Source organism: Curtobacterium sp. MCPF17_011 (assembly GCF_003234145.1).
In the GTDB taxonomy this organism is placed as follows: domain Bacteria; phylum Actinomycetota; class Actinomycetes; order Actinomycetales; family Microbacteriaceae; genus Curtobacterium.
Genome location: NZ_QKSK01000002.1, coordinates 230,687 through 346,029, shown reverse-complemented (window position 1 = coordinate 346,029; position 115,343 = coordinate 230,687). Strand labels below are relative to the sequence as shown.

Sequence of the window (115,343 nt, the reverse complement as noted above, 5' to 3'; positions counted from 1 at the left end):
CGCTCCACGAGATCGGTCTCGCCCGGTTCATCCCGCAGTTCGGCCACCTGCCGTACGTGATGGGGGAGGGCAACAAGAAGCTCTCGAAGCGGGACCCCGAGTCGAACCTCTTCCACCACCGGTCGAACGGCATGGTGCCCGAAGGACTCGTGAACTACCTGGCGCTGCTCGGGTGGTCGATCGGCCCCGACCGCGACGTCTTCTCGATCGACGAGATGATCGCGGCGTTCGAGGTCACGGACGTGAACCCGAACCCGGCGCGCTTCGACCACAAGAAGGCCGAGTCGATCAACGGCGACCACATCCGCCTGCTCGATCCCGCTGACTTCCGTGGCCGGCTTCAGCCCTACCTCACGGAGTTCCTCGACGAGCCGGCGACGGCCGAGCAGGAGCGCGTGCTCGAGCTCGCGGCCCCGCTGGTCCAGGAGCGCATGCAGCTGCTCAGCGAGGCACCCGCGATGCTCGGCTTCCTGTTCACCTCCGACGACGACCTGGTGGTCGAGGACGACGCCCTCGCATCCCTCAAGGGTGACCCGGCCCCGGTGCTCCAGGCCGGCATCACCGCACTCGAGCAGCTCGACGACTGGTCCACGGCCGCCATCGAGCAGTCCCTCCGGACGGCGCTCATCGACGGCCTCGAGCTGAAGCCCCGGGTGGCGTTCGGTCCGCTGCGCGTCGCGGTGTCCGGTCGTCGGATCAGCCCGCCGCTCTTCGAGTCGATGGAGATCCTCGGCAAGCAGTCCACGCTCGCGCGTCTCCGTTCCCTCGCGGCACGCTGACGTCCGTGGTCGACGTCGTCGTCATCGGCGCGGGTCCCGCGGGGCTCAGCGCTGCGCTGAACCTGGTGCGCGCGAGACGCACGGTGCTGCTCCTCGACGCGAACCGCCCGCGGAACGCCGCGACCCTCCGGTCGCACGGGTTCATCACACGTGACGGCATCTCGCCCCTCGAGCTGCGGAAGCTCGGGCGGGACGAGGTCGCCGGGTACCCGGAGGCGACGGTCACGCAGGCCGTCGTCGACCGGGTCTGGCAGACCGACGGCGCCTGGAACGTGCACGGCACCTGGCGTGGCGCCGAGGTGGTGGCCACCGCCCGTGCCGTGGTGATCGCCACGGGCCTCCGTGAGTCGTTCCCCGCACTGCCGTCGCTCCGGGCGTTCTACGGCACCGACGTCCACAGCTGCGTGGAGTGCGACGGGTACGACAAGGCCGGAGCGCCGCTGGCGTTCATCGGCGAGACCGACGACGTGGTCGACCGCGCTCTGCTCGTCGGGTCGTGGACCGACGACCTCGTCGTCTTCACGAACGGGGTGGCTCCGGTGTCCAAGACCGGGCGTGCACGCCTGGTCGCGGCCGGTATCCGCATCGACGAGCGTCCGGTGGCGGACCTGGAGGGTGACCGGAGCGGCATGACCGGGGTGCGGCTGGCCGACGGGGACGTGGTACCGCGTTCGGGCGCCTTCGTCCGGCCCGAGTGGCACGCGGACCTGGACTGGGTCGACGCGGACCTCGACCGCGACGAGCTGGGCTTCGTGCGGGTGGACCGGCTCGGTCGGTCGAACCTCCCCGGACTGTACGCGGTCGGGGACGTCACCCCGCCGGGGCCCGAGCAGCTCATCGTCGCGGCCGGACACGGTGCGTCGACCGCGGCGGCCGTGCACCGTGACCTGGTCGGTGGTCTCGGAGACCTCCGGGATGCTGTACAGTAGTTGATCGTGCCCCGGACAACGGGGCGCAGGGCTGCAAGGCCTTTGGGGTATGGTGTAATTGGCAACACAGCGGTTTCTGGTACCGTCGTTCTTGGTTCGAGTCCAGGTACCCCAGCAGTTGGACACACGAAAGCCCCCGGGAGACCGGGGGCTTTCGTCGTCTCGGGGCGGCCCGCTCGGGGTCGCGCGCACCGGCTCCGGCTCCCCGACTGTGGGCTATCGTCGTCGGACGAGGCTGGACACCGCGCCGCCACGCCCGGACACCGTTCGGGCGCGCCACGAGCAGGGGGCCCCATGATCATCTTCGGCAGCCGCACACGTTCCGCCCTCGCCGGGGTGCTGTTCTTCGCCTGCACCCTCTGCGGGTCGACCGCAGCGCAGCGCCTGCACCGACTGCGGACCTGGTTCACGCTGTTCTTCGTGCCGGTGTTCCCGTTCGGGCACGGACGGTACGTGCTGCAGTGCGCGTACTGCGGCGGCCAGTCCTCGATGCCCCGTGAGGGTGCCGAGCGCTTCATCGCCGACAGCGAGCGTGCCCAGCAGGCACACCTGGCGCAGGAGACCCTGCCGCCGACAGGCGCCTGATGCGCCGGCAGCCGCAGGTGGCTGGAGCACTTCGACGGCTGTGTAACGCTCCGGTCACGGTGCTGGTGCAACCGGTTGCACGACCCCCGTCCGGGGCGTAGCGTCCTCGCTCAGCAGGCAGCGTCGCCTGCTCCAGTGCAGCGTCGCCGGGCACGGTCCGGCGACGCTCCTGGTGATCTCGATGAGGAGACAACGCTGTGAAGAACACACGTGCGAAGGGCCGCGTGGCCTCGATCGCAGGGATCGCGGTCGTCGGCCTGCTGCTCGCGAGCTGCTCGAGCGGGAGTTCGGCCTCGGACGACGCGAAGGGCGGCCAGGACAGCCGCGGACCGATCACCTACGTGCAGGGCAAGGACAACTCGAACGTCGTCCGCCCGCTGATCGCCAAGTGGAACAAGGCCCACCCGGACGAGAAGGTCACCTTCAAGGAGCAGTCCGACCAGGCAGACCAGCAGCACGACGACCTGGTGCAGCACTTCCAGGCGAAGGACGACAACTACGACGTGGTCGACGTCGACGTGGTGTGGACCGCCGAGTTCGCCGCGAAGAGCTGGCTCACGCCGCTCACCGGCGACATGGCGATCGACACGTCGAAGCTCCTGCCGTCGACGGTCAAGACCGCGACGTACAACGACACGCTCTACGCGGCACCACAGACCTCCGACGGCGCCCTGCTGTACTACCGCAAGGACCTCGTGAAGACCCCGCCGACGACGTGGGACGAGATGATGCAGGACTGCTCGATCGCGAAGGACGCCGGCATCGGCTGCTACGCGGGGCAGTTCGCGAAGTACGAGGGGCTGACCGTCAACGCCTCCGAGGCGATCAACGGCGCGGGCGGCGCGGTCCTCAACGGCAGCGGCAAGCCGGACGTCGACACCTCCGACGCGAAGGCCGGCCTGCAGAAGCTCGTCGACGCCTTCGAGAACGGCAACATCCCGAAGGAAGCGATCACCTACCAGGAGGAGCAGGGCCGTCAGGCGTTCGAGGACGGCAAGCTCCTGTTCCTGCGCAACTGGCCGTACGTGTACAGCCTCGCGAAGACCGACGGCTCCAGCAAGGTGAAGGACACCTTCGGCATCGCCCCGATCCCGGGGGCCGACGGCGTCGGCGCCTCGACCCTCGGTGGTCACAACGCCGCGATCAGCGTCTACTCGAAGCACAAGGCCACCGCGCACGACTTCCTCGAGTTCCTCATCTCCAACGACACGCAGAAGTTCTTCGCGACCCAGGGCTCGCTCGCCCCGGTCGTCGGTGACCTGTACACGGACGAGGAGCTCACGGCGAAGCTGCCGTACCTCCCGACGCTCCTCGAGTCGATCAAGTCCGCGGAGCCGCGTCCGGTGACGCCGTTCTACCCGGCCGTGACCAAGGCGATCCAGGACAACACCTACGCCGCGCTCAAGGGGTCCAAGTCCGTCGACGCCGCCATGCAGGACATGCAGGCGGCCCTCACGTCGGCGACCGACGGCGGCAACTGACACCGAGGGCGGCTCAGGCCGCCCGCTGACGGGAGGGTCGTGGTCACGCGACCACGGTCCTCCCGTCCTCCCTCTGTGCGTTCCCGACACCGGCAAGGAGGCCGTGACGTGTCAGCAGCAACCGAGATCCCCGCAGCGATCCCCGAACCCCAGGGGATGGAGCCGCCGAAGCGGCGCAAGGGCGGGCTCAACGCCGACCACGGTCGGTGGGCCGTGTACCTCATCGGCCCCACGCTCGTGCTCCTGGCGATCGTCATCGGCTACCCGGTCGTCAGTGCGGTCATCCAGTCGTTCCAACTCGACCAGGGACTGGACAAGGCCACCGGCCTGTTCGTCGAGGGCGGCTTCGCCGGCGTCACGAACTACGTGCACTGGCTCGGACAGCAGTGCGGCACCGCCGCCTGCCCGCCCGGCAACCTCGGCTCCCAGTTCTGGACGGCGTTCGGCAACACGTTCTTCTTCACGGTCGTGACCGTGGCGCTCGAGACCGTCATCGGGCTCTGGATGGCCATCATCATGAACCGCGACTTCAAGGGCCGCGCCCTCGTCCGTGCCGCGATCCTCATCCCGTGGGCCATCCCGACCGCCGTCACCGCGAAGCTCTGGTACTTCATCTTCGACGCGAACGGTGTGCTCAACCACGTCATCGGCCACCAGGTCCTCTGGTTCTCCGACGAGTGGGCCTCCCGCTTCGCCATCATCATCGCCGACACCTGGAAGACCACGCCGTTCATGGCGCTGCTCATCCTCGCCGGGTTGCAGCTGATCCCGGACGAGGTCTACGAGGCCGGGAAGATGGACGGCGCCTCGACCATGCAGCGGTTCGTCAACATCACCCTGCCGCTCGTGAAGCCGGCGCTGATGGTCGCGATCCTGTTCCGCGTGCTCGACGCCCTCCGGATCTACGACCTCATCGCGATCATGACCGGTGGTGGTGGTGGTTCCGGGAACGCCACCGTCTCGCTGTCCGTGCTGGTCGTCGACCAGATCCGGCAGGGCTTCAACTCCGCCTCGGCACTGTCCACCATCACGTTCGTGGTCATCTTCGTCGTCGCGTTCATCTTCGTCCGGTTCCTCGGCGCGAACGTCGTGCAGACCCAGGCAGCACAGCAGAAGGGCGAGCTCAAGTGACCCTCGCAGCAGACCGTCTCCACATTCCCGCCGAACGTGCTGGCGCACGCGGCGATGTCCGGGTGAAGCGCCACGCGGGGCCGAAGCTCCGCACCGGCATCCAGGCCGCCGTCATCGCCCTGTGGTGCCTGCTGCCGTTCTACTGGATGATCGTCACGTCCTTCCGCGACGTCGGCTACACGTTCGACCCGACGCCGTTCTTCACCCACGTGACGCTCGACAACTACGCCACGGCGTTCTCGACGGCGCTCGGCAACCACCTCGGACGCGCGCTGCTCAACAGTGTGTTCATCGGTGCCGTCGTCACGATCATCGCCCTGCTCGTCGGTACGACCGCCGCCTACGCGCTGGCCCGGCTCGAGTTCCGCGGCAAGTCCCTGATCGCCGGCGCGATCCTCGCCGCGTCGATGTTCCCGGGCGTCGCGCTGATCTCGCCGCTGTTCCAGCTGTTCACCGACATCGGGTGGATGGGCAGCTACCAGGCGCTGATCCTGCCGAGCATCTCGTTCGTGCTGCCACTGACGGTCTACACACTGGCGTCGTTCTTCCGGGAGATGCCGTGGGACCTCGAGGAGGCCGCCCGCATCGACGGTTGCACCCGCGTCCAGGCGTTCCGACGGATCATCCTGCCGCTGGCCGCACCGGCCGTGTTCACGACCGCGATCCTGGCGTTCATCTCGTCCTGGAACGAGTACCTCATCTCGTCCCAGCTCTCGAGCGACGCCACCCAGCCGGTCACGGTCGCGATCGCGTCCTTCGCCGGGTCGCAGCCGCACCAGGAGCCGTACACCGCGGTGATGGCGGCGGGCACGATCGTCACGATCCCGCTCGTCATCCTGGTGCTCGTGTTCCAGCGACGCATCGTGGCCGGTCTCACCGCCGGTGGCGTGAAGGGCTGACCGTGGCACAGCGCGCACCGCTCCGGCCCACGTCCCGGATCGAGGAGGCCATCGGGTTCGTCGGGTGCTTCGGGCTGCTGTTCTTCGGCGTCACCGTCTTCTGCGAGCTCACCGGGCGGCCCGCGCTCGGGTGGGCCCTCACGCTGCTCGGGACCGTCGTGGCCATCGTCTTCCTGGACCGGTGGCGACGACGGGTGCTCCGGCGGACCGACACCGCTGCCCAGGCGGACCAGGCGGACCAGCCGGTGGTCGCGACGCGCGCGGCCGGGCGCTGACGGGCCTCCCGGGACGATCCCGTGGGGATCCAGGAGATCGCGCAGGCGACCGGGCTGTCGAAGGCGACGGTCTCGCGAGCGCTCCGCGGTCTGCCGACGGTGGCAGGGACGACGATCGACCAGGTCCGCCGGGTCGCCGACGAGCTCGGGTACGTCCCGAGCTCGGCGGCGGCGGGCCTGGCCACCGGTCGCCAGCGTGCAGTCGGTGTCGTCCTGCCGGTGATCGACCGCTGGTTCACGGCCAAGGCCCTGGGCGGCGTCGACGCTGAACTCCGAGCCGCCGGCTACGACCTCGTCCTCTACAACCTCGGCGGACCGGGGGGTGATCGGCATCGGGCGTTCCGGCGCGCGATGCTGCGACAGCGCGTCGATGCGCTGGTGCTGATGTCGCTGGTCCTCGACGAGACCGAACGTCGCGAGCTGCAGGTCAGCGAGCTGCCGACGATCGTGATCGGCGGGCCGGCGCACGACCTACGGAACGTCGGTGTCGACGACCACGAGGTGGCTGCCCTGGCGGTCGTCCACCTCACCGGACTGGGACACCGCGAGGTCGCCTACGTCGGCGGGCAGGACGAGGCCGGCCTCAGCGTCGCCGTGCCCCACCGACGCCGGGACGGGTTCACCGAGGCCATGGCGCGCGCTGGTGCCGCGGTCCGTCGCGACTGGTACGCCGACGGTCGGTTCTCGTTCGCCGGCGGGGTCGCGGCGGGGACCGCGCTGCTCGACGTCGCGGCCCCGGACCGGCCGACCGCGGTGGTCTGCGCCTCGGACGAGATGGCGCTCGGCGTCGTGGTCGCCGCACACCGGCTCGGGCTCGACGTGCCGCGGGACGTGTCCGTCACCGGCGTCGACGGGCACGAGTACGGCGAGGTCCTCGGCCTCACGACGGTCGCGCAGGACCCGGAGGCGCAGGGTCGCGTGGCCGCACGGGCGGTCGTCCTGGAGGCCCAGGGTGCGTCCCCGGGGCCCCTCGCGCCGTCCGCCGTGCGGCTGGTGGTGCGGCAGACGACCACGCGGCCGTGCCGGTGACCGGGTCGCCCGGCGGGCGAGCGTCCCGCATCGAGCAACCGGTGGCGGGCGTCCCGTGACCGGCATCCGGGGGTCGGCTTCGGCTGGTCGGCGTCGGGGTGGCCGGCGTAGCCTCGGTCGAATGCTGGTCACGAAGCTCGAGCACGCCTGTCTCGTCGTCGAGCAGGACGGCGACCGCCTGGTCATCGACCCCGGCGCCTACACGCGCCCGGTCGAGGTGAGCGGTGTCGTCGCCGTCGTCGTGACCCACGAGCACCCGGACCACGGCACGGCCGAGCAGCTCGACCGGATCCTGGACCGGAACCCGGGCATCCCGGTGTTCGGCCCGGCCGGGGTCGCGTCGGCGCTGGCGGCGGCCGTCGAGGTGGACGTCGTGACGGATGGTGACACCCGGACCGTCGGGGCCTTCACCCTGTCGTTCCACGGCACGCGGCACCAGCTGATCCACTCGTCCGTGCCGGTTGTCGACAACACCGGGGTGTTCGTCAACAGCACGCTGTTCCACCCGGGTGACGCCTACATCGACCCCGGAGCACCCGTGGAGGTGTTCGCGGCACCGGTCGGGGCGCCCTGGCTGAAGATCGGTGAGCTGATGGACCACCTGCTCGCCGTCGCCCCACGACGGGCGATCCCGATCCACGAGGCCACGCTGTCCGACATCGGGTTCGCGGGGCACACGGACCGGATCCGGCAGGTCGTCGAGCCCGCGGGCGAGGTCGTCGTGCTCGCACCGGGGGAGTCGTTCACCGTCTGAGGGTCGGTAGCCCGAGCAGTCCGCCGAGCTCGAGTGCGTCCCACGGGGCGTGGCGTTCCGCGTCGTTGTCGAAGTAGACCCAGACGTCGCGTCCGGCGGTGACGTGGTGCCGGACCGTGTCCGCCCAGGTGAGCAGGGCCTCCCGGCCGTAGCCGTCGTGGTACGTGTGCGGCGCGCCGTGGAGCCGGAGGTACGCGAGCGGCGCGTCGGTGTCGTGGACCAGGCGGGGGAAGTCGCCCGCGTGCGAATCGACGAGCGCGGTGCGGTGTGTGCGGAGGACGGCGAGGTGGTCCGGGGTGGTGGCGTCGGGGGAGCGGACCTCCAGGACGTGGTGGACCGGCAGTGCCGGGTCCTCCGCCGTGGTCGACGGATCGACGACCTTCGCGTCGTGCCCGGCGGCGAGGGCGGCGGCCTCGCCGTGGGTGGCGGGCAGCAGGGCGAGGAAAGCGTCGAGCACGTCAGGCGTCGGGACGACGTGCTCGGGAAGTTGCCAGAGCACCGGACCGAGGGTCGGACCGAGCTCCAGCGGCCCGGAGGCGAAGAAGTTCGCCAGCGCCGTGTCGACGTTCCGCAGCCGGAGCATGTGCGTCAGGTACCTGCCGCCCTTCAGCGCGAAGCGGAAGTCCTCGGAGACCGCTGCACGCCAGGCCCGGTACCGCGACGGACGCTGCAGCGAGTAGAAGGAGCCGTTGACCTCGACCGTCGGGAAGTGCGTGCCGACGTGCTCGAGCCAGCGCCGCTTGGCGAGCGCGGCGGGGTAGAAGTCACCGCGCCACGAGTCGTACTGCCAGCCGGACAGGCCGATGCGCACCGTCATCGACCCACCGTATGCCGACCCTCCGTGTGCCCTGGTCGGTATGGCGACACACCGGCGCGGACCCGGGCGTTTTGGCGCTCGCTCACACCCTGTGCCATACTTGTCGAGTTGTCGGAACGGCCCCATCGTACAGTGGCCTAGTACGCCGCCCTCTCACGGCGGTAACGCGGGTTCGAATCCCGCTGGGGTCACCACGAGTGACAAGCCGAACCGACACGCGTCCCGATCCGGGACATCGCCGCGGCCCCATCGTATAGCGGCCTAGTACGCTGCCCTCTCACGGCGGTAACGCGGGTTCGAATCCCGCTGGGGTCACCACGCTCGAAGGCCCCCACCCACCAGGGTGGGGGCCTTCGTCGTCCTGGTGGCGGCCGTGTCGCCGTCGCCGTCGCACTGTCGTTCAGAGTGAGACGGACACCGAGTCGAGGTTGACGTAGTTCCCGTTGCTGGCGGGCACGGCGATCGACAGGGCGTTCGACCCTGCTGTCAGCTGCACGGGCAACGTGACCGTGCTCCACGTCGACCACGATCCCGTCGCCGGCAGGGTCACGGTGGTCGCGGTCCCGCTGCCCACGCGGACGATGCGCGTCGCGGTCCCCGCTGCGGCCGCGTACCGGAGTGTCACGCTGTGTGTCCCGGCGCTCGCGACGTTGACGTGCGCCGTCGCGGCGGTACCTGCGGTGTTCCACCCGGCCAGGTAGCCGCGCCCGGTGTGTCCGGTACCGGTCGCTTCGGTCGGGATGCCCGGGTGGTCCATGTTCTCCGCCTGGTACACGCCGTCACCCTGCTCCACCGCGGTCGAGCCGTCCGGTGTCGCCTGCTGCACGATCGCCACGGTGGCCGACGCTGCGAGGGACTGTTGCGGGGTGGTGCTGGTCGACGGGGTCGGGGCGGTCCAGTCCGGTCCGCCGATGCCCTCGAGTGAGACGTGTGCCGCTGCCTGCGATGCGTTCGCGGTGAGGACCGACTCGTACTGGGTCTGTCCGGCGTCGTCGATCAGGTCTCGGATGTCCCGGGTGAGGATGGCCTTGAACCCCTGCGTGTCGCTCGAGCCCTCGTTGATGAAGGTACCGGCGACGGTCAGGTTCGCCACCGCCCAGTCCACGGCACGGGTGGCGTCGGTCAGGTACTGCTGGTCGTTCGTGAGCAGGTACATCTGCAGGGCGGCGCCGGCGTACTGGCCCTGGTTGTACGTCCAGTCGTAGTCGGTGAACTGCCCGGTGCCGCTGACGTGGTCGCGGATGTGCCCGTTCCGGTCGAAGTCGGTCTGCAGCCAGGCGAAGAGCCGCTCGGCCGTGTCCCGGTAGGTCGTGTCGCCGGTCGCCGCGTACAGCCGGAGCGCGGTCTGCACGGCGGTGCCGTTCGTCGCCACGTTCTTCTCGTTCTTGCTGCCGTCACCGACGTCGACGTTCTTCCACCAGATGCCACCGCCGTACGTCGTGTCCTCGTACTGCGCGATGAAGCCGAAGACCTCCTCCGATTCGTCGAGGAACCGCTGTTCCCCGGTCAGTTCGTACGCGCGGACCGCGCCACGGGCCCACCAGCCCATGTCGTCGTTCCAGTCGTTCTGCCGGAAGTCCGGGTACGCCGCCTGCCAGCCGTCGAAGACGTCGTCGATCATCTGCCGACTCGCCGCGTCGTGGGTGCGTTCGTAGCGGTCCATCACCGCCTCCCAGTTCTGGGCCTCCCACCAGTAGTCCGTGTAGAGCCCACCCTGCGGTCCGACCGCGTGCTCCTGGTGGACCTGGCGGTCACTGTAGGTGGTGAAGTACTTCGCGTCCGCGTCCCAGTAGGTGGCGACGAACGCGTCGTACGCGTCGGTCGCCTGGGTGGTGGTCAGGGCGGAGGCTCGGCCAGGGTCGGTTGCGATGCCCACGCCGGTGAGCGTGGCCGACGCGACGGCACCGGCCACGAGCAGGCTGACGAGTCTGTGCTGCACGGGATCTCCTTTGATCCGACCCTCGATCCGCCCTGCCCGGTGCAGGCGCAAAAAGTATACTTGAACTACTTCTTGCGTGGATTAGGCCAATCAATATAGTTGGAGCAGTACCAGCGAAAGTCAAGGGAGCAACGTGGCTCAGATACATGCAGACCTCGTGGGCAGGGTCGCCCGGCAGGTCGAGGACCGGATGGGGTCCGACGTCGGCGCGGTGTTCGCGAGCTGCTTCGCGAACACGCTGTCGACGACGATGACGGACATGCCGGACGGCACGACCTTCATGGTCACCGGCGACATCCCGGCGATGTGGCTGCGCGACTCGACCGCGCAGCTCACGCCGTACCTGCACTTCGTCGCCGAGGACGAAGCGCTGGCCGACACCATGGCGTCGGTGTCGCGGCGGCAGCTCGAGTACGTCCTCGTCGATCCCTACGCCAACGCCTTCAATCGCGCCCCCGATGGCGCCGGTCACGCCGACGACGACACGGCGATGGACCCGTGGGTCTGGGAGCGCAAGTACGAGATCGACTCGCTCTGCTACCCGATCCGTCTGGCGTACGACCTCTGGGAGCGCACGGGGCGCACCGACCACCTCGACCGGTTCGCCGAGGTCGCTGCTGCGGCCATCGCGTTGTGGACCGTCGAGCAGGACCACGAGGCGGGCTCGCCGTACCGGTTCGAACGCCCCGACCCGCTGCTGCCGAGCGACACCCTCGTCCGCCAGGGCCGCGGCCCGCGCACCGCCCGGACCGGCCTCACCTGGAGCGCGTTCCGACCGAGCGATGACGCGACGACGCTGGGCTTCAACATCCCGGGGAACGCCTTCGCCGTCACCGAGCTGCGACACGTCGCCGTGCTCGCCACCGCGGTGCTCGACGACGCGCAGCTGGCTCGGCGGGCAACGGCCCTCGCCGACGAGATCGACGACGCCATCCGGACTCACGGCGTCGTCGACCACCCGGACCACGGCGTCGTCCTGGCCTACGAGGTCGACGGCACCGGTGACGCCCTGCTCATGGACGACGCGAACGTCCCGAGCCTGCTGTCCCTGCCGATGCTCGGCTGGTGCGACCGTGACGACGCGCTCTACCGGCGCACCCGTGCCGCGGTGCTCTCGCCCACGAACCCGTACTGGTTCAGCGGTGCGACGGGCAGTGGCATCGGCAGCCCGCACACCCCCGGGCGCAACGTGTGGCCGATCGCACTCGCCGTCCAGGGGCTCACCGCCACCGACGCCGAGGAACGGGGCCACCTCCTGCAGCAGCTGTGCGCCACACACGCAGGGACGGGGCTCATGCACGAGTCCTTCGACGTCGACGACGCGACCACGTACACCCGTCCCTGGTTCTCCTGGGCGAACGCGATGTTCTGCGAGTTCGTGCTCGACCTCGCCGGCTTGCGCAGCGCTCCGGCACCGGTCCCGGAACGGAGCACCCGATGAGCGTCGTGACGACCCCCGAGGAGCAGGCCGTCGTCGCGGGTGAAGCCGACGGCGCCCTCGATTCCACACCTCGGAAGCGGCGCCGGACCGAGCGGGGAAGCGGCGTCAGTGCGACGCGCAAGCAGCAGAACCGCGCGGCCTGGGTGTTCCTCGCACTGCCGGGTGCGCTCTTCCTGCTGTTCACGGCGCTCCCGGTCGTCATCGCGGCTGTCGTGAGCCTCAGCGACTACGCCGTCATCGGGCCCCTCACCTGGACCGGTTTCGACAACTACGTCCACATCGCCTCCGACCCGTTCTTCTGGATCTCGCTCCGCAACACGGTGCTCTACACAGTGCTGTACGTGCCGCTCGGCCTGGTCATCGCGATGGCCACCGCACTGCTGCTGAACCGGAGCGCCCGGAGCGCGCGCGTCTTCCGCACGCTGTTCTACATCCCGGTCGTCTCGTCCACCGTGGCGACCGCGACGATCTGGTACTGGGTGCTCAACCCGCAACACGGTCTGCTCAACGAGGCGCTCGGCTGGTTCGGCATCAACGGACCCGCCTGGCTCTACGACTCACACTGGGCGATGTTCGCGATCGTCATGATGAGCGTCTGGGCCGGCTTCGGCGGGAACATGATGATCTTCCTCGGCGGGCTGCAGGGCGTCTCGCCGGACCTCCGCGAAGCAGCACGACTCGACGGCGCCAACGCATGGCAGGTCTTCCGGTACGTCGTGCTGCCGAGCATCCGCCGCACGACGTTCCTGGTGTCGACGCTGCTCATCATCAACGCCTTCCAGGTGTTCGACCAGGCGTACGTCCTGACGAAGGGCGGTCCCGGCAACTCGACCGTGACGATCGTCTACTACATCTACGATCGCGGGTTCGGGTCCCTGCAGATGGGCTACGCCTCCGCGCTGTCGTTCATCCTGTTCGTGATCATCCTCGCGTTCTCCCTCGTCAACGCCCGCCTCACCAACAGGGACTCCGAACGATGACCGCGACCGCCACTCCGACCGGATCCGCCAGTGCCCCGAGCCGCGAGGGACAGCAGCTCCGACGACGGGCCGCTGCCGTCCGCCGGACGAAGACGACCGCCTGGTGGATCGGTGTCTGCCTCGTCAGCCTCGTCACCGTCGCACCGCTGATCTGGACACTCGCGACATCGCTCAAGCCCGCCGGCGAGATCCTCGCCCACTCGCTGTCCCTCATCCCACAGCGCCCGACGGTCGACAACTTCGTGCAAGCCGTGACGACTGTCCCGTACGGCCGGTACTTCGTCAACTCGCTCGTCCTCGGCGTCGGAGGGGCCGTCGCCAACCTGTTCTTCGGCTCCCTCGCCGGGTACGCCCTCGCGAAGCTGCGGTTCGCCGGACGCCACGCGGTGTTCATCACCTTCCTGTCGTCGCTCATGGTCCCGAGCATCGTCACGATGATCCCGACGTTCCTGATCCTCCGGCACTTCCCGCTGCTCGGCGGCAACGACTTCGGCGGCAACGGCGGACTCGGCCTCATCAACACGTACTGGGCAGTCATCGTCCCGGGAGCCGCGGGTGCGTTCGCGGTCTTCTTCATGAAGCAGTTCTTCGAGACACTGCCGGACGAACTCGGGGAGGCCGCGCGGATCGACGGTGCCGGCGAGTTCCGGATCTTCGCGGTGATCTACTTCCCGCTCACGAAGGCCGGGCTCGCCGTCCTCGGCCTGCTCAGCTTCCAGGCCGGCTGGAACAACTTCCTCTGGCCGCTGATCGTGCTCAACGACCCGAAGATGATGACCGTCCAGGTCGGGCTCGCCGGCTTCGTCAACAACTACACGACGAACTACGGCCCGTTGATGGCCGGGACGATCATCACGATGCTCCCCGTCCTGGTCGTGTTCATCCTCGCCCAGCGCTGGATCATCGAGGGCATCGCGCACGCCGGCACCAAGTAGTCCCCTCATCCACCCCGGGGAGTCGGCACGCCCGCCGCGCCCCGCACACCAGAAAGCACACGACAATGAAGTCACGTCACTTCCTCGGCGCGGCCGCGGCACTCGCTGCCGCCGCGCTCGTCCTCACCGGTTGCTCGTCCGGTTCCTCCAGTGCCACGGGTGCCGGCGGCCGGCAAGAAGTCACCATGTGGGGCTCCTGGTCCGGTGACCAGGTCGATCAGATCAACACCATGACCAGTGCCTTCAACAAGGCGCAGACGAAGTACACGGTGAAGTACGTCCCGCAGGAACTCGTGGAGCAGAAGCTGCTCACCGCGATCGCCGGCGGGAAGGTCCCCGATCTCGTGCTCTGGGACCGGTACCAGACGTCCCTCTACGCACCGAAGGGCGCGTTGCAGGCGATCGACGACCGGGTCGAGGAAGACGGCGTCGACACCGAGGAGTTCTACCCGCAGGCACTGTCCGAGATGCGGCACGACGGCAAGCTCTACGGCCTGCCGCTCCTGGTCGACAACCGGTCCCTCGTCTACAACGAAGACCTGTTCGCGAAGGCCGGACTCACGCCGCCGACGACGTGGGACGAACTCAAGACCGACGCGCGAGAGCTCACCGTCACGAAGGGCGGGAAGCTGCAGCAATCCGGGTTCATGCTCAACGACCCCGGTCTGTTCTCGATGTGGCTCCAGCAGGCCGGCGGGCGACTCCTCAACAAGGACGGCACGAAGACCGCGTTCAACAGCCCCGAAGGCGTCGAAGTACTCGACTTCTGGAAGAGCCTGACGGACGACGGCGTGTACACGAACGGCTTCGGCGACAGCAACGACGTCTTCGCGGCGGGCCAGGCAGCCATGAAGTACGACGGACCGTGGGACGTGCCGAACCTCGAGAAGGCCGATGGCCTCAAGTGGGGCGTGACCGAACCGGTCGCCGGACCGAGCGGCCAGAAAGGTGCCGTGATGGGCGGGTTCGGTCTCGTGATCCCGACCGGCGCGCAGCAGTCCGACGGCGCCTGGGCGTTCGAGAAGTGGTGGGCGACGAAGCCCGAGAACGGTGTCGACTTCGCCAAGGTCTCCGGGTGGATCCCAGCCAACCGGTCCTCCGCCAACGACCCGTTCTTCACCGACGACCCGCGGTACGCCGGCTTCGTCAAGACGCTCGACTACGCCACCGTGCGGCCCGACGTCCCCGGGTACAGCGACGTCGAGGGCAAGGCACTCACCCCGGCGCTCGAGAAGTTCATGTCCGGCCAGCTGTCTGCCGAGCAGACACTCGCCCAGGCTGCGAAGCAGGGCGACCGCATCCTCCAGGAGAACCGCAAGTGACCGACACGATGACCGGCGTCTGGGCGGACCGCGCCGACCGCATGCAGGACAGCATCGAGCGCCTCTACGGAGCGCCGTGGCCGCAGTACCTCCACAACTCGTGGCCGGTGCAGGAAGCTGACGACAGCACGTTCAACTACTGGTGGCTCGCGCACCTCATGGACGTCCGTCTCGACGCGTTCGAGCGCAGCGGCGACCCAGTTCGACTCGAGCAGGCGCGGGCAGTGCACCGGAACATCGTCGAGCGGAACGGCGGCTCGCTGTTCAACGACTACTTCGACGACATGCTCTGGTTCGCCCTCGCGACCCTGCGGCTGCACGGTGCAACCGGGGAGCAGCAGTACCTCGACGACACCGTCGCCCTGTTCGACCACGTGGTGGAGCACGGCTGGAACGACACCGGCGGGACGAGCCTGGCGTGGCGCAGGCAGCAGCTCGCGTACAAGAACACCCCGGCCAACGGACCGCTCGTCATCCTCGGCGCACGGCTGCACCGGATCACCGGTGACGGCCGGTTCCTGCAGCACGCGGAGACGGCGTTCGACTGGCTGACCGACCACCTCGTCGACGCCGCCGACGGGTTCGTCGAGGACGGGGTCAACCGGGAGGGCGACGGCAGGGTGGACACGCAGTGGCGGTTCACCTACAACCAGGGGCTGTACGTCGGGGCCGCTGTCGAGCTGGCCGATCGCCGACCGGACGTCGACCTGCTCGCCGTCGCAGTCCGGACCGCACGGACCGCGGTCACCGAGCTGTCCGACGGTGTCGTCTTCCGCCAGGAGGGCGACGGCGGCGACGAGGGCCTGTTCAAGGGCGTGTACTACCGGTACCTCGGGCTCCTCCTGGAGCGGCTGCCGGACGGGGACGCCGACCGCGTCGCCCTGACGGCGTTCGTCCGTGCCAGCACCGACGCGCTTTGGGGGGCGTTCCCGGAGGAGCTCGACCGGCCTGCCGCCAACGACTGGACCGAGCATCCCGTCGGCGCGGTGCCGTACTCGACGCAGCTCAGCGCCGCGATGGCGACCGAGTTGCGCGCCCGACTCGACCAGTAGGCGGCTGCGCAGTCGACGCGCCGGTCACCAGCTGCGCAGGCACGAGGATCTTCCGGGACCCGCTCTCGCCTCGTGCCTGCCGCAGCACCTGGGCCACCGCCTGACGTCCGACCCCGGGCTGGTCCTGCGCGATGTGCGTGAACCGGAACAGCTGGCGGTCGAAGGTCGCATCCGGGTGGTCGAAGCAGACGATGGAGACGTCGTCGGGAACCCGCTTGCCCACCTGCTCCAGAGCGTCCCGGAGCAGCAGCGCGATGTTGTACTCGCCTGCGACGAACGCCGTCGCCTCGGGGTGGGCCTCGACGAACGCGACGAGCCGAGCGACGTCGTCCTCCGGGCGGTCCGTCGACCCCGGCAGTGTCGACTCGACGTCGTGGAACGCCAGCGCGTCGTCGAGCGCCTTGTCGTTCCGGGCGTGCGCACCGACCCAGCCGCGGCGACGGTCGTCGTTGGACGTCACCCGGCTGTCCGATGTGACGAGGGCCACCCGCCGGTGCCCGAGGCCGAACAGGTGCTCCGTCGCTGCAGCACCGGCACCGATGTTGTCCGTGGAGATGTCCGACACCGGGATGCCCTCGTACCGACGGTCGAGGATCACGACGGGGAACCCCGTGGGCAGGAGCTCGAGGACCCCCGGTGGGATGAACTCGGAGCTGCTCGGCAGCACGACCAAGCCCTGTACCCGTGCCGCCAGCGCGCGGATCGCCGCATCCTCGGCATCGTGGTCACCGTGGGTGCGCTTGACGATCACGTCGGTGTCGGTGCCGGCCTCGTCGAGCATGCCCTCGAGGACCCGGGTGCCGAAGGTGTCGTCGAAGTTGGTGAGGACCACCCCGACGTCGATCCGGTCGGTCGGCCGGAGACGTGCCGTCGGCTCGGTGCTCACGACGGTCGTGCCGACCCGTGGTCGCCGGGCGACGTACCCGTCCTCGCGGAGCATGTCGAGCGCTCGCCGCAGCGTGATCGCGCTGATGTCGTAGTGCGCCAGGAGGTCGGCTTCGGACGGCAGGCGCGCCCCCACGGGGAACTCTCCGGACCGGATGCGGGACCGGAGGTCTTCGAACGTCGACTGGTACAGCATCATCGGCTCCTCAATACGTACATTGATAATACGACAAGAGCAGATGAACGGGATGGATCCGCCCGAGAGTGCGAGAGCCGGCGGTACCATCGCGTCGGCAGGTCGGCGAGCGGAGACTCATGCGGGACACGGACGAAGCAGGCGGAGGTCGTCCTGCGCTGGACCCGCCGCCACACACCCGCTGGTCCCTCATCGCCCTCGTGGCGCTCGGCGGCGCGATCGGCACCGCGGTCCGGGCCGTGCTCGCCCAGGCGCTGCCTGCCGTCGACGGCATCAGCTGGACGGTCCTCGCGATCAACGTCGTCGGCGCGTTCTGCCTCGGCCTGCTGCTCGACGCCCTCGCCCGCCGGGGGCCGGACGTCGGACGACGTCGAGCACTGCGGCTGTTCGTCGGCACGGGTGTGCTCGGCGGGTTCACGACGTACAGCACGCTGGCCGACGACACCGCACGGCTACTCGACGTCGGACGCTGGGCTGCCGGGAGCGGGTACGCGCTGCTGTCGGTCGTGCTCGGGCTCGCGGCGGTGGTCGCCGGGCTCGCGGTCGCGGGCGCGCTCTCGAAGCGAGCAGCGCGGTGACCGCCCTCACCCTCCTGCTGGTCGCGGTCGGCGGCGGCGTCGGCGCAGCGCTCCGGTTCGTCCTCGACGGGTTCCTCAAGGCCCGGGTGACGCGTTTCCCCATCGGCACGCTGCTGATCAACGTCACCGGATCACTCGTCCTCGGGTTCGTCACGGGCCTCGGGGAGTCCGGTGCGATCGCTGCCCCGATGGTCGCTGTGGTGGGGACGGGCATGATGGGTGGGTACACGACGTTCTCGACGGCGAGCGTCGAGACCGTGCAGCTCCTCCGATCCGGCAAGACCCGGCTCGCCGTCCTGAACGGCCTCGGGATGCTCGTCGTCTCGGTCGGCGCCGCTGCGCTCGGCCTCCAGCTCGGAAGGAACCCATGACCTCGGAACGCCCCGGCGAACTCGTCCTCGTCCGCCACGGAGAGACGGAGTGGTCGAAGAGCGGGCAGCACACCGGCCGCACCGACATCCCGCTGACGGAGAACGGCGTGGCCCAGGCCGAGCGCGCCGGTCGGTTCCTGGCGGACCGTGACTTCGCGCTGGCACTCTCCAGTCCGCTCGCCCGCGCCCGCGAGACCGCCCGCATCGTCGGCGTCGACCCGGAACTCGACGAGGACCTGTACGAGTGGGACTACGGCGCGTACGAGGGGCTGACGACGCCGCAGATCAAGGTCCAGCGGCACGGGCCGTGGGACCTCTGGACCGACGGGGTCCCGGCCGGCGACACGCCCGGTGAGAACGCCGCCGAGGTGCGCGTCCGCGTCGAGCGCGTGATCAACCGCGCCAGACCCGTCCTGGCCGAGGGGCAGGACGCCATCTTCGTCGCGCACGGGCACGTGCTGCGCGCACTCGGCGCCGCCTGGATCCGGCTGGCTCCGCAGGACGGCGCGGTGCTGAAGCTCGGCACGGCCACGGTCAGCACACTCGGGTACGAGCACGGTCGACCGGTCATCGACGCCTGGAACATCACGCCGTCCTGAGGGTCGGTTCAGGCCCCGGCGCCGAGCACCATCCCCATGCCGAGGCTCGGCGCCACGTCGTCGAACCCGAGTGACCGGTACAGCCGCTGTCCGGGCGGGTCCCCGATGAGCGAGACGTAGGCGCCCGCGGGCGCGCGGTCGCCGATGTCGGCCAGGAGCCACTCCACCACGGCTCGACCGAGCCCCTGGCGCTGGTGTGTCGGGTCGGTGGCGATGTCGACGACGTGGAAGTACCACCCGCCGTCGCCGATCACCCGTCCCATCGCGACGGGTGTGCCCGCTCCGTCGACGACGTGACAAGCCGACCAAGCGCCGACGACGGCCGGTGCGCCCTGCTCCGCGGTGACGGGCGTCAAGCCGGAGTCGCGACGCAGGCGCAGGTAGTCGTCGAGCGGTGGGGCCGTCGGGAGCAGTGTGTAGGTCTCGTCCATGCACCCAGGGTGCCGGACGCGGCCGACGGGGGCGGGCTTCCCGGCTGGCACGAGCGATCCGGACGGGAGGCCCGCTGCGGCTCGTCCGCACCGCGAGCGTCCCTCAGACGGTCCGGATGCTGCTGGTCGCGCCGAGCGCGCGTCCTCGACGCCGCTCGACGACCCGTCCCACGGCGAGGAGGCAGACGCTGACGACGGCGCCGAGCAGGGTCTGCCCGATCCGGTCGAGGGCGAGGAGCCCGGGCGCCTCGGGGAGGCTCAGCCACGACACCGCGAGGGCGAGGGGCGTGAGGAAGAGCAGGCAGACGGCGTAGTTCCGGGCGACGAAGACCTCCGCCATGAACTGCCCGACCACGGCGATCACGACGATCCACCAGGCCGAGGGCTCGAGCAGCAGGATGCCGACCGCGACGACGGTGCCGCCGACGGTGCCGACGACACGCTGCACGGCGCGGGAGACCGTGTGGCGCTGCCGGAGCGCGGGCAGCGTCGACACCACGGCGATCACGGCCCAGTAGGGGTGTCCGAGTCCGGGCAGGACCTCGGCGACGGCGCCGGCGACGAGTGCGCCGAGGACGTTGAGCGCGATGGTCTCCCAGAGCGCCGAGGTGCCGAGGACCGCGAGGGACCGGTGCTTCCGGGCAGCGAGCGGACGGAACCGGTGCGGCGCGTGCGGGTGCAGGACGCGACGGAAGGCGGCTCCGGACATCGCGACCAGCCACGCCCAGACGACCGAGCCGAGGATGATCGTGGCGACGAGCGGCAGGTCGCCCGTGCGCACCGGGACGAGGGCGGACACGACGAACGCGAAGACCGGGAAGATCGGCTGCGCGGGGATCGTCCGGAGTGCGCTGAGCGTGGCGACCGCGACGACGAGCACCAGGACGAGCCCCGCGCCCTGCAACCACAGCGGCGCGCCGAGGAGTGACACCGCGATGCCCGCGGCCATGCACACGACCTGCAGCGCGCCGGCGACCCCGGTGGTCACGGCACGCTGCCGGTAGGGCTCGGTCGCGCCGAAGATCGCGGTGAAGCCGGCGAACATCGCGAACGCGGCGTACTGCGGCATCCCGAGTCCGATGAGCAGCGCGAGCGGGACGCCGCCCGCGATCGCGGCGCGGGCCGCGCCCTCGAGGTTGGTGGTGCGGGTCGAGTGCGGAGCGGTCGTCATGTCCAGGCCATCCTCTCACCGCGACGGGTGTCGTCGAGGAGGGGTGGGCCTCCCGGCAGGGGCCTTTGATTGGTATACCAAGCTGCTAGAGTGCTTGCACGGTGCCGTGACAGCGGCATCGGAACGCGAACGAGGAGGCACGGGCATGGGCAGGACGCTCGCCGAGAAGGTGTGGGACGACCACGTCGTCGTCAAGGGAGAGGACGGCAACCCCGACCTCCTGTACATCGACCTCCACCTCGTGCACGAGGTCACGAGCCCGCAGGCGTTCGACGGCCTGCGGCAGGCCGGCCGCCCGGTGCGGCGGCTCGACCTGACGATCGCGACCGAGGACCACAACACCCCGACGCTCGCCATCGACCGCCCGATCGCGGACCCGACGAGCCGCACCCAGATCGAGACCCTCCGCCGCAACTGCGAGGAGTTCGGTGTCCGCCTGCACTCGCTCGGCGACAAGGAGCAGGGGATCGTGCACGTCGTCGGTCCGCAGCTCGGACTGACGATGCCCGGCATCACGGTCGTCTGTGGGGACTCGCACACCTCGACCCACGGTGCCTTCGGCGCGATGGCGTTCGGCATCGGCACCAGCGAGGTCGAGCACGTCCTGGCCACGCAGACCCTGCCGCTGAAGCCCTTCAAGACGATGGCCGTCACGGTCGAGGGCACGCTGCGCCCGGGCGTCACCGCGAAGGACGTCATCCTGGCGGTGATCGCGCAGATCGGCACGGGCGGCGGACAGGGCTACGTGCTCGAGTACCGCGGCTCGGCCATCCGGGCGCTCTCGATGGAGGGCCGGATGACGATCTGCAACATGTCGATCGAAGCGGGTGCCCGCGCCGGCATGGTCGCCCCCGACCAGATCACCTACGACTACGTGCAGGGCCGCGACCACGCCCCGACCGGTGCCGACTGGGACGAGGCCGTGGCCTACTGGGACACCCTCGCCACCGACGACGACGCCGTGTTCGACGCCGAGGTCTTCATCGACGCCGACGCCCTCGAGCCCTTCGTCACCTGGGGCACGAACCCCGGCCAGGGCGTCTCGCTGTCCGAGTCCGTGCCGGACCCGGCGGACTACGCGGACCCGAACGACCGCGCCGCGGCGTCCCGAGCGCTGGAGTACATGGACCTCCAGGCGGGCACGCCGATGAAGGACATCGCGGTCGACGCGGTCTTCATGGGGTCCTGCACGAACTCCCGCATCGAGGACCTCCGGGCCTTCGCGTCCGTGATCCAGGGCCGCGAGAAGGCGCCCGGCGTCCGCGTCATGGTCGTGCCGGGCTCCGCCCGCGTCCGGCTCGAGGCCGAAGCCGAGGGGCTCGACAAGGTGTTCACCGACTTCGGCGCCGAGTGGCGGTTCGCCGGCTGCTCGATGTGTCTCGGCATGAACCCCGACCAGCTCGCGCCGGGGGAGCGCTGCGCCTCCACCTCGAACCGCAACTTCGAAGGCCGGCAGGGCAAGGGCGGTCGGACCCACCTGGTCTCGCCGCTGGTCGCCGCCGCGACCGCCGTCCGCGGGACGCTGTCGAGCCCGTGGGACCTGGAAGACGACGACGCTCGCCTGGCCGTGCCGGCGACCGCAGGAGGGAACCACTGATGGACAAGATCGGCACCGTCACCGGGATCGCCGCACCGCTGAAGCGGTCGAACGTCGACACCGACCAGATCATTCCCGCGGTGTACCTGAAGCGGGTCACGAAGACCGGCTTCGAGGACGCGCTGTTCTCCGGTTGGCGCCAGGACCCCGACTTCGTGCTCAACCAGCCCGCCTACCAGGGCGCGAAGGTCCTGGTCGCCGGACCGGACTTCGGCACCGGGTCGTCCCGTGAGCACGCGGTGTGGGCGCTGCGCGACTTCGGGTTCCGCGTGGTCGTCTCACCCCGTTTCGCGGACATCTTCAAGGGCAACGCCGGCAAGCAGGGCCTGGTCACCGCGATGGTGTCCGAGCCCGAGATCGAGCGGATGTGGGCGGCGATCGAGGCCCAGCCCGGGATCGAGGCGACCGTCGACCTGGCGACACAGCGCGTGTCGATCGGCGACATGGACGTGGCTTTCGAGATCGACGCTTACACTCGTTGGCGGTTGATGGAAGGGCTCGACGACATCGGGCTCACCCTCCGTGACGAGACCTCGATCACGGAGTTCGAATCCCGCCGCTCCCGTTGGCGGCCGAAGACATTGCCGGTGAAGTAGTGAACTCTCTCGTACAGGACGCAGCAGCTGCAGGGGCGCGCGTCGGTCTCAAGTCGGACGAGATCGTCATCCGCGGGGGCAAGCCCCTCGTGGGACGCATCGAGGTCCGCGGTGCGAAGAACCTCGCGACCAAGGCCATGGTCGCGGCGCTCCTCGGAGACACCCCGTCGATCCTCAAGGACGTCCCGGACATCTCCGACGTCAAGGTCGTCCGCGGCCTGCTCGAGGTGCACGGTGTGCGCGTGACCGACCCCGCACGGGGCGAGCTCATCCTCGACCCGTCGCGGGTCGAGACGGCGCACTTCGCCGAGATCGACGCGCACGCCGGTTCCAGCCGGATCCCGATCCTCTTCTGCGGCCCGCTGCTGCACAAGCTGGGCGAGGCGTTCATCCCCGACCTCGGGGGCTGCCGCATCGGCGACCGTCCGATCGACTTCCACCTCGACGCACTCCGTGCGATGGGGGCCGTCGTCGACAAGCAGGTCTCGGGCATCCACATCACCGCCCCGAACGGCCTCAAGGGCGCGAACATCGAGCTGCCCTACCCGAGCGTCGGCGCGACCGAGCAGGTCCTGCTCTCGTCCGTACTCGCCGAGGGCACCACCGAGCTGCGGAACGCCGCGATCGAGCCCGAGATCATGGACCTCATCGCGATCCTGCAGAAGATGGGCGCGATCGTCACGGTCGAGCCCAGCCGCACGATCTTCATCGAGGGCGTCAAGTCGCTCCGCGGGTACACGCACCGCGCGATCAACGACCGCAACGAGGCCGCGAGCTGGGCCTCCGCCGCGCTGGCCACCAACGGCGACATCTTCGTCGAGGGTGCCAAGCAGCAGGAGCTCATGACGTTCCTCAACGTCTTCCGGAAGGTCGGCGGCGGGTTCGACATCCAGGAGGACGGCATCCGGTTCTACCGCGAGCTGGACGTCCTCAAGCCCGTCGTCATCGAGACCGACGTGCACCCCGGCTTCATGACCGACTGGCAGCAGCCCCTCGTCGTCGCGCTCACGCAGGCCGAGGGTCAGAGCGTCGTGCACGAGACCGTCTACGAGAACCGCTTCGGCTTCACCGACGCGCTCAACGAGATGGGTGCCGACATCGTCGTGCACAAGGAGGGCCTGCCGGGTCACGACCGCCGTGTCGCCCGTCGTCCCTTCGAGCAGGCCGCGGTCATCACCGGCCCGACGAAGCTGCACGGTGCGAACGTCCGTGTCCCCGACCTCCGCGGTGGCTTCAGCCACCTCATCGCGGCGCTGACCGCCGAGGGTGAGTCGCGGATCACGAACGTCGGCATCATCAGCCGTGGCTACGAGCACTTCATCCCGAAGCTCCGCAAGCTCGGCGCGGACTTCGACTTCGCGGAATGAGCGCCGAGCCGGCCGACGCCCGCGCCGGTGCGGTGGAGCAGGTCACCACGGGCCTCCCGAACCCCGGGAGGCGCTGGAAGCGTGGTGACCTGAACGTCGCGTTCCGCATCACCTCGGTCTTCGTGATCCCGCTGTTCCGTGCGGTCGCGGCGTACCGCTGGCACGGCCCGAACCGCCTGCCGGCGGACGGGGCGTTCGTGCTCGCGCCGAACCACTACACGAACATCGACCCGCTGGTGGTCGGCACCGCCGTCTGGGTGAGCCGCCGACCACCGCTGTTCCTGGCGAAGGCGTCGATCTTCGACGTGCCCGTCGTCGGCAAGCTGATGTCCGGCATGGGACAGATCCCCGTCGAACGCTCCGGGCGGACCCGCTCCAGCAACCCACTGCAGGGCGGTGGCGGACTCGTCCGGAACGGCGGGGCGGTCATCGTCTACCCGGAGGGCACGCTCACCCGTGACCCGGACCTGTGGCCGATGCGCGGCAAGACCGGCGCGGCACGGATCGCGCTCGAGAACGACGTGCCGCTCATCCCGATGGCCCACTGGGGCACGCAGCGGATCCTGCCGCGGTACTCCAAGCGCCTCAACCTGTTCCGGAAGGCGAACGTCGACATCCTGTTCGGCGAGCCGATGGACCTGTCCGCGTACCGCGGCAAGCCGATCGACCAGGCGCTCCTGCAGCAGGTCACCGACGCGCTGATGGCCGAGATCACCAAGCTCGTCGAGCAGCTCCGTGGTGAGCGTGCTCCGGAGCAGCGCTGGGACCCGAGCGCCAACCGCCAGAAGGAGACCGGCAAGTTTGAGTGACGCAGCCGCCCGGGGGACCGCCCCCGGTCTCCGACCGCACGACGACCGCCCGGACCCCTCCGTCGCCGCACGTGGCGCCGTCGACACCGCCGCGATCCGCGTCGTCATGCAGTCGACGGACAAACCACGCGTGGCCGTCATCGGCGCGGGCAGCTGGGGCACCACGTTCGCGAAGGTGCTCGCCGAGGGCGGCGCCGAGACCGTCCTCTGGGCCCGGCGACCCGAGATCGCACGGGAGATCACCGAGACGAAGCGGAACTCGGAGTACCTGCCCGGCATCAACCTGCCGCGGACCCTGACCGCCTCGACGTCCCTCGCCGCAGTGCTCGCCGGTGCCGAGCAGGTGTACGTCTCGGTGCCGTCGCAGACCCTCCGCTCGAACCTCGCCGCGATCCGGGAGCTCCTGCCGGCCGACGTGCCGGTCGTCAGCCTGATGAAGGGCGTCGAGAAGGCCAGCGGGCTGCGGATGAGCGAGGTGCTCCTCGAGGGGCTCGGCATCGACCAGGACCGCATCGCCGTGGCCAGCGGGCCGAACCTGGCGCTCGAGATCGCCCGCCGACAGCCGACCGCCGCCGTGGTCTCGTCCTCGAGCGTGGACACCGCGACCGCCGTCGCCGCGGTCGCGACGAACCCCTACTTCCGCTCGTTCATCAACACGGACGTCATCGGCACCGAGTTCGGCGGGGTCCTCAAGAACCTCATCGCGGTCGCCATCGGCATCGTCGACGGCGTCGGCTACGGCGAGAACACCAAGGCCTCGATCATCACCCGCGGTCTCGCCGAGATGACCGAGTTCGCGGTGTCCCTCGGCGCGCAGCCGTCGACGCTGTCCGGGCTCGCGGGCCTCGGTGACCTCATCGCCACGTGCCAGTCGCCGCTCTCGCGGAACAACACCGCGGGCCGGCTGCTCGGGCAGGGGTACCGCTTCGACGAGGTCGTCCGTCAGATGAACCAGACCGCGGAGGGCCTGGCCTCGGTCGCGCCGATCCTCGAACTGGCCCGGGCGAACGGTGTCGACATGCCCATCGTCGGGCAGGTCGGCGAGGTCCTCGCCGGTAAGCTCGATCCGCGCAACATCGCGCCGCACCTCACGGAGACCGACGAGCCCCAGGGCGAGTGACCGGTCCCGGTACCCACCGCTTGGAGCGTCCATGAGCAGCACCGCGCCCGCACCCGAACCGATCGACGCAGCCGTCCCCACGGTGTCGACCGACGCCGAGCGGACCACCGTCGCCGTGCTGTTCGGTGGGCGATCGAGCGAGCACGAGATCAGCTGCGTCACCGCGGGCGGGATCATGGACGTCGTCGACCGCGACCGGTACGACCTGCTGCCGATCGGCATCACCAAGGACGGCGCGTTCACCCTGCAACCGGACGACCCGTCGGACTGGGCGCTGCTCGGCCAGGAGCTGCCGACGGTGCCGGACAACGGCACCCGCGTCCGCTTCCCGGTCTCCGGCGATTCCCGGGAGCTGTTCGTCGAGCTGCCCGACGGGTCGGTGGAGTCCCTCGGGTCGGTCGACGTGGTGTTCCCGATCCTGCACGGCCCGTTCGGTGAGGACGGCACGATCCAGGGCCTCCTGGAGACCGCCGGCCTGCCGTACGTCGGCGACGGCGTGCTCGCCAGTGCCCTGGCGATGGACAAGCACGTCGCGAAGGCCGTCCTCGAACACGCCGGACTGCGGGTCGCGCCCTGGACGACCGTGCTCCGCCGACAGTGGCAGTCGGACCCGGTCGACGTCGCTGAGTCGGTCGCCGCGCACGGGTTCCCGCTCTTCGTGAAGCCCGCCCGTGCGGGGTCGAGCATGGGTGTCTCACGCGTCGACGACCCCGCACAGCTCGGGGCCGCGATGGACCTGGCGTTCGAGCACGACAGCAAGGTCATCGTCGAGCCCCGGGTGATCGGTCGGGAGGTCGAGGTCGCCGTCCTGGAGGGCCGTGACGGCACCCCGCGCACGAGCCTGCCGGGCGAGATCGTCGTCGCCGAGGACGGCTTCTACGACTTCACTGCCAAGTACCTGGGCGGCGATGAGCAGCTGCTCTGCCCGGCCCCGCTGAGCGAGTCCGAGACCGACGAGATCCGGTCGATCGGCGCCCGTGCGTTCGAGGCGATCGGTGGCGCGGGACTGGCCCGCGTGGACTGCTTCCTGACGGACGACGGCTTCGTGGTCAACGAGGTCAACACGATGCCGGGCTTCACGCCGTTCTCGATGTACCCGCGCTGCTGGGCGGCGTCGGGCCTGGCCTACCCGGACCTCGTCGCGGAGCTCATCGAGCTGGGACGCATCGCGGTCCGCTGACGCTCCCGGACGTCGGGCGGCAGGGCCGTCGACGGTCGGAACGTCGACGGCCGGGACGTCCACGGTCGCGACGCCGGCCGTGCCAGGGTGCCGAGCGTCCTAGCCGACGTCCTGCGGGTCGAGGCAGCGGTGCCCGTCCTCCGGCAGCGTCGACACGGCGTCACCCAGGTCCTGCAGGGCATCCGACGTGGCCCGCTTCGTGTCGATGACGACCTGCACCGCGGGGGAGCGCCCGAACGTCGTGTAGACCACGTTCTGCCCCCGGGCGTCGCGGATCCAGTCGACCGAGCCCTGCGCGAAGCACGGCAGGTCGGAGACCGTCGGCACGGCCACGCCGCAGTGGTAGAGCACCGCGGCGGGGGAGCCCCACGCGGCGGTCGCCTGCGCGGAGGTGTTCCGTAGCGGGAGCGTCCCGTTCAGGGTGGCGGGCAGCCGGACCTGCGCACCGGCGCAGGCGGCGGCGTTCGCCGAGGGCGCGGCCTGCATGGCGACCGCGTTCGTGCAGCCGGTCAGTCCCACCACGACGGCGGCGGCGAGGGCCACACCGCCCAACGCGCTGCCCAGCCGACGGCGGGCGTTCCGGGGGCGGCGGGGTGCGGTGTCCATCGACGTCCAGGCTACCGTTCTCGTGTGGACGCGACGCACGAGCAGAGCCCCGGCACCCCGACGGAGACGGTGGGGGCGCTCGGCGAACTGGCGGTGCTCGACCGCGTGACCCGGCGCCTGCCGTCCGGTTCGCCGCTGCTCGGCCCCGGGGACGACTGCGCGGTGGTCGCCGCTCCCGACGGGCGGTTCGTCGTCACGACGGACATGATGGTGCACGGTCCGGACTTCCGGTGGGCGTGGTCCTCGCCCGAGGACGTCGGCTGGAAGGCCGCCGCCACGAACCTGTCCGACGTGGCCGCGATGGGCGCGGCACCCTCGGGCCTCGTCGTCGCCATCGCCGCCCCGCAGGAGACCCCCGTGACGGTGCTCGAGGGCATCGCCGACGGGTTCCGGCTCGCGATCGAGACGCTCGCTCCGGGCATCGGCGTCGTCGGCGGTGACCTGTCGACCTCGGCGACGTTCTCGTTGACCGTGACCGCGTTCGGCGACCTCGGCGGACGCGCCCCCGTAGTCCGCTCGGGCGCCCGCCCCGGCGACGTGCTCGCGGTCTCGGGCGAACTCGGGCCCGCCGCCCGAGGACTCGCCCGCCTGTTCCGCGACGGGGTCGACGACGCCGGTGAGCCGGACGCCGGTCGGGTGCGGGCGAACGGTGCGGACGCCGATCCGGACGTCGCCCGGCAGCGCCGTCCGGTGCCGCCGATCGCCGAGGGACCACTCGCCGCCGCGGCCGGGGCGACCGCGATGCTCGACCTCTCGGACGGCCTGGCGATCGACGCCGGCCGACTGGCCCGCGCGAGCGGCGTGACGCTGGAACTCGATGTCGAGCCGGCGCTGGACCCGGTCGCGCTGCACGGCGGTGAGGACCACGGACTGTTGGCGACCTTCCCCGCGGGGGCGAGCCTCCCGGGCGGGTTCCGACGGATCGGACTCGTCCGCGCTCGAGTCGCGGACGACGACCACGGCGGTGACAGGGGCCACGGTGTCGACCTCGTGCGCGGCGGGGAGCCGGTCCCCACGACGGGCTGGGACCCCTACGCCGACTGGGACGGCGCGGCGGGCTGACGGCCCGCGCCCGACGGCGCAGTGGGCGGTCGGCGGTCGGCGTGGATCAGCCGGCGGAGTCGGCAACGGCCTCCCACGCGACGGTGTCGCCCCATGACCGTTTGCTGAACGGCGTCAGCCCGGTCGGCCACGTCGGTTCCGGCGACCGCGTGCCCCGCTCGACGACGACGACCGCCTCGGCCGTCAGCCGGGACACCAGGGCGTCGAGGACGTCGGTGAGCTCGGACTCCGGGACCTCGTACGGCGGGTCGATGAACACCAGGTCGAAGGTCTTCGCCGTGGTCCGCAGGTACCCGAGCGCGGGCTGCGCGTGCACGGCGATGCGGACGCCGGGGACACGTTTCTGCACCGCCTTGGCGTTGTCGCGGCAGGCGGCCGCGGCGGGTGCCGCCCGGTCGACGAGGGACACCTCCACCGCACCTCGTGACGCCGCTTCGAGCCCGAGGGCACCGGTCCCGGCGTAGAGGTCGGCAACCGAGGTGTCGTCGATCAGCCCGCGCGCCTCCAGCGACGAGAAGAGCGCTTCGCGCACGCGGTCGCTCGTCGGCCGGGTGCCGGACTTCGGCACCCGGAGCGTCGTGGAGCCGGCGGCACCGGCGATGATGCGGGTCATGTAGTCACCGTAGCGGGCCGTCAGCAGCCCTCCGGTGTTCTCCACAGGCGTCCGGGAGGCCCGTGACGGGTCGGTCGTCCCGGGTACCGTTGGCGTGTGGTCACCTCCCGCGCCGACACCGCTCCGACGACCCCCGACGGCTCCGCCGACGTGCCGACCCCTGACGTGCAGTGGGGCACGGCGCCGCTCGACGTGAAGCTGGCGAGCGTCCTCGGCGGGCGGACCGCGAAGGCGATCGAGAAGGCCTTCGGGCACCGCACGGTCGGCGAGTTCCTGGAGCACGCCCCCCGGCGGTACGCCGAGCGCGGCGCGTTGACCGCCCTGGACTCGCTGGCCATCGGCGAGCCGGTGACGATCGTGGCCGAGGTGGTCGAGGTCCGCGAGCGCACGATGCGGGCGCGGCGCGGCTCGATCCTCGAGGCGAAGATCGGGGACGGCAAGGGCCTGTTGACGCTGACGTTCTTCAACCAGGGGTGGCGCACGAAGGACCTCGTCCCCGGCGCCCGCGGGGTGTTCGCCGGCAAGGTGGGCGACTACCGCGGCGCTCGGCAGCTGGCGCACCCGGACTACGAGTTGTTCGACCGCGACGACCCGCGGGCCACGGCGGACCCCGAGTCGGACGAGGCGATCCGGTGGTCGCGGCAGCCGATCCCGATCTACCCGGCGACCGCGTCGCTGTCGTCGTGGCAGATCGCGAAGGCGATGGGGATCGTGCTCGACACCCTGCCGGACGTCGCCGACCCGATCCCCGCCTCGGTGCGCACCCGTCTCGACCTGGTGCCGTTCCGGAAGGCACTCGAGATGCTGCACCGGCCCGAGAAGGTGGCGGACTTCAAGCGCGCTCAGGACGCCCTGCGCTACCGCGAGGCCTTCGTGCTGCAGACCGCGCTGGTGCAGCGCCGGATCGCGGCCCGTGCGACGGCCTCGGTGTCACGGACGGCCGCACCGGGCGGGATCCTCGAGCGGTTCGACGCGACCCTGCCGTTCACGCTCACCGACGACCAGCGGGCGGTCGGTGCGGAGATCGCGCAGGACATGGCGGGCACCTGGCCGATGCACCGACTGGTGCAGGGCGAGGTCGGTTCGGGCAAGACCCTCGTCGCGATCCGGGCGATGCTCACCGTCGCCGAGTCGGGCGGCCAGTCCGCCCTGATCGCCCCGACGGAGGTCCTGGCGGCGCAGCACCTCCGGTCGATCGTGAAGTTCCTCGGCCCCGACCTCGCCGCGGAGCTCCGACCGGTGATCCTGACCGGTTCGCAGTCCACCGACGAACGCCGGCGTGCACTGCTGGCGGCGGCCTCGGGCGGGTCCCGGCTCGTCGTCGGGACGCACGTGCTGCTCGGTGACCGCGTGGACTTCGCCGAGCTCGGTCTGGTCGTCGTCGACGAGCAGCACCGCTTCGGCGTCGAGCAGCGTGAAGCCCTGCGGACGAAGGGCGCGACCCCGCCGCACGTGCTGGTGCTCACCGCGACGCCGATCCCGCGAACGGTCGCGATGACGGTGTTCGGCGACCTCGACGTCTCGACCATCCAGGGCATGCCCTCCGGTCGCGCCGGGGTGGAGACCTTCACGGTCGGACTGGCCGAGCACCCGGGGTGGGAGTCCCGGATCTGGACACGGATGGCCGAGGAACTGGCCGACGGCCGACAGGCGTTCGTCGTCTGCCCGGCCATCGACGACGCCCACGGTGAAGACGACGGCGCCCCCGAGCCGACCGGTGGCGACCCGGACGGCACACCGGCCCGGAAGCCCGCGACGGTCCTGGCGACCGCCGAACGGATGCGCACGATGCCGGTGCTCGAGGGTCGTCGGATCGAGGTGCTGCACGGGCGGATGACGGCTGAGGAGAAGGACCGGGTGATGACGTCCTTCGCCGACGGGGCCGTCGACGTCCTCGTCGCCACCACGGTGATCGAGGTCGGCGTGGACGTCCCGAACGCCTCGATGATGGCGGTGCTCGACGCCGACCGGTTCGGCGTCTCGCAGCTGCACCAGCTCCGCGGACGCATCGGCCGCGGGCAGTACGCCGGCGTCTGCCTGCTCGTCACCCACGCTGAGGCCGAGACGGTCTCGCGTGAGCGTGTGGACGCGGTCGCTGCTTCCGACGACGGGTTCGAACTGGCCCGGGTGGACCTGGAGCTCCGCCGCGAGGGCGACGTGCTCGGCGAACGGCAGTCCGGCGGCCGGTCGTCGCTGACCCTGCTGCGGGTGGTGCAGCACGCCGGCGTGATCATCGACGCGCGGGAAGAGGCCGAGCGACTCCTCGAGCGCGACCCGGACCTCAGCGGGAGCCCGGCGCTGCGGGACGCCCTCGCACGACGCCTCGACGAGTCCGACGCGGCGTTCCTCGGCAAGAACTGACCGCTGGCCGGCCAGGACCGGGCTGGCCAGGACCGGGCTGGCCAGGACCGAGCCGGCCAGGACCGAGCCGGCCAGGACCGGGCGCAGGTATGGTCGCCTGCATGACGAAGATCGCCGTCGTGCCCGGTTCCTTCGACCCCGTGACGTTGGGGCACCTGGATGTCATCGCCCGTGCCGCCGAGTTGTTCGACGAGGTGCACGTGCTCGTCGTGCACAACCCCGACAAGAAGTCCGCCCTGTTCGACGCCGGCGACCGCGTGCGGCTCATCGAGGAGTCCCTGACCGAGGTCGGCGTGCCCGGCACCGTCGTGGTCGGGGAGTGGACGTCAGGGCTGCTCGTCGACTACTGCCGACAGGTCGGGTCCAAGATCCTGGTGAAGGGCGTGCGCTCCGGCGAGGACGTGGCGTACGAGACGCCGATGGCGATCATGAACCGCCACCTCGCCGGTGTCGAGACGGTGTTCCTGCTGCCGGACGCCGCCCGTGCGCACGTGTCGAGCTCGCTCATCCGGCAGGTCTCCGGCCTGGGCGGGGACGTCACGCCGTACGTGCCCCGGGTCGTGGCGCGAGCGCTCGACGACCGGCACTGACACCGCGCTGCCGTCGACGACCCTCGCCACGGTCCGCGACACGCGTCGGGCGCTCGACTCCTCGGCTCGGGCGCGCTAGGCTGGTTGATCGTGTATTCCTCCGTGAACAGCCCCTATGCCCTGCGTGTGCGTGACCTCGCGCAACGGGCGGGCGACATGCGCGAGGTCTCGGTCGACATCGTCGTGCCGAGCACGCTCGGTGCCGGTCTGATCGCCGTGCGTGAGGGCGACCAGATGCACCTCGACGTGAAGCTCGAGGGTCTGCACGAGGGCATCCTGGTGTCCGGACACGCCCGGGCTGAAGCGACGGGGGAGTGCTCGCGCTGCCTCATCGACATCAGCGAGCCCGTCGATGTCGAATTCGCCGAGGTGTTCGCGTATGATGCCTCGGAGGAATTCGACTACCAGGTTCACGACGACCACGTGGATTGTGAACCGGTGGTCCGAGACGCGGTGGTGCTGTCGCTGCCGTTCACCCCGGTCTGCCGACCGGACTGCCCAGGACTCGACCCGGTGACGGGTGAGCGTCTGGCAGACGTCGGCGAACAACCGGCTCCGTCGGCCGCCGATCCCCGTTGGGCCGCGCTCGGCGGGATCCAGTTCGACAATGACGAGCCCGACGACAACGACGAGCACGACGACAGCAACGAGCACCAGAACACCAGCGGGCACCACGACGCTGACCAGACCACCGCGGACGAGGAGCGGACGCCGGCCGACCAGGCCGAGTGACCGCCACCATCCGCGACTGACCACCGACCAAGCGAAAGAGAACCACCATGGCCGTCCCCAAGCGCAAGCAGTCCCGTGCGAACACGCACGCCCGTCGATCGCAGTGGAAGGCCGCACCGGTCCAGCTCGTGAAGACGATCGAGAACGGCAAGGTCGTCTACAGCCTCCCGCACCGTGCGAAGGTCGTCGAGGACTCCGCCGGCACCCCTCTGTACATGGAGTACAAGGGCCGCAAGGTCGCCGACGTCTGATCGGACCGCACTCATGACTGCGACGTCCGGCGCCGCGGGGTCCAGCCCCGTGGGGCCGGACGTCGTTCGTCTTCGTGACCTCCTCGGGGTCCCTGTGGACCTCGAGCTCCTCCAGCTCGCGCTGACCCACCGCTCGTACGCGTACGAGCACGGCGGGATCCGGCACAACGAGCGGCTGGAGTTCCTCGGCGACTCCATCCTCGGCCAGGCCGTGACCGTCAAGCTCTTCCGGGACTACCCGGAGCTCGACGAGGGCGAGCTCGCCAAGCGGCGTGCCAGCCTCGTGTCGACGGTCGCCCTGGCGGAGATCGGCCGACTCATCGGCCTCGGCGCGTACCTCCGGCTCGGCAAGGGCGAGGAGCAGACGGGCGGTCGGGACAAGTCCTCGATCCTCGCCGACACCGTCGAAGCCGTGATCGGTGCGACCTACCTGTCCGCGGGTGCGGACTCCGCGACGGACCTGGTGCTGCGTCTCGTGGCGCCGCTGCTCGTCGACCCCGCGCGGTTCGGTGCGGCGATGGACCCGAAGACGAGCCTGCAGGAGCTGGCGTCCGCGCTGACCCTCGGCAACCCGGCCTACCGGATCACCGAGGCGGGCCCGGACCACGACAAGACCTTCCACGCCACCGTCGTGCTGCAGGGCGAGGACATCGCCACCGGCACCGGGACGAGCAAGAAGACCGCCGAGATGTCGGCCGCGCTGGACGCCTGGACGCGACTGTCCGGTCGGACCGCCGGAGCCTGACCAGGTGCCCGAACTCCCCGAGGTCGAGGTCGTCCGCGCCGGCCTCGAACCCGCGGTGACCGGCGCTCGGGTGCTGGACGTGCAGGTGCTCGACGAGCGCGCCCTGACCCGGCACGACGGCCCGGCCGAGGACTTCGCGCACCGGCTGACCGGCCGGACGATCGCCGCCGCCGTCCGCCGCGGCAAGTTCATGTGGTTCCCGCTCGAGGACGACCTCGAGGCCGAGCGCCCCGAAGCCGGACACCCCGCAGCCCAGCACCCCGCAGCCCAGCACCCCGAGGCTCTCGTCGCACACCTCGGCATGAGCGGCCAGATCCTCCTCGGCCGCGACCGGCCCGCAGCCCGACACCGGCGCATCGTCCTCGACGTGCAGCCTCCCGGCACGGACCGCGACGGCACTCCGGAAGCTCCCGTGCAGCTCGAGTTCGTCGACCAGCGCACCTTCGGGTCGATGGCGATCGACCGCATGCTGCCGACGATCGACGGTGCTCCCGCGGGGCTCGCCGGTGCCGTGGACACGACCGACCCGGACGCGGCCTGGCGTCGCCGGATCCCGTTCCAGGTGTCACACATCGCCCGCGACCCGCTCGACCCCGCGTTCGACGACGACCGGTTCCTCGCCGCCGCACGGAAGCGGTCGAGCGGCATCAAGCGGGTCCTCCTCGACCAGGGTGTCATCAGCGGCATCGGGAACATCTACGCGGACGAGTCGCTGTGGGCCGCGAAGCTCCACTTCGACCGCCCCGCCGACCGGCTGCCACGCGCCACCCTCCGAGGGCTCCTCGACGAGGTCCGGGCGGTGCTGCGGCGTGCGCTCGAGGACGGTGGCACGAGCTTCGACGCCCAGTACGTCAACGTGAACGGGCAGTCCGGCTACTTCTCGCAGCGCCTGGCGGTGTACGGGCAGCAGGGCGAGCCGTGCCCGCGGTGCGGGACGCCGATCGTGCGCGAGCCGTGGATGAACCGCTCCAGCCACCGTTGCCCCGTGTGCCAACCGAGACCCCGGGCGCGGCTGCGTTAACCTGACGCCGACCGAGGACCCGGAGACCGCATGTACCTGAAGAGCCTGACCATCAAGGGGTTCAAGTCCTTCGCGCAGCCGACCACCTTCGCCTTCGAGCCCGGCGTCACGTGCATCGTCGGTCCGAACGGTTCCGGCAAGTCGAACGTGGTCGACGCCCTGGCCTGGGTGATGGGCGAGCAGGGCGCGAAGACCCTGCGCGGCGGCAAGATGGAGGACGTCATCTTCGCCGGGACCGCCACCCGCGGGCCGCTCGGTCGTGCACAGGTCACGCTGACGATCGACAACGCGGACGGCCTGCTGCCGATCGAGTACGCCGAGGTGACGATCTCCCGCACGCTGTTTCGCAACGGCGGCAGTGAGTACGCCATCAACGGCGAGAACTGCCGACTGCTCGACGTGCAGGAGCTGCTGAGTGACACCGGCCTCGGCCGCGAGATGCACGTCATCGTCGGGCAGGGTCAGCTGGACAAGGTGCTGCACGCCACCCCGGAGGACCGACGCGGCTTCATCGAGGAGGCCGCGGGCATCCTCAAGCACCGTCGCCGCAAGGAGAAGACGCTCCGCAAGCTGGAGGCGATGCAGACGAACCTCACCCGGTTGTCCGACCTGGCGGGGGAGATCCGTCGCCAGCTCAAGCCGCTCGGTCGTCAGGCCGAGGTGGCCCGCAAGGCGCAGTCCGTCGCCGCGGTCGCACGCGACGCCAAGGCGCGGCTCCTGGCGGACGACGTGGTGCGCCTCCGCCGCGAACTCCGTGACCACCTGGCGGTCGAGACCGGTCGGAAGTCCGAACGAGGCGTCCTGCAGGAGCGGCTCGACCAGATCCGGCAGCGCCAGCAGCAGGTGGAGGCGAGCATGGTCGGCGACGACGTGGACCGCGCTCGCACCGTGGTGCACCGGCTCGAGAGCGTCCAGGAGCGCCTCCGCAGCCTGTCGATGCTCGCCAACCAGCGCCTGATGTTCCTGGCGCAGCAGGCCGAGGCGCCGCAGCAGGGTCCGACGATCACCCCGGAGCGGGTCGCCGGTGTCCGCGCCGAGGCCGACCGGCTCGACGAGCGGGCCCGCGACATGCAGGGCGGCACGACGAGCGTCGGCGACCAGGTCCGTGCCGCCCGTGCCGCGCTCGACGCCCTCGACGAGCAGATCGCCGCGCAGGCCGCCCTCGTCGCGCAGCACGACCTCGACGGGCAGCGTCTGGCCAGTGCGGTCGAGGTCGCCCGGTCGAAGCGCTCCGCGGCGGCGGGCGACCGAGAGCGTCGGGAGCGTTCGCTGACCGAGGCCGTCGCCCGCGCCGAGGAGGCGGCCACTGCGCTCGAGGACGTCGGCCGTGACCCCTCCCTCGACACGGACGAGGACGCCCTGTCCGCGACGCTCACCGCCGCGCGCGAGCAGCTGGACCACGCCCAGGGTGACCGTGACGGCCACCGTGATCGCCTGCACGCGCTCGAGCGGGAACGGGACGCGCTCGACGCCCGGATCGCGGCCCTGGCGCTGTCGATCGACGTGCGCGACGGGTCCCAGGCGGTCATCGACGCCGGCCGCGACGGCATCGTCGGTCGTCTTGCCGACGGCCTCACCGTCACGCCCGGGTTCGAGGCGGCCGTCGCGACGGCGCTCGACGGGTTGGCCGACGCCGTCCTCGCTGACGACCGCGCAGGCGCACTCGGCGCCGTCGAGCACGCCCGGTCCGCCGACCTCGGCCGCATCGACGTGGTCGTCGCCGACGTCGCCGGCTCCGGGTCCCGACTGCCGGCCGTGCTGCCGTCGTCCGTCCGGCGGGCACTCGACCTGGTGGACGGACCGCCGGCCCTCACCGCCCTGCTGGCCGACACGCTGGTCGCGGACACCGACGACGTCGACCTGGAGGCCGTGCTCGCCGCCGCCCCGGACTCCATCGTCGTCACGCGGTCCGGTGACCTGGTCCGTGCTGCCCGGGTGACCGGGGGCGGGGCACGGACCACCTCCCGCATCGAGCTCGTCGCCGACCGGGACGCCGCCGTGACGCGACGACGGACGGTCGTGACGGAGGCGGAGGACGCGGCCACGGGCCTCCAGGCCGCGCGCACGGCGGTCGAGGCGGCGCGACGTGCCGTGGACGAGGCCGACCGTGCCGCCCGTGAACACGCCCGCGCGAGTGCCGAGTACGACCGGGCCAGTGCGTCGGCCCGGGCCCGCGCGGAGAACACGGCCGCCGAGGTCGAGCGTCTGCGGGCCGCGCTGGCCGAGACCGACGGCACGACGGCCGTGACCGAGGCGGCGCTGGCAGAGGCGGAAGCGGCGCTCCGGCACTTCACCGACCGGCCGAGGCCGGTCGTCGACGCCTCGGCACGGCCGGCGGCGCAGGACGCGGTGGACGCCGCCCGGGCCGCGGAGATCGAGCACCGGCTGCAGGTCGAGACCGCCCGGGAACGGGCGCGCGCCGAGCGCCGACGTGCCGACCAGCTGGAACGGCAGCTCGAGGCCGAGCGGGCCGCGGCGGAGGAAGCGGCGAGGCTCGCGGTCATCCGCCGCGCCCAGATCGCGTCGGCCGAAGGGGTGCTCGCGGACCTGCCGGTCGTGCTGGCCGCCGTCGACCGGTCGCTCGCCGAGGCGCGGGTGCAGCTCGCGACCGAGGAGTCCGAGCGCTCCCGTCGTAACTCCGAACTGCAGACGATCCGGAACGAGGAGCGCGAGCTGCGCGACCGGCTGCAGACCCTCACGGACGGCGTGCACTCCCTCGAGATGGAGATCTACGAGAAGCGGCTGCACGTCACCGGGGTCCTGGACCGGGCGCAGAGCGAGCTCGGGTTGGGGGAGTCCGTCCTGGTCGCCGAGTACGGGCCGGACGTGCCCGTGCCGGTCGACGTGTTGGTGGACCCCCGTGTCCTGGCACGACGCCACCGAGAGGCTGCCCGTGCGGCTGCGGCGGCCGGAGCGCAGGCCGAGGCCGACGACTCGGAAGCCGCCCCGGACACGGAGGCCGACGCCGACACCGCGCTCGTCGACGCCGAGTCGACCCTGCCCGGTGGCCCCGCGCTCCCGGAGTTCGAGGCGCCCCACGTCGACCCGGCGGACGTCCCGACGACCCCCTACGTCCGCGAGGAGCAGGAACGCCGGCTCGCTGCCGCCGAACGCGACCTCGGGCGGCTCGGCAAGGTGAACCCGCTGGCGCTCGAGGAGTTCCAGGCACTCGAGCAGCGGCACGCGTTCCTGTCCGAGCAGCTCGAGGACCTGCAGCAGACGCGCACCGACCTGCTCACGATCATCGAGGAACTCGACGGCAAGATGCAGACGATCTTCGCGTCGGCGTTCGAGGACACCCGGGCCGCGTTCGACGTCGTGTTCCCGATCCTGTTCCCGGGCGGTTCGGGCTCGATCTCGCTGACGAACCCCGACGACATGCTGACCACGGGCATCGACGTGCAGGTGAAGCCCGCCGGCAAGAAGATCGACCGGTTGACGCTGCTGTCCGGTGGTGAGCGGTCCCTGGCTGCGGTGGCGCTCCTCGTGGCGATCTTCACCGCCCGGCCGAGCCCGTTCTACATCATGGACGAAGTCGAAGCGGCCCTCGACGACGCCAACCTCGGCCGTCTGCTGACCGTGTTCGGCCGCCTGCGCGAGGCGTCGCAGCTCATCGTCATCACGCACCAGAAACGAACCATGGAGATCGCGGACGCGCTCTACGGGGTGTCGATGCGGCAGGACGGCGTCTCGGCGGTCGTCGGCCAGCGGGTGCAGCGACCGGAGCCGGGCACGGAGCCGAGGTCGGAGCCGGCGGTCGCCTGACCGCCTCACCGCCGACCCACCACGGACGGGAGGCCCGGTACCAGCCGGTACCGGGCCTCCCGTCGTGCGGAGCGGACGCCTACTGCACGTCGGCCTCGACCGGCTTGTCGCCCGTCGGGGTGAGGCCGCGCTGCTGACGGCGCTTCGACACCACGAGGCTCGCCACCGTGGCCACGGTGATCGTCAGCAGGATGAACCCGAGCGAGAACCAGATCGGGATCTCCGGCGCCCACTCGACGTGCTGGCCGCCGTTGATGAACGGCACCTCGTTGACGTGCAGCGCGTGGAAGACGAGCTTCACGCCGATGAAGGCGAGGATGACGGCGAGACCCTGACCGAGGTAGATGAGGCGTTCGAGCAGCCCGGCGATGAGGAAGTACAGCTGGCGCAGCCCGAGCAGCGAGAACGCGTTCGCGGTGAACACGATGAACGCGTCCTGCGTGAGCCCGAAGATCGCGGGGATCGAGTCGAGCGCGAAGAGCACGTCCGTCAGGCCGATCGAGACCATCACGAGGAGCATCGGGGTGAAGAGGCGCTTGCCGTTGACCCGGGTGGTCATGCGGTCACCGTCGAAGTGGTCCGAGGTCGGGATGACACGGCGGAGCAGACGGATGAGCTTCGAGTCGCCGTCCTCGGCGCCGTGCTCGTCGCCGCCCTTCGCCTGCGACCAGGCGAGCCAGAACAGCAGGAGACCGAACAGGTAGAAGACCCACGAGAAGTTCTCGATGATCGTGACACCGAGGGCGATGAAGACACCGCGAGCGACGAGGGCGATCGCGACACCGACCAGCAGGACCTTCTGTTGGAACTCCTTCGGCACCGCGAACGTCGTCATGATGATGAGGAAGACGAAGAGGTTGTCGACGGACAACGCCTTCTCGGTCAACCAGCCGGCGAAGTACTCGCCGCCGGCCTGTCCGCCGCCGAACACCCAGACGCCGACGCCGAACAGGATGGCGAGCGCGATGTAGACCACGGACCAGAAGGCCGATTCGCGGATGTGCGGCACGTGCGGGGTGCGCACGTGCGAGAAGAAGTCGAACACGAGCAAGGCGAGGATGCCTGCGATCGTGATGAGCCACACGTACAGGGGAACGTCCACTGGAACCTCCAGGTCAGGGGCGCACCACATCGTCCATCGACGAGCTCCGACCACGGAAGTGGTTCGGAAAACGGGTACGCCAGAGCCTGAAGGTCTCTTCCGCCGCGGTCCTGTCCGGTGTCCGACGAGGTCGGTTCCGAGCTGGGCCGCGACCGACGCCCCGGGTCCGGGTCGTTCCGGGCCGTACTGACGGGGTCGCCGAGAGGGAATACTCCCCTTCGCGTCTCCGACACTACCGAAGGTCGCGCTCACCCGGGCCCCTCTAAGCTGGGAACATGGCGAGTAGTTGGTCACTGTCCTCCCGGCTCCGGGGTCTCTTCCAGCGGAAGACCATCGACGAGACGACGTGGGAGGACCTGGAGACCGCACTCATCGGCGCCGACTTCGGTCCGGACATCTCCGAGGAGATCATCGAGGACCTCCGCGCCCGGGTCGACCGGTACGGCACCACCGACCCCGCCGACCTCAACCGCATGCTCCGCGAGGTCCTCGAAGAGCGCCTGTCGAAGCTCGACACCACGCTGAAGCTCAGCGCCCGACCGGCCGTCGTGCTCGTCGTCGGGGTGAACGGCGTCGGCAAGACCACGACCATCGGCAAGTTCGCGAAGTTCCTCCGCACCTACGACCGCACGGTCCTGGTCGGCGCCGCCGACACCTTCCGAGCCGCGGCCGTCGAGCAGGTCGCGACGTGGGCGCAGCGCGCCGGCGTCGACGTCGTCCGGCCCTCGCAGCCCGGGCAGGACCCGGCGTCGGTCGCGTACCAGACCGTCGAGCAGGCGATCCGGCAGGGCATCGAGATCGTCGTCATCGACACCGCCGGCCGACTGCACACCAAGGCCGGGTTGATGGACGAGCTCGGCAAGATCAAGCGCGTCGTCGAGAAGCAGACCGAGATCGCCGAGGTCCTGCTCGTCCTCGACGCGACGACCGGCCAGAACGGCCTGGCGCAGGCGCAGGCCTTCATCGAGGGTGCCGGCGTGACCGGTCTCGTCATCACGAAGCTCGACGGGTCGGCGAAGGCCGGGTTCGTGCTCAGCGTGCAGGAGAAGACGGGCATCCCGATCAAGCTCATCGGGCAGGGCGAGGGCATCAACGACCTCACGGGCTTCACCCCGCACGTCTTCGTGCAGAACCTCGTCGGCTGAGCCTCCGCCCCCCCCGAGGCAGCCTGCCCCGGTCGTCGGGCGCGGTGGGCGTGTACCGTCCGCCTGGTACGTGACCGACCGGGAGAGGAACCCCACATGCCTGCACTGCTCATCATCGCCTTGATCGTCGGCGTCGTCCTGCTGGTGACCGGCATCGTCAGCGCTGCGCTGAAGGTCCTGCTGTTCATCGGCCTGGTGCTCATCGTCCTCGCCGTCATCGGCTGGATCCTCCGCCGCGTCCGCGGTGGCGGGTCGCGCGTCTGACACACGGCACGACGACGGACGGGAGGCTCCCCACCAGCTGGTGGGGAGCCTCCCGTCCGTCTGCGGCGGGGCCGGACCGGTCGACGGCTTGCCGCGCCTCCCGGGCCGCATGCCACGGACGGTAGGATGGTCGGATCATGGCGCAATTCGGTTCACTCTCCGATCGGCTCACCGAGACCTTCCGCAACCTGCGGAGCAAGGGACGGCTGACGCCGTCCGACGTGGACGGCACCGTCCGCGAGATCCGGCGGGCGCTGCTCGACGCGGACGTCGCGCTGGAGGTCGTGAAGTCCTTCACCGCCTCGGTGCGCGAGCGGGCGCTCTCGGACGAGGTCAACAAGGCGCTCAACCCGGCGCAGCAGGTCGTCCAGATCGTCAACGAGGAACTCGTCGGCATCCTCGGCGGGCAGCAGCGACGCCTGGAGTTCGCGAAGCGTCCGCCGACGGTCATCATGCTCGCGGGCCTGCAGGGCGCCGGCAAGACGACCCTGGCGGGCAAGCTCGGCAAGTGGCTCAAGAAGGACGGCCACACCCCGATGCTCGTCGCGGCGGACCTCCAGCGTCCGAACGCGGTGCAGCAGCTGCAGGTCGTCGGCGAGCAGGCCGGCGTGCACGTCTTCGCCCCGGAGCCCGGCAACGGCGTCGGCGACCCGGTCAAGGTCGCCAAGAACGCGATCAAGGCCGCGGTCGACCAGCAGTACGACACCGTCATCGTGGACACCGCCGGTCGCCTCGGTGTCGACGCGGAGCTCATGAAGCAGGCCGCGAACATCCGCAAGGCCGTCGACCCGGACGAGGTCCTCTTCGTCATCGACGCGATGATCGGTCAGGATGCCGTCACGACGGCCCGCGCCTTCCAGGAGGGCGTCGACTTCACCGGCGTCGTCCTGTCCAAGCTCGACGGTGACGCCCGCGGTGGTGCAGCCCTGTCGGTCGCCTCGATCACCGGGCGTCCGATCATGTTCGCGTCCACGGGTGAAGGCCTCGACGACTTCGAGCCGTTCCACCCGGACCGGATGGCGAGCCGGATCCTCGACCTCGGTGACATCCTGTCCCTCATCGAGCAGGCGCAGTCCGCCTTCGACGAGGACGAGGCCCGTGCGGTCGCCGAGAAGATCGCGACCGACAACTTCACGCTGAACGACTTCCTGCAGCAGATGCAGCAGCTGCGGAAGGCCGGTTCGATCAAGGGCATGCTCGGCATGCTCCCCGGCGCGAAGGGCATGCGGGAAGCGCTCGAAAACTTCGACGAGCGCGAGATCGTGCGTACCGAGGCGATCATCCAGTCGATGACCCCGCAGGAGCGCGAACTGCCGAAGCTCCTCAACGGGTCCCGGCGCCTGCGGATCGCGCGCGGTGCCGGCTCCACGGTGACCGAGGTCAACGCGCTCGTGAACCGCTTCGAGCAGGCCGCGAAGATGATGAAGACCGTCGCCCGTGGCGGGGTGCCGCAGATGCCCGGCATGGGCCCGATCCCGGGCATGCACGGCGGCAAGAAGCAGCAGCCGCAGGGCAAGAAGAAGAAGGTCGGCAACCCGGCGAAGCGCGCTGCGCTCGCCTCCGGTACCGCCCCCGCGCCGCAGCAGGCGCCGAAGGGCGCGGGCCTCGGGCTCGGCATGGGCGCCGGCAAGAACGGTGGGGTGCCATCCGAGGAAGAGCTCGCCTCGTTGCAGAAGTTCCTCGGACGCTGACCCGACCACCTGACGGACGGGCGCGCCCCGCTCAGCGTGACGCGCCAGCGGCACGCGGGGCGCGCCGACCGAGCCTGCGAGGGAGGGGTACCAGCTGGTACCGGGCCTCCCGTCCGTCCGTGGTCGCGTCGCGACGGTTCAGAGCGAGTCGCGGAGTTCGCCGACCAGGTGCTGGACGACCGCGCGGAGGTCTCCGCCGTTCGCCTGAGCGACCGCCAACTGACGCTGGTACGAAGCACCGCGCTCGATCATCGTGTCGAGGTGGTGCAGTTCCTCCTGACAGCCGAGCCGTTCGGCGATCGGGTCCAGGCGGGTGACCAGGTCGTGGACCTCGTCGGTGACCAGCCGTTCGTCGCCGGCGACGTTCGTGATGATCTCGGCATCCATGCCGTAGCGGGCCGCACGCCACTTGTTCTCGCGGACGAACCAGGGCTGCATCGCCTGCAGGGTCTCGCCGGCGTCGATCCGGTCCGAGCTCTCGGTGACCAGGCACTGCACGAGGGCCGTGACCGCGCCGACCTCGTGGAGCGTGGAGATGCCGTCCGAGACGCGGTTCTCGAGCGTGCCCCAGCCCGGCGAGGGACGGATGTCCCACCGCAGGTCCTTCACGCCGTCGATGACGCCGGTGTGCACGAGGTCGCCGACGACCTCCTCGAAGTTCGCCCACGCCCCGAGCTGCGGCGGGAGCCCACCGGTGGGCAGCTGCTGGAACATCAGGGCCCGGTTCGAGGCGTACCCGGTGTCGGTCCCCGCCCAGAACGGGCTCGAGGCCGTGAACGCCTGCAGGTGCGGGACGTAGCCGAGCATCGCGTTCATGATCGGGACGGCCTTGTCACGGTCGTCGATGCCGACGTGCACGTGCACGCCCCAGATGAGCATCTGCCGACCCCACCAGCGGGTGCGGTCGATGAGTTCCGTGTAGTGCTCGCTGTCCGGCGTGATCTCCTGCTGGTCCCACACGGCGAACGGGTGGGTGCCGGAGCACATCACCTGCGCACCGAGGGGCTCGGCGGCGTCGATGACCTGGCCGATGATCCCGGAGAGCTCGCGGGTGGCGCCACCGACGCTGCGGTGCACGTCGGTGACGACCTCGACCGTGTTCGTGAGGAGCTCCTCCGTCACCCGGTCCGGATCGTCCAGGCGTTCCCGGACGGCGGCGAGCACCGCCGGGGCGCGCGGTGTGAGGTCACCCGTCGCACGGTCGACGAGGGGCAACTCCCACTCGACGCCGATCGTCGACGGGGCGGATTCGGAGAACCGGATGTCCATGGGGCCATCCTGCCCGTCCGCCCCGCGGGAACGACGGAGAGCCCGGCGTGTCCGGTCTGCCGGTGAGCGGGCACGTTCGCCTAGTGTTCGTTGCGTGACCGCTGTCGTTCCGCCCGTTGCCGACGTGCCCGCCGAGCTCCGCACCGTGGCCTCGCCCTGGACGCTCGGCCCCCTGCACCTGTCCAACCGGGTGGTGATGGGGTCGATGCACACCGGACTCGAGGTCCTGGACGACGGCGGGGTCGCGATGGCCGAGTTCTACCGGGAGCGTGCTGCCGGCGGTGCCGCGTGCATCATCACCGGGGGGATCGCGGTGAGCGACGAGGCCCGCGGCGGCCCGGACTTCGCCGTGTTCGGGGTCGGCGGTGCGGACGAACGCTTCCGCCGGGCGGTCGCGGCCGTGCACGACGAGGGCGGCACCGTCCTGGCGCAGTTGTTCCATGCCGGCCGCTACGCGCTCGTCGGCGGTCTGACGGACCGCTCCGGTCGACCGCAGCGCGCCGTGGCCCCCTCGGCGCTGCCCTGGGCGGCCGCGCGGGGCGTGCTGCCGGAGGAACTGACCGCGGACGAGGTCCGGCGGACGATCGAGGACTTCGCGACGGCCGCCCGGACCGCCGCGGCGATCGGCTTCGACGGCGTCGAGATCATGGCCTCCGAGGGGTACCTCGTCAACCAGTTCCAGTCGCCGCTGACGAACCTGCGCGACGACGAGTGGGGCGGGACCCCCGAGCGTCGGCGTCGTTTCGCGGTCGAGGTCGTCCGGGCCGTCCGCGCCGCGGTGCCCGACCTCGCCGTCACGGTCCGACTCTCCGGCGCCGACTTGATGCCGGGGTCCTCCACCGACGCGGACGTCGACGCCCTGGTGCGCGAACTGCTGCCGCTCGGACTCGACGCGATCTCGGTCGGCATCGGCTGGCACGAGTCGCGGACCCCGACGATCCAGGCGTCCGTGCCACACGGCGCGTGGATCGAGCAGGCGGCGCGGATCGCGGACGTGGTCCGGGCCTCCGACCACCCGGAGGTGCGGGTGATCGCGTCGAACCGGATGACGGACCTGCGTGACGGCGAAGCGGTCCTCGCCGACGGTCGGATCGACGCGGTGGCGCTCGCCCGGCCGTTCCTCGCCGACGCGGGGCTCGTCGAACGCTCCCTGGCCGGACGGTTCGACCTCGTGAACACCTGCATCGGGTGCAACCAGGCGTGCCTCGACCGGTCCGTCGTCGGCGCGCCGGTGTCGTGCCTGGTGAACCCGCGGGCCGCGCGCGAGGTGCAGTTCCCGCTCCGTCCGACGACCGCGCCGAAGCGTGTGGACGTCGTCGGCGGGGGACCGGCTGGGCTCGCCGCCGCCGTCGACGCTGCTCGGCGTGGACACGACGTCCGGCTCTGGGAAGCGTCGGACGTCCTCGGCGGACAGTTCGGACTCGCCGCCGAGATCCCGGGGAAAGAGGACTACGCCGGCCCCGTGCAGGCCGCGCGCGCCGAACTGGTGGAACGGGGCGCGACGATCCACCTGGGTCGCGCCGCCACCCTGACGGACCTCGGGGACAGCGACGCCGTCGTGCTCGCGTCGGGGGTGACCCCGCGCGTGGTCGACCTCCCCGGCGCGGACCTGCCGCACGTCCTGACCTACGAGCAGGCCCTCCGCGACGGCGTGCCCGACGGGACGGTCGCGGTGATCGGCGGCGGCGGGATCGGCGTCGACACCGCGGCGTTCCTCACCGAGTCCCCGGACGAGGCGGTCCGCGCCACCGAGTTCGGCGCGCGCTGGCAGGTGCCGGTCTCCGGCGAACTCGTCGGGGACCGGCCGCAGCGCCAGCCCACCGCGCACCGTACCGTGCGGCCCGGGTCCCAGGTCACGGTGCTCCGCCGGACCGGGAAGTTCGGGCAGGGGATCGGCCTCACCTCACGCTGGGTCGCGCTCGGACGGCTCCGGGACGCCGGGGTCCGCATGGTCGGCGGGGTGCAGGAGTACCTGCGGATCGAGCCCGGCCGGCTCTGGATCCGGGACGAGTCCGGCAACGACGTCGCGGTGCCGGCCGACGTCGTCGTGGTGTGTGCCGGACAGGAGGCGCGGGACGAGTTGGCCACGGGCCTCCAGGCCGCAGACGTCCCGTACGCGGTCGTCGGCGGAGCACGGGACGCCCGCAGCGTCGATGCGGTCCGGGCCACGAGCGAGGCCCTCGAGGCCGTCCGACGCCTGGCGCCGTAGCGGTCCGCCGACGCGCCGCGAGACGTGGCTCGCTTCCCGCTCCGGAATCTGCAAGAATGAACGGTCGAATCGTGTCCGCTCGACCCTCTATCCAGCGGATCACGATCTCATCGAGCTTCCACCGTGTGTGCCCCCACGCCCGCGGTTCCGGTTCAACCACAACACGTACGCAACAGGAGTCATTGTGGCTGTCAAGATCCGTCTCAAGCGCCTCGGCAAGATCCGAGCGCCCTACTACCGCATCGTCGTCGCCGACTCGCGCACCAAGCGCGACGGTCGCGTGATCGAGGAGATCGGCAAGTACCACCCCACCGAGGAGCCCTCGTTCATCGAGGTGCAGTCCGAGCGTGCGCAGTACTGGCTCAGCGTCGGTGCGCAGCCGACCGAGCAGGTCGCCGCGCTCCTCAAGCTGACCGGTGACTGGGCCAAGTTCAAGGGCGAGAAGGACACCGAGTCCAAGGTCAAGGTCCGCGAGCCGAAGCCGGCCTTCACGGTCGACAGCTCCAAGAAGGCCGTCCTCAAGCCCAAGTCGGAGAAGACGGCCCCCGCCGCTCCGGCCGCAGCCGAGACCGCCGACGAGACGACCGAGGCGTAGTCCTTGCTCGAATCCGCGCTGACGCACCTCGTCAAGGGGATCGTCGATCACCCTGACGACGTGCGCGTCGCCAGCTCCACCTCTGCGCGTGGCGAGGTCCTCGAGGTGCGTGTGCACCCCGAGGACCTCGGCCGCGTGATCGGTCGCGCCGGTCGCACTGCGAAGGCGCTCCGCACGCTCGTCACGGCCCTGGCCGACGGCAAGCGCGTGCGGGTCGACGTGGTGGACAGCGATTCCTAGGGAGACGACCCAGCTCCGGGTGGGTCGCATCACGAAGGCGCACGGGCTCAAGGGCGGCATCAAGCTCGAGCTCTACACCGACGACCCGGATCGTCGGTTCACGCCGGGAGCGGTCTTCACGCTCCAGGTCCCCGACGACTCTCCCTGGTCGGGGAAGACCATCGCGCTCGATGAGTTGCGCTGGTACAACTCGCACCCGGTCGCCTTCTTCGAGGGCATCGCCGACCGGAGCGCCGCCGAGACCCTCGCGCGCGCCATCCTCTGGGTCGAGCAGGACACCGAGGAAGAGACCGGCGAGGACGACGCCTGGTACGACCACCAGCTGGTCGGCCTGAAGGTGCTCCGCGACGGCGTGCAGGTCGGCACCGTCGCTCGGGTCGACCACATGCCGGCCCAGGACCTGCTCGCGGTGGACACCGAGTCCCGCGGAGAGGTCCTCGTGCCCTTCGTCGCGGCGATCGTCCCCGCGGTCGACCTGGAAGCCGGCACCGTCACGGTGACGCCCCCGACGGGTCTGTTCGAGGACCCCGAGGACCTGAGCCGTCCCGAGACGGTGACGCCGTCCGAGCCGGCTCCCGAAGCGCCGGCTCCCGACACCGAGGACTGATCCGTGCGGATCGACATCGTCACGATCTTCCCGGAGTTCTTCGGGGTGCTCGACGTCTCCCTGCTCGGCAAGGCACGGCAGGGCGGCCTGCTCGACCTGCACGTCCACGACCTGCGGTCGTGGACGACCGACCGCCACCGGACGGTCGACGACACCCCGTACGGCGGCGGCGCCGGCATGGTCATGAAGCCCGAACCGTGGGCCGAGGCGCTGTCCTCGATCCTGCGGTCCGACGGCTCCTCCACCCTCGTCGTCCCGACGCCCGCGGGCACGCCGTTCCGCCAGACCATCGCGCGGTCCCTCGCCGAGCACGAGCACCTCGTCTTCGCCTGCGGACGGTACGAGGGGATCGACGCCCGGGTGTTCGAGTGGGCCGCGACCCGCAGCACCGTCGTCGAGCTCTCGCTCGGGGACTACGTCCTGAACGGCGGTGAGGTCGCGGCGATGGCCATGATCGAGGCCGTCGGCCGGCTGGTCCCCGGTGTGGTCGGCAACCCCGATTCCCTGGTCGAGGAGTCCCACGAGGACGGCCTGCTCGAGTACCCCTCGTACACGAAGCCGGCGTCCTGGCGTGGTCTCGACGTACCCGACGTCCTGCTCAGCGGGCACCACGGCCGGGTCGCCGCGTGGCGGCATGACCAGCAGGTGGAACGGACGCGACGCGTCCGGCCGGACCTGCTGCCGGACTGAGCGGGTCGCGCACCGACCACGGACACCACGGGAGGCCCGTCACCAGCTGGTGACGGGCCTCCCGTGACGTCTGTGGTCCCGGGTCAGGCGTCGCGCTGGGCGCGACGGAGCGTCAGGACCTCGGGGCCCTGCTCGGTCACCGCGACCGTGTGCTCGACGTGCGCCGCGCGCGAGCCGTCGACGCTGCGGAGGGTCCAGCCGTCCTCGTCCTGGTAGAGCTCGTCCGTGCCCTGCATGAGCCAGGGTTCGATGGCGACGACCAGGCCGGGGCGGAGCTTCAGGCCGCGGCCGGGCCGCCCGTCGTTCGGGACGTGCGGGTCGCCGTGCATGGTGTGTCCGACGCCGTGGCCACCGAACTGCAGGTTCACGTCGTAGCCGGCACCGCGGGCGACCGAACCGATCGCGGCCGAGACGTCACCGAGCTTGTTGCCGGGTGCCGCCTGCGCGATGCCCGCGGCCAGGCACTGCTCGACGGTCGCGATGAGTCGCTGGTCCTCGTCGCGCGGGGTGCCGATCTGGACCGTGACGGCGGAGTCCGCCACCCAGCCGTCGACGCTCGCCGCGAAGTCCAGGCTGACCAGGTCGCCGTCCTGCAGGACGAGGTCGTACGGCAGACCGTGCAGGGCGGCGTCGTTCACCGAGGTGCAGAGGTTCTTGCCGAAGGGCGACTTGCCGAACGACGGGTGGTAGTCGACGTAGCAGCTCTCCGCGCCGCGCTCGGCGATCATGCGCGCGGCGACGCGGTCGAGGTCGAGCAGGTTCACGCCGACGTCGACGGTCTCGAGCAGGGCGTCCAGGACGTCAGCGACGAAACGGCCGGCGACACGCAGTCCGTCGAGTTCGGCGGGGGTGCGGAGTTCGATCATGGGACCATCCTGCCGGTTGGCCGCAGTGCACTTGTTGTGGCATGATGATCGATCGTGCCCTGGCTGGACTCTGCCACGGGGGAGTCGCCGACACCGGGCACGTCTCGTTCTTTCCGAAATCGATCCGCGGCGACCCGTGTGCGTCCGCAGGAAGTGACACCATCATGCAGCTCCTCGACCACGTGACCGCCGGTGCCCTGCGCACCGACCACCCTGACTTCCGCCCCGGCGACACCGTCAAGGTCCACGTCAACATCGTCGAAGGCACGCGCTCGCGTATCCAGGTCTTCCAGGGTGTCGTCATCGGCCGCCAGGGCCACGGCATCGGCGAGACCTTCACGGTCCGCAAGGTGAGCTTCCAGGTCGGCGTCGAGCGCATGTTCCCCGTGCACTCCCCGATCATCGACCACGTCGAGATCGTCACCCGCGGTGACGTCCGTCGCGCGAAGCTCTACTACCTCCGCGAACTCCGCGGCAAGGCGGCCCGCCGCAAGATCAAGGAGAAGCGCGACAACTGATCGCCTTCACAGGGAGCACCGGGAAGCCGGTTCCTCTGCGAGCCCCTCGCCCATGTACGGTTGTGCATCGGCGGGGGGCTCGTTCGTTCCTGGAGTCCGTCGCCACCGGGGCAGAACCATCTCGGGAGCAGTGCCGGGAACAGGTCGACGAGAGCGGAAATGACGGACACGACAGAGGGTGGAGCCCGTCGGCCCCGGACGGCGAAGAAGCCGCGCAACGGGGTCCTGACCTTCCTGCGGGACCTCGTCATCATCTTCATCGCGGCCCTCCTGGTCTCCTTCCTGGTCAAGACGTTCCTCATCCGGTCGTTCTACATCCCGTCCGAGTCGATGCAGAACACGCTGCAGGTCAACGACCGCGTGATCGTCAACGAACTGGTCCCCGGGGCCGTCAAGCTGCAGCGCGGCGACGTCGTCGTGTTCAAGGACCCGGGCGGGTGGCTCACCGGAGAGACCCTGCCGAACGTCCAGCCGACGACCTCGATCGGCAAGGCGGCCGACTGGCTGCTCACGCAGGTCGGACTCGGCACCGGCGACAGTGACGACCACCTGATCAAGCGCGTCATCGGGCTGCCGGGGGACGAGGTCAAGTGCTGCAACGACCTCGGGCAGATGTCCGTCAACGGGGTCCCGCTCACCGAGCCGTACCTCAAGCTGCCCGCGGGGGACACCCGTGCGTCGCAGACCGACTTCTCCGTCACCGTGCCGAAGGGCACCATCTGGGTGATGGGCGACAACCGCGACAACTCGCGCGACTCCCGGTACAACGGCGACACCCCGTCGAAGGGCTTCGTGCCACTGTCCGACGTCACCGGTCGGGCTTTCGTGATCTCGTGGCCGACCAACCGCTGGACCTGGCTCGACGACCACCCCGAGGTCTTCGCCGGCGTGGAGGAGCGGGACGAGTGAGCCCCGTCCGGCCCTCGCTCCGGCTCGAGAAGTCGCTCCTCGCCGCGGGACGGGTCACCGTCATCGGCGTCGACGAGGTCGGCAGGGGAGCGATCGCCGGTCCGGTCGGGGTCGGCGTCGCCGCCGTCACGCTCGACGTACGACGAGTGCCGCAGGGCCTCGCCGATTCCAAGCTGCTCAGCCAGGCCCGGCGGGAGGCGCTGGTCCCAGTGGTGACACGCTGGGCGCGGACCGCGGTCGGGATGGCGTCGGCCCAGGTCGTCGACGAGCAGGGCATCGTCGCCGCGCTCGGTCTGGCCGGAGCCAGTGCGATCGGGGCGCTCGTGCAGGACGGCGTCCCGCTCGAGGGTGCCGTGGTCGTCCTCGACGGGTCGTTCGACTGGCTCACCCGTGCGCTGCCGGCCGAACACCGGCCGCTCGACGTCCAGGTGCGTGTGAAGGCCGACCGTGACTGCGCTTCCGTCGCAGCGGCGTCCGTCGTGGCCAAGGTCGCGCGCGACGACCTGATGATCGCGGCACACGACGAGGCGCCGCACTACGCGTGGGCCTCGAACAAGGGCTACGGGTCGAGTGCGCACTACGACGCCATCCGCGCGGTCGGCCCGCACGAGCTGCACCGGAAGACCTGGCTGCACGCGGCGTCGAGTGTCGCGCTCGACGGGTTCGAGGAACTGGGCGCGGTCGGCGGCTGAGCGTGACGGTGCTCCTGTGCCGACGGGTGCGGGTCGTGCGTGCTCGCGCGGTTCTGCACGGTCGGGCGGTCAGGAGGCCGTGGTCGCTCTAGACTGGGCGGGCCATGGATGACGAAGAATTCGACGACTACGACCGCGAGGTCGAACTGGCCCTGTACCGCGAGTACCGCGACGTCGTGGGGCAGTTCCGGTACGTGGTCGAGACCGAGCGGCGGTTCTACCTGGCGAACGAGGTCGAACTCGTCCGCCGGGACACCGAGCATGACTTCTACTTCGAATTGACGATGAACGACGTGTGGGTCTGGGACGTCTACCGATCCGACCGCTTCGTGAAGTCGGTCCGGGTGTTGACGTTCAAGGACGTGAACGTCGAAGAACTCACTGCGCGTGAACTCGAACTCCCGAAGGAACTCGCACTCGACGAGTAGGGCTCGCCGGGGAATGTGACCCTTCGGCATTGTGCTGCGATACTCTGAGTTGCAATCCCGACTCTGAAGGAGTGAGAAATGGCGCAGAAGGTCACTGTCCAGCTCGTCGACGATCTCGACGATTCGCCGATCGCCGCTGGCGATGGCCGCACGGTCGAGTTCGCGTTCGACGGTTCGTCGTACGAGATCGACCTGTCGAACGACAACGTCGACAAGTTCCGGGACGCGATCTCGGACTACATCGCCGCGGCCCGCAAGACCGCTGGTCGTCGCACCGGTTCGACGGGCAAGAGCCCGTCGGGCCCGAAGCGCGGGAACTCCGAGGAACTCGGCAAGATCCGGGAGTGGGCGAAGGAGAACGGGTACGAGGTCTCTTCTCGTGGTCGTATCTCGACGCAGGTGCAGGAAGCGTACGCAGCCGCGCACTGAGCATCCGACCGGCGTTGGGTCGCTGGTCACGGCAGGAGCCGGACATTCCGTGAGGGATTGTCCGGCTTTTGTCATGGTGCGCGACATGGCCATGCAATTGTTCCTGCACAGGACGGTCGTTCCGCTCCTCTGTCCACAGATTTGCGGTGCCGACTCGATCGATTCCTGACCCGGTTCATCGTTGGTCCATGACGAAGCGTGCAGACCGACCGGATGCCGACCGCTGCCGTCCCGGCGCTGATCCGCGCCGTGCGACGGGCAATGCCGGAGAAGACCACGCCGTGGAATGGCTCGAGCGCCACGGGTTCTCGATCATCGACCGGAACTGGCGATGTGCGCGCGGAGAAGTGGACATCGTTGCGCGAGAGGACGACACGATCGTCTTCATCGAGGTGAAGAGCCGTACCGGGCAGAGCGCTGGACACCCGTTCGAGGCCGTGACGCCTCGCAAGCTCGCACGGATCCGACAGCTCGTCCCCGCATGGTTCCACGCGCACCGCGACCAGACGGCGCGAGCGATCCGGATCGACTGCATCGCCGTGACCATGGTCGCGGACCACGTGGCGATCGAACACGTCGAGGCACTCGGGTGAGCGACATCGGACGGACCTCGGCGGTCGCGCTGGTCGGGGTGCAGGGCAGCCTCGTCGAGGTGGAGGCGCACCTCACCAGCCAGCTGCCCGCGTTCAGCATCATCGGGTTGCCGGACACCTCGCTCGGGGAAGCCCGCGAACGAGTGCGGTCGGCAGCCGCGATGGCGGACTGCCCGCTGCCCTCACGGCGGATCACGGTCAACCTCACCCCGGCGAGCGTTCCGAAGCGCGGCTCCGGGTTCGATCTGGCGATCGCGATGGCCGTCCTCGCCGCCGCCGGTACCGCTCCCGGGGCCGACCGCCGTGTGGTCTACGTCGGGGAACTCGGACTGGACGGGCGGGTGCGACCAGTGCCGGGGATCATCCCGGTGGTCCTGGCCGCGCGCGCCGCCGGGATCGAACGTGTCGTACTGCCGGTGGGCAACCTCACCGAGGCGCGGGTCGTGCCGGACATCGCGCTCACCGCAGTGGACTCGCTCCGCTCGGCGGCGATCGACGCGGGGGCCGACCTGCCGGCGGGCTTCGCCGACCCCGTCCTGCCGCCACCAGTCCCGGACGACACGCTCCCGTCGCTGGAGCTCGCGGACGTGGTCGGCAACGCGATCGGCGTGCGTGCGGTCATCGCCGCGGCGGCCGGCGGGCATCACGTGCTGCTGCTGGGACCACCGGGCGCTGGCAAGACGATGCTCGCCGAACGGCTCCCGGCCCTGCTGCCCGACCTGGACCCGGACGCCGCGCTCGAGGTCGCGGCAGTCCGCTCCGTCGCCGGCCACGGGGAGCGCTCGTGGACACTGCGACCGCCGTGGGAGGCCCCGCACCACTCCGCCTCGGCCGCCGCCCTGATCGGCGGGGGGACCGGGCAGCTCCGGCCCGGTGCGGTGTCGCGAGCCACCCGCGGCGTGCTGTTCCTCGACGAGGCCACCGAGTTCCCACGGGCCGTGCTCGACGCGCTCCGACAGCCGCTAGAAGCCGGACGCATCACGGTCCACCGTGCAGGAGGGTCGGCGGAGTTCCCCGCGCGCTGCCAACTCGTGTTGGCCGCGAACCCGTGCCCGTGCGGCAACGCCGGGTCCACCGGCGGCGCCGCCTGCTCGTGCGTGCCGAGTGCGGTCCGACGCTACCTGGGGCGGCTCTCCGGACCGCTGCTCGACCGGATCGACATCCGCGTCGCGGTCCCGCGGGTGACGACCGGCATGCTCCGGGCCGACGAGGGAGCGACGCCGACCACCACCGCCGCGCGAGGGGTCGTGCTCGACGCCCGGAGCCGGATGGGGGACCGGTTGCGGGGGACCGGCTGGACCCGGAACGCCGAGGTGACCGGGTCGTGGTTGCGCGAAGACGGCCGCGCGGCCCCCGGTGCGACGGACCTGCTCGACCGGGGGCTCGACCTCGGGACGTTGACCATGCGGGGGTGGGACCGGGTGATGCGGCTGGCGTGGACGATGGCCGACCTCGACGGGGACGACCGACCGGAGCGGCGGCACGTCGAACGGGCGCTGGCGTTGCGGACCGCGCTGTGAGCGGCGTTGCGGACTCGCGGTCGCAGCGGGATCGGGATGCCGCCCTCGACCGGCTCCGGGGCGCCTCGGCCCATCGGTCCGGCGAGCGCGACGAGGTCCTCGCCCGTGTTGCGTGGTCGACCGTCGTCGAACCGGGGGACGCCGATGCAGGACAACTCGTCGCGCGACTCGGGGCTGGCCGGTCGATCCAGGCCGCCCTCGCTGCCCTCGACTCCGGTCCTGCGGCGTTGGCGGAGCTGCTGGTCGGTGCTGGTGCTGGTGCGGGTGCTGGTGCTGGTGCCGGTGCCGGTGCTTGCGCGGGTGTGGGTACCGGCACGGATGCGGGAGCCCGGGGCTCCGTGGACTCCGTGGACTCCGTGGGCTCCGCGGGCTCCGCTGTCGGAGCCTGCGACGAGGACGAGGTCCGCGACCGGCTGGTCGAGTCGACGGCCGCGGCGCTCGTCCCGGCGATCGCCCGGTGGCGGCCACGGCTCCTGCGGCTCGACGTCGACGCCGTGCTGTCGGCAGCGTCCGTCATCGGTTGCGCGCTCGTCGTCCCCGGCGACCCGGACTGGCCCGCGGGCGTCGACGACCTCGGACCGCACGCCCCCCTCGTCCTCTGGCGACGCGGTGCACCGTGCACCGCCGGACGGCCCTCGGTGGCGGTCGTCGGGTCCCGGGCGAACACGGTCCTCGGCGCCGAGGCAGCGGCCGAGATCACGTCCGCCGCGGCCGACGTCGGCTGCGTGATCGTGTCCGGAGGTGCCCACGGCATCGACGCCGTCGCACACCGGGTCGCGATGGCCGCCGGTGCGCCGACGGTCGCCGTGCTCGCCGGCGGGATCGACCAGCTCTACCCGGCCGCGAACACGGCGATGCTGCGGGCTGTCGCCGAGCACGGCGCCCTGCTCGCCGAGTGTCCGCCGGGGACCCGACCCTCGCGCTGGCGGTTCCTCGCCCGCAACCGGTTGATCGCGGCCCTCGCGACCACGACCGTGATCGTCGAGGCCGGAGCCCGATCCGGGGCGCTCAACACCGCGAACCACGCCGGACAGCTCGGACGGCCGGTGTTCGCCGTGCCCGGCCCGTACTCGTCGTCCGCGTCGGTCGGATGTCACCGACTGATCGCGGACCGGCGTGCCGAGCTCGTGGTGCAGCCCCGCGACCCGGCGGAGACGGCGGTGCGCCTGTGCTCCGGGGACCGGATCGTCGCCGGGGCCGAGGTCCCGATCGCGGGCGCGCGGATCGACCCGGAGGTGCTCCGCGTGGTCGACGCCCTCGCTCCGCGTCGGCCGACACCGGCGGACGAGGTGGCTCGGCGGTCGGGGTTGTCCCTCGTCGACACCACGGACGCCCTGGCGCTCGCGGAGCTGCAGGGTCTGGTGCAGCACGGCCCCGGTGGATGGACGACCTCGTGACGCGGGCGGCGGGACGAGTCCGGCGCGGGCGCGTCGATGCGCGAGCCCGCCCGGCGCGCCTACCCTGGCGTCATGCGGGACACCGAGGGCGACCGGGAGCGACAGCGCGGCATGCTCGGCGACGTCGTCCGGGTGTTCCTGGGCCACTGTCGGCACGGTCGGGGCCTCAGCGAGCAGACCGTCCGGGCGTACCGCGCCGACCTCGACGACCTCGTGGCGTTCGCGGCCGAGCGCCAGGTCGTCTCGGCGGCGGGTCTCACGCTCGAGGTGCTCCGGGACTGGCTCTGGGCAGCGACGGAACGCGGCCTCGCGCGGTCGACGATCGCCCGACGCAGCGCTTCGGTCCGGGCCTTCACCCGGTGGGCGAGCGAGACCGGTGTCCTGACGGTGGACCCGGGCGTCCGGCTCCGGGCTCCGAAGGGCGCTGCGCACCTGCCCCGGGTCGTCGCGCAGGACCAGGTGCGCTCGATGCTCGACGGGCTCGCCGTCCGTGCCGCGGATGACGATCCGGCAGCGCTCCGCGACCGCGCCGTCGTCGAACTGCTCTACGCCGCCGGCATCCGGGTGAGCGAACTCGTGGGGCTCGACCTCGGGGACGTCGACCGGACCCGGCTGACCGTCCGCGTGTTGGGCAAGGGCGGCAAGGAGCGGGTCGTGCCGTTCGGTGTCCCCGCACACGACGCCCTCGAAGCGTGGCTCGACCGCGGACGCCCGGTGCTCGCCGCAGCGGCAGCCGGAGCCGCGGGCGCGGTCGGAGCCTCACACGCAGCCGGTTCGGCGGGCACCGCCCTGTTCCTCGGCGACCGGGGGGCCCGACTCGGCACCCGGAGCGCCTACCGTGTCGTCGCCCGGCTCCTCGAGGCGCTGCCCGGTGAGGGCCCGAGCGGACCGCACACCTTCCGGCACACCGCGGCGACGCACCTGCTCGACGGGGGAGCGGACCTCCGTGCGGTGCAAGAGCTCCTCGGGCACGCGAGCCTCGGCACGACGCAGATCTACACCCACGTCTCGTCGGCCCGGCTCCGCGAGGTCTACCGCACCGCTCACCCCCGCGCCTGACGGTCCGGCAGCAGCACCGGCCACGCGGGGCTCGGCAGCAGCGGCAACGGGTCGACGTACGCGCCGTCGACCCGGGCACCGAGGTGCAGGCACGACGTCGTCAGCGGGCAGTGCCCGGCGCCGACCGTCCCGACTCGATCGCCCCGACGGACGAGCGTCCCCGCTGACACCGACGGCTCGACCGGGTCGAGTGTGCTCACCAGCCCGCCGCCGTGGTCGATCGTGACGACCGTCCGTCCGCCGACCTGCCCGGCGAACGCCACCATGCCGTCCGCTGGTGCCGTCGCCGGGGTGCCGGGTGGGGCCGGGACGTCGAGCCCGCGGTGGCCCGGCCCGTAGTCGGTGGCGGGAGCGTCCCACGGCCGGAGGACGACCCGGGTCGTCGTCGGCCACGACCACGGTGCCGGTGACCCGGGGGCCGCGTGCTGCGCCGGGTCCGATGCGGCGCCGGTGCCGGCGACGAGCACCAGCAGGACGATCAGCACCGCTGTCACCAGCACCGCCAGTACCACCAGCACGGCCCTCCCCGGAGGCACCGGACCCGCACGGACCCCCACCTGCCATGCCGCCTCGCACCGTCGCATCCCGACCTCCCGCATCCCGTCCTCCCGCTTCCGCCCTTCCCGCATCCCGACCTGCGCGTCCACGTTCCCGCGTCCGACGCGGCCACGGGGCCGACCGGACGCGGTCTGTGGAGGGCGACCCGGGCCTCCCGTCCGGTGCAGGACAGGTCGGACTGCACCACACCTGATGTGCTGAGCAGTCGCGGAAGGGGTACTGTCGGGGCCGCTCCGGACACCGCAACGCCGCTCGGACGGCGATCCAGCCGACCGCCGGGGCACCGTGCAGCACCCGGCACGGCGGCGGGAACCCAGGAGCATCGTGTCGACCACGACCACCGGACACGGCGACGACCGTGCGTTCAAGGGGAAGGTCACACTGTTCGCCATCGCGGCGGCGGTCGGTGGCTTCCTCTTCGGCTTCGACTCATCCGTGATCAACGGTGCCGTCGACGCGATCAAGGGTGAGTTCGACCTCTCCGACGCCGCCAGCGGCTTCGCGGTCGCCTCGGCCCTCATCGGCTGCGCCTTCGGCGCCTACTTCGCCGGCCGCCTCGCCGACCGCTTCGGCCGCACCAAGATCATGTTCTGGGCCGCCGTCCTGTTCTTCGTGTCCTCGATCGGCAGCGCGTTCGCATTCGCGACCTGGGACCTCGTCATCTGGCGCCTCGTCGGTGGCCTCGGCATCGGCACCGCCTCGGTCATCGCACCGGCGTACATCTCCGAGGTCTCACCGAAGGCCATCCGCGGGCGTCTGGCGTCGTTCCAGCAGCTCGCCATCACGCTCGGCATCTTCGCCGCGCTGCTCTCCGACCAGCTGTTCGCCGTGACCGCTGGCAGTGCGTCCTCAGAGGTCCTGGGCCTCGCCGCCTGGCGCTGGATGTTCCTGGTCGGTGTGATCCCGTCGATCGTCTACGGCGTCCTCGCGATCACCCTGCCGGAGTCGCCGCGCTACCTGCTCACGAAGGGCCGGAGCGACGACGCGCGCGAGGTGATGGGCAAGATCGTCCCGCGCGACACGGTGAACACGAGCCTGGAGGAGATCCAGGACGGCATCAAGAAGGAAGCCAACGAGAAGAAGGGCTCCATCCGGGGCAACCGCTTCGGGCTCCAGCCGATCGTCTGGGTCGGCATCATCCTGGCCGTGCTGCAGCAGTTCGTCGGCATCAACGTGATCTTCTACTACTCGACGACGCTCTGGCAGGCGGTCGGGTTCAAGGAGGAGCAGTCCTTCCTCATCTCGACGATCACCTCGGTGGTCAACGTCGCCGTCACCTTCATCGCGATCTTCCTGGTCGACAAGGTCGGTCGGAAGCCGCTGCTCATCGCGGGTTCCGCGGGCATGTTCGTGTCGTTGACGATGGTGGCGATCGCCTTCTCGCAGGCCTCGATCGTGAACGGCGAACCGCAGCTCCCCGGAGCGTGGGGCGTCATCGCGCTGGTCTTCGCGAACCTGTTCGTCGTGTCGTTCGGCGCCACCTGGGGTCCGCTCATGTGGGTCCTGCTCGGTGAGATGTTCCCGAACCGCATCCGAGCCACAGCGCTCGGCGTCGGCTCGGCCGCCAACTGGATCGCGAACTTCATCGTCACGATCTCGTTCCCGGTGCTCTCCGGCTTCAACCTCACGGTCACGTACGGCATCTACGCGCTGTTCGCCCTGCTCTCGCTCTTCTTCGTCATCGCGAAGATCCCCGAGACGAAGGGCCGCTCCCTCGAGGAGATGGGCATCAGCGCCGAGGGCGACGCCGTGAGCGCCAAGTCCTGATCCGCTCCGTCCACGTCCGGGAGGCCCGGATCAGGTCAGCCGCTCGGCTCGCGTGATCCGGGCCTCCCTTCTGTTAGCATTTCCCCAGCAGCGCGCCGAGCGTGCTGACTTCGCGTGTCCACGCAGTACACACGGTCATCGGTCCCGCTCTCGCGAGCGGGCGGCTGTGTGTCAGGGCACCAGGGACCATGACCTCCGGTCGTGGTCGACACAACCGCACCAGGTGCACGGTCATGCCGTGCGCCGAGAAGACAGAAGGAGGACGGCACATGGCCGTCGTCACCATCCGCCAGCTGCTCGACAGCGGCGTCCACTTCGGACACCAGACCCGTCGGTGGAACCCGAAGGTGAAGCGATTCATCCTCGCTGAGCGCTCCGGCATCCACATCATCGACCTGCAGCAGTCGCTGGCCTTCATCGACCGCGCGTACGACTTCGTCAAGGAGACGGTCTCGCACGGCGGCACGATCCTCTTCGTGGGCACCAAGAAGCAGGCGCAGGGCTCCATCGCCGAGCAGGCGACCCGCGTCGGCCAGCCGTACGTCAACCAGCGTTGGCTCGGCGGTCTGCTCACGAACTTCCAGACGGTCTCCAAGCGCCTCGCGCGCATGAAGGAGCTCGAGGAGATCGACTTCGACGACACGACGAAGGGCTTCACCAAGAAGGAGCTCCTCATCAAGAAGCGCGAGCTGGACAAGCTCCACAAGACCCTCGGTGGTATCCGCAACCTCACGCGGACCCCGAGCGCGCTCTGGATCGTCGACACCAAGAAGGAGCACCTCGCCGTCGACGAGGCGCAGAAGCTCGGGATCCCGATCATCGGCATCCTCGACACCAACTGCGACCCGGACGAGATCACGTACCCGATCCCGGGCAACGACGACGCGATCCGCTCCGTCGGTCTCCTCACCCGCATCGTCGCCGACGCGGCGGCCGAGGGTCTGAAGGCCCGTCACAACGGTGGCGACGACGACGCAGCCGCCGAGCCGCTCGCCGAGTGGGAGCAGGAGCTCCTCGGTGGCGAGAGCGCGACCCCGGCCGCCGACGCCGCTCCGGAGGGCGCGACCGTCCAGGAGAACGACGCCGACGCACAGGCCGCGGCGAAGGAGATCGGCGAGCCGATCGCCGACGCCGACAAGAACGCCGAGCCGACGGCCGAGGCCGCCGCCGCTGCGGAGGCCACCCCCGCCGAGTGAGCACCCGGGGCGCCGGACCGTCACCGGTCCGGCGCCCCTGCTCCGCTCCCCAATCTCCACACACGCACAGTCCAGAAAGGACTCCAGGCAATGGCAAACTTCACCGCTGCTGACGTGAAGAAGCTCCGCGAGGACCTCGGCGCCGGCATGATGGACGCCAAGAACGCCCTCGTCGAGGCTGACGGCGACTACGACAAGGCCGTCGAACTGCTCCGCATCAAGGGCGCGAAGGCCGTCGCCAAGCGCGACGACCGTGCGACCTCGGAAGGTGTCGTCGTGGCATCGGCCGACAACGGTGCCGCCACCGTCGTCGAGCTCGCCAGCGAGACCGACTTCGTCGCCAAGAACGAGAAGTTCACGACCCTGGCCGACAAGGTGCTCGGAGCGGTCGCCGCTGCCGGGGCCACCGACGTCGCCTCCGCGAACGCCGCGCCGCTCGACGGCAAGACGGTGCTCGAGGTCGTCAACGAGAACGCCGCCGCACTCGGCGAGAAGCTCGAGGTCCGCACGGTCCGCCGTGTCGAGGGCTCGGCCTTCGAGATCTACCTGCACAAGACGAGCCAGGACCTGCCGCCGCAGATCGCCGTCGTCGTCGCGTACGAGGGTGACAACGCCCCCGAGGCGCGTTCGATCGCGCAGCACGTCGCGTTCGCGAACCCGTCGTACCTGACGCGCGCCGAGGTCCCGACCGAGGCCATCGAGAAGGAGCGCGCGACCGTCGAGGCGATCACGCGCGAAGAGGGCAAGCCCGAGGCTGCGCTCCCGAAGATCGTCGAGGGCCGCGTCAACGCCTTCATCAAGGGCATCTCGCTCCTCGACCAGGACTACGCGAAGGACAACAAGATCTCCGTCGCGAAGGCCGCCGAGAACGCCGGCATCACGATCCAGGGCTTCGCCCGCGTCAAGGTCGGCGCGTAACGAACCCATGACGGGGCCAGGAACCAACCGGTTCCTGGCCCCGTTGTCGTGCGCCCCCGCGCACCGAGTACATTTCCACGAGACCACGACGAAGGGTGCCCCGACATGACCGACGAGAAGACCGGACGCCGACGAGTCCTGCTGAAGCTGTCGGGAGAGGCGTTCGGTGCCGGATCCCTGGGCGTCAACCCGGACGTCATCAGCACCATCGCGAAGCAGATCGCCAGCGCCGCCCGAGAGGTCGAGGTCGCGATCGTCGTCGGCGGTGGCAACTTCTTCCGCGGCGCCGAGCTGTCGCAGCGCGGCATGGACCGCGGTCGCGCCGACTACATGGGGATGCTCGGCACCGTCATGAACGCCCTCGCGCTGCAGGACTTCCTCGAGCAGGCCGGCGCCGCCACGCGCGTGCAGTCGGCGATCAGCATGACCCAGGTTGCCGAGCAGTACATCCCGCGGCGTGCCGAGCGTCACCTCGAGAAGGGCCGTGTGGTCATCTTCGGCGCGGGCGCGGGCCTGCCGTACTTCTCGACCGACACCGTCGCGGCGCAGCGTGCGCTCGAGATCGGTGCCGACGAGGTGCTCGTGGCCAAGAACGGCGTCGACGGCGTGTACTCCGCGGACCCCAAGAAGGACCCGACCGCCGAGAAGTTGCACCACGTCACCTACCAGGACGCGCTGCTCAAGGGCCTCAAGGTCGTCGACGCAACGGCGTTCTCGCTCTGCATGGACAACGGCATGCCGATGCACGTCTTCGGCATGGAGGGCGAGGGCAACGTCCGCGCCGCGATCCAGGGCGAGCGCATCGGCACCGTCGTCAGCAACTGACCGGCGCACCGCCGCCGACTGACTAGACTCGACCCGTACCGAAGGAGAACCACCGTGATCAGTGACGTCATGACCGATGCGACCGAGAAGATGGCGAAGGCCGTCGACGTGGCGAAGGACGACTTCGGCACCGTGCGCACCGGACGCATCAACGCCGCGCTCTTCCAGAAGATCCCGGTCGAGTACTACGGGTCCCCGACCCCCCTCGCGCAGCTCGCGTCCCTGCAGACGCCGGAAGCCCGCACGCTCATCGTGACGCCGTACGACAAGACGGCGCTCAAGGAGATCGAACGTGCCATCGCGACCTTCCCGAACCTCGGTGCGAGCCCGACCAACGACGGCGAGATCGTCCGTGTGACGATCCCCGAGCTCTCGGCCGAGCGCCGCAAGGAGTTCGTGAAGATCGTCAAGAGCAAGGGTGAGGACCACAAGGTCGTCCTCCGCAACATCCGACGCAAGGCGAAGGACGACCTCGACGCGCTGAAGGGCGAGGTGTCCGACGACGACATCGCCCGCAGCGACAAGGAGCTCGACGCCCTGACGAAGAAGCACGTCGACCAGATCGACGAGGCGCTGAAGAAGAAGGAAGCCGAACTCCTCGAGGTCTGATGCGCCGTCCCGACCAGGGCGACGACCGCCCCACATCTGATGACCGCCGCACGTCGGGGTTCCGACAGGACTTCGACGCGCGGGCGAGGGCGGCCCGGAACGACTTCGAGGCGCAGATCCGTCAGCGCCGTGCCGAGTTCGGTGCGCGGAACGAGGCACTGACAGCGCGGACCGGACGGAACCTGCCGGCAGCCATCGCGATCGCCCTGGCGTTCGCGGTGGTCATGCTCGGGTCGCTGCTGCTGTACACCCCGTCGTTCATGGTCGTGGCCGCGTTCCTGCTCGGGCTCGGCGTCTACGAACTGGCGAGCGCGATGCGGTTCGCCGGTCGTGACGTCCCCCGGATCCCGAGCGTCGCGGTCGCGATCGCCACGGTGCCGGCGGCGTTCCTGGGCGGGCAGATCTGGGCGCTGTTCACGCTGCTCGGCGGTGTCGTGTTCATCTCGCTCTGGCGTCTCGTCGAGGTCGCGGTGTCGCGCTCGAAGCCGCCGGCGGCGAGCGTGGCGCGGGACCTGACGAACGGCCTGTTCGTCCAGGCGTACGTGACCCTGCTCGGCGCCTGCGTGGTGCTGCTGTCCGCGCAGGAACAGGGGCAGCTCTGGGTCGTCGGGTTCATCCTCGTGGTCGTCGCCGTGGACACCGGGGCCTACGCCACCGGCATCAACCTCGGCAAGCACCCGATGGCTCCGCGGATCAGCCCGAAGAAGACCTGGGAGGGCTTCGGCGGCTCGGTCGGTGCGAGCATCGTCGTCGGCATCCTGGTCACCTGGCTCATGCTCGGTCTGCCCTGGTGGACCGGGATCATCCTCGGGGTGTTGATCTCCGGGTCCGCCACCCTCGGCGACCTCACCGAGTCGATGATCAAGCGAGACCTGGGCATCAAGGACATCTCGTCGTTCTTGCCCGGCCACGGGGGACTGCTGGACCGGATCGACAGCATCCTGCCGTCCGCGGCCATCGCGTACCTGATGTACCTCGTCGTCAACCACTGACGGTCTGCTCGCCCCGTCGCTCCTCCTGAGCGGACGGCCCCGCGCGTCCAGGTGGCGCACTGGTCGGAGCCTGGCACAATGGCGCCGTGCCATCGACGTTCCCGACTGCCCCCCGCTCGGTCCTCGGCTACGACTCCGACGAGGTCGATCACTTCCTCGAAGACGCTCGTCGCGCGTACACCGCCAACGACAGTGCCCCGGGGATCGAGGCCGCCAAGATCCGTGCGACGGCCTTCTCGATGAAGAAGGGCGGGTACTCGACCGTGCACGTCGACGCCGCGCTCGAGCGACTGGAGGACGCCTTCGCCGCCCGTGAGCGTGAGCGCGAGATCGCGGACGTCGGCCAGAAGGCCTGGTACGCGGAGGCGCGGGGGAAGGCCTCGGACGTCGTCGCGCGACTGGGACGTCCCGACGCGCAGCGGTTCCAGCGGGTCAACTTCCTGACGACCGGGTACCACCCGAAGGACGTGGACGCGTTCTCCCGTCGGCTGCACGGGTACTTCAAGGACGGCAAGCCGCTGAGCCTGACCGAGGTGCGATCCGTCGTGTTCCGTCCGAAGCACGGCGGGTACCGCGAAGCGCAGGTCGACGCACTGCTCGACGCCGTCATCGAGGTCATGCTCGCCGTCCGCTGAGGCCGCCTCGAGGACCTGCACCGGGCCTCCCGTCCGCACCGGACCGACTCACCTGGGTCAGGTGCTTCGCTTTCCGTGATCGTTCCGTTATCCTGGACTGACTCATGGGCAGGCACACGGCAGACAACCGATCCGACCGCGGAACCCGCGCAACGGACGATCTCGCGATCGTCAGTGAGCGCCGAGCGGCGAAGAACCGAATCCGCACGACGGAGACCTCGGTCGCCCGTCCGGTGACCGCACCGCAGGCGCAGCAGCACGTCGCTCCCGTCATCGCGCCGGTGTCCGTCGCGGCGAACCGTGTCTCGGACGCCTCCGCGGCCCGTGCCGCCGTCGCGCCGACCCTCACCGCACCGCGTGTCGTGCGTCGTGCACGCAGCCGCGCGGTCGCCCCGGTCAAGCCGTCGGCGCCGCGGTCCTTCGGGGGCTTCGTCCGGCAGCGCTCGACGATCCCCGTGCTCTCCTTCTTCGCGGTGTCTGCCTTCGTCGGCGGGTCGCTCTTCAACCCGATGCAGACGGACGCCGCGTCGGCCGCGCCCGTGCTGGCACCGGCACCGATCTCGGTGCCGCAGCAGTTCTCGGCGCACGGCACGTACGGCGACTTCGACGCAGCGCGTGACGGCTTCGACGTGACCAAGCCGGCGCCGAAGCCGGTACCGACGCCGAGCCCCACCGCGTCGCCGGACACCGACGCGACCGACACTGACGTGGCGACGACGTCGACGTCCGCCCAGAAGCCGGTCGCCAGCACGCCGGTCGCGCCCGTCGCCACGCCGGACCCGGGCAGTGCCCAGGCCATCGGCCAGCAGATGGTCGCCGCTCGCGGTTGGGGCAACGACCAGTACAGCTGCCTCGTCTCCCTGTGGAACAAGGAGTCCGGCTGGCGGGTCAACGCCTACAACCCGAGTGGCGCGTACGGCATCCCGCAGTCGCTGCCGGGCAGCAAGATGGCATCCGCCGGTGCCGACTGGCAGACCAACCCGGCCACGCAGATCACCTGGGGTCTCAACTACATCACCGGTGTCTACGGCACTCCCTGTGGCGCCTGGGCGCACAGCGTCTCGTACAACTGGTACTGATCGGCGATCGGGGTGCCGCGGAGCAACCGGCCGCGGAGCCCTCGCGGTCGTGGTCATGACGTCGAGCCGGAGGACTCCGGCTTCAACCGCATGCTCAACGGCTGGCGGCGCACCGAACACCGGCGTGGTCGCGAGTGGTCGGTCCAGCCGATCTCGGCAGCGTCCGCGCAGAAGGAGTACCTCTGCCCGGGCTGCGGCCTGACGATCGAGCCCGGCGTCGCACACGTCGTGGTCTGGCGTGCGGACGGCGTCCTCGGCGACGCAGCCGACCTGGCAGCGCGGCGGCACTGGCACCACCACTGCTGGAGCATCGCATGACGTCCGAGCCTGCACCCACCGCAGACAGCGCCGAGATCCGGTCCGGCACGGTCCTTCCCGCCACTCGTACTGACATCGAGCTCGTCACCGACGACCACCTGACCCTCGTCGGCGAGTTGGCAGAACCGCTCGACCGGCCCGCGCGGGGAACCGTCGTCGCCCTGCACCCGCTGCCGACTGCGCAGGGCTTCATGGACTCACACGTCCTGAAGAAGGCCGCCGCGCGCCTGCCCGCGCTGGCCGACATCGCGGTGCTGCGCTTCAACTTCCGATCGGTCACCTCACCTCGCGGTACCTCGGAGGGTGTCTTCGGCGACGGCGTGTCCGAGGGGTTCGACCTCCGTGCCGCCGTGCACGACGTCGTCGAGCGGCGGCTGCCGACGCCGTGGTTGGTCGGCTGGTCGTTCGGCACGGAGGTCGTCCTCAAGCACGCCCTCGAGCACGTCGAGGCGGGGCACGTCGCCGGTGTGGTCCTGCTGTCGCCGCCGTTGCACCGGACCTCCGACGAGGAACTCGCGCGTTGGGCCGCGGTCGAGGTGCCGGTGGTCGCCCTCGTCCCCGAGCACGACGACTTCCTGCAGCCCGACGAGGCAGCCCGACGGTTCGCCATCGCCCCGACGGTCCGGGTCGTTCCCGTTGCGGGGGCGAAGCACCTGTGGGTGGGGGAGAAGTACGTGCGGATCGTCCTTGACGCGATCGCCGATCTCGTCGTCCCGGGCAGCGCTCCGCTGCCGACCCACTGGCCCGCGGACGACCAGCGCCCATAGCCCGGCCCCGTCCGAGGACGGGGCCGACGCTGCGGACGGCGTCGTCAGCGGACCCTGTCGTCCCGCTCGTCGGAGTCCGACCGGTCGCCCTGCGCCGGCGCCTGCTCGTCGATGACGCCAGCTGCATGGCTCAGGACGCCACGGAGGTTCTCCAGGTACCCCGCCACGGCTTCCCGCTCGGTCCGGATCGCCCCCAGCCGGTCCTCCGCATCGGCCAAGAGCTCGGCGGTCCGGTCCTCGGCGTCTGCGACGAGGCGGTGCGCACGCTCCTGTGCCTCGCGCACCAGGTCGGCGGCGTGCTCCTGCGCGGCGGTCTCCTGTCGGCGGGCGAGGTCCGTGGCTTCCCGCTCGAGGCGGTCGGCGGTCTCACGTGCCGTGGTGGCGCGGCGGGTGGCCTCGGCGAGCTGGAGGTTCGCCTCATCCAGGTACTTCTGCGTCTCGGTGACCGTGGCACGGTGCCGGTCGAGGTACTCCTGCTCGGCGTCGTCGCGGCGCGCGGCGAGTTCGGTCTCGAGGGCCGCGCGGGCGTCGTCACGTTCGCGGGCGATCTCGGCACGCACCTCGTCGCGTTCCTGGGCGAGACCGGCGCGGGCCGTGTCGATCTCCTGGCGGAGGGCGGTGCGCTCGGCCAACAGGTCGTCGAGTTCCGCCGTGCGACGGTCGGCGATCTCGGTGTCGACCTCGGCGTGCTCGCGTTCCCGACGGGCGGCGAGTTCGTTCTCGTGTTCCCGGGCGGCGCGCTCGGCCTCGGCGGTGGCGGCGGCGCGCTCACGTTCGATGCGGGCGACGTGCTCGGCGGTCTCGCGCTCGATCCGGTCGGTGGTCTCCTGCACCCGGCGGGCGTTCTCGGCCGCGGTCTGCTCGGAGTCGACCCGGAGCTGGGCACGCGCGGCCGCGATCTCCTGCTCGAGGTCGGTTCGGGCGACGGCGAGCTCGCGGTCCCACTCGGCGCGGGCGGCGGCCAGCTCCTCGTCGAGGGCACTCCGACGGTCGTCGATCTCGGCGGCGAGTCCGGCCCGGCGCTGGTCGACCTCCGCGGCCAGTTCCGCCCGACGGGTCTCGAGTTCGAGTTCGAGGGCGCGGCGCGCCTCACCGTGCTCGCGCTCCCATGCGGTGCGGGCTTCGGTCAGCGTGCGTTCCAGCTGCTCACGGCGGGTGCGCTCCTCGCGGTCGAGGTCCTCGAGGCGACGGGCCTGGTCGGCCTCGAAGACGCTGCGGCGGTGCTCGGTCTCGCGGTCGAGGTCGGCGGCGGCACGACGGGCATCGGCGGACTCACGCTGGGCGACCTCGCGGAGTTCGGCGACCTCGTGCTCGACCTGGGCGCGGAGGGCGTTGGTCTCGCGGATGGCGACCGAGCGGACCTCGGCGGCCTCGGTGACGGCGGCTCCACGGATGGCGGCGGCTTCGTTGCGGGCGTCCTGCACGAGGATGCCGGCCTCGGAGCGGGCGCGCTCGACGGTGTCGGCGGACTCGGCACGGGCGCGGGAGAGCTCGTTGGTCGCACGGGTGCGGGCGTCCTCGAGCGTGACCTGGGCTTCGTCGCGGGCTTCGCGCAGGGTGCGCTCGGCCTCGGTGCGGCTGGTGGCGCGGAGCCGCTGGGCGTCGATGTCGGCCTGGCTGATCAGTCGGGTGGACTGCTCCTCCGCGACGCGGAGGGTGGACTCGAGCCGGGTGCCGAGGCCGCTGTAGGTGGGGGTGCCGGCCTCGTCGAGCTCGCCCTGCAGGTCCGAGACACGGGACTGCAGGAGACGGATCTCCTTCGCCGCCTCGGCCCGGTCGGTGTTCGACTTGATCAGTTCGCGGCGGAGGTCGTTCAGAGCCCGTTCGACCTCGTCCTTGCGGTAGCCCCGCAGCTCGGTCCCGAACTCTGCCTCGTCGTTCGCCACGTGTCGCTCCCTGTGGTCGTCCCGGACCACCCCGTGCAGTCCGGACCCCGATTGTAGTGGTGCGTCCGCGTCGGCTCCTGAGGCATGCGGCGGACCCGGGGATGCGCCTCCCAGCTGTCCTGGGTACCCTGGGCCGTTGTCCTGCGCCGATCCACCCACCCCGGCGCGGAGGGAGAGAGATCCGTGCGATTCGTCCTGGCGATCGTCAGCTTCGTCATCGGGGTGCTCCTCGTCGGCCTGGGAGTCGGGCAGCGGACCGTGTTCGCGCCACCCACCTCGATCGTCGCGGCGACGAGCGGGACGAACGCCGCTCCCGTGACCGTGCTGCCCGGCAGCGTCCTCAACGCGAACCCCGGCTACCAGCGCGTCAACGTCTCGGGCTCCGGCAAGGTGTTCGCCGCCTACGGCAAGACGTCGGACGTCGACGCGTGGATCGGTGACGCCGAACACACCACCCTCCGCTACGACGCCGAGGACGCCTCCCTGCAGTCCCGCACCACCGGATCCGGCTCCGACCTGCCCGACCCGAAGGGCAGCGACCTCTGGTACCAGGAGTACGACGATGCCCGTCAGTTCACCGTCCGGCTGCCGGCCGACGTGTCGCTCGTGGTGATGGGCGACGGCTCGGACGCCGCACCCTCGGACATCTCCGTGACGTGGCCGCGCGACACCGCCACGCCCTCCGTGGGTCCGCTGCTGACCGCCGGAGGGGTCTTCGTGCTCGGCGGCCTGGTGCTGCTCGTCTGGGCCTTCCTGCACCAGCGCCGGTCCCGTGGCCCGCGTCGTCGGAGCGGGGGCGGGCGCCCGCCGCGCGTGCGTGCCTCCCGTCGAGCCGCCGCGGCCGGAGCCCAGGTGCCGGCCCGCAGCCGACGTGGTCGCCGCGCGATCATCGCCGTGCCGGTCCTCGTCGCCGGTGCACTCGTGCTGAGCGGCTGCTCCTCGGAGTACTGGCCGACCGGCGGTGGCGCGGACGTCACCCCGACACCGACCGCCACGGCGACCGGTGCCGCTGCCGCGGACACCTCGACCGCCGCGACGAAGCAGCAGATCGGCCGCATCGTGTCCCGCGTGGCGGAGGTCGCCGAGAAGGCCGACGCCGACAAGGACGCCGACCTCGCCGCCACCCGCTTCACCGGTCCGGCGCTCGAGATCCGCAAGGCGAACTACACCATCCGCGACAGTGACGACAAGGCGCAGGCCCTGCCCGCCGTGGACGCCGACGACGTGTGCGTCGCGCTGCCGCAGCAGACCGACACCTGGCCGCGGACCGTGTTCGCCGTGGTCGCCGCGGACTGCACCGACAAGAAGACGGCCCCGCAGGCGCTGACCCTCGTGCAGCAGGACGCCCGTTCCGACTACAAGGTCGAGTACGCGGTCTCGCTCGAGGCCGATGCACAGTTGCCGTCGCTCGCGCCGACCTCCGTCGGTGCCGCTCAGCTCGCTCCGGACACGAAGCTCCTGGCGCTGGCGCCGAACGCCGTCGCCGCGGCGTACGGCGACATCCTCTCGAAGGACACCGAGAGCGAGTCGGCCGACCTGTTCGACAGCGACGGGGACGACCTGCGATCGCGCATCGGCAAGTCCTACAAGGACGAGAAGGCGAAGGGGCTGCCGGACACCGCGAAGATCGAGTACTCGTCCGAGGTGCCCGAGGACACCGCCCTGGCCCTCGCGACGAACACCGCCGGTGCGCTCGTGTCCGTCGACCTCAACGAGGTCGAGAAGGTCACCCCGACGGCGGACGGTGCCGAGGTCAACCCCGAGGGTGCTGTCAAGGCGCTGTCGGGTGTGGACTCCAGCACCAAGGGCGTGACGGCCACGTACGGCGTCCAGTTGCTCTTCTCCGTGCCCCCCGTGGGCTCGGACGACAAGATAGAACTCCTCGGGTTCACTCAGGGCCTGATCGCAGCGAGTGAGGTGCAATGACCAACGTCCCCCCGACCCCGTCCAGCTTGCGTGGAGCGGTCGACCTCTCGTCCCTCGTCGACCGGGCGCAGCGTCCGCCGCAGGGCCCCGGCGTCCCGGCGGCGGCAGCCCCGAGCGGGCCTGCCGCCGGTGCTCCGGCAGCCGGAGCCGCTGGTGACGGCGTACTGAGCGTCCCGTCCCTCGTGATGGACGTCACGGATCAGAGCTTCCAGGACATCGTCCAGCTCTCCACCGTCGTCCCGGTCATCGTCGACATCTGGGCCGAGTGGTGCGGCCCGTGCAAGCAGCTCTCGCCGGTCCTCGAACGACTGACCGAGGAGTACGCGGGTCGCATCGTCCTCGCCAAGGTCGACGCGGACACCAACCCGCAGCTCGTCCAGGCGTTCCAGGCGCAGTCGATCCCGACGGTCGCCGCGGTGATCGGTGGCCGCCCGCTCGGGCTCTTCGTCGGCGCACTGCCCGAGGCCGAGGTCCGCGACGTGTTCGAGCAGGTCCTGCAGGCGGCGGAGCAGAACGGCATCGCCGGCCGGGTCCAGGTCGACGGCGCGATCGAGGCGGACGACGCCGAGCAGGGCGAGCCGGAACCGGAGCCGCTGCCGCCGCACCACCAGGCCGCGTACGACGCGATCGAGGCCGGCGACTACGCCACCGCGATCAGCGAGTACCGCACCGCGATCCTGCAGGATCCGCACGACCAGATGGCCGTCGCCGGTCTGGCGCAGGTCTCGCTGCTCGACCGTCTCGCCGGCAAGACGGCGGACGAGATCCGGGCAGCAGCCGGCGCCGGTCCGTCGGCCGTGGCGGCGCAGCTCGCGGTCGCCGACCTCGACATCAGCGGAGGGCACGTCGAGGACGCCTTCGGACGTCTCCTCGACCTCGTCCCGACGGTCTTCGGTGAGGACCGTGAAGCCCTCCGCGTGCGGCTGGTCGAGTACTTCGAGCTGATCGGTGCCGAGGACCCGCGCGTCGTCGCGGCGCGACGGCGACTCGCCAACGCGCTCTACTGAGCCGCGGCGCGCTCGACGCGACACAGGACAGACGGGAGGCCCGGTACCAGCTGGTACCGGGCCTCCCGTCCGTTCCGTGTGCCCCCGCGGGGGAGGTGTGCGTTACTCGGCCAGTCGCAGCCAGACCGCGCCGAGCGGCGGCACGACGAGGTTCGCGGAGGCGGGGCGGCCCGCCCACGGGACGTCCTCGGCCTCGACCGAGCCGAGGTTGCCGACACCAGAACCGCCGTACGCCGACGCATCGGTGTTGAGCACCTCGTTCCAGGTGCCCGCCGTCGGCAGCCCGAAGCGGTGCTCGACGGGGACGCCGGAGAAGTTGACGAAGACCGCCAGCTTCTCGTCGCCCGCCTTGCGGAGGAACCCGAGCGTCGAGTGCGGCGCGTCACCGCTCTCGAGCCACTCGAAGCCCTCGGCGCTGGCGTCGAACGTCCAGAGCGCCGGGTTCTCCTTGTAGACGCGGTTCAGCTCGGCGACCAGGTCCTGCACGCCGCGGTGGCCCGGGTCGTCGAGGAGCCACCAGTCGAGGCCGTTCGCCTCGCTCCACTCCGAGGGCTGCGCGAACTCCTGGCCCATGAAGAGCAGCTGCTTGCCGGGGTGCGCCCACATGAACGCCAGGTAGGCGCGCACGTTGGCGAGCTTCTGCCACTCGTCGCCGGGCATCTTGCCGTAGAGCGAGCCCTTGCCGTGCACGACCTCGTCGTGGCTGATCGGCAGGGTGAACTGCTCGCTGAAGGCGTAGACGAACGAGAACGTGATCTCGTCGTGGTGGTACGAGCGGAAGGCCGGGTCACGCTCGACGTACTGCAGCGTGTCGTGCATCCAGCCCATGTTCCACTTCTGCCCGAAGCCGAGCCCGCCGGCGCTCGTCGGCCGGGTGACGCCGGGCCACGAGGTCGATTCCTCGGCGATCATCACGATGCCGGGGTAGCGCTTGTAGGCGGTCGCGTTCGTCTCCTGCAGGAGCGAGATCGCCTCGAGGTTCTCGCGGCCGCCGTGGATGTTCGGCAGCCACTCGGTGCGGGAGTAGTCGAGGTACAGCATCGAGGCCACCGCGTCGACCCGGAGGCCGTCGATGTGGAACTCCTCGAGCCAGTACAGCGCGTTCGCGACGAGGAAGTTGCGCACCTGCGGCTGCCCGAAGTCGAACACGTAGGTGCCCCAGTCGAGCTGCTCGCCGCGGCGGGGGTCCGGGTGTTCGAACAGTGCGTAGCCGTCGAACTTCGCCAGCGCCCACTCGTCCTTCGGGAAGTGACCGGGGACCCAGTCCATGATCACGCCGATGCCGGCCGAGTGCAGTCGGTCGATGAGGTACCGCAGGTCGTCGGGTGAGCCGAACCGTGCCGTCGGCGAGTAGTAGCCGGTGACCTGGTAGCCCCACGACCCGCCGAACGGGTGCTCGGCGAGCGGCAGGAACTGGACATGGGTGAAGCCCGTGTACTGGACGTGCCCGATGAGGTCGTCCGCGACCTCGCGGTAGCTCAACCCCGGACGCCACGAGCCGAGGTGCACCTCGTAGACGCTCATCGGTGCGTCGTGGGTGGTCGTGGTGGCACGCGCGGCCATCCACCGCTCGTCACCCTCCGACCAGGTGTGGTGTGCGCTCGTGATCACGGAGGCGGTGAGCGGCGGGACCTCGGTCCGGCGGGCGAACGGGTCGGCCCGCTCCACCCAACCGCTGTCGGTGAGGATCTGGAACTTGTAGCGCTGCCCCTCGAGGGCACCGGGCCAGAACAACTCCCACACGCCGAGGTCGTTCAGACGGCGCATCGCGGTGGTGCGGCCCTCCCAGCCCTCGAAGTCGCCGATCACGCGGACCGCGGTGGCACGCGGAGCCCACACGGCGAACGCCACGCCGTCGACGCCGTCCACGGTCTGGACGTGCGCACCGAGGTGGTGCCAGAGCTGCTCGTCGCGGCCCTCGCCGAACAGGTGCAGGTCGAGCTCGCCGAGCGTCGGCGGGAACCGGTACGCGTCGTCGGTGGTCCAGGTCTCGTCGTCCTCGTAGTCGGCCTCGACGCGGTAGCGGCCGAGCTCGCCGCGGGTCGCGCCGGCCCAGACGCCCTCGCCCTCATGACGGAGTTCGACGTCGTCGCCGTCCGGTCGGACGATGCGGACCGCGGTCGCCAGGTGGCGGACCACGCGGACGCTCGTGCCACCGTCGACCGGGTGCGGGCCGAGCACGTCGTGCGGCTGGGACCACCGGCCCTCGGCGACCTGCTGGCGGATCCACTCGTCGACGGGACCGGGTACCGGTTCCGTCGTGGCGGCGGTGGTGCTGGGGGACGTGGCGGGCGCGCCGTCCGTCCGGGAGGCGGCGGTCGCCTCCGTCTCGTCCGGTGCGTCCGTCGTCACTCCGCCGGCGAGGGTGGCCGACTCCGGCACGTCGCGTGAGGGTGTCTCGGGTGCGGCGGCCGGAACGCCCGGGAGGTCCTCACCCGGTGCCGAGGTGTTCGGCTCGGTGCGGACGACCTGACGGGGGATCGCGGGCGGCGGCGGCGGGACCGGCGGCAGGCCCGGTCCACGGGGCGGCTGTGGTGCGCCGTCCAGTGCTGCGCTGTTCTGCCCGGTGCTGTTGGGATCGGTCATCGGTGCGGTCCTTCCACGACGAGCAGGTGCACGGGCTCCTGGAAGGCATCCAGGCGCACGTAGTTCGAGGAGCCCCAGGTCCAGCGGGCACCGGTCACGACGTCGCGGACGTCGAACTCGGTGCCGGGCTCGAGCCCGAGGGCGGTGAGGTCGAGGTGCACGGTCGTCTCACGAGCGGAGTGCGGGTCGACGTTCGCCACGACGATCACCGTGTCGTCCCGACCGGACCGGGTGAACCGGCCGGGCAGGTGCTTGGAGTACACGACGATGGCGTCGTCCTCGGCACTGTGCACGGTGGTGTTCCGCAGCTGCCGGAGCGCAGGGTGCGCCGACCGCAGGCGGTTGAGCATCGTCACGTAGGGGGCGAGGCTCGCGCCCTCCGCCTCGGCGAGCGCGAAGTCACGGGGCTTGTACTCGTACTTCTCGTTGTCGATGTTCTCCTCGGAGCCCGGGCGGGCGACGTCCTCGAAGAGCTCGTACCCGGCGTACATGCCCCACGTCGGGGCGCCGGTCGCGGCGAGGGCGGCGCGCACCTTGTAGCCGGCACGGCCGCCGTACTGCAGGAACTCGGTGAGGATGTCCGGCGTGTTCACGAAGAGGTTCGGGCGCAGGTAGGCGCTCGTCTCGTGGGAGAGCTCGTCGAAGTACGTCTCGATCTCCTCCTTCGTGTTCCGCCAGGTGAAGTACGAGTACGACTGCTGGAACCCGGTCTCGGCCAGGGCGCGCATCATCGCCGGGCGGGTGAACGCCTCGGCGAGGAACACGACGTCCGGGTGCTCGTCGCGGACCTCACGGATCACGCGCTCCCAGAACCACAGCGGCTTGGTGTGCGGGTTGTCGACGCGGAACACCTTGACGCCGAACGTGATCCAGTGGCGCAGGACACGGAGCACCTCGGCGACCAGGCCCTCGGGGTCGGTGTCGAACTGGATCGGGTAGATGTCCTGGTACCGCTTCGGCGGGTTCTCGGCCGTGGCGATGGAGCCGTCGGCGCGGACCGTGAACCACTCCGGGTGCTCGGTGACCCAGGGGTGGTCGGGGGAGCACTGCAGGGCGAAGTCGAGTGCGACCTCCATGCCGGTGTTCTTCGCGGTCTCGACGAAGGCGCGGAAGTCGTCCTCGGTGCCGAGGTCCGGGTGGATGGCGTCATGGCCACCCTCCGGCCCACCGATCGCCCAGGGGCTGCCCGGGTCGTCCGGTCCGGCGGTCAACGTGTTGTTCGGGCCCTTGCGGGCGGTCCGGCCGATCGGGTGGATCGGCGGCAGGTAGACGATCTCGAAGCCCATCCGGGCCACGGCGGGCAGACGACGGGCCGCGGTCCGGAAGTCGCCGCTCTTCCACGAGCCGTCCGGGTTGCGCTTGGCGCCCTCGCTGCGGGGGAAGAACTCGTACCAGGCGCCGACGCCGGCGCGGGTGCGCTCGACGTCGAGCAGCTGCAGGGCGGAGCTCGTGCGCAGCGAGTCGATCGGTGTCTCAGCGATCTCGGCGACGACGCGCGGGTCGTCCACGGCGGCCAGGCGTTCGGCCGCGTCGAGGTCGGTGTCCCGCAGGCGGGCCGCGGCACGGGTGGCCACGGCGGAGCCCTGACGGTCGAGCAGTGCGGCACCGTCGAGCAGGGTCGCCTCGGTGTCGACGCCGGCGGCGATCTTCAGTCGGGCGCCGTGCACCCAGGTCGCCCAGTCGTCGGAGTACGCCTCGACGTGCCACTCCCAGACACCGGTGCCCTCGACCTGCACGGTCGCCTCGTAGCGATCGGTGCCCGCGGCGACCAGCGTGAGCGGGACGCGGAGGGTGCGCTCCACGGGCTGCAGCGCCGCCGGTGCGGGGGTCTGCTGGGCGACCGCCTGCGTCGTCTCGGGCTTCTGGCCGAGGGGCCGGACGAGGACGAGGTCCGCGCCGATGATGCCGTGCCCCTCCCGGAAGACGGTCGCACCGAACGTGATCACCTCCCCGTCGAAGCCCTTGCCCGGGAAGCCGTTCGGCGTCGTCGGGGCGAGTTCGGTGATCGGGATGCGCCCGATCTTCGGACGCCGGGGTCGGTCTACGGAGGCCACGGAGCAGACGCTACCCGGCTGGGCCGTCCGTGTTCCCCGGGAAGCGTGTCGCGCCTCCCGACCCGGTGCCGAGCCGGCCGACCGTCAGACGACCTCGAAGACGTGGATGCCGGGGCCGTAGGCCGTGAACACGGTGCCGGCGGGGCGGTGTCGGTCGTGGTCGCGGTGCTTCTCGCTGGACCAGGCCAGCCGGTACGTGAAGACGTCCTCGCGCGTCGGCAGCGTCAGGTCGCGGGTGCGTCCACTGCCGTGCACGACCACCAGCACGCGGTCGTAGGGCTCGTGCTCCGGCGTCGACTCGACGAAGTACTGCAGGGCACGGTGGATGGGCTGGTCCCAGCCCTCGGCCGTCATCGCCTGCCCGTCCGGGCCGTACCAGCTCATCCGCGACGCCGAGGGGGTGGTCTGCCCGGGGACGCCGAAGCGCGACGGACGGAGCGCCGGGTGCGCCGCGCGGAGCCGGGTCAGGGCGGCCATCGCCTCGGTCATGGACTCGGCGTCCTCGTCGTCCGACCAGTCCACCGGTGCCAGGTCGTCGGACACGACGTAGGCGTTGTTGTTGCCGTTCTGGGTCCGGCTGCGCTCGTCACCTGCGGTGATCATCGGGACTCCGGCGGAGAGCAGGACGGTCGCCATCAGGTTCCGCATCGACCGCCCGCGCGCTGCACGGACGCCCCGATCCGCCGTGTCGCCCTCGATGCCGTGGTTGAACGAACGGTTGTCGTTCGAGCCGTCGCGGTTCTCCTCGCCGTTCGCCTCGTTGTGCTTCGCGTCGAAGGACACCAGGTCGTGCAGGGTGAAGCCGTCGTGGGCGGTCACGAAGTTGACGCCGGACAGCGGGCCGCGCTCCGCCCCGAACAGGTGGCGGGAACCGGTGAGGGCCCCGGCGAGCGCCCCGATCCCGGCGTCCGGGGCACCGCGGCGGCGTTCGTCGGCGATGTCCTCGAGCCAGAACTTCCGGACCGTGTCGCGGAACCCGTCGTTCCACTCGAGGGTGCGGGCACCGAAGGAACCGGTACGCCACCCGTCCGGCCCGACGTCCCACGGTTCCGCGATGACGAGCGTGTCCTGCAGGTCGGGGTGGTTCCGGATCCGCTCGAGCAGCGGGTGCTCGGGGTCGAACACGTGGTCGGCGTCGCGGGCCAGCGACGCCATCAGGTCGAAGCGGAAGCCGTCGACCTGGACCTCACGCGCCCAGTAGCGCAGGCTGTCGAGGACCAGGTCGGCGGTCGCCGTCACCGAGGTGTCGAGGGTGTTGCCGCAGCCCGTCGTGTCGTAGTAGGTGTCGGTGTCCGACCAGCGGTAGCGGCCGGCACCGTCGATCCCGCGGAGCGAGGTCGTGGGGCCGCCGAGACCCTCTTCCGCGGTGTGGTTGTAGACGACGTCGAGGACCACCTGGATCCCCGCCTCGTGCAGCAGTCGGACCATGCCCTTGAACTCGCGGAGCACCCCGTCGGCACCGGCGGCCCGGGCTCCGGCGGAGGCGTGGCCCGCGTGCGGGGCGAAGAAGCCGAGCGTGTTGTAGCCCCACGCGTTCTCGCGCCCGGCCTCGCGCAGCCAGCGCTCGGTGTCGAACGCCTGCACGGGCAGCAGCTCCAGCGTCGTCACGCCGATGCGCTGCAGGTGGGCGATGGTGCTCTCGTGCGCGATGCCGGCGTACGTGCCACGGAGCTCCTCGGGGACGGCCGGGTTCGCGCTCGTGAAGGTCCGGACGTTCGCCTCGTAGACGACGGCCCGGTCGAGGGGGACGACGGGCTTCGTGACGCCGCCCCAGTCGAAGTCGCCGTCGACGACGACGCTGGTCCAGCGGGTGCCGTCGGCGCCGGCCTCGGCGTCGGCGTCGGCGTCGGTCGCGACGATCCCGCGTGCGTACGGGTCGAGGAGCGGGCGCGTCGGGTCGAAATCGTGCCGTGGCCCCGACGGTCCGTCCACGAGCAGGTGGTACGTGTCCCCGACCTGCACGCCGGGCGTGCTGGCGCTCCACTCGTCGGTGTCGCCCTGGCGTGCCAGGGGGAAGGCGCCCCGGCCGTCGACGACCACCGTCACCGCGGTCGCCGAGGCGGACCGCACCGTCATCCGGGGGTCGCCGTCGTCGACCCGGAAGCCGGGCGTGGTCTCGGTCGCGGTCTCGTACACGCCCCCAGGGTACGAGGCCGACCGGGTATCCTGAAAACGCTCCAGAAAGGGGTACCCCGTGCCCGTCTACCTCGACCACGCCGCGACGACGCCGATCCTGCCCGCGGCGCTCGCCGCGTTCACCGACGCGATGGCGACGGTCGGCAACCCGTCGTCGATCCACAGTGCCGGCCAGCACGCCCGGATGCTGCTCGAGGACGGTCGTGCCCGTGTCGCCGCGTCGCTCGGCGCCGACCCGGTGGAGGTCGTCTTCACCTCGGGCGGGACCGAGAGCATCAACCTCGCGGTGAAGGGGCTGTTCTGGGCGCGGCAGCGCGACCGTCGGCGCCCCCGCATCGTGGTTCCGGCGGGGGAGCACCACGCCACCGTCGACACGGTCGACTGGCTGGAGCGCCACGAGGGCGCCGTCGTCGACGTCGTCCCGCTCGACGCGCAGGGTCGCGTCGACCTGGCCGGACTGGAGGCCCGACTCGCCTCCGCCGACGACGTCGCCCTGGTCACGTTCCTGTGGGCGAACAACGAGGTCGGCACCATGCAGCCCGTCGAGCGGATCGTGGCGCTCGCGCACGCGGTCGGCGTCCCGGTGCACAGCGACGCGGTCGCCGCCTACGGGCAGGTCCCGGTGGACTTCGCCGCCTCCGGGCTCGATGCGCTGAGCGTCTCGGCGCACAAGATCGGTGGTCCGGTCGGGGTCGGCGCGCTCGTGCTCGGCCGACGCGCGGTCGTCGAACCGCTCATCCACGGCGGCGGCCAGCAGCGCCAGGTGCGGAGCGGCACGCAGGACGCCCCGGGTGCCGCGGCCTTCGGGGTCGCCGCCGCCGCACCGCACCCCGACGTCCGGCACCTGCGGGACCGGTTGGTCGACGGGGTCCGGGCCGCCGTGCCGTCCGCGGTGCTGATGGGGGACCCGGTCGACCGGCTGCCGAACAACGCGCACTTCACGTTCCCGGGTTGCGAGGGGGACTCGCTGCTGTTCCTGCTCGACGCCGCCGGGGTCGCCGTGTCCACCGGGTCGGCCTGTCAGGCCGGGGTGCCCGAGGCCTCGCACGTGCTGCTCGCGATGGGCCTCGGTGAGGACGACGCCCGCGGCGCACTCCGGATCACCCTCGGGCACACCTCGACCGAGCAGGACGTCGACGCCTTCCTCCGGGCGCTGCCGGTCGCCGTCGAGCGTGCCGGTGCGGCGGGTCTGGCGCGCCGGGAGCCGTCGCTCGGGCGCTGAGTCCGGCGTCGAGCCGGACGCCCGGCCGGTAGGATCGGGGACCATGGTCGAACTGGACATCAGCGAGCAGGTCAACGCCCTCCGAGTGACCTTCGGGAACATCCGCTCCGTGGTCGACGTCGACCGGCTGGAGCGTGAGATCGCCGAGCTCAGCGAGCAGGCCGGTGCGCCCGACCTCTGGGACGACACCGACCACGCGCAGCAGGTCACGAGCGCGCTCGCGCACCGACAGTCCGAGCTGAAGAAGCTGACCGCCACCGCACAGCGCCTCGACGACCTCGAGGTCCTGGTCCAGATGGCGAACGAGGCCGAGGACCAGGAGTCCGCCGACGAGGCGGCCGAGGAACTCAAGGCCATCACGAAGACCATGGGCGAGCTCGAGGTCCAGACGCTCCTCGACGGTGAGTACGACGACCGTCCGGCCGTGATCACGATCCGTGCCGGTGCCGGTGGGGTCGACGCGGCGGACTTCGCCGAGATGCTCATGCGCATGTACCTGCGCTACGCCGAGCAGCACGACCAGAAGGTCACCGTGATGGACACCTCCTACGCGGAAGAGGCCGGCATCAAGTCCGCCACGTTCGAGGTCGACGGCCCGCACGCGTTCGGCACGCTGTCGGTCGAGGCCGGCACGCACCGCCTGGTCCGGATGTCGCCGTTCGGTGCCGCGGGCAAGCGCCAGACGTCCTTCGCCGCGGTGGAGGTCATCCCGCTGATGCCGGAGACCGCGGTCATCGACATCCCCGAGAACGACATCCGTGTCGACGTGTTCCGCTCCTCCGGCCCCGGTGGGCAGTCCGTCAACACGACCGACTCCGCCGTGCGCCTGACCCACCTGCCGACCGGCACCGTCGTCTCGATGCAGAACGAGAAGTCGCAGATCCAGAACCGTGCCGCCGCCATGCGCGTACTGCAGTCGCGCCTCCTGCTCCTGAAGAAGGAAGAGGAGAGCGCGAAGAAGAAGGAACTGGCCGGCACGATCACGGCCAGCTGGGGCGACCAGATCCGCAACTACGTCCTGGCGCCGTACCAGATGGTCAAGGACCTGCGCACCGAGTACGAGGTCAACAACCCGTCGGCGGTCTTCGACGGTGACCTGGACGGCTTCATCAACGCCGGCATCCGGTGGCGCAAGCGTCCCGACGAGGACTGAGCCCGATCCGGCACCGATCTGAGCGACCCCGCGGGTTCCTGAGCCGCGCGCCTGGAGCAGGAACACCGGTTCGCGACCTACCCTGATCCGGTCATGATCAAATTCGACCAGGTCACCAAGGTGTACTCGGGCAACCCGAGTCCCGCTCTCGACAACGTCACCCTCGAGATCCTCAAGGGTGAGTTCGTCTTCCTCGTCGGTGCGTCCGGCTCCGGGAAGTCGAGCTTCCTCCGGCTCGTCCTCAAGGAGGAGAAGCCCTCCCGCGGGCAGATCCACGTCCTCGGACAGCGTCTCGGCGCGCTCTCGTCCCGCAAGGTCCCGTACTTCCGCCGCAACCTCGGCGTCGTGTTCCAGGACTTCCGACTGCTGCCGAACAAGAACGTCTTCGACAACGTCGCGTTCTCGCTGCAGGTGATCGGCAAGAGCAAGGGCTTCATCAGCGAGTCCGTCACCGACGTGCTCAAGCTCGTCGGGCTCTCCGGGAAGGCGACCCGCATGCCGCACGAGCTCTCCGGCGGCGAGCAGCAGCGCGTGGCGATCGCCCGCGCCGTCGTGAACAAGCCCGCCGTCCTGCTGGCCGACGAACCGACCGGCAACCTCGACCCGACGACGTCGGCGGGCATCATGGCGCTGCTCGAACGCATCAACCAAGGAGGCACGACGATCCTGATGGCGACGCACGACGCGAGCATCGTGAACCAGATGCAGCGGCGGGTCATCGAGCTCTCCGGCGGCACGGTCCTCCGTGACGAGCAGGCCGGCGGCTACCAGACCCAGGCCCTGCCCATCCAGCGTGGCGGCGTCTCGAACACGACCGGCATCCAGACCATCCCGGGGCTCATCCGATGAGGCTCGGACTCGTCATGGCCGAGGTCGGTTCCGGCCTCCGTCGGAACGCCTCGATGGTCGTCTCCGTCGTCCTGGTGACCTTCATCTCGCTGACCTTCGTCGGCACCGCGATCCTGCTCCAGATGCAGATCAACCAGATGAAGGGCTACTGGTACGACCGGGCCCAGGTCGCGGTCTACCTCTGCACCGACACCGACACCACGGGCAACTGCACCGGGGCGAAGGCGACCGACGACCAGCGTGCCCAGATCAAGCAGCAGCTCGAGTCGTCCACGCTGAAGCCGTACATCGAGAAGGCGTACTTCGAGGACCAGCAGGACGCGTACACACGGTTCAAGCAGCAGTTCAAGGACTCGCCCGCCACGGAGTTCGTCAAGCCCGAGTACCTCAACGAGACGTTCTGGGTGAACCTGAAGAACCCGTCGCAGGCCGACGTCCTGGTCGAGAGCCTGTCCAAGGTCGCGGGCGTGCAGAGCGTCGTCGACCAGCGCGGGTACCTGCAGCCGATCTTCAACCTGCTCAACGCCTCGTCGTACACGGCGATCGGCATCGCGGGGCTGATGCTCGTCGCGGCGGTCCTCCTGATCGCCACCACGATCCGGTTGTCGGCGTTCTCGAGACGACGGGAACTCGGCATCATGCGGCTGGTGGGAGCCTCGAACCGGTTCATCCAGACGCCGTTCGTGCTCGAGGGGGTGATCGCCGCCGCGGTCGGAGCCGTGCTCGCGGGTGGTGCGATCACGGCCGTGGTCTGGTTCTTCGTCCGCAACTACCTGACGAAGCGGTTCTCCGGGACGGCGTTCATCGGGATGGACGACGCGGCGGTCGTCGTCCCGGCGGTCATCGTGATCGGTGTCGTCCTGGCGGCTGTCTCGGCCTCCATCGCGATCCGTCGGTACCTGAAGGTCTGAGCCGAGCACCGGCCCTCACGCAGGTCGTCACGTCAGGAGGCCCGCACACCGAGACCGGGGAGATCCCGGGAAGGTGCGCGGGCCTCCCGGCGTTCGATATGCTGGGCGGCTCGCGCGCAGCGCGGACACACCGAACGAAGAGGAGCCGGGCATGGCGAAGGAACGCGGGGAGAAGGTCGTCGCGACGAACCGTCGTGCGCGCCACGACTACCTCATCGAGGACACGTACGAGGCCGGCATGGTGCTCAGCGGGACCGAGGTGAAGTCGCTGCGCGAGGGTCGGGCGTCGCTCGTCGACGGGTACGCGTTCGTCGACGCGGGGGAGGCGTGGCTCGACGCCGTGCACATCCCCGAGTACACCGAGGGGACGTGGAACAACCATGCTCCCCGTCGGAAGCGGAAGCTGCTCCTCCACAAGCAGGAGATCGTGAAGATCTCGCACAAGACTGCACAGGGTGGCTACACGCTCGTGCCGATGAAGATCTACTTCCACGACGGTCGGGCCAAGGTCGAGATCGCGGTCGCGAAGGGCAAGCGCGAGTTCGACAAGCGCCAGGCCCTGCGCGAGAAGACCGACAAGCGCGAGGCCGAACGGGCCATGCGCTCCCGCAACCGTCTCGGCGAGTGACCAGCCAGCTCGACTAGCATGGAACGCAATCAGTCGGTAGACTGAACAGCTGCCTGGCCCGGTTCCTCCGGGCACCAGGCTTGGCAACTCAACAGCGTGACAGCGGTTCGCACGACGGCCTGCATGGGGATGATCGGTTTCGACATTGCCTGTGTGCCGACGGGAAGCGGGCCGAGGACCCACGGTCATCTCGTCAACGATCCGTGGAAAACAACAAGTGCCAATTCCAAGCGCACTGACTTCGCTCTCGCTGCGTAAGCAGCCCAGCACATGAAGTCCGTCGGCCAGGTGATCGTCTTCTAACCTGAGTTCCGGCGTCATCCAGAGGACTTGCTGCACGGTTGCGCCTCAGGGCCGTGCGGGACTTGCACTGAGACTGGGCCCGTCGTCCGAGAAGCCGGTAGCAACGGACGGGGCCGAGCAGAACGAACATCCGGATACGCCCGTAGAAGACGTCGAATTGCAGCGATGGACGGGGGTTCGATTCCCCCCATCTCCACCACCTGCCGATCGTCGGACTGCTGTCACGTGAGTTGCCATCGAAGGCCCTGCACCGTTCCCGGATGGTGCAGGGCCTTCGGCATGTCCGGGACCGGGACCGGTGTCGGGACGGGCCGATCCTGGCCTGCCGGGTGCGAGGACTACGCTCCGGGGCACGGTGCCGCACTCCGTCGGCACCGTCCCGAACGAGAGGTACACCGTGCAGGAGATCGCGATCCGAGTCCGTCTGCGGGAACAGGACCGTCTCGGCCTGGCCGAGTACGAGCGCATCGTGGGGTCGGTCGCCTCGGTGGCCGCCGTGGTCGACTGGCTGCCGACGCCCGACGCACGGCTGGTCCTGCGCGGTCGTGGTGCCGAGCCGGTGCGTCTCGAGACCATGTCCTACGGCGCGGTGTTCGAGATGCTCGTCGTGATGGACCAGCGCACCACGGGTGTCGAACGTGCGGCGGCTGCGGTCGCGGCGTTGCTCGAGTCGGTCCGGCACGAGCAGGTCGAGGACGACGTCGCCGGGATCGCGGGGGAGCTGGACCGCCTGGACCGTTCCGCTCCGCGTGGACGGTCGGCGCCCGAACGTGCGCTCCGGACGTTCCTGGAGGGTGCCCGGGCGGATGCGTTGGCACGGAAGTCGACGACGCGCCTGCGCGCTGCCCAGGCGCTGCTGCGGCTCGCCGAGTCCGGTGCCGAGGTCCTGGTCGAGCGCGTCGAGGACGCTCTGGCACCGGTCGTCAGCGAACAGGCGGTCGACGTGCTCGTGGACACCGGTTCGGCCGTCGTCGTCGAGCCGGTCGACGGTGTCGAGTCCGCCGCGGCGCCCGAGCCCGTCCCGCTGCAGCAGGAGAAGCCGTCCGCCGAGAAGGACAGCAACAAGAAGGACGGCAAGAAGAAGGACGGCAAGAAGAAGGACGGCAAGAAGAAGGACGGCAAGAAGAAGGACAGCAAGAAGAAGGACGGCAAGAAGAAGAAGTAGCTTCGCACGACGCAACCCCGGCGTCAGGACGCAACGCTGTGACGTGCCGTCCCGACGCCGGGGTTGCGTCGTGCGGAAGTCAGAAGTCGAACAGGTTCTGCCGCAGACCGCCCGCGCCGTACTCGCGACGGAGGATCCCGCGCTGGCGGAGCACCGGCACCAGGTCGCCGAGCATCCGGTACACCTGCGCCGGGTGCAGGTCACCGGACAGGATCACCCCGTCGTTGTCGGCGTCCGACCCGAGCTCCTCGATGAAGTCCGCGAACTCCTCCGCCGTCCCGACGAAGCCCGAGCGGTCGGCGACCCGGCCGAGGCGGGCCTTCCGCGTGAGCAGTTCGCGCAGGGGTGCGTCCGGGGTGTCCCCGAGGAGCCCCCGGACGGTGCCGGCCGAGACGTGGTCGGCGAAGGTGCCGGCCGGTATCGGCGCGTCGAGGTCGAGGGCGAGCAGGTCGGTCTCGGAGTCGCTCGACCACGCGAGCGCGACCGTGCGGAGGTCCTCGTCGGTCGGGTGCCGGGATGCTTCGACGATGCGGTCGGCCTCCTCCGGTGAGCCCACCACGACGGGCTTGAGCACGAACAGGACGCGCAGGTCCTCCGGTCGGCGGCCGACCTCGGCGGCGGCGGCGTGCACCTTCGTCCGGTAGGCGGCGACCGCAGCGGCCGACAGGGGAGCGAGCGCGAGCTGCACGTCGGAGTGCGCGCCCGCGAAGCCGAGTCCGCGGCCGGAGCCACCGGGGGAGACCACGACCGGGTCGGACTCGAGCGGCAGGGCGTTCAGCGGCCCCGCGGTCTGGAAGTACCGGCCCTCGTGGGTGAAGGCGTCGAGTTCGGATCCGTCGGCGAAGTGCCAGTCCGACTCGGACTGCAGGTGTCCCGACCCCCACGAGTGCCAGAGCCGACGGAGCAGGCCGATCCACTCCTCGGCGCGGTCGTAGGCGGCGTCGTGCGGCAGCGGTTCGAGACCGGCATGCCGAGCGCTGCCGACGTCGGTGACGACGTTAACGCCGAGCCGGTCCGACGACAGGTGCGCGAGCGTCGCCAGCTGTCGGGCTGCCAGGTACGGCGGGGTGACCCCGGCGTTCACGGTCGGGGCGATGCCGATGTGCCGTGTCGCGGCGAACAGCCACGGCGCGAGCAGCAGCGGGTCGTGCTTCGGCCCGCCGTACGCCTGCCGGATCCGCAGGTCGAGGGTCGTCGGGTTCCCGAGCGAGATCGCGTCCTCGGCGATGACCAGGTCGAGGCCGGCGTCCTCGAGGGCACGGACGGACTGCTGGTACATCTCCGGTCTGGTCCAGTCGTGGCCCCAGTGCCAGTCCGCTCGACCCCATGCCTGCGGGCCGAAGCCACGCGAGAAGAAGTACCCGACGTGCTGCATCCGGGTCATCAGCGGGCCCCGTCGAGGACGGTGACCGCCGTGGCGGGGGCGGGGTGCCCCTCCCGGCCGACGACCGAGCCGTCCGTCGTGACCGCGCGCACCGCGGCGAACCCACGCTCGAGGTCGCGGAGCAGGTCGGTGGCGTCCTCGATGCCGATCGACAGGCGCACGAGCCCGTCGTCGATGCCCTGCGCCGCCCGCTCGGCGGCCGTGCGCCCGGCGTGCGTCGTCGTCGCCGGGTGCAGCACCAGCGACCGCACGTCGCCCAGGTGGGTCATCCGGCTGAACAGCTCGACCGCGTCGATGAACGCGTGCGCGGCCGGCTCGCCGCCGGCGAGCGTGAACGCGAAGACGGAACCGGCTCCGCGCGGCAGGTAGCGCTGGGCGAGGTCGTGGTACGGACTGGAGGCCAGACCCGCGTGGTCGACACTCGTCACCTCGGGCTGCGCCTCCAGCCAGGTCGCGACCGTCAGCGCGTTCGCCACGTGCCGCTCGACGCGGAGCGACAGCGTCTCGATGCCCTGGCGGAGGAGGAAGGCGTTGAACGGCGAGGGGGTCGGTCCGATGCGAGAGGCGACGACGTCGCGCGCGTAGGCGAGGAAGGCACCGGTGCCGGCACGGTCGACGTAGCTGGCGCCGCCGAGGGCACGGTCGGGCTGGGTGAGGTGCGGCCAGCGCTCCGGGTTCGCGGTCCAGTCGAACCGGCCGCCGTCCACGACGACCCCGCCGAGGCCGGCCCCGTGCCCGGAGAGGAACTTGGAGGCGGAGTGGATGACGATGTCGGCTCCGTGCTCGACGGGCTGCACGAGGTACGGCGTCGCGAGGGTGTTGTCGACGACGAGCGGGACACCGGCGCGATGGGCCACCTCGGCGACGCCGGTGATGTCGAGCACGTCGTTCTTCGGGTTCGGGATCGACTCGGCGAAGAACAGCTTGGTCTCGGGCCGGACGGCTGCGGCCCAGGCCTGGAGGTCTCGTGCGTCGGTGACGAAGTCGACCTGGATGCCGAGCCGGCCGAGGTTCTGCAACAGCAGGCCGCGGGTGCCCTCGTAGATGCTCGCGGCGCTGACGACGTGGTCCCCGGCGGCGAGGAGCCCGAGGAACGCGACCGTCGCGGCCGCCTGACCGCTGCTCACGAGGATCGCGTCGGCGCCCCGCTCGAGGAGGGCGACACGCCGCTCGACGTCGGCGTTCGTCGGGTTGCCGAGCCGGGTGTAGGTGTAGCCGTCGTCGGTCCCGGCGAACCGGTCGCGGGCCTGGGCGGCGTCGTCGAACAGGAAGCCGGAGGACATGTGGATCGCGGGCACCCGTGCCCCGTGGGCGGTGTCGGGCATGAAGCCGCCGTGCACCTGCTCGGTCGCGAAACCGGGTCGTTCGTCCGTCATGCGTCCACCTCCGTGCCGGGTCGTCCGGCCGCTCGCGCGTCCGGTCGTCGCCGTACTCTCGCAGGCCCGGCGTGGTCGCGGGCCGATTGCGGCGTCGGGTTACGGAGCGGGACGTGGTGCGGCCGCCGACCGTCCGGCGGCGACGCGCAGCACGACCGCGAGTCGCTCGGCGGACCCGGACACGGGCCGTGCGGGCACTGCGTCGCCCGGGAACGACCGGACGTCGTCGCTCTCGGCGCCGACCGTCACCGCGCTGTCCACGCGAACGGTCGCCAGGAAGCCGACGCCCCGGTGGGTCGCAGGTCCTGGCCTCCGTCGTGCCCGCTAGGTGCCGAGGAGGGCGCGGACGCCGGTGAGGACGGTGTCGCCGACGGCGAGCAGCGGCCCGCGGGCAGCCCACACCGCGACCCCGTTCACGGCGAGGAACAGCACGAACCAGACGACCGCGGGCAGGTGCATCTCGGCCGCTGCGATGTGGAAGTCGGTCTGCACCCGCGCCCCGGTGAGGAGCCACCGGACGACCTGCACGAGCGATCGGAGCCCGTCGACGAGGAGCGCGGCACCCAGGGCGGCCACCACGAGGAGGGTGAGGTCCGACGGGCGGACGGCGACCCAGACGGCGAGCGCGTCGAACCCGATCACCACGAGCAGCCCGAACCAGTTCCGGACGAACAGCAGGGCGACCAGGCCGACGACGCCGAGCACGCCGACGGGCAGCCACGGCGAACCGACGACGGCGCCGGTGACGAGCAGCACGCCGGCCCAGATCGGTGCGCTGTAGCCGGCGAAGAGGTTGAGCAGCCGCACCAGCCAGCGGATGCCGCCGGGGACCCGTCCGAGCTGGACCCAGGCTTCCCCGGAGCCGTCCGGGTGCAGGTCGATGCGTCGGATGCGGCCGCCGAAGGGGACGACGACGACGCAGTGCCCGACCTCGTGCACGATCGTCGCGGCCAGGCGGGCGACCCGACCGAGGAACGGCACGAGGGGGAGCACGGCGCCGATGAGCAGGGCACCGAAGACGGCGGATGCGGGCAGGGAGGTCAAGCCGACATCGTCGCAGACCGTCCTCAGCGGTTCACTGGGAGCAGACCTCTCGGGAGTGTGCTCGTCGCAGGTGCGCTCACTGCGACACCTGGCTGGTCGTGACGATGCGGCGCCACGGTCCGTTCGGGACCTCGTCGGCCTCGACGAACCGCCAGCTGACCCGGTCGTCCTCGCCGTCGAGCTCGGCGTACCCGAGACAGCCGTTCAGCGCGGGGGAGACGTCGACCCCGGCACCGTTGTACCGCTTGTTGACCGGTCGCTCGTTGCCGGGGCCGAAGACGTAGGCGCTGTCGTGGTAGGTGCCCGGGCCGGCGTCCTGGACCTGGCCGTAGCAGGTCCGCCCGTCCTTGCTCAGCTGCACCCACCGGTTCTTGAGGTAGCTGAAGCCGTCGTCGCCGCGGTGCTTCCGGTAGGCGGGGTCGCCCGCCCAGGGGACGACCCGGTCGCGGTCGCGGAACCCGGTGCGGTCGTTGACGTCGTCGTACGGGACGTCGAGGTAGAACGGGTTCTCCTTCGGCTTCATGTGCGTCGGGAAGTACCCGTTCGCGGCTCGGCGTCGTTCGGTCTGGCAGACACGCTCGACGATGGCACCGTCGCAGCCGCCGTAGCTGCCCTGCCAGTCGTCGTCGTAGGTGGAGTAGACCTGGCTGCCGTCGTCGGCGTCCGGGTCGAAGACCTCGCCGACCCAGAAGGTGGTGGAGACGATCCTGGTGTGCCACGGGTAGGTGCGGGCCACCGTGCCGCCGCCGGAGGGACTGCCGCAGCCAGCGAGCACCGCGGCGAGCGCGAGCGTCCCGACGAGTGCCGCGGCCGTGCGCGGACGCGCACCGCGGCCCCGGGAGCCGCGGGTGCGGGTCTCCCGGGGTCGGGGCTCCGGTGTCGTGCTCACGTCACCGGGCGATCGTGCCGGGCAGCGCCGACGATGCGGCGGTTGCCGATCCGGCAGGCGTGGACGGGGTGTCGAGCTGGCCGGGCATGCCCGACGTGTCGAGCTGCCCGAGGACCGCACGGGACCGGACGGTCAGGGCGTCCACGGCCGGGGCGATCCGGCTCACGCTGCTGCTCGCCTTCGCCTTCGTGGTCGCGCTGTTCGTCGTGGTGGTGGTGGTCGCGAGTGGCGGGGCGCCGACGGTGTCGTACGCGGCGACGTCGTCGGTTGTCAGCGTGCCGTTCGAGAACAGGTTCAGGCCGAAGCTGATCCCGTCGAACCCGGCCGGGATCTGGTCCGTCGTCCACACCGCCTGCGTCCATGTCGAGGCCGAGGCGTACCAGGGGCTCGACGTCCAGTAGTGCCAGGAGCCGGTCGTCGAGTCGCGCAGGTAGACGGTGAACTGCGTGACGGTGTTCGCCTTGTAGTACTCGCGGAGCGAGTACGTGTGGCCGGCGACCACGGTGGGGGCACAGTCACCGAGGTCGAACGTCGGCAACCACTTGGCGTCACCGTCGACGTGGTCGCTCACGGTGAGCGACGTCGCCTTGGTGGTGGTGCCGGTGCGGCCCGGGGTGACGGTGCTGAACGCTGCCGTGTTCGAGCCGTACCCGCCGTACTGCCAGCACTTCTGCCCGCTCGGGCTGGTGGTGGAGGTCGTCTGGAAGGACGGGTTCTGCACCGCGTTGACACCGGGGGCTGCGGGTCCCGGGACCGGGGACTGCACGACCGGCTGCACCGGGGTGCCGACGGCGTCGCCGACCGTCTTCACGGTGGTGGCGTTCGCGGGGTCCGCGGAGTAGGCGGCGAGCCACTGGGCGAACTGTGCGAACAGTGCCGGCGAGGTCGTCGGGTCGAGCGAGGTGTCGTCGCTGATGTGGTGGAAGGTGAGCTGCACCCAGCCGCCCTTGTCGGTCTTCGCCTGGGTGACCTGCTGCTGCAGGTCGGCCAGGGTCCAGTTCGCCTCGACCTGGCTCGGTGCCCGGGTCAGCATGACGTTCCGCGGCGGCAGGGTCTCCGCCGTGACGCAGCCGGCGCAGTCGTACGGTGTCCGGACGTCCCCGAGGCCACGGGCACTGGCGTACCCGCAGGCGCGGACGGCGTCACGCGTCTTCGTGGTCGACTCCGCGAACGGGTAGGCGAAGCTCCGGACCGTGTAGCCCCATGACGACAGCGTGGCTCGGGACTGGCAGGCCTGCCGCTGCGCCTCGGCCTGGGACAGCGCGGACATGTCGGGGTGGGTGACGCTGTGCCCGCCGATCTCGTTGCCGGCCGCTGCGAGGGTCACCAGGTCCGACTGCTGCATGTAGCCGGGGGCGTTGAGGTAGCCCGTGATGATGTAGAACGTGCCGGTCAGGCCGTTCTGCTGCAGCGCCTGCGCGGCCAGCATCTGGTCGGCGTCGCCGTCGTCGAAGGTCAGGCTGACCGTGACGGGCTTCGTGGCCGTCGCAGCGCGTGCCGGGGCTGCCCCGAGGAGGCCGGTGACGACGATCGCCACCGCCGCCAGGACGGCGAGGACCACCGTCAGGCGGTTGAACGACTGGTCCTTGGTCATTCGACCGTCACCGACTTCGCGAGGTTGCGGGGCTTGTCCACGTCGCAACCGAGTTGCAGCGCGAGCTCGCGGGCGAGCATCTGGAGGGGGACCACGGACTCGAGCGGCCCCCAGAGCGACATGCCCTGGTCGGTCACGTCGGTCCGTCGCGAGACCAGCCGGCCGGCGTCGCGGCGGAGTGCGGGCACGTCGGCGCCGACGCCACCGATGGTGATGACGAAACCGCCGCGGGCTCGGACCTCGGCGACGTTCGCCTGGATCTTGTGCTCGCCGTTGTCGACGACGACCACGGGGGTGCCGTCGGTGACGAGTGCGAGCGGACCGTGCTTCAGCTCACCGGCCGGGTAGGCCTCGGCCCACCGGTAGGAGAGCTCCTTGAGCTTCAATGCACCCTCGGCGGCGAACGGGAGGCCCGCCCCACGTCCCAGGAACAGGAACCCGGAAGCGTCCCGCACGCTCGAGACGAGCAGCGGGATCCGGTCGAGCGACGCTTCGGCCGCACCGGCGAGGAGGCCGGGGAGCCGCTGCATGTCGCCGACGAGCGCCAGTGCCCGCGACCGTTCGATGCGGTCGGACGCCACGAGCGCCGAGATCATCGCCGAGACGCCGACGACGACCTGCGCCGTGAACGTCTTCGTCGCGGCGACGCCGATCTCGGGCCCGGCGTGGCAGTCGAGCACCGCGTCGGCTCGTCGGGCGAGCGAGGAGTGCAGGTTGTTCGTCAGCGCGAGCACCTGGTACCGGTCCGCGAACCGGTCGAGTGCACGAAGCACGTCCGCGGTCTCACCGGACTGGCTGATCGCGACGACCAGCGTGCCCGGTGTCAGGACGGCCTGGTCGGCCTCGCTCGCGACGACGGTGTCGGTGGGGACGCCGCCGAGCCCGCGGAGCGCGGTCGAGATGACCTGCCCGGCGTTCAACGACGTGCCGCACGCGACCACCGCGACGCGCTCGAACGGCGCGAGCCCGAGGCTGCGCCACATGCTCCCGTCGACCACACGACCGGCGATGCGGTCGAGGATCTCCGCCACGACGGTGGGCTGCTCCTCGATCTCCTTCGCCATGTGGTCGGTGTGGTCGCCGAGCTCGAGTGCCTCGGCGGCGAACGGCGACGGCGTCGCGAACGGCACCGCCACGACCTCCCCGCGGGACGACCAGGTCCAACTCTCGCCGAGCTCGACGACGTCACCGTCACGGAGTGCGACGAAGGTCTCGGCCCAGGTGGCGATCGCTCCGATGTCGCTCGCGACGAAGTCACCGCGGGCGGCACGGGCCACCACGAGCGGGGACCGGTCGGCCGCGACGACCATCCGGCCGTCCCGTGCGTCGAGGACCACGATGGCCCAGGACCCCTCGAGCTGTGCGGTCGCGATCTGCACCGCGAGCATCAGGTCAGGGTCGACCGCCAGGGCACGCTCGACCAGGTGCGTGATGACCTCCGAGTCGACCTCGGACACGAACACGTGCCCCTGGGCGCTCAGCTGCCCGCGGAGCAGGTCCGCGTTCTCGATGATGCCGTTGTGCACGACGCTGATCCGGCCGGAGCAGTCGGCGTGCGGGTGCGCGTTCGTCTCACGGACGGCGCCGTGCGTCGCCCAGCGGGTGTGTCCGATGCCGATCCCCGTGAACGGGTCTCCGGAACGGGCGGCGACCAACGTGCGCAGGTCGCCGACCCGGGACACCGAACGGATCGTCTCGGTGCCGCCGGTGCTGGTACGCACGGCGATGCCGGCCGAGTCGTACCCGCGGTACTCCAGGCGCTCCAGGCCGTCCAGGAGGTACGGGGTGGCATCGTCCGCCACCCGTGCCGCGATGATGCCGCACATGTTCAGACCACCGCCGTCGCACCCGCCGGCGCGCTGGCCGCGGCGGCGTCGGCGTCGGCGGAGGAGTCGGCCGTCCGGCTCCGGACGTCCTCGGCGACCAACCGGACCACGGCCTCCAGAGGGGTCACCGGGGCGAACCCGACGGCGGCCTTCGCGCGGGTGTTGTCCGGGACACGACGACGCATGTCCTCGTAGCCCTCGCCGTACGCCTCGTCGTAGGGGACGTAGGTGATCCGGCTGTCCGAGCCCGTGATGTCGATGACGAGCTCCGCGAGTTCGGCGATGCTGATCTCGCGCTCGCCGCCGAGGTTGAACGCCTCGCCGTAGGCCTCCTCGTGCTCGATGAGCGCGACCATCGCGGGGACCACGTCGCCGACGAAGGAGAAGCAGCGCGACTGGACGCCGTCGCCGTAGACGGTCAGCGGTTCGCCGCGGACGGCCTGGCCGACCAGGTTCGGGACGACCATGCCGTAGCGGCCGGTCTGGCGTGGGCCGACCGTGTTGAACGGACGGGCGATGGCGACGCGCAGGCCGTACTCCTTGAAGTAGGCGTGCGCGAAGGCCTCGTCGATGCCCTTCGCCGCGGCGTACGTCCAGCGGGCCACGAGCGGCGAACCGAGGACGCGGTCGGCGGTCTCGTGCAGCGCGTCGGCGGTGTTCTTGCCGTAGATCTCGCTCGTCGAGACGAGGAGCAGCTTGGCGCCGGCGGCGACACAGGCGTCCAGGACGTTCTCGCTGCCGTGGATGTTCGTGCGGAGCCCCTGCAGCGGGTGGTCCACGATGAGCTTCACGCCGACCGCGGCGGCCAGGTGGAACACCCGGTCCGACCCGGCGACCAGTTCGGTGACGAGCGCACGGTCGAGGATGCTGCCCTCGACGACGCGCAGCCGGTCGTGTCCGGCCACGGCGGCCAGGTTGTCGGCACGACCGGTGGAGAAGTCGTCGAGCACGACGACGTCGTCGCCGTCGGTGAGCAGGCGTTCGACGAGGTGGCTGCCGATGAACCCGGCGCCTCCGGTGACGATGGACTTCATGGCGTTCCCTTTCAGAGGAGGATGCGGCCGGTGAGGTCCGCAGCCCGGTAGGTGGTGTCGATCACGAGCTGCTCGCCGGTGATCCAGGACAGGTCGGCGTCACTGTGCCGGGTGTGCAGGAGCACGACGTCCGCGCCGAAGGCGGCCTCGTCGACGACGTCGTCGAGGACGGTGCCGTCGTGCAGGCGGACGGAGTCGAAGCGGTGGTCGGCGAACCTGACGTCGGCACCGGCGGCGATCAGGCCCTCGAGGATCTCGAGCGCGGGGGACTCGCGGAGGTCGGCGACGTCGCGCTTGTACGCGATGCCGACGACGAGCACCCGCGCGCCGCGGAGACCACGGCCGGCGTCCGAGAGGACCTCACGGGCGCGGTCGACGACCCGACCCGGACGAGCCGCGATCTCGGCCATCGCCTGGGTGATCATCGGCGCGGCCTGCCGGTCCGCCTTGAGCTGCCAGAGCAGGTAGTGCGGGTCGCAGGGGATGCAGTGGCCGCCGACGCCCGGGCCCGGCATGAACGCCATGAACCCGTACGGCTTGGTCGCCGCGGCGTCCACGACGTCCGCCACGTCGATGCCCATCGTGCGGCAGATGTCCGAGAACTCGTTCGCCAGGGCGATGTTCACGGCGCGGAACGTGTTCTCGAGGAGCTTCGTCATCTCCGCCGCGGCGAGCGAGGGAACGCGGTGCACCCGGGCGTAGCGGCCGAGCATCTCGTCCGCGATCTCCGCACACTCCGGCGTCGCGGCACCGAGGACGCGGGGGACGTCCTCGTGCGCGACCGAGGCGTTGCCCGGGTCGATGCGCTCCGGGCTGAACGCGACGAACACGTCCTTGCCCGGCAGCAGCCCGCGCTCGGTGAGGGGCTGCACGAGCAGGTCGTCGGTGCACCCGACGTAGGTGGTGCTCGTCAACATGAGGAGCTGCCCGGGGACGGCGTGCTCGACGACCGTCGCCGCGGCGCCGCGGAGGATCGCGAGGTCCGGGACCAGGTACTCGTCGACGGGCGTCGGCACGCACACGATCACGGCCGCGGCACGTGCCAGCATCGAGGGGTCGTCGGTGAGGACGAAGTCGTCCGCCAGGAACGCCGACTCCAGACGCACCCGGTCGTCCTCGAGCAGGTCGGCGCCGCGGGACCGGATCGTCTCCAGGCGACGCTGCGACACGTCGAGGCCGATCACCGCGGTGCCCGAGTGGTGGTACGCCAGGGCGGTCGGCAGCCCGACGTAGCCGAGGCCCACGATCGCCACGTCGAACTCGAAACCACGGGTACCGCCAGCGGCGGTGGTGCCGTCGGTGCCCGGCATGCTGCGGTGCAGGGAAGCGGGGACGTCCGGGGACGTCGGGACGGCCGACGTCGACGGAGCGACCGGCGACGTGCGGACCGACAGCGCGTCGGACGGCGATGGTGCGATGGACATGCGGGTTCCCCTCGGGTCGGGACACAACCGGGAGGGTCGTCCCGGCAGGCACCGACCGCCGTCGGGTGGACCGCGGGATCAGGTGGGCCTCGTCCGGGCCGTCGTCCGTCCCCGGATCAGGCGGGGACGGACGACGGCGGTCCGGGTGCGGCCGGTCGGGTACCGATCTCGGGTACGCGGTCCTGCCCCGATGACGGGGCCGGCGGTCGGTGCGTTGCCACCATCACGGGTCGAGCGCCCCTCCGGCAACGCCCCCGGACCGGTCTTGCGGTGCTCCGCAGTACCGTGGCGGCGACTGCGGGACCGCATGCGGACTCCCGCAACCGCATGCGGCCAGGGCTGCGGGAATGCGGTGCGCGGCCCACTCCGCGCGGCTTAGCGTCGCCCCATGCTCACGTTCGTCGTCGCCCTCGTACTCGTCCTCGGCGTCAACACGATCCTCTGGACCACGGTCGGCGCGACCCGCGTGGTCACCGCCCGCCTCCACCGCATCGGCACCGACGGCCGCGGTCGCCGCGCACGCCGCCGCGGCATGCCGGCACCCGTCCCGCGCGGCTACCGCCCACCGACGACCGCCGACGTCGCCGTCCTCGTCGCCGCGCACAACGAGGAACTCGTCATCGAACGGACCATCCGCTCCGCCGCCGAACACCTGCCGCCCGAGCAGATCCTCGTCGTCTCCGACGGCTCCTCGGACCGAACCGTCGAGATCGCCCGTGCCGCCGGCGCGCAGGTGTACGACCTGCAGCCGAACTGCGGCAAGGCCGGCGCGATCGCCGCCGCCATCGAGCACTTCGCCATCCCCGAACGCTTCGAGGTGATGATGCTGCTCGACGCGGACACACACCTGTCCACCGACTACTTCAGCACCGGGCTCCCCGAGTTCTCCGCACCCGACGTCGTCGCCGTCGCCGGACGTGCCACCACCATCCTGGAACCCCGAGCCCCCACCGTCTTCGGTCGCCTGCTCGTCGCCTACCGCGAACGCGTCTACGTCGCCGTCCAGTACCTGCAGAAGTTCGGCCAGGCCGCCCCCGCCGCGAACGTCGTCGCCATCGTCCCCGGCTTCGCCTCGATGTACCGCACCCGGATCCTCCGCGACATCGACATCACCGCCGAGGGGCTGGCCATCGAGGACTTCAACATGACGTTCGAGGTGCACGCGAAGGACCTCGGTCGTGTCGCCTTCCGCCCCGGCGCCGCCGTCGCCTACACGCAGGACCCCGACACCCTCCGTGACTACGCCAAGCAGGTCCGTCGCTGGAACCTCGGCTTCTGGCAGACCCTCCGGCGCCACCGGTTCGGCCTCCGCCGCTTCGGGCTCGCCACCGGACTGTTCGTCCTCGAGCTCCTGACGTCGAGCCTGATGATGCTCCTGCTGCTGCCCGCGGTGGCGCTCGCCGGGACCGCCGCGATCCTGGTGGCCCTCGGGATGGGCGCCGGCTTCCCGGACGCGGTGCTCGCCGTCGACCCGGTCACCGGGATCGTGATCGGCGTGCTGCTGCCCGACTACCTGCTCACGATCGTCGTCGCGGTGGTGTCACGTCGGGGCGTGTACGTCCTGTACGGGCTGACGTTCCCGCTCCTCCGGGTGCTCGACTCGTACCTGTGCCTGCGCGCACTCGTCCTCGCGTTCCGCGGCGGCTCGAGCGGCGTGTGGCACAGCCCGACGCGCCGCGCGGCGACCGTCTGACCGTACGACGACCGGACCCGGCGACCCAGTCGGCACCATGACGGACGGGAGGCCCGGTACCAGCTGGTACCGGGCCTCCGGTCCTGTGTGCCGTCGCGGCTACCCCAGCAGCGCCACCAGGTGTGAGCGTGAGCGCGCCCCCACCTTCCGGTAGATCTGGGTGAGCCGGAGCTCGACCGTCCGCTGCGACATGTACAGGGACGAGGCGATCTCGCGGTTCCGGTAGCCCTCCGTGACCTTCTGGACCACGGCCTGCTCCTCGGCCGTGAGCAGGGTCAGCACCGGCGTGCCGTCCGGCGCGCTCCGCGGCGTCGTCGGCGACGGCGTCGAGTCGTACTGCGACTGCCGGAGCGCGGACGAGCCGACCGCCGGCGGCATCGCGGCGACGCCCTGCGGCGTGACGAGCGGACGACGGAGCCCCGCTGCCTCGTACGCCGCCGCCGATGCGGCACCGAGTCGCGCACGGTCCGGACCGGTGCCCGTCGAGGCGAGTGCCGCGAGGGTCCTGGCTCGTTCGAACTGCGAATCCGTGGGCTCGAACAACTCGAGCGCACGGTGGCGTGCGGCGTCCCGGGTGGTGTCGTCGCTGACGAGCGCCAGGCTCCGGGCCAGGACGAGGGCGCCCCAACGCGACGGGTGTGCCCGGTGGTCGGCGGCGAGCCGGGCCGTCATGGTCCGCGCGTCGTCGGTCCGTCCGAGCCGGACGTAGGACTCGATCAGGTCCCCGAGGTGCCGGAGCACCGTCGGGTTCCGGACGGTCCGTCCGATCGCGTCGGCGGTCTCGAGTGCCACGGCGGCCTCTTCCGCGCGGCCCTCGAACAGCAGGACCCGACCGCGGAACGCGTGCAGCTTCGCCGTCGCGCCCCAGAGCCCGCTCGTCGAGCGGAGCGCCAGGCACCGGTCGAGCACCTCGAGGCTCGCCATCGGGCGTCCCTCGAGGAAGTGCCGCCAGGCTATCGCGATCGCCCGCGAGGGCTCCCGCAGTCGCTCGACGACGCTCGACCCGGTCTCCCAGGCGTCGATCGCACGGAGGGCGAGCCGGAAGTTGCCCGAGCGCACCTCGTTCTCGGCGGTCAGGTACCGGGAGGCCTCGACCCACACCGGTGCGGTGTGCGAGGAGCGGGCGAGGACCAGCGCGAACACGCGGCGGGCGCTGCGGTACCGCTCGGACAGGCTGAGCGCATGGGCGAGGAGGAGCAGTGCCGGGTCGGAGAGGGCCAGCAGGCTGGTCATGGCGAGTCCGTCGTGCAGGTCCCGGTCCGGTGGCAGGTGCCCGTCGACCGCGGCGACCATCTGCCGAGCGGCCTGCAGGATCTGCTCCGTTCCGGCAGGCAGTGCCGACTCGAACGGTTCCGCGCGGTGCAGCAGGTCACGGGCGTGCTCCAGTTCCCAGGCCTCGGCCCGGAAGCTGGCGACCAAGGCCAGGAGCCCCGTGACGGCCTCCGCCTCGTCGGCGTCGCTCGCGTCGGCGGGGAGGAGGAGCTCGTCGGCCTCCACGGCTTCGCCGTTGAGGTACTGCACCGAGTAGTGCAGCCGGAGGCGGCGCACGTCGTCGAGGCGGGACCGGAACGGAGCGATCGCGGCGAGGTACCGGGCCGCGTAGCCGAGGAGCCGGTGTGCGAGCAGGACCTCGGCGACCGCGAGGAGCGCCAGGTGCTCGCTCTCGGAACGGGCGCCGACGTGCAGGGCGCGCTCGGTGAGCATCACGGCGGCACCGGAGTCGCCGTCTGCCGCGTACGCCAGGGCGGCGTGCAGCAGGGCGACGGCGTCCGGGACGTCGTCCGTGAAGCTCCGGTGCCACGACGCCGAACGCGGATCGTGGCTCGCGGCGGACACGGCGAGCTCGGCGTGGGCTGCCCGACGGTCGCGGGCCGTCATCCGCCAGTGCAGGAAGGAACGCACGAGCGGGGAACGGACCGAGATCGACTGACCGCGGACCGTGACGAGGCCGACGGACGCGAGGTCCTCGACGACGTCGCGGTCCCACTCCGGACCGGCGGCCTTCGTGACCGGCACCAGGGCGAGGCGGGCCAGGACGTCCAGATCGCGTCCTGCGACCGCCGCGAACACGGGCGCTGCGACGCGGTCCGTGGTCGGCGTCGGGCGCAGCGGCAGCACGAGGGGCTCCGCGCCGAGCAGCTGCTCACGGCGAAGCATGCCGAGCTGTTCGCGGAGCACGCCGGGGTTGCCGGCGGTCTGCTCCGCGATGACCGCCAGCACGCCGTCGTTCGCGTCGTCGGCGGCCATCTCACGGGCGAGCAGCAGCGCCTCGTCCGGGTGCAGGGCCTCCAGGCGCAGCGCCGGCAGGGCCGCGAGCGGGCTGTCGGGCGGCACGCTGGTCACCGTGGCGACGACACGCAGGGACGTGCCGACGAGTCGACCGGCGAGGAACGCGATGAGCGTCTGACTCGCCTCGTCCATCCGGTCGAGGTCGTCGATGAGGACCAGGGTCGGCGCCATCTGGAGGGTGCGCAGCGTGTCGAGGAGTTCGTGCGCCACGACGATGACCTGTGCGGGGTCCGCGTCGCGCACGGTGCCGAGGATCCGGGTGACGTGTGCGGCGGCCCGAGGGTCGTCGAGTGCGCTGAAGAGCGTCGTCACACCACCGAGCGGCCAGCGGGATTCGCTGCCGTTCACGCCGATGCGGACGACGGGGAGGGAGACGCGGCTGCTGGCCGCGTCGAGGACGCTCGTGCGTCCGGAGCCGGGATCGCCGACGACGACCAGCGCGGACTCCCGAGGGAGTACGGCGAGGGTCGTGATCCGGTCGACCTCAGTGCGTCGACCGGTGAGTTCCATCAGGACTCACCGGCCTCCGGCGCCAGGGCCAGTGACGGGCACGGGGGAGCGAGACGCGCCGGCGGGGAAGCCGGCGACGTGGGAGCCCGCAGCGGAGTGGGTGGCTCCGCGGTGGGTGGTGCCGGCGGACGACGGGTGGGTGACCCGTTTCGCTGGCAGGGTCGACGTGTGGACAGATCGCGGATGACGAGCCTGGGTGGGCTCGGTTCCGCTCGGGAACGATGATGTCATCGTCTTGATCACCCCTCGGGTTAGGGTCTTCGGACGAATGACGGTGGTCCGGTGCACGCTGGGACTAGGGATCCCGTTGCATCCACCTGGACTTCCGTCGTGAGAACGGTAACCCCTCATCGGTCGTGCTGAGCGGTCCGTCAGGGAAAGGTCTCGATCCGCGTGCCCCCAGTCCGGGGGGACCCGCGGACCCCCGTCCGGACGCCGTGATACGGGTCGGGGTACAGAACCGTGGGTCTGCCCGGAGCACGTCCCGGGTACGAACGGGTCGATGAGTGACCGAACGGGCGAACAGACGAGCGACCGGACATCGGACCGGCAACGGTGGAGGGCGTTCGGGGTGTGCGTCGCGGTGGCGGCGCTGACGATCCTGGACCTGTCGAAGGTCAACGTGGGGCTGCCCTCCATCGAGGAGTCCCTGCACGCCACGAGTTCAGCGCTGCAGCTCATCGTCGCCGGGTACGCGCTCGCGTTCGGGCTGGCCCTGGTGCCGGCGGGACGTCTGGGTGACCTGACCAACCGACGCCGGCTGTTCGTCATCGGGCTCGTCGCCTTCACCGTCTCGAGTCTGCTCTGTGCGCTCGCACCGACGATCGAGGTGCTCACGGTCACCCGGATCCTGCAGGGCTTCGCCGCCGGGACGCAGATGCCGCAGGTGATCGGCCTGGTCCAGCAGCTGTTCCGCGGCGAGGAGCGCGGCCGGGCCTTCGGCCTGTTCGGCGCGGTCATCGGGCTGTCCACAGCGCTCGGCCCGACCATCGGCGGCGGGCTCATCGCGCTCGGCGGCGAGCAGGACGGATGGCGGCTGCTGTTCTGGATGAACGTGCCGCTCGGCCTCGTCGCGCTGGTCTTCGCCTGGCGGCTGCTCCCGCGCGGGTCGCAAGGGAAGGCAGCGGACCGCGAGCTCGACATCGTCGGGATCCTGCTGCTCGGAGTCGCGATCATCGCGTTGATGCTGCCGTTCGTGACCACGTCCGGCGGCGGTGGATCCGCCGCCCGGTGGCTCTGGCTGGTGGTCTTCGCGGTCTTCCTGGTCGGGTTCGTGATGTGGGAACAGGGGTACAAACGCCGGGGGAAGTCGCCGGTCGTCCACTTCGAGCTGTTCCGCCGTTCGTCCTACCGGAACGGCCTGGCGATCGTCGCCGTCTACTTCGCGGCCCTGCCCGCGTCGTTCCTCATGGTGACGCTGTACCTGCAGGAGGGTCTCGGGCTCGCCCCGGTGTTCGCCGGCATGGTGAGCATCCCGTTCGCGATCACGAGCGCCGTCGGCTCCTACGTCGGCGGCCGGCTCGTGAACCGCATCGGTCGGGCACTCGTCGTCGCCGGGCTCGGGGCCGTCGTCGTCGGCTTCGTGCTGCTCATGCTCGCCGCGGTCCTCACCCCGCCGGAGGTCACGCCGTGGGCGATGGCCGGGGCGTTCCTGGTCGGCGGCCTCGGAGGCGGGTTCGTCGTCTCGCCGAACCAGACCCTGACGCTCGCCGAGGTCCCGGTCGAGCAGTCCGGCGTCGCCGGCTCGATGCAGCAGCTCGGGCAGCGCGTCGGGACGGCGATCGGCACCGCGGTGGCGACGAGCATCTTCTACGGGATCGTCCGGAGCGAGTCCGCCGGGTCGGGGTCCGGCGGCCGGCTGGAGGCGTACCACGACGCCTTCCGCAGTGGCACGACCTTCACGGTGTCGCTCATCGCGCTGGCCCTCGTGCTGGCGGTCGCCGACCTGCTGGTCCGCCGTCGTGCGGCGCGGCGGGACAGCGCGGACGACCGGGAGGCCCGCCCCGCCTCCGACGAGCGGGCGGACGACGGGACGGGGTCGGCGGGGCACGTCGCGGAGCCGCGCCGACAGGACTGAGCAGGCCGCGCCTCCCGTCCGTCAGTCGCGGCGGACGACCTCGACGACCGCGTCGTGGACCAGGCCGTTCGAGGCCAGGGCGCTGCCGTGCCACGGCCCCGGGTCGCCGTCGAGCGAGGTGAAGCGCCCGCCGGCCTCCTCCACGATGGGCACGAGGGCCGCCATGTCCCACGGCTTGAGATCCGGCTCGCCCGCGACGTCGAGGACCCCCTCGGCGACCATCATGTACGACCACATGTCGCCGTAGGCCCGGGTGCGCCAGACCTTCCGGGACAGCGCGACGAGGGAGTCGAGCCGGTCGTCGTCGTCCCACTGCTGCAGGGAGTTGTAGCTGAGGCTGGCGTCCTCGAGTGTTCGGACACCCGACACCTGCAGCGGCCCCTCGAGCGAGTGCGCGCCGAGACCCTCGGCTGCCCACCAGCGCCTGCCGAGCGCCGGGGCGCTCACCACGCCGAGGACCGGACGTCCGTCCACCGCCAGTGCGATCAGGGTCGCCCACACCGGCACACCCCGGAGGTAGTTCGCGGTGCCGTCGATCGGGTCGACCACCCATTGGCGGTGACCCGCACTGACGGCCTCGGCGCCGGTGTCGGCCGTGGTCTCCTCGCCGAGGAACGCGTCGTCCGGTCGCTCCGCGGCGAGTCGATCGCGCAGCGCCCGCTCGACGGCCTGGTCGGCGTCCGTGACCGCGGTGTGGTCGGCCTTCTCGGTGACGTGCAGGTCCGCAGCGCGGAAGCGGTCCAGGCTGATCGCGTCGGCGGTGTCGGCGAGGGAACGGGCGAAGTCCAGGTCGGCGCTGAGGTCCACGACCCCGAGCGTAGCGGCGGTCAAGCCGCGACGACCTCTTCCTCCTCCAGCCGGGTGACCGCACGCTCGCGGCCGATCCGGCTCCGGCGGGCGACGAGCCCGTGGACGAGGACGCAGAGCAGCACGGCGGTGACGAGCCAGAGTCCCAGGACCAGGCCGCTCCGACCGAGCGAGGCGCCGGGGAAGTACTGCAGGTCCTGTGCGGCCTGCAGCCAGGCCGCGCCGCTCCAGAAGGTGTTGAGGCCCGCGAAGAACCCGGGCTGGAACGCCGGCTGGAAGATCCCGCCCGAGGACGTGAAGTTGAGCATCACGAACAGCATCGTCAGCACCGGGGTGGTCCACCGGCCGATGAGCGGGTGCAGGCCGACGCCGAGCGCGATGATGACCGCGTCGTACAGCCAGGCGAACAGGAACACCTGCCACTGGTGGGTGGTCAGCACGCCGTACACCGGGCCGGCGACGACGATGCCGATGCCCGCGACGACCCCCGCGGTGACGAGTCCGACGACGGCGGTCCACACCGGGCGCAGGCGCGTGGCGAAGGCGGCGACGGCGATCGCTGACGAGTACCCGCCGACGCTCAGGCCGACCAGCAGGAAGAACAGGCCCTGACCGGTGGTGTCCTCGGCACCGGTCGGGACGACGTCGACGACGTGGAACGGCAGGTGTTGCTCGAACGCGATCGGCACGAACACCTCCTCCGCAGCCGAGGCCGTGGTCTCGCTGGCGGCGGTCGAGACGTAGAGCGTCGCGTCGGCGTCGCTCGGGGCGTAGACCGCGGCGAGCTCCCGGTCCCGGACCTGCTGCTCGGCGGCCCGGCTGGCGTCGACGACGTGCGTGACGAGGGCACCGTCGGACTGGTCGGTCACCGTCTGCGCGAAGACCTGCGTGCTCGGGGTGGTGCCGACGATCCCGACCGGGAGGTCGTGCGGGGTGGGGGCGTGGAAGGCACCCAGGTAGGCCAGGGTCATCCCGACCGCGAGGAAGAGCGGGACGAGGATGTGCGAGCCGAACGAGCGCAGCACCTGCCCGAGGCCCTGCGGGCGCAGCACGCCGGGGGAGCGGTGCGGTGGGCGTGGGGCCGCATGGCCGTGCACGGTGGGAGCGATGGGGGAGGACGACGCGTTCGGGGACGCGTAGTTGTACTTTGCAACTTCGGACACGAGGAGCGAGACTACGCCCCCCTCGACGCGAAGTCGAGGGGGGCGGCGCGGGCTCTACGCCGTGCCCGGGTCCTCGGCGCCCATGCCCGTCAGCAGGGCCCGGAACGAGTCGAGGCGCTCGACGCCGGTCGTCCCGAGTTCGCCGCTCTGTACCCGGTCGACGATCTCCCAGTCGTGCGCCTGGTCGAGCGGGATGCCGTCGGGGGCGTCCTGCACGGTCACCGCATGCGAGGCGAACGCGCGGAACACGTTCTCCGGCTGCACGTGCCCCAGGCCGAACGACCGGACGCCCGGGGTGTCGATGATCCAGCCGCCGTCCCGCACCCGCAGCGCGATCGAGGACGACGACGTGTGCCGCCCACGACCGGTGACGGAGTTCACGACGCCGATCGCCCGCGTCGACCCGGTCAGGGCGTTCACGAGCGTCGACTTGCCGACGCCGGAGTGCCCGACGGTGACGGTGACCTTGCCGTCGAGCAGCTCGTGCAACGCCTCGAACGGCACGTCGTCCGCGCGGCTCGTCACGATGCGCAGGTCGAGGCAGGCGAAGTGCGCCAGGAACGACGTCGGGTCGGCGAGATCGGTCTTCGTGATGCAGAGGATCGGGTCGAGCCCCGCGTCGAACGCCGCCACCAGGTACCGGTCGATGAGCCGGGTCCGGGGCTCCGGGTCGGCCGCGGCGACGACGATGAGCATCTGGTCGGCGTTCGCGACGATGACGCGCTCGACCTCGTCCGAGTCGTCGGCGCTGCGTCGGAGCAGCGAGGTGCGCTCGGCCACCCGGACGATGCGGGCCAGGGAGCCCTCGTCACCCGAGACGTCGCCCGCGAGCGAGACGTGGTCACCGGTCACGACGGACTTCCGACCCAGCTCGCGTGCCTTCGTCGCGGTGACGACGTGCTCGCCGTCCTCGCCGGTCACCAGGACGCCGAACCGACCGCGGTCGACGTTCGTCACCCAGCCGGTCGGGGCGTCGTCGTACGAGGGTCGGGTCTTGGTGCGCGGCCGGTTGCCCTTCGGGTTCGGGCGGACACGGACGCTGGACTCGTCGTACTGGCCGTACGGCTCGTCCTCGTCGGTGCCGCCGTCGGTCTCGTCCCACCAGCTCATGCCGGATCCCCTTCGCTCGTCCGCGCGGTGCTCGTCGCCAGCAGGTCGGCCCACAGCTCGGGGAACTGCGGCAGCGTCTTCGCGGTCGAGCCGATGTCGTCGACGGCCACGTCCGCCGTCACCAGGCCGACGACGGCTCCGGCGGTGGCCATGCGGTGGTCCTCGTACGCGGCCCAGTCGCCGCCGTGGAGCCGTGCCGGCTCGATCCGCAGGCCCTCCGGTCGTTCCGTCACCGCGCCTCCGAGACCGTTGACGTCCGCCGCGAGCGCGGCCAGCCGGTCCGTCTCGTGGCCCCGCAGGTGGCCGATGCCCGAGACCTCGCTCGGTCCGTCGGCCAGGGCCGCGAGCGCGACCAGCGCGGGGGCCAGTTCGCCGCCGCGGGTCAGGTCCAGATCGACGCCCGGTACGGAGGCCCCACCCCGGATCCCGACGCCGCCGTCGAACACCAGGTCGTCACCGTCCCGCGTCACGGTCGCGCCCCACAGCGGCAGGAGCGTCTCGAGGTCGGCACCGACCTGCGTCGTCTCGGTCGGCCAGGTCCGGATCCGGACCGTGCCTCCGGCGACGAGGGCGGCGACGGCGAAGGGGGCCGCGTTCGAGAGGTCCGGTTCGATCGTGACGTCACGCGCTGCGATCGACCCGGGGTGCACGACCCACTCCCCGACCGACGGCTCGTCGACCTGCACGCCGCGGGCGCGGAGGACCTCGACCGTCATGGCGATGTGCGGCAGGCTCGGCAGTCGCTCGCCGGTGTGCCGGAGGTGCAGTCCCTCGGTGAAACGCGGCGCGGAGAGCAGCAGCCCGGAGACGAACTGGGACGACGCCGACGCGTCGATGTCGAGCGCGCCGCCCCGGACCGCGCCGGTGCCGACGAAGGTGAAGGGCATCGCGCCGCCGCCGTCGTCGGTGACCTGCACCCCGAGGTCGACCAGGGCCTGGACCACCGCGGCCATCGGACGCTTCCGGGCGTAGGGGTCGCCGTCGATCGTGACCGGTCCCTCGGCCAGGGCGGCGAGCGGCGGCAGGAAGCGCATCACGGTGCCCGCGAGACCGCAGTCCACCCGGACGTCGCCGTGCATCGGTCCGGGCGTGACCCGCAGGTCGGGACCGTACGGGTTCTCCGGGTCGCCGGCCGCGGGGCGGACCTCGTCGATCCCGACGCCGAGCTGCCGGAGCGCGGTCGTCATCAGCGACGAGTCCCGCGAGTGCAGCGGCAGGTGGATCGTCGACGGGCCGTCGGCCAGGGCGGCGAGGACGAGCTCCCGGTTCGTCAGCGACTTCGAGCCGGGCAGAGCGACGTCGCCGGCCAGCGGGCCGCGCGCGACCGGGGCGGTCCAGGGGTGGGAATGCGTCGTGGCTGCCATCGGTTCACAAGACTACTGAACCCATCGGGAGGAGCACGGTGATCGCACTCGCACCGTCACGAACGGCCGACACAGCACTGCTGCCTCGGGTCGTCACGACGCTCGCCGAGCCACATGGCCCGGACACCACCGTCCGCCTAGACTGGCGGGCGATGACGACCGACGAACCGCAGCACGCACCGGACGACCTGGTCGACGAGACCGAGGCGCAGCTCGACGCCGTCGAGGACGAAGACCTCGCCGGACTCGGCTCGGACGCAGGGACCGTCGATGCAGCGCCCGAGCCCGTCGACGCGAAGACCGTGTCCGAGCACGAGCTGCGTCGTCTGTTCGAGGACCAGGCGCTGCCGTTCATGGACCAGCTCTACGGTGCGGCGATGCGGATGACGCGCAACCCGGCCGACGCCTCCGACCTCGTGCAGGAGACCTTCGTGAAGGCGTTCGCCGCCTTCCGACAGTTCCGCCAGGGCACGAACCTCAAGGCGTGGCTCTACCGGATCCTGACGAACACGTTCATCAACACGTACCGCAAGAACCAGCGGAACCCGTACCAAGGCACGATCGACGAACTCGAGGACTGGCAGCTGGGCGGCGCGGAGAGCGTGACCCAGTCGATCTCGGCGCGCTCCGCCGAGGCCGACGCCATCGACCACCTGCCGTCCTCCGCCGTGAAGGACGCGCTGCAGGCCATCCCGGAGGACTTCCGGATGGCCGTCTACTTCGCCGACGTCGAAGGGTTCTCCTACCAGGAGATCGCCGACATCATGAAGACCCCCGTGGGGACGGTCATGAGCCGCCTCCACCGTGGCCGCCGGCTGCTCCGCGGACTGCTGGCCGACCACGCACGTGAGACCGGTGTCGTCCCGGACGCAGCGTCGACGGCGACGATGCGCGGACGAGGCCGAGGTGCAGGCACGCGGGCGGCCACGACGGCCGGCACCCGCACGACCCGGAAGGACGCACGATGAGCGGGTGTGACTGCTCGAAGGCGAAGGCGGAACTCGAGGAGTTCCTCCACGACGAGCTGCGACACGAAGACGCTGCGGACATCCGCGAGCACATGGACGGCTGCGAGGACTGCCTCACGGAACACCGCGTCGGCGTGGTGCTCATGGAGACCGTCAAGCGCGCCTGCCGCGAGACCGCTCCGGAGCAACTCCGCGACGAGGTCCTCGCCCGGCTCCGCGCGGTGCAGTCGGCCCACTGACGCCCGGTCCAGCGCGGCCGGGGTCGTCACACCCGCGGTGACGGCGGCGTGAACGGGTAGGGTGCGGACATGACCGACGCCGAGCCGATCAGCACCTGGACCGAACCCGACGTCGCCGCGGTGACCGATCTGCTGCGCCTGCTCGGCCACCGGGTCGAGCCCGCCGCGATGCAGGCCCGTCTCGACCGGCTCACCGCCGAGGCCGGCCACCGAACCTGGGTGGTCCGTGGCGACGACGGTCGTCCGATCGCGGTCGCTGGCGCGCAGGTCACGTGGACCTACGCCGGTGACGAGCCGACCGCGCAGCTACTGCTGCTGGTCGTCGATCCCACGTTCAGGAGGCACGGCACCGGTTCCGCACTCCTCGGCACGTTCGAGACGTGGGCGGCCGAGCAGGGCGCGCGGCGGCTGTCTGCCGTCAGTGCCGCTGCGACCGACAACGCGCACCGCTTCTACCAGCGCCGCGGGTACCACGAGGCCGGCGTGCGCTACACGAAGATCGGGTAGCGCCGGCACGCAGACGACGCGCACCTTCCGCGAGAGCGCGTTGCCCGCCGCCGGTCTACGCCGAGCCGGGCGCGATCGCGAGCGCCGCGCCGATGGCACCGGCGTTGTCGCCGAGAGTGGCCGCGCGCAGGTCGACGTCCACCCGGTAGTCCTCGGACCGGTCGAGTGCCGTGAGGACGTCATCGCGGATGAGCGGCAGACAGACCGCTGCGCTGCCTCCGAGCACCGTGACCCGCGGTTGCCAGAGCGTGTGCAGCGCCGCGAGCCCGCGCCCGACGGAAACCGCGTACTCGTGGAACACCGCACGCACCCGGTCGTCGTCCTGTGCTCGCGTCATCGCTTCGCCGATCAACCCTCGCTCGATGGGCTTGCCGCGCATCGCCTCGCTGAGGCGGCGCTGCAACGTGGTGCGCGAGGCAGCCTGCTCGAAGCAACCGGTGAGGCCGCAGTAGCAGCGCTCAGGGGCACTGCTGATCGGGATGTGGCCGCCCTCCGGGTGAGCGCCGTCCGCGCCGCGGACCGGGCGCCCGTCGACGAGCATGGCGACACCGACGCCGGTGCCGAGCGTCACCATGAGGAGCCGGTCGGACTGCTCCCCGGCACCGCCGCCGCGTTCACCGAACGCCGCGGCGACTGCGTCGTTGTCGATGCCGACGGGCACGCGCAGACGGGCTTCGAGCCGTGCGACGAGGGGGAAACCGGAGAACCAGGGCAACGTCGCTCCGTTGTGGACCACGCCAGTGACGACGTCGACGGGTCCGCTTGCCCCGATCCCGACCGCGGTGAGTTCTGCGCCCGCGGGCACCACGTCCTCGATGAGTCGAGCCAGTCGATCGACGCGTTCCGCCTCTGTCCCGGCACCGAGCTCTGCGGTGGGGACGTCGAGCGCCTTGACGATCTCGCGGTCGACCACGCCGATGGCGCGGGATCCGGTACCGCCCAGGTCGACCCCGACACGGCAGGGGCGCGGGACGTTCACAGGGCGGCCGTCACTTTCTGGCCGAAGCGGAAGCGCCCGGCGACCTCACCGGTGGCCTTCGCGAATGCGAGGGTGAGCAGCTGGGTGCGGACCGACCCGACGGTGAGTCGGGAGAGCGCGCTGTCCCGGTCCGGGGTGGCGAGCAGCTCGGTCCCGGGGTACGCCCGAGGCCCGACGGTCAGGACGGTGGCACCGGAGCGGACGAGGTCTCCGGCGAGCCCGGGCAGGAAGGGGTCTGCCTCCGCACCCTGGCCGAACAGCACCGCGGTCAGCCCCGGGCCGGCCAGTTCGTACGGGCCGTGGCGGAAGGCGCCGCCGACGAAGCCCTCCACCGGGACCTTGCTCGACTCCTTCGTGATGAGGGCGCCGGTGAGTGCCGTCGCCGCGTCGTCCCCGATGCCGATGTAGGCGAAGCGAGCGCGGGGTGCCTCCCAGGCCTGCTGTGCGAACGTGTCGGCGTTCGGCCACTCGGTCAACAGGGCCGAGACCTCGTCGGCGATCCTGCGGACGTCCGCGTCGACGTCGTCGACCGATCCGCCGGTCATGCGTGCGAGGGCGCGGTGCTGTGCTGCGAGGGTGTTGAGGTAGCTCTTCGTGCTGACGGTGGCTTCCGGGCCGCTGTGCAGTTCGAGCACGATGTCGGCCATCGCGGCGAGCGGACTCGACGTGTCGTCGGTCGTGGCGATGGTCAGCGCTGGCTTGCTGGACCCGGTGAGCACGTCCGCGAGGGCGGCGACCTCGCCGCTCCGCCCTGACTGGGACGTCGCCCACACCAGCGTCCGGTTCGTGACGCGCTGGGGGACGTCCAGGAGTTGACCGGCGTCGATCCGGACGACCGGCAGGCCGGCGGAAGCGAGCGCACGTTCGATCGGGACGGCGGCGTAGTCGGACGACCCCATCCCGGTCAGGATGATCCGGTCGTGGTCGCGGAGGTCGACGTCGCGGAGTGCCTCGGGCAGCGGAGCGTCCGCCTGCCGGTGGAGCGCCGCGGGCTGCTCCAGGATGTCGTCGATGTAGGAGGAGGTCTCGGCGGGGCCGTTGGACATGGTGGTTCCCTCGTTGTCTCTGAGATGGGTGAGGTGGTGCGGTGTGCCGCGAGGTCGCTGCGTCAGCGGGGGACCGGGACGCAGCGGAGCACGTCGCCGTACGCGGCGCGGTCCTCGACCGGGATGCCGTCATCGGTGATCACGGCATCCACGTCGTCGAGTGCGCACACGGTCGCGAGCGAGCGCCGGCCGAGTTTCGAGCTGTCCGCGACGACCGCGATGTTCCGCGCGGCGGCGATCATCGCGCGTTTCAGGGGGAGCTCGACGACGTTGATGTTCGTGATGCCCGCGTCGGGATCGACGCCTTCGGCACCCAGGAACGCCCAGTCCACGTGCAGGCCCTCGACCGCTTGTGTCGCCACGGGGCCGACCAGGGTGAACACCGTGTCGAGCAGCAGCCCGCCGGTGACGTGCACCTGGTGGACTCCCTGGCTCCGCAGGCACATCGCGACCATCAGGTCGTTCGTGACGACCGTCAGGTCCCGGTGGTCGCCGAGCGCTGCAGCGACCTGGAAAGCCGTGGAGCCGTTGTCGATCAGGACGGACTGACCGTCACGCACGAGGCCCGCCGCGGTCACACCGATCGCGGTCTTCTCAGCGAGGTGCTGCGAACGCCGTACCTCGTAGGGCGTGTCGATCGTGTCGGCCGGGTCCGCGGGGAGCGCGCCGCCGTGCAACCGCCGGATGAGGCCAGCCCGTTCCAGGCGTTCCATGTCGCGACGGATCGTCGACGAGTCCACGTGCAGCGCTGACGTCAGGTCGACCGCTCTGACGTACCCGCTGTCGCGCACCCGGTCGAGGATCGCCTGACGGCGCTCGGCCGGCGTCTGCGGCATCGGCGACCCCCAGGAGTGGTGTGCAGGTGCTTCGATCGTAGTCATGCTCTGACGTGGCTCTCGTCATCGGCGCCGGTCCGGACGGAACCCGCGCGGAAGTGCTCCTCGAGCTCTTCGAGCGTCCGCCCCTTCGTCTCCGGCATGCGGAAGCAGAAGCCGACGAACACCAGGCAGATCACGGCGAAGATCGACATCGTCGCCGGTGCGCCGATGGAGTCGAGCAGCGGCAGCGAGAACAGTCCGATGAGCAGGTTCGTGACGAAGATCACGAACGTGGCGGCTGCCGTCGCCTTGGCACGGACGTGCAGCGGGAAGATCTCGGAGATCACCACGTAGGCGACGAGGCCTGGGCTGACGGCGTACACGACGATGTAGACCGCCAGGCAGACGAGGGAGAGTGCTGCGGTGCTGCCGCTCGCGGGGAGGGCGAGCAGCACGGCGAGGGCACCGAGCGACCCGGTCATGCCGATCGATCCGATCAGCAGCATGGGTCGGCGGCCGACACGGTCCACGAGTGCCATCCCGACGCCTGTGAAGACGACGTTGACCACGCCGAGACCCACGGTGGCGAGGAGTGACGCCGACGCGCCCATCCCGATGGACTGCAGGATCTGCGGGGCGAAGTAGACGATGAGGTTGATCCCGCAGCCGTTCGCGAAGAAGGCCACCAGGATGCCGATGACGACCATCGGGCGGACCCACCCGCGGAACAGGTCACGCCAGCGGCCGCGCTGGGCCGACTCGTCCTCGTTGTCGACCGCCTCGATCTCCGCCACCTCGTGTGACACGTCATCGCGTCCACGGATGCGTCGGAGGACCTGCAGTGCCGCTTCCCGGCGCCCCTGGACGATGAGCCACCGCGGAGACTCCGGGATGAGCAGGACGCCGAACGCGAGCAGGACGCCGGGCACCGAGGCCAGACCGAGCGACCATCGCCATGCCTCCGTCGATGCCAGGGCAGCGTTGATGCCGTAGCCGACCAGGATCCCGAGGGTGGTGAGCAGCTGGAAGCCTGCCACGAGCGCTCCGCGGAGACGGGCCGGTGCGAGCTCGGCGATGTACACGGGCACCAGGACCGAGGCCGCGCCGACACCCACACCGACGACGATCCGCCCGGCCATCAGGACCGACAGGTCCGGAGCGACCGCTGAGACCAACGCCCCCAGGCTGAAGAGGACCCCGGAGAGCAGGAGCGTCCACCGGCGTCCGAACCGGTCGGCGAGCGGGCCGCCGGCCAGCGCGCCGATGGCCCCACCGAGTGTCGATCCGCTGACGACCGCGCCTTCGAGGAAGCTGCCGAGGTGGAAGTCGCCTGCGACGAAGCCGCCCGCGCCACCGGAGACACCGATGTCGTAGCCGAAGAGGAGTCCGCCCAGGGTGCTGACGGCGATCGCGATGTACACGTACCCCGTCATCCGGTCGCGAGTGGGAGGCACTCGGGTCATCGATGTCATCTGTCGTCGTCCTTGCTCGTTCACGTCACTGGGAGAGATGGGACGCTTCCGGTGGAAGCGGCGGTGCACCAGTCAGTGTTGCTGCACGGAATCGCGCAGACAAGAGCAAAAGCGTGCGCGTTATCGTGCACGATCTGGACACCCGCCCGAAACGGGATCCCCGTAGCATCCGCCTGTCCTGCGCTCCGACCCGCCCCGACAACGAACAACGCGCCCCGTCGGAACGGGGCGCGTTGTACGTGCGGGTGTGCGAAGGGCTACCGCAGCGCGCGGTCGATGACGTCGGCGGCCTCCTGCGCACTGCGCTTCGACGAACCGGTGGCCGGGGCCGCGCTCGCGGAACGGGACGAGACGGACAGCGGCCGACCGTCGAGGTGCGGCGAGAGGTTCATGCACACGAACGGCCAGGCGCCCTGGTTCTCAGGCTCCTCCTGCGCGAAGACGACCTCGGCCTCCGGGTAGCTCGCGAGCACCTCGAGGATCCGGTCGAGCGGCAGCGGGGCGAGCTGCTCGAGCCGGACGAGTGCGACGTCGGTCGTGCCGCGCTTCTCGGCCTCGGTCCGCAGGTCGTGGTGGATCTTGCCCGAGTGCAGGACGACGCGGCGCACCGAACGACGGTCGATGCCGTGCGACTGCAGGCGGTCGTCGTCCAGCACCTCCTGGAACGAGCCGGACGTGAAGTCGGCGACGGCGCTCGTCGCCTGGCGCAGGCGGAGCATCGCCTTCGGGGAGAACACCACGAGCGGCTTCTGCGGCTTCGCCCACGCCTGTCGGCGGAGCAGGTGGAAGTACGACGCCGGGGTCGACGGGCGAGCCACCACCATGTTGTCCTGCGCGCAGAGCTGCAGGTAGCGCTCGATGCGGCCGGAGGAGTGGTCCGGTCCCTGACCCTCGTAGCCGTGGGGGAGCAGCAGCACCAGGCCGGAGCGCTGGCCCCACTTCTGCTCCGCCGAGGAGATGAACTCGTCGATCACGGTCTGGGCACCGTTCGCGAAGTCGCCGAACTGCGCCTCCCACAGCACCAGGGCCTCTGGGCGCTCGACCGAGTACCCGTACTCGAACGCCATCGCCGCGTACTCGCTGAGGAGCGAGTCGTAGATGAAGAAGCGTGCCTGGTCCTCGGTCAGGTTGGCGAGCGGCAGCCACTCCTGACCGTTCGTGCGGTCGTGGAAGACCGCCTGACGCTGCACGAACGTGCCACGGCGGGCGTCCTGTCCGGCGAACCGCACGGGCTTGCCCTCGACCAGGACCGAACCGATCGCCATGAGTTCGGCCATCGCCCAGTCGACGCCGCCGGCACGCGTCATCTCGCGGCGCTTCGTGAGCAGCTGCTGCAGCTTCGGGTGGATCGAGAAGCCCGACGGCGGGTTGCCGTGCGCGTCACCGATGAGTTCGACGAGCTCCTGCGAGATCGCCGTCTCGCGCACCTCGAGTTCGGAGTCGTCACGCTGGGAGGTCGGACGCTCGAGACCGTTCACGGCACCGGAGTCGTCGACCGAGACCATCGGCATGGTTCCGGTCTGTGCCTCGTGCGTCTCGGCGAACGCACGCTCGAGGCGGTCCTGGAAGTCGCGGTGCGCGTCGTCGTACTCCTGCTGCGTGATGTCGCCGCGGCCGACGAGGGCCTCGGTGTACAGCGTGCGGACGGAGCGCTTCGCCTCGATGAGGTTGTACATCAGCGGCTGCGTCATCGAGGGGTCGTCGCCCTCGTTGTGGCCGCGGCGGCGGTAGCAGACCAGGTCGATCACCACGTCGCGGTGGAACTCCTCGCGGTACGCGAACGCCAGGTCGGCGACGCGGGACACGGCCTCCGGGTCGTCGCCGTTCACGTGGAAGACCGGTGCCTGGATGGTCTTCGCCACGTCCGTCGAGTAGACGGACGTGCGGGCGGACTCGGGCGGGGTGGTGAAGCCGACCTGGTTGTTGATGACCAGGTGCACGGTGCCGCCGGTGCGGTAGCCGCGCAGCTGCGACATCTGCAGCGTCTCGACGACCACGCCCTGTCCGGCCATGGCCGCGTCGCCGTGCACGAGCACCGGCAGCGTGCCGAACGTCCCCGCCGGCTTCCGGTCCTGCTTGGCCCGGACGATGCCCTCGAGCACGCCGTCGACGGCCTCCAGGTGGGACGGGTTCGCCGCGATCGTCACCGGGATGGCCGTGCCGTCGGACGCGCGGAACACGCCCTCGGTGCCCACGTGGTACTTGACGTCACCCGAGCCCTGCCCGGAGACGGTGCCGGGCAGCTGGGTGCCCTCGAACTCACGGAAGATCTGGCCGTACGTCTTGCCGGCGATGTTCGTCAGGACGTTGAGGCGGCCGCGGTGCGCCATCCCGATCGCGACCTCGTCGAGGCCGGCGCCGGCGGCGTTCTGGATCAGGGTGTCGAGGAAGGCGATGGTCGACTCGCCGCCCTCGAGCGAGAAGCGCTTCTGGCCGACGTACTTGGTCTGCAGGAAGGTCTCGAACGCCTCGGCCTCGTTGAGCTTGCCGAGGACACGCAACTGCTCGTCCTTCGACGGCTTCGAGTAGGGCACCTCGATGCGCTCCTGCACCCAGCGGCGCTGCTCCGGGTCCTGGATGTGCATGTACTCGATGCCGACGGTGCGGCAGTAGGCGTCGCGGAGGATCCCGAGGACGTCGCGCAGGGGGGCGGTCGTCGTGCCGGCGAGCCCGCCCGTGACGAACTCCCGGTCGAGGTCCCAGAAGGTCAGCCCGTGGCTCTCGATCTCGAGGTCGGGGTGCGTGCGTTGCCGGTACTCGAGCGGGTCGATGTCGGCCATCAGGTGCCCGCGGACGCGGTAGCTGTTGATGAGCTCCTGCACGCGTGCGGTCTTGTTCACCCGGTGCGCCAGGTCGACGTTGATGTCGTTCGCCCACTGGATCGGCTTGTACGGGATCCGGAGCGCGGCGAAGATGTCGTCGTAGAAGCCGTGCTGACCGATCAGCCGCTCGTGCACCTTCTTGAGGAACTCGCCGGAGCCGGCGCCCTGGATGACGCGGTGGTCGTACGTGCTGGTCAGCGT

Annotated in this window: 104 protein-coding genes, 3 tRNA genes, 1 other RNA gene and 1 pseudogene (2 of these 109 running past the window's edge); 76 read left to right on the top strand and 33 right to left on the bottom strand. The window is 70.9% G+C overall.

What is annotated here, in order from left to right:
* The 11 genes and pseudogenes from gltX to DEJ25_RS04370 all read left to right on the top strand — a co-directional run.
* Positions 1-779, top strand: partial view of a glutamate--tRNA ligase gene (gene gltX, locus DEJ25_RS04415; RefSeq protein WP_111043887.1) — the 3' portion only. It extends 709 nt beyond the left edge of the window; 779 of the gene's 1,488 nt are visible here — the last part of the coding sequence; the start codon falls outside the window, past its left edge; the stop codon is at positions 777-779.
* Positions 780-784: 5 nt separating this feature from the next.
* The gene (locus DEJ25_RS04410) at positions 785-1,708 is read left to right on the top strand and encodes an NAD(P)/FAD-dependent oxidoreductase (protein WP_258366096.1); all 924 of its coding nucleotides are present in this window, start codon (positions 785-787) and stop codon (positions 1,706-1,708) included.
* Positions 1,709-1,751: 43 nt separating this feature from the next.
* Positions 1,752-1,823 (top strand) — tRNA-Gln (locus tag DEJ25_RS04405).
* A gap of 179 nt (positions 1,824-2,002) precedes the next feature.
* Entirely contained in the window at positions 2,003-2,293 is a 291-nt protein-coding gene (locus DEJ25_RS04400; protein ID WP_110902009.1) for a zinc ribbon domain-containing protein, read from the top strand.
* Between the two features lie 197 nt (positions 2,294-2,490).
* Entirely contained in the window at positions 2,491-3,774 is a 1,284-nt protein-coding gene (locus DEJ25_RS04395) for an ABC transporter substrate-binding protein (RefSeq protein WP_110902010.1), read from the top strand.
* A gap of 156 nt (positions 3,775-3,930) precedes the next feature.
* Positions 3,931-4,905 (top strand): carbohydrate ABC transporter permease, encoded by a 975-nt coding sequence (locus DEJ25_RS04390; RefSeq protein ID WP_110902011.1) that lies wholly within the window; start codon positions 3,931-3,933, stop codon positions 4,903-4,905.
* 62 nt (positions 4,906-4,967) lie between these two features.
* Complete coding sequence (locus tag DEJ25_RS04385; RefSeq protein ID WP_258366105.1) at positions 4,968-5,804, top strand: carbohydrate ABC transporter permease; 837 nt, start codon at positions 4,968-4,970, stop codon at positions 5,802-5,804.
* A 2-nt stretch (positions 5,805-5,806) separates the two neighbouring features.
* Positions 5,807-6,079 carry a hypothetical protein gene (locus DEJ25_RS04380; RefSeq protein WP_111043885.1) on the top strand — a complete coding sequence of 91 codons (273 nt, stop codon included), beginning with the start codon at positions 5,807-5,809 and terminating at the stop codon, positions 6,077-6,079.
* Between the two features lie 18 nt (positions 6,080-6,097).
* Positions 6,098-6,229, top strand: a pseudogene (locus tag DEJ25_RS17115) (helix-turn-helix domain-containing protein); the annotation flags it as partial.
* A 27-nt stretch (positions 6,230-6,256) separates the two neighbouring features.
* Positions 6,257-7,108, top strand: coding sequence for a LacI family DNA-binding transcriptional regulator (locus DEJ25_RS04375; protein ID WP_258368653.1), 852 nt, complete (start codon positions 6,257-6,259; stop codon positions 7,106-7,108).
* A 121-nt stretch (positions 7,109-7,229) separates the two neighbouring features.
* A complete protein-coding gene (locus DEJ25_RS04370) occupies positions 7,230-7,862 on the top strand; it encodes an MBL fold metallo-hydrolase (RefSeq protein ID WP_110902014.1) in 633 nt (210 codons plus the stop codon).
* Here DEJ25_RS04370 and DEJ25_RS04365 read toward each other — a convergent pair.
* On the bottom strand, positions 7,852-8,679 hold the full coding sequence (locus DEJ25_RS04365; RefSeq protein WP_111043884.1) for a DUF72 domain-containing protein: 828 nt from the start codon (positions 8,677-8,679) through the stop codon (positions 7,852-7,854). The two genes, DEJ25_RS04370 and DEJ25_RS04365, sit on opposite strands and share 11 nt — an antisense overlap.
* Positions 8,680-8,797: 118 nt before the next feature.
* On the opposite strand from DEJ25_RS04365, the gene DEJ25_RS04360 reads away from it, so the two are divergent.
* Positions 8,798-8,873: transfer RNA gene (locus DEJ25_RS04360), tRNA-Glu, on the top strand.
* Between the two features lie 48 nt (positions 8,874-8,921).
* A tRNA-Glu gene (locus DEJ25_RS04355) sits at positions 8,922-8,997 on the top strand.
* An 82-nt stretch (positions 8,998-9,079) separates the two neighbouring features.
* Here the strand turns inward: DEJ25_RS04355 and DEJ25_RS04350 are convergent.
* Positions 9,080-10,618: a glycoside hydrolase family 76 protein gene (locus DEJ25_RS04350; RefSeq protein ID WP_181427343.1), complete on the bottom strand. Its 1,539-nt coding sequence runs from the start codon at positions 10,616-10,618 to the stop codon at positions 9,080-9,082.
* 133 nt (positions 10,619-10,751) lie between these two features.
* Between DEJ25_RS04350 and DEJ25_RS04345 the strand changes: the two genes are divergently transcribed.
* From DEJ25_RS04345 to DEJ25_RS04325, 5 genes are all read left to right on the top strand, one after another.
* Positions 10,752-12,059 carry a glycoside hydrolase family 125 protein gene (locus DEJ25_RS04345; RefSeq protein WP_258366415.1) on the top strand — a complete coding sequence of 436 codons (1,308 nt, stop codon included), beginning with the start codon at positions 10,752-10,754 and terminating at the stop codon, positions 12,057-12,059.
* On the top strand, positions 12,056-13,039 hold the full coding sequence (locus tag DEJ25_RS04340; RefSeq protein WP_111043882.1) for a carbohydrate ABC transporter permease: 984 nt from the start codon (positions 12,056-12,058) through the stop codon (positions 13,037-13,039). Before DEJ25_RS04345 ends, DEJ25_RS04340 begins: the two co-directional genes overlap by 4 nt.
* Positions 13,036-13,974 carry a carbohydrate ABC transporter permease gene (locus tag DEJ25_RS04335; RefSeq protein WP_111043881.1) on the top strand — a complete coding sequence of 313 codons (939 nt, stop codon included), beginning with the start codon at positions 13,036-13,038 and terminating at the stop codon, positions 13,972-13,974. Before DEJ25_RS04340 ends, DEJ25_RS04335 begins: the two co-directional genes overlap by 4 nt.
* 65 nt (positions 13,975-14,039) lie before the next feature.
* Positions 14,040-15,296, top strand: a complete 1,257-nt coding sequence (locus tag DEJ25_RS04330; protein ID WP_111043880.1) for an ABC transporter substrate-binding protein — start codon at positions 14,040-14,042, stop codon at positions 15,294-15,296.
* Positions 15,293-16,348: a glycoside hydrolase family 76 protein gene (locus DEJ25_RS04325; protein WP_111043879.1), complete on the top strand. Its 1,056-nt coding sequence runs from the start codon at positions 15,293-15,295 to the stop codon at positions 16,346-16,348. The genes DEJ25_RS04330 and DEJ25_RS04325 overlap by 4 nt, the downstream gene beginning before the upstream one ends.
* Here DEJ25_RS04325 and DEJ25_RS04320 read toward each other — a convergent pair.
* Positions 16,302-17,432: a GntR family transcriptional regulator gene (locus tag DEJ25_RS04320; protein ID WP_181427342.1), complete on the bottom strand. Its 1,131-nt coding sequence runs from the start codon at positions 17,430-17,432 to the stop codon at positions 16,302-16,304. The two genes, DEJ25_RS04325 and DEJ25_RS04320, sit on opposite strands and share 47 nt — an antisense overlap.
* Positions 17,433-17,548: 116 nt before the next feature.
* Between DEJ25_RS04320 and DEJ25_RS04315 the strand changes: the two genes are divergently transcribed.
* From DEJ25_RS04315 to DEJ25_RS04305, 3 genes are read left to right on the top strand one after another with little or no spacing between them, the layout of a single operon-like run.
* Positions 17,549-18,007, top strand: coding sequence for a CrcB family protein (locus DEJ25_RS04315; RefSeq protein WP_111043877.1), 459 nt, complete (start codon positions 17,549-17,551; stop codon positions 18,005-18,007).
* A complete protein-coding gene (gene crcB / locus DEJ25_RS04310; protein ID WP_110902016.1) occupies positions 18,004-18,378 on the top strand; it encodes a fluoride efflux transporter CrcB in 375 nt (124 codons plus the stop codon). The genes DEJ25_RS04315 and crcB overlap by 4 nt, the downstream gene beginning before the upstream one ends.
* A complete protein-coding gene (locus DEJ25_RS04305; protein WP_110902017.1) occupies positions 18,375-18,977 on the top strand; it encodes a histidine phosphatase family protein in 603 nt (200 codons plus the stop codon). The genes crcB and DEJ25_RS04305 overlap by 4 nt, the downstream gene beginning before the upstream one ends.
* A gap of 8 nt (positions 18,978-18,985) precedes the next feature.
* Here DEJ25_RS04305 and DEJ25_RS04300 read toward each other — a convergent pair whose 3' ends face one another.
* Both DEJ25_RS04300 and DEJ25_RS04295 read right to left on the bottom strand, forming a co-directional pair.
* Complete coding sequence (locus DEJ25_RS04300; RefSeq protein WP_111043876.1) at positions 18,986-19,408, bottom strand: GNAT family N-acetyltransferase; 423 nt, start codon at positions 19,406-19,408, stop codon at positions 18,986-18,988.
* A 103-nt stretch (positions 19,409-19,511) separates the two neighbouring features.
* Positions 19,512-20,579, bottom strand: a complete 1,068-nt coding sequence (locus tag DEJ25_RS04295) for an FUSC family protein (protein WP_111043875.1) — start codon at positions 20,577-20,579, stop codon at positions 19,512-19,514.
* Positions 20,580-20,724: 145 nt separating this feature from the next.
* Between DEJ25_RS04295 and leuC the strand changes: the two genes are divergently transcribed.
* The 6 genes from leuC (at position 20,725) to DEJ25_RS04265 (ending at position 27,248) form a co-directional block, all read left to right on the top strand.
* Positions 20,725-22,176: a 3-isopropylmalate dehydratase large subunit gene (leuC, locus tag DEJ25_RS04290; protein WP_111043874.1), complete on the top strand. Its 1,452-nt coding sequence runs from the start codon at positions 20,725-20,727 to the stop codon at positions 22,174-22,176.
* Positions 22,176-22,772 carry a 3-isopropylmalate dehydratase small subunit gene (leuD, locus tag DEJ25_RS04285; protein ID WP_111043873.1) on the top strand — a complete coding sequence of 199 codons (597 nt, stop codon included), beginning with the start codon at positions 22,176-22,178 and terminating at the stop codon, positions 22,770-22,772. Before leuC ends, leuD begins: the two co-directional genes overlap by 1 nt.
* A complete protein-coding gene (gene murA / locus DEJ25_RS04280; protein WP_110902022.1) occupies positions 22,772-24,139 on the top strand; it encodes a UDP-N-acetylglucosamine 1-carboxyvinyltransferase in 1,368 nt (455 codons plus the stop codon). The genes leuD and murA overlap by 1 nt, the downstream gene beginning before the upstream one ends.
* Positions 24,136-24,948 (top strand): 1-acyl-sn-glycerol-3-phosphate acyltransferase, encoded by an 813-nt coding sequence (locus tag DEJ25_RS04275; protein WP_110902023.1) that lies wholly within the window; start codon positions 24,136-24,138, stop codon positions 24,946-24,948. The genes murA and DEJ25_RS04275 overlap by 4 nt, the downstream gene beginning before the upstream one ends.
* Before the next feature lie 106 nt (positions 24,949-25,054).
* Positions 25,055-26,068, top strand: a complete 1,014-nt coding sequence (locus DEJ25_RS04270; protein ID WP_111043914.1) for an NAD(P)H-dependent glycerol-3-phosphate dehydrogenase — start codon at positions 25,055-25,057, stop codon at positions 26,066-26,068.
* 31 nt (positions 26,069-26,099) lie between these two features.
* Positions 26,100-27,248 (top strand): D-alanine--D-alanine ligase family protein, encoded by a 1,149-nt coding sequence (locus tag DEJ25_RS04265; RefSeq protein ID WP_111043872.1) that lies wholly within the window; start codon positions 26,100-26,102, stop codon positions 27,246-27,248.
* Positions 27,249-27,347: 99 nt separating this feature from the next.
* Here DEJ25_RS04265 and DEJ25_RS04260 read toward each other — a convergent pair whose 3' ends face one another.
* Entirely contained in the window at positions 27,348-27,854 is a 507-nt protein-coding gene (locus tag DEJ25_RS04260; RefSeq protein WP_258366093.1) for a DUF3515 domain-containing protein, read from the bottom strand.
* A gap of 24 nt (positions 27,855-27,878) precedes the next feature.
* On the opposite strand from DEJ25_RS04260, the gene thiL reads away from it, so the two are divergent.
* Complete coding sequence (thiL, locus tag DEJ25_RS04255) at positions 27,879-28,916, top strand: thiamine-phosphate kinase (RefSeq protein WP_181427341.1); 1,038 nt, start codon at positions 27,879-27,881, stop codon at positions 28,914-28,916.
* A 46-nt stretch (positions 28,917-28,962) separates the two neighbouring features.
* On the opposite strand, the gene DEJ25_RS04250 is transcribed toward thiL, so the two are convergent.
* A complete protein-coding gene (locus tag DEJ25_RS04250) occupies positions 28,963-29,529 on the bottom strand; it encodes an RsmD family RNA methyltransferase (RefSeq protein WP_111043911.1) in 567 nt (188 codons plus the stop codon).
* Positions 29,530-29,694: 165 nt separating this feature from the next.
* Between DEJ25_RS04250 and DEJ25_RS04245 the strand changes: the two genes are divergently transcribed.
* The 7 genes from DEJ25_RS04245 to DEJ25_RS04215 all read left to right on the top strand — a co-directional run bounded on the left by DEJ25_RS04245 (position 29,695) and on the right by DEJ25_RS04215 (position 38,994).
* The gene (locus DEJ25_RS04245; protein ID WP_111043910.1) at positions 29,695-31,890 is read left to right on the top strand and encodes an ATP-dependent DNA helicase RecG; all 2,196 of its coding nucleotides are present in this window, start codon (positions 29,695-29,697) and stop codon (positions 31,888-31,890) included.
* A gap of 101 nt (positions 31,891-31,991) precedes the next feature.
* Entirely contained in the window at positions 31,992-32,480 is a 489-nt protein-coding gene (coaD, locus tag DEJ25_RS04240; protein WP_111043909.1) for a pantetheine-phosphate adenylyltransferase, read from the top strand.
* 90 nt (positions 32,481-32,570) lie between these two features.
* Complete coding sequence (locus tag DEJ25_RS04235; RefSeq protein WP_258366414.1) at positions 32,571-33,212, top strand: DUF177 domain-containing protein; 642 nt, start codon at positions 32,571-32,573, stop codon at positions 33,210-33,212.
* A 47-nt stretch (positions 33,213-33,259) separates the two neighbouring features.
* Positions 33,260-33,463, top strand: a complete 204-nt coding sequence (gene rpmF, locus DEJ25_RS04230; protein ID WP_110902027.1) for a 50S ribosomal protein L32 — start codon at positions 33,260-33,262, stop codon at positions 33,461-33,463.
* Positions 33,464-33,476: 13 nt separating this feature from the next.
* On the top strand, positions 33,477-34,208 hold the full coding sequence (gene rnc / locus DEJ25_RS04225) for a ribonuclease III (protein WP_110902028.1): 732 nt from the start codon (positions 33,477-33,479) through the stop codon (positions 34,206-34,208).
* Positions 34,209-34,212: 4 nt separating this feature from the next.
* Positions 34,213-35,229 (top strand): bifunctional DNA-formamidopyrimidine glycosylase/DNA-(apurinic or apyrimidinic site) lyase, encoded by a 1,017-nt coding sequence (gene mutM, locus DEJ25_RS04220; RefSeq protein WP_111043871.1) that lies wholly within the window; start codon positions 34,213-34,215, stop codon positions 35,227-35,229.
* 30 nt (positions 35,230-35,259) lie between these two features.
* Complete coding sequence (locus DEJ25_RS04215; protein WP_111043870.1) at positions 35,260-38,994, top strand: chromosome segregation SMC family protein; 3,735 nt, start codon at positions 35,260-35,262, stop codon at positions 38,992-38,994.
* A 79-nt stretch (positions 38,995-39,073) separates the two neighbouring features.
* Here DEJ25_RS04215 and DEJ25_RS04210 read toward each other — a convergent pair whose 3' ends face one another.
* Entirely contained in the window at positions 39,074-40,096 is a 1,023-nt protein-coding gene (locus tag DEJ25_RS04210; RefSeq protein WP_111043869.1) for a TerC family protein, read from the bottom strand.
* Between the two features lie 275 nt (positions 40,097-40,371).
* On the opposite strand from DEJ25_RS04210, the gene ftsY reads away from it, so the two are divergent.
* From ftsY to ffh, 3 genes are all read left to right on the top strand, one after another.
* The gene (ftsY, locus tag DEJ25_RS04205) at positions 40,372-41,241 is read left to right on the top strand and encodes a signal recognition particle-docking protein FtsY (RefSeq protein WP_110902032.1); all 870 of its coding nucleotides are present in this window, start codon (positions 40,372-40,374) and stop codon (positions 41,239-41,241) included.
* 96 nt (positions 41,242-41,337) lie between these two features.
* Positions 41,338-41,505, top strand: coding sequence for a hypothetical protein (locus DEJ25_RS16575; protein WP_181421429.1), 168 nt, complete (start codon positions 41,338-41,340; stop codon positions 41,503-41,505).
* 137 nt (positions 41,506-41,642) lie between these two features.
* The gene (gene ffh, locus DEJ25_RS04200) at positions 41,643-43,196 is read left to right on the top strand and encodes a signal recognition particle protein (RefSeq protein WP_111043868.1); all 1,554 of its coding nucleotides are present in this window, start codon (positions 41,643-41,645) and stop codon (positions 43,194-43,196) included.
* A gap of 138 nt (positions 43,197-43,334) precedes the next feature.
* Here the strand turns inward: ffh and DEJ25_RS04195 are convergent, their stop codons facing one another.
* Positions 43,335-44,465 carry a glutamate--cysteine ligase gene (locus DEJ25_RS04195; protein WP_110902034.1) on the bottom strand — a complete coding sequence of 377 codons (1,131 nt, stop codon included), beginning with the start codon at positions 44,463-44,465 and terminating at the stop codon, positions 43,335-43,337.
* Between the two features lie 94 nt (positions 44,466-44,559).
* On the opposite strand from DEJ25_RS04195, the gene DEJ25_RS04190 reads away from it, so the two are divergent.
* The 5 genes from DEJ25_RS04190 to trmD all read left to right on the top strand — a co-directional run bounded on the left by DEJ25_RS04190 (position 44,560) and on the right by trmD (position 48,806).
* Positions 44,560-46,674 carry an FAD-dependent oxidoreductase gene (locus DEJ25_RS04190; RefSeq protein ID WP_258366413.1) on the top strand — a complete coding sequence of 705 codons (2,115 nt, stop codon included), beginning with the start codon at positions 44,560-44,562 and terminating at the stop codon, positions 46,672-46,674.
* A gap of 184 nt (positions 46,675-46,858) precedes the next feature.
* On the top strand, positions 46,859-47,269 hold the full coding sequence (gene rpsP, locus DEJ25_RS04185; protein ID WP_110902036.1) for a 30S ribosomal protein S16: 411 nt from the start codon (positions 46,859-46,861) through the stop codon (positions 47,267-47,269).
* A 3-nt stretch (positions 47,270-47,272) separates the two neighbouring features.
* Positions 47,273-47,509: an RNA-binding protein gene (locus DEJ25_RS04180; RefSeq protein ID WP_110826143.1), complete on the top strand. Its 237-nt coding sequence runs from the start codon at positions 47,273-47,275 to the stop codon at positions 47,507-47,509.
* A gap of 19 nt (positions 47,510-47,528) precedes the next feature.
* On the top strand, positions 47,529-48,116 hold the full coding sequence (gene rimM, locus DEJ25_RS04175) for a ribosome maturation factor RimM (RefSeq protein ID WP_110902037.1): 588 nt from the start codon (positions 47,529-47,531) through the stop codon (positions 48,114-48,116).
* A gap of 3 nt (positions 48,117-48,119) precedes the next feature.
* Positions 48,120-48,806 (top strand): tRNA (guanosine(37)-N1)-methyltransferase TrmD, encoded by a 687-nt coding sequence (gene trmD, locus DEJ25_RS04170; RefSeq protein ID WP_111043866.1) that lies wholly within the window; start codon positions 48,120-48,122, stop codon positions 48,804-48,806.
* An 83-nt stretch (positions 48,807-48,889) separates the two neighbouring features.
* Here trmD and map read toward each other — a convergent pair whose 3' ends face one another.
* Complete coding sequence (gene map, locus DEJ25_RS04165; protein WP_111043865.1) at positions 48,890-49,672, bottom strand: type I methionyl aminopeptidase; 783 nt, start codon at positions 49,670-49,672, stop codon at positions 48,890-48,892.
* 164 nt (positions 49,673-49,836) lie between these two features.
* Between map and rplS the strand changes: the two genes are divergently transcribed.
* The 9 genes from rplS to DEJ25_RS04120 all read left to right on the top strand — a co-directional run bounded on the left by rplS (position 49,837) and on the right by DEJ25_RS04120 (position 57,217).
* The gene (gene rplS, locus DEJ25_RS04160) at positions 49,837-50,190 is read left to right on the top strand and encodes a 50S ribosomal protein L19 (protein WP_110826147.1); all 354 of its coding nucleotides are present in this window, start codon (positions 49,837-49,839) and stop codon (positions 50,188-50,190) included.
* A gap of 159 nt (positions 50,191-50,349) precedes the next feature.
* Complete coding sequence (gene lepB / locus DEJ25_RS04155) at positions 50,350-51,099, top strand: signal peptidase I (protein ID WP_111043864.1); 750 nt, start codon at positions 50,350-50,352, stop codon at positions 51,097-51,099.
* Positions 51,096-51,791 (top strand): ribonuclease HII, encoded by a 696-nt coding sequence (locus DEJ25_RS04150; RefSeq protein ID WP_111043863.1) that lies wholly within the window; start codon positions 51,096-51,098, stop codon positions 51,789-51,791. The genes lepB and DEJ25_RS04150 overlap by 4 nt, the downstream gene beginning before the upstream one ends.
* A gap of 104 nt (positions 51,792-51,895) precedes the next feature.
* The gene (locus tag DEJ25_RS04145; RefSeq protein ID WP_110826150.1) at positions 51,896-52,219 is read left to right on the top strand and encodes a DUF2469 family protein; all 324 of its coding nucleotides are present in this window, start codon (positions 51,896-51,898) and stop codon (positions 52,217-52,219) included.
* 78 nt (positions 52,220-52,297) lie between these two features.
* Entirely contained in the window at positions 52,298-52,648 is a 351-nt protein-coding gene (locus tag DEJ25_RS04140; RefSeq protein WP_111043862.1) for an Lsr2 family protein, read from the top strand.
* Positions 52,649-52,836: 188 nt separating this feature from the next.
* Positions 52,837-53,241, top strand: a complete 405-nt coding sequence (locus tag DEJ25_RS04135) for a YraN family protein (protein WP_110902044.1) — start codon at positions 52,837-52,839, stop codon at positions 53,239-53,241.
* Positions 53,238-54,761: a YifB family Mg chelatase-like AAA ATPase gene (locus tag DEJ25_RS04130; protein ID WP_258366412.1), complete on the top strand. Its 1,524-nt coding sequence runs from the start codon at positions 53,238-53,240 to the stop codon at positions 54,759-54,761. Before DEJ25_RS04135 ends, DEJ25_RS04130 begins: the two co-directional genes overlap by 4 nt.
* Positions 54,758-56,158: a DNA-processing protein DprA gene (dprA, locus tag DEJ25_RS04125; RefSeq protein WP_111043861.1), complete on the top strand. Its 1,401-nt coding sequence runs from the start codon at positions 54,758-54,760 to the stop codon at positions 56,156-56,158. Before DEJ25_RS04130 ends, dprA begins: the two co-directional genes overlap by 4 nt.
* Positions 56,159-56,230: 72 nt before the next feature.
* Positions 56,231-57,217: a tyrosine recombinase XerC gene (locus DEJ25_RS04120; RefSeq protein WP_375334537.1), complete on the top strand. Its 987-nt coding sequence runs from the start codon at positions 56,231-56,233 to the stop codon at positions 57,215-57,217.
* Here the strand turns inward: DEJ25_RS04120 and DEJ25_RS04115 are convergent.
* The gene (locus DEJ25_RS04115; RefSeq protein WP_181421431.1) at positions 57,202-57,735 is read right to left on the bottom strand and encodes a murein hydrolase activator EnvC; all 534 of its coding nucleotides are present in this window, start codon (positions 57,733-57,735) and stop codon (positions 57,202-57,204) included. The two genes, DEJ25_RS04120 and DEJ25_RS04115, sit on opposite strands and share 16 nt — an antisense overlap.
* Positions 57,736-58,099: 364 nt before the next feature.
* On the opposite strand from DEJ25_RS04115, the gene DEJ25_RS04110 reads away from it, so the two are divergent.
* From DEJ25_RS04110 to DEJ25_RS04065, 10 genes are all read left to right on the top strand, one after another.
* Entirely contained in the window at positions 58,100-59,542 is a 1,443-nt protein-coding gene (locus DEJ25_RS04110; protein WP_258366090.1) for a sugar porter family MFS transporter, read from the top strand.
* Positions 59,543-59,811: 269 nt separating this feature from the next.
* Entirely contained in the window at positions 59,812-60,738 is a 927-nt protein-coding gene (gene rpsB / locus DEJ25_RS04105) for a 30S ribosomal protein S2 (RefSeq protein WP_111043859.1), read from the top strand.
* A 90-nt stretch (positions 60,739-60,828) separates the two neighbouring features.
* On the top strand, positions 60,829-61,656 hold the full coding sequence (gene tsf, locus DEJ25_RS04100) for a translation elongation factor Ts (protein WP_111043858.1): 828 nt from the start codon (positions 60,829-60,831) through the stop codon (positions 61,654-61,656).
* A 105-nt stretch (positions 61,657-61,761) separates the two neighbouring features.
* Entirely contained in the window at positions 61,762-62,481 is a 720-nt protein-coding gene (gene pyrH / locus DEJ25_RS04095) for a UMP kinase (RefSeq protein WP_110902050.1), read from the top strand.
* Positions 62,482-62,535: 54 nt separating this feature from the next.
* Positions 62,536-63,090, top strand: a complete 555-nt coding sequence (gene frr / locus DEJ25_RS04090) for a ribosome recycling factor (RefSeq protein ID WP_111043857.1) — start codon at positions 62,536-62,538, stop codon at positions 63,088-63,090.
* Positions 63,090-64,082, top strand: a complete 993-nt coding sequence (locus tag DEJ25_RS04085; protein WP_111043856.1) for a phosphatidate cytidylyltransferase — start codon at positions 63,090-63,092, stop codon at positions 64,080-64,082. Before frr ends, DEJ25_RS04085 begins: the two co-directional genes overlap by 1 nt.
* A gap of 86 nt (positions 64,083-64,168) precedes the next feature.
* Positions 64,169-64,717: a DivIVA domain-containing protein gene (locus DEJ25_RS04080; RefSeq protein WP_110902053.1), complete on the top strand. Its 549-nt coding sequence runs from the start codon at positions 64,169-64,171 to the stop codon at positions 64,715-64,717.
* Between the two features lie 104 nt (positions 64,718-64,821).
* The gene (locus DEJ25_RS16950) at positions 64,822-65,796 is read left to right on the top strand and encodes a transglycosylase SLT domain-containing protein (protein ID WP_258366410.1); all 975 of its coding nucleotides are present in this window, start codon (positions 64,822-64,824) and stop codon (positions 65,794-65,796) included.
* Positions 65,797-65,808: 12 nt separating this feature from the next.
* On the top strand, positions 65,809-66,114 hold the full coding sequence (locus DEJ25_RS04070; protein WP_181421432.1) for a hypothetical protein: 306 nt from the start codon (positions 65,809-65,811) through the stop codon (positions 66,112-66,114).
* Positions 66,111-66,881 carry an alpha/beta hydrolase gene (locus DEJ25_RS04065; RefSeq protein WP_111043855.1) on the top strand — a complete coding sequence of 257 codons (771 nt, stop codon included), beginning with the start codon at positions 66,111-66,113 and terminating at the stop codon, positions 66,879-66,881. Before DEJ25_RS04070 ends, DEJ25_RS04065 begins: the two co-directional genes overlap by 4 nt.
* Positions 66,882-66,925: 44 nt before the next feature.
* Here DEJ25_RS04065 and DEJ25_RS04060 read toward each other — a convergent pair whose 3' ends face one another.
* Positions 66,926-68,767, bottom strand: coding sequence for a hypothetical protein (locus tag DEJ25_RS04060; protein ID WP_181427340.1), 1,842 nt, complete (start codon positions 68,765-68,767; stop codon positions 66,926-66,928).
* A 183-nt stretch (positions 68,768-68,950) separates the two neighbouring features.
* On the opposite strand from DEJ25_RS04060, the gene DEJ25_RS04055 reads away from it, so the two are divergent.
* Positions 68,951-70,693 (top strand): hypothetical protein, encoded by a 1,743-nt coding sequence (locus tag DEJ25_RS04055; protein ID WP_110902056.1) that lies wholly within the window; start codon positions 68,951-68,953, stop codon positions 70,691-70,693.
* Positions 70,690-71,700 (top strand): tetratricopeptide repeat protein, encoded by a 1,011-nt coding sequence (locus tag DEJ25_RS04050; protein ID WP_111043854.1) that lies wholly within the window; start codon positions 70,690-70,692, stop codon positions 71,698-71,700. The genes DEJ25_RS04055 and DEJ25_RS04050 overlap by 4 nt, the downstream gene beginning before the upstream one ends.
* A gap of 102 nt (positions 71,701-71,802) precedes the next feature.
* On the opposite strand, the gene glgB is transcribed toward DEJ25_RS04050, so the two are convergent.
* From glgB to DEJ25_RS04035, 3 genes are all read right to left on the bottom strand, one after another.
* Complete coding sequence (gene glgB, locus DEJ25_RS04045; protein WP_258366086.1) at positions 71,803-74,286, bottom strand: 1,4-alpha-glucan branching protein GlgB; 2,484 nt, start codon at positions 74,284-74,286, stop codon at positions 71,803-71,805.
* Positions 74,283-76,340, bottom strand: a complete 2,058-nt coding sequence (locus DEJ25_RS04040; protein WP_111043853.1) for a maltotransferase domain-containing protein — start codon at positions 76,338-76,340, stop codon at positions 74,283-74,285. Before DEJ25_RS04040 ends, glgB begins: the two co-directional genes overlap by 4 nt.
* A gap of 84 nt (positions 76,341-76,424) precedes the next feature.
* Positions 76,425-78,476, bottom strand: a complete 2,052-nt coding sequence (locus tag DEJ25_RS04035) for a glycogen-debranching protein (RefSeq protein ID WP_111043852.1) — start codon at positions 78,474-78,476, stop codon at positions 76,425-76,427.
* A gap of 58 nt (positions 78,477-78,534) precedes the next feature.
* On the opposite strand from DEJ25_RS04035, the gene DEJ25_RS04030 reads away from it, so the two are divergent.
* From DEJ25_RS04030 to DEJ25_RS04000, 7 genes are all read left to right on the top strand, one after another.
* The gene (locus tag DEJ25_RS04030) at positions 78,535-79,698 is read left to right on the top strand and encodes a cysteine desulfurase family protein (RefSeq protein WP_111043851.1); all 1,164 of its coding nucleotides are present in this window, start codon (positions 78,535-78,537) and stop codon (positions 79,696-79,698) included.
* Between the two features lie 43 nt (positions 79,699-79,741).
* A complete protein-coding gene (prfB, locus tag DEJ25_RS04025) occupies positions 79,742-80,851 on the top strand; it encodes a peptide chain release factor 2 (protein ID WP_110902061.1) in 1,110 nt (369 codons plus the stop codon).
* A gap of 93 nt (positions 80,852-80,944) precedes the next feature.
* Positions 80,945-81,700, top strand: a complete 756-nt coding sequence (ftsE, locus tag DEJ25_RS04020) for a cell division ATP-binding protein FtsE (protein ID WP_110825177.1) — start codon at positions 80,945-80,947, stop codon at positions 81,698-81,700.
* On the top strand, positions 81,697-82,611 hold the full coding sequence (gene ftsX, locus DEJ25_RS04015; protein ID WP_110902062.1) for a permease-like cell division protein FtsX: 915 nt from the start codon (positions 81,697-81,699) through the stop codon (positions 82,609-82,611). Before ftsE ends, ftsX begins: the two co-directional genes overlap by 4 nt.
* A gap of 151 nt (positions 82,612-82,762) precedes the next feature.
* Complete coding sequence (gene smpB / locus DEJ25_RS04010; protein ID WP_110902063.1) at positions 82,763-83,239, top strand: SsrA-binding protein SmpB; 477 nt, start codon at positions 82,763-82,765, stop codon at positions 83,237-83,239.
* A gap of 125 nt (positions 83,240-83,364) precedes the next feature.
* Positions 83,365-83,741, top strand: a transfer-messenger RNA (tmRNA) gene (gene ssrA / locus DEJ25_RS04005).
* Between the two features lie 156 nt (positions 83,742-83,897).
* Positions 83,898-84,707: a hypothetical protein gene (locus tag DEJ25_RS04000; RefSeq protein ID WP_111043850.1), complete on the top strand. Its 810-nt coding sequence runs from the start codon at positions 83,898-83,900 to the stop codon at positions 84,705-84,707.
* A 79-nt stretch (positions 84,708-84,786) separates the two neighbouring features.
* Here DEJ25_RS04000 and DEJ25_RS03995 read toward each other — a convergent pair whose 3' ends face one another.
* The 8 genes from DEJ25_RS03995 to DEJ25_RS03960 form a co-directional block, all read right to left on the bottom strand.
* Entirely contained in the window at positions 84,787-86,091 is a 1,305-nt protein-coding gene (locus DEJ25_RS03995) for an LLM class flavin-dependent oxidoreductase (protein WP_111043849.1), read from the bottom strand.
* The gene (locus DEJ25_RS03990) at positions 86,091-87,467 is read right to left on the bottom strand and encodes an O-acetylhomoserine aminocarboxypropyltransferase/cysteine synthase family protein (RefSeq protein WP_111043848.1); all 1,377 of its coding nucleotides are present in this window, start codon (positions 87,465-87,467) and stop codon (positions 86,091-86,093) included. The genes DEJ25_RS03995 and DEJ25_RS03990 overlap by 1 nt, the downstream gene beginning before the upstream one ends.
* 324 nt (positions 87,468-87,791) lie before the next feature.
* Positions 87,792-88,511, bottom strand: coding sequence for a M50 family metallopeptidase (locus tag DEJ25_RS03985; protein ID WP_181427339.1), 720 nt, complete (start codon positions 88,509-88,511; stop codon positions 87,792-87,794).
* A gap of 76 nt (positions 88,512-88,587) precedes the next feature.
* Entirely contained in the window at positions 88,588-89,400 is an 813-nt protein-coding gene (locus DEJ25_RS03980; RefSeq protein WP_110902067.1) for a hypothetical protein, read from the bottom strand.
* A gap of 1 nt (position 89,401) precedes the next feature.
* Complete coding sequence (locus DEJ25_RS03975; protein ID WP_111043846.1) at positions 89,402-90,994, bottom strand: polysaccharide deacetylase family protein; 1,593 nt, start codon at positions 90,992-90,994, stop codon at positions 89,402-89,404.
* The gene (glmS, locus tag DEJ25_RS03970) at positions 90,991-92,820 is read right to left on the bottom strand and encodes a glutamine--fructose-6-phosphate transaminase (isomerizing) (protein WP_111043845.1); all 1,830 of its coding nucleotides are present in this window, start codon (positions 92,818-92,820) and stop codon (positions 90,991-90,993) included. Before glmS ends, DEJ25_RS03975 begins: the two co-directional genes overlap by 4 nt.
* A 2-nt stretch (positions 92,821-92,822) precedes the next feature.
* Positions 92,823-93,854, bottom strand: a complete 1,032-nt coding sequence (locus tag DEJ25_RS03965; RefSeq protein WP_111043844.1) for an NAD-dependent epimerase/dehydratase family protein — start codon at positions 93,852-93,854, stop codon at positions 92,823-92,825.
* A gap of 11 nt (positions 93,855-93,865) precedes the next feature.
* A complete protein-coding gene (locus tag DEJ25_RS03960; RefSeq protein ID WP_220033164.1) occupies positions 93,866-95,278 on the bottom strand; it encodes a nucleotide sugar dehydrogenase in 1,413 nt (470 codons plus the stop codon).
* A gap of 388 nt (positions 95,279-95,666) precedes the next feature.
* Between DEJ25_RS03960 and DEJ25_RS03955 the strand changes: the two genes are divergently transcribed.
* Positions 95,667-96,971, top strand: coding sequence for a glycosyltransferase family 2 protein (locus DEJ25_RS03955; protein WP_111043843.1), 1,305 nt, complete (start codon positions 95,667-95,669; stop codon positions 96,969-96,971).
* Between the two features lie 99 nt (positions 96,972-97,070).
* Here the strand turns inward: DEJ25_RS03955 and DEJ25_RS03950 are convergent, their stop codons facing one another.
* Entirely contained in the window at positions 97,071-99,770 is a 2,700-nt protein-coding gene (locus DEJ25_RS03950) for a LuxR family transcriptional regulator (RefSeq protein ID WP_111043842.1), read from the bottom strand.
* Positions 99,771-100,272: 502 nt separating this feature from the next.
* Between DEJ25_RS03950 and DEJ25_RS03945 the strand changes: the two genes are divergently transcribed.
* Positions 100,273-101,847, top strand: coding sequence for an MFS transporter (locus tag DEJ25_RS03945; protein ID WP_111043841.1), 1,575 nt, complete (start codon positions 100,273-100,275; stop codon positions 101,845-101,847).
* A gap of 21 nt (positions 101,848-101,868) precedes the next feature.
* On the opposite strand, the gene DEJ25_RS03940 is transcribed toward DEJ25_RS03945, so the two are convergent.
* From DEJ25_RS03940 to aroA, 4 genes are read right to left on the bottom strand one after another with little or no spacing between them, the layout of a single operon-like run.
* A complete protein-coding gene (locus tag DEJ25_RS03940) occupies positions 101,869-102,654 on the bottom strand; it encodes an inositol monophosphatase family protein (RefSeq protein ID WP_111043840.1) in 786 nt (261 codons plus the stop codon).
* Positions 102,655-102,674: 20 nt separating this feature from the next.
* Entirely contained in the window at positions 102,675-103,817 is a 1,143-nt protein-coding gene (locus tag DEJ25_RS03935) for a hypothetical protein (RefSeq protein WP_146240611.1), read from the bottom strand.
* Positions 103,818-103,871: 54 nt separating this feature from the next.
* On the bottom strand, positions 103,872-104,927 hold the full coding sequence (gene rsgA / locus DEJ25_RS03930; RefSeq protein ID WP_111043838.1) for a ribosome small subunit-dependent GTPase A: 1,056 nt from the start codon (positions 104,925-104,927) through the stop codon (positions 103,872-103,874).
* Positions 104,924-106,291 carry a 3-phosphoshikimate 1-carboxyvinyltransferase gene (aroA, locus tag DEJ25_RS03925; protein WP_111043837.1) on the bottom strand — a complete coding sequence of 456 codons (1,368 nt, stop codon included), beginning with the start codon at positions 106,289-106,291 and terminating at the stop codon, positions 104,924-104,926. The genes rsgA and aroA overlap by 4 nt, the downstream gene beginning before the upstream one ends.
* A 152-nt stretch (positions 106,292-106,443) precedes the next feature.
* Between aroA and DEJ25_RS03920 the strand changes: the two genes are divergently transcribed.
* The 3 genes from DEJ25_RS03920 (at position 106,444) to DEJ25_RS03910 (ending at position 108,005) form a co-directional block, all read left to right on the top strand.
* Positions 106,444-107,259 (top strand): sigma-70 family RNA polymerase sigma factor, encoded by an 816-nt coding sequence (locus DEJ25_RS03920; protein ID WP_111043836.1) that lies wholly within the window; start codon positions 106,444-106,446, stop codon positions 107,257-107,259.
* The gene (locus DEJ25_RS03915) at positions 107,256-107,498 is read left to right on the top strand and encodes a zf-HC2 domain-containing protein (protein WP_110902080.1); all 243 of its coding nucleotides are present in this window, start codon (positions 107,256-107,258) and stop codon (positions 107,496-107,498) included. Before DEJ25_RS03920 ends, DEJ25_RS03915 begins: the two co-directional genes overlap by 4 nt.
* A gap of 69 nt (positions 107,499-107,567) precedes the next feature.
* A complete protein-coding gene (locus DEJ25_RS03910) occupies positions 107,568-108,005 on the top strand; it encodes a GNAT family N-acetyltransferase (RefSeq protein WP_110902081.1) in 438 nt (145 codons plus the stop codon).
* 55 nt (positions 108,006-108,060) lie between these two features.
* On the opposite strand, the gene DEJ25_RS03905 is transcribed toward DEJ25_RS03910, so the two are convergent.
* The 5 genes from DEJ25_RS03905 to DEJ25_RS03885 form a co-directional block, all read right to left on the bottom strand.
* Positions 108,061-108,984: an ROK family protein gene (locus DEJ25_RS03905; RefSeq protein ID WP_110902082.1), complete on the bottom strand. Its 924-nt coding sequence runs from the start codon at positions 108,982-108,984 to the stop codon at positions 108,061-108,063.
* Positions 108,981-110,030 (bottom strand): SIS domain-containing protein, encoded by a 1,050-nt coding sequence (locus tag DEJ25_RS03900; protein WP_110902083.1) that lies wholly within the window; start codon positions 110,028-110,030, stop codon positions 108,981-108,983. Before DEJ25_RS03900 ends, DEJ25_RS03905 begins: the two co-directional genes overlap by 4 nt.
* 62 nt (positions 110,031-110,092) lie before the next feature.
* Complete coding sequence (locus tag DEJ25_RS03895; RefSeq protein WP_220033163.1) at positions 110,093-110,911, bottom strand: DeoR/GlpR family DNA-binding transcription regulator; 819 nt, start codon at positions 110,909-110,911, stop codon at positions 110,093-110,095.
* Entirely contained in the window at positions 110,908-112,320 is a 1,413-nt protein-coding gene (locus tag DEJ25_RS03890; RefSeq protein ID WP_220033162.1) for a sugar porter family MFS transporter, read from the bottom strand. The genes DEJ25_RS03895 and DEJ25_RS03890 overlap by 4 nt, the downstream gene beginning before the upstream one ends.
* 257 nt (positions 112,321-112,577) lie before the next feature.
* On the bottom strand, positions 112,578-115,343 hold the 3' portion of the coding sequence (locus tag DEJ25_RS03885) for a multifunctional oxoglutarate decarboxylase/oxoglutarate dehydrogenase thiamine pyrophosphate-binding subunit/dihydrolipoyllysine-residue succinyltransferase subunit (protein WP_181427338.1). Its footprint extends 1,038 nt past the window's final position; 2,766 of the gene's 3,804 nt are visible here — the last part of the coding sequence; its start codon lies beyond the right edge, outside the window — the gene reads right to left on this strand; its stop codon occupies positions 112,578-112,580.

Coding starts and splice junctions, on each gene's coding strand:
- DEJ25_RS04400 (WP_110902009.1), top strand. CDS start 2,003: ATGATCATCTTCGGCAGCCGCACACGTTCCGCCCTCGCCGGGGTGCTG.
- DEJ25_RS04390 (WP_110902011.1), top strand. CDS start 3,931: ATGGAGCCGCCGAAGCGGCGCAAGGGCGGGCTCAACGCCGACCACGGT.
- DEJ25_RS04370 (WP_110902014.1), top strand. CDS start 7,230: ATGCTGGTCACGAAGCTCGAGCACGCCTGTCTCGTCGTCGAGCAGGAC.
- DEJ25_RS04365 (WP_111043884.1), bottom strand. CDS start 8,679: ATGACGGTGCGCATCGGCCTGTCCGGCTGGCAGTACGACTCGTGGCGC.
- DEJ25_RS04340 (WP_111043882.1), top strand. CDS start 12,056: ATGAGCGTCGTGACGACCCCCGAGGAGCAGGCCGTCGTCGCGGGTGAA.
- DEJ25_RS04335 (WP_111043881.1), top strand. CDS start 13,036: ATGACCGCGACCGCCACTCCGACCGGATCCGCCAGTGCCCCGAGCCGC.
- DEJ25_RS04330 (WP_111043880.1), top strand. CDS start 14,040: ATGAAGTCACGTCACTTCCTCGGCGCGGCCGCGGCACTCGCTGCCGCC.
- DEJ25_RS04320 (WP_181427342.1), bottom strand. CDS start 17,432: ATGATGCTGTACCAGTCGACGTTCGAAGACCTCCGGTCCCGCATCCGG.
- DEJ25_RS04315 (WP_111043877.1), top strand. CDS start 17,549: ATGCGGGACACGGACGAAGCAGGCGGAGGTCGTCCTGCGCTGGACCCG.
- DEJ25_RS04305 (WP_110902017.1), top strand. CDS start 18,375: ATGACCTCGGAACGCCCCGGCGAACTCGTCCTCGTCCGCCACGGAGAG.
- DEJ25_RS04300 (WP_111043876.1), bottom strand. CDS start 19,408: ATGGACGAGACCTACACACTGCTCCCGACGGCCCCACCGCTCGACGAC.
- DEJ25_RS04295 (WP_111043875.1), bottom strand. CDS start 20,579: ATGACGACCGCTCCGCACTCGACCCGCACCACCAACCTCGAGGGCGCG.
- leuC (WP_111043874.1), top strand. CDS start 20,725: ATGGGCAGGACGCTCGCCGAGAAGGTGTGGGACGACCACGTCGTCGTC.
- leuD (WP_111043873.1), top strand. CDS start 22,176: ATGGACAAGATCGGCACCGTCACCGGGATCGCCGCACCGCTGAAGCGG.
- DEJ25_RS04275 (WP_110902023.1), top strand. CDS start 24,136: ATGAGCGCCGAGCCGGCCGACGCCCGCGCCGGTGCGGTGGAGCAGGTC.
- DEJ25_RS04270 (WP_111043914.1), top strand. CDS start 25,055: ATGCAGTCGACGGACAAACCACGCGTGGCCGTCATCGGCGCGGGCAGC.
- DEJ25_RS04265 (WP_111043872.1), top strand. CDS start 26,100: ATGAGCAGCACCGCGCCCGCACCCGAACCGATCGACGCAGCCGTCCCC.
- DEJ25_RS04260 (WP_258366093.1), bottom strand. CDS start 27,854: ATGGACACCGCACCCCGCCGCCCCCGGAACGCCCGCCGTCGGCTGGGC.
- DEJ25_RS04250 (WP_111043911.1), bottom strand. CDS start 29,529: ATGACCCGCATCATCGCCGGTGCCGCCGGCTCCACGACGCTCCGGGTG.
- coaD (WP_111043909.1), top strand. CDS start 31,992: ATGACGAAGATCGCCGTCGTGCCCGGTTCCTTCGACCCCGTGACGTTG.
- rpmF (WP_110902027.1), top strand. CDS start 33,260: ATGGCCGTCCCCAAGCGCAAGCAGTCCCGTGCGAACACGCACGCCCGT.
- rnc (WP_110902028.1), top strand. CDS start 33,477: ATGACTGCGACGTCCGGCGCCGCGGGGTCCAGCCCCGTGGGGCCGGAC.
- DEJ25_RS04215 (WP_111043870.1), top strand. CDS start 35,260: ATGTACCTGAAGAGCCTGACCATCAAGGGGTTCAAGTCCTTCGCGCAG.
- ftsY (WP_110902032.1), top strand. CDS start 40,372: ATGGCGAGTAGTTGGTCACTGTCCTCCCGGCTCCGGGGTCTCTTCCAG.
- DEJ25_RS16575 (WP_181421429.1), top strand. CDS start 41,338: ATGCCTGCACTGCTCATCATCGCCTTGATCGTCGGCGTCGTCCTGCTG.
- ffh (WP_111043868.1), top strand. CDS start 41,643: ATGGCGCAATTCGGTTCACTCTCCGATCGGCTCACCGAGACCTTCCGC.
- DEJ25_RS04195 (WP_110902034.1), bottom strand. CDS start 44,465: ATGGACATCCGGTTCTCCGAATCCGCCCCGTCGACGATCGGCGTCGAG.
- map (WP_111043865.1), bottom strand. CDS start 49,672: ATGATCGAACTCCGCACCCCCGCCGAACTCGACGGACTGCGTGTCGCC.
- rplS (WP_110826147.1), top strand. CDS start 49,837: ATGCAGCTCCTCGACCACGTGACCGCCGGTGCCCTGCGCACCGACCAC.
- lepB (WP_111043864.1), top strand. CDS start 50,350: ATGACGGACACGACAGAGGGTGGAGCCCGTCGGCCCCGGACGGCGAAG.
- DEJ25_RS04145 (WP_110826150.1), top strand. CDS start 51,896: ATGGATGACGAAGAATTCGACGACTACGACCGCGAGGTCGAACTGGCC.
- DEJ25_RS04140 (WP_111043862.1), top strand. CDS start 52,298: ATGGCGCAGAAGGTCACTGTCCAGCTCGTCGACGATCTCGACGATTCG.
- DEJ25_RS04135 (WP_110902044.1), top strand. CDS start 52,837: ATGACGAAGCGTGCAGACCGACCGGATGCCGACCGCTGCCGTCCCGGC.
- DEJ25_RS04120 (WP_375334537.1), top strand. CDS start 56,231: ATGCGGGACACCGAGGGCGACCGGGAGCGACAGCGCGGCATGCTCGGC.
- rpsB (WP_111043859.1), top strand. CDS start 59,812: ATGGCCGTCGTCACCATCCGCCAGCTGCTCGACAGCGGCGTCCACTTC.
- tsf (WP_111043858.1), top strand. CDS start 60,829: ATGGCAAACTTCACCGCTGCTGACGTGAAGAAGCTCCGCGAGGACCTC.
- pyrH (WP_110902050.1), top strand. CDS start 61,762: ATGACCGACGAGAAGACCGGACGCCGACGAGTCCTGCTGAAGCTGTCG.
- DEJ25_RS04085 (WP_111043856.1), top strand. CDS start 63,090: ATGCGCCGTCCCGACCAGGGCGACGACCGCCCCACATCTGATGACCGC.
- DEJ25_RS16950 (WP_258366410.1), top strand. CDS start 64,822: ATGGGCAGGCACACGGCAGACAACCGATCCGACCGCGGAACCCGCGCA.
- DEJ25_RS04065 (WP_111043855.1), top strand. CDS start 66,111: ATGACGTCCGAGCCTGCACCCACCGCAGACAGCGCCGAGATCCGGTCC.
- DEJ25_RS04050 (WP_111043854.1), top strand. CDS start 70,690: ATGACCAACGTCCCCCCGACCCCGTCCAGCTTGCGTGGAGCGGTCGAC.
- glgB (WP_258366086.1), bottom strand. CDS start 74,286: ATGACCGATCCCAACAGCACCGGGCAGAACAGCGCAGCACTGGACGGC.
- prfB (WP_110902061.1), top strand. CDS start 79,742: ATGGTCGAACTGGACATCAGCGAGCAGGTCAACGCCCTCCGAGTGACC.
- ftsE (WP_110825177.1), top strand. CDS start 80,945: ATGATCAAATTCGACCAGGTCACCAAGGTGTACTCGGGCAACCCGAGT.
- ftsX (WP_110902062.1), top strand. CDS start 81,697: ATGAGGCTCGGACTCGTCATGGCCGAGGTCGGTTCCGGCCTCCGTCGG.
- smpB (WP_110902063.1), top strand. CDS start 82,763: ATGGCGAAGGAACGCGGGGAGAAGGTCGTCGCGACGAACCGTCGTGCG.
- DEJ25_RS03995 (WP_111043849.1), bottom strand. CDS start 86,091: ATGACCCGGATGCAGCACGTCGGGTACTTCTTCTCGCGTGGCTTCGGC.
- DEJ25_RS03990 (WP_111043848.1), bottom strand. CDS start 87,467: ATGACGGACGAACGACCCGGTTTCGCGACCGAGCAGGTGCACGGCGGC.
- DEJ25_RS03975 (WP_111043846.1), bottom strand. CDS start 90,994: ATGACCAAGGACCAGTCGTTCAACCGCCTGACGGTGGTCCTCGCCGTC.
- glmS (WP_111043845.1), bottom strand. CDS start 92,820: ATGTGCGGCATCATCGCGGCACGGGTGGCGGACGATGCCACCCCGTAC.
- DEJ25_RS03965 (WP_111043844.1), bottom strand. CDS start 93,854: ATGAAGTCCATCGTCACCGGAGGCGCCGGGTTCATCGGCAGCCACCTC.
- DEJ25_RS03960 (WP_220033164.1), bottom strand. CDS start 95,278: ATGTCCATCGCACCATCGCCGTCCGACGCGCTGTCGGTCCGCACGTCG.
- DEJ25_RS03955 (WP_111043843.1), top strand. CDS start 95,667: ATGCTCACGTTCGTCGTCGCCCTCGTACTCGTCCTCGGCGTCAACACG.
- DEJ25_RS03950 (WP_111043842.1), bottom strand. CDS start 99,770: ATGGAACTCACCGGTCGACGCACTGAGGTCGACCGGATCACGACCCTC.
- DEJ25_RS03945 (WP_111043841.1), top strand. CDS start 100,273: ATGAGTGACCGAACGGGCGAACAGACGAGCGACCGGACATCGGACCGG.
- rsgA (WP_111043838.1), bottom strand. CDS start 104,927: ATGAGCTGGTGGGACGAGACCGACGGCGGCACCGACGAGGACGAGCCG.
- aroA (WP_111043837.1), bottom strand. CDS start 106,291: ATGGCAGCCACGACGCATTCCCACCCCTGGACCGCCCCGGTCGCGCGC.
- DEJ25_RS03920 (WP_111043836.1), top strand. CDS start 106,444: ATGACGACCGACGAACCGCAGCACGCACCGGACGACCTGGTCGACGAG.
- DEJ25_RS03915 (WP_110902080.1), top strand. CDS start 107,256: ATGAGCGGGTGTGACTGCTCGAAGGCGAAGGCGGAACTCGAGGAGTTC.
- DEJ25_RS03910 (WP_110902081.1), top strand. CDS start 107,568: ATGACCGACGCCGAGCCGATCAGCACCTGGACCGAACCCGACGTCGCC.
- DEJ25_RS03900 (WP_110902083.1), bottom strand. CDS start 110,030: ATGTCCAACGGCCCCGCCGAGACCTCCTCCTACATCGACGACATCCTG.
- DEJ25_RS03895 (WP_220033163.1), bottom strand. CDS start 110,911: ATGACTACGATCGAAGCACCTGCACACCACTCCTGGGGGTCGCCGATG.
- DEJ25_RS03890 (WP_220033162.1), bottom strand. CDS start 112,320: ATGACATCGATGACCCGAGTGCCTCCCACTCGCGACCGGATGACGGGG.